This is a genomic window from Enterococcus florum (genome assembly GCF_004309355.1).
Lineage (GTDB): Bacteria > Bacillota > Bacilli > Lactobacillales > Enterococcaceae > Enterococcus_A > Enterococcus_A florum.
Window position 1 is genome coordinate 1 of the sequence record NZ_BJCC01000012.1, and the last position, 115,343, is coordinate 115,343.

The following is a 115,343-nucleotide window of genomic DNA, read 5'->3' on the forward strand; positions in this document are numbered from 1 at the left end:
CAGCTTCAATTCTTTCGAATACTTTTTATTCTTATTCGTGGCAATCAGACCAGTGGGCCCTTCATTTTCATATAAAGCACACCACCTTCTGACTGTGTTCACGTTAACTTGGGCTTCTTTAGCTGCACTAGTTAAACTGATTTCCTGTCTAAGATAACTCTCAACAATCTTTATGCGCTCTTCTGCACTGAGCTTCATCCTTCTTTTTCCCATAACAAATACCCCTATCTAGGATTTAATTATTTCCTTGTCCTAGATAGGGGTAGCATAGCAAATTTGTAAAATGGCTGTTCTTAAATAAAGATCCGAAAAATAGTATTGAATGGAATACGGAAGTGAAATTTTCTTATTCTCCTAGAAAATCGGTGATCAAGGAAGCTGAAGCAATTTATCAAAAAGGTCTGCGTGCCGAGTTTACAAATGAGATCTACGGAACAGAACGTCCAGAACTTTCAATGGATCCTAAAGTTGCGGATATTATTGGAGATATGATCCAACAAGCACTCTATAATACAACACCAGAAGAAGCAGCTAAAGAGGCTGACAGTAAACTAAAGGACTATTTCGAAAACGAGTAAATGATATAAGTTGGGGCTGATTTTTCAGCCCCAATAGTAAGGAGGATCGTATGTTAAAGATGGGCACAAAAGAAGAACAAAAAAGTTCGGCAACGATCAAAAAGAAGACGCTAAACAAGAATTTTGGTGAGGCAATAACTGCCTACTTAATGTTATTACCCGATATTATCGGCTTGGCTGTCTTCGTTTTTATTCCAATGCTATATGCAATCTATGTGAGTTTTCATCAATGGAATGGTTTAACACCGATGGAGTTTATTGGGCTAGATAATTATAAACGCTTGTTAGGTGATAAAGATTTTCTGAATTCATTAAAAGTCACGTTCACCTATGCCATTATTTATATTCCTAGTGTTTATTGTATTTCGTTAGGATTAGCACTGGTGACTACCAGCCTTAAAGGAAAATTAGAGGTTTTTGCTCGAATGGCCTACTTTATTCCATATTCTATTTCAACAGTTGTTGCTGCTTTAGTTTGGACATTTATGTACTCGCCTAAAAGAGGGTATTTCAATGAGATATTAAAACTATTTGGAATTCCGAATCAGAGTTTTTTAGCAGATAAAAACCAAGCTTTATTGAGTGTTGTAGCCGTCAGTGTTTGGTTGATCGTCGGATACAATATGGTGATTTTTATATCTGCTTTGAAAGATGTTCCAAAAACTTATTATGAAGCAGCCGAAATGGATGGTGCAAATGCAATCCAAAAATTCTTTAATGTGACCTTACCGCAAATAAAAAATACGACTGTTTTTATTCTGATCGTAACGACAATCGGTTCTTTCCAAGTGTTTGATCAGATCAAAATTATGACAAATGGTGGCCCAGCGAAAGCAACGGAGGTTACGGTTTTCAGAATTTACGATCAAGCATTTACGATGTATGACTTTGGCTACTCCTCAACAATGGCTGTCGCACTATTTATGTTGATCATGGGTCTATCATATTTTCAATTTAGATCAATGGGAGCTACGGAACCAAAAGCGAAACGAGGGAAGAAAGCATGAAGAGAAGCAGAAAAAAACAATGGATCATCAATATCTGTGCAGTAGCGTTGGCTTTGTTATTTCTATTTCCAATCTACGTAATGGTTCTAAGTTCATTCAAACCGAATAACGAAATCTTTAATATGTCGCTGATTCCTGATTTTAGTACGCTTACCTTAGACAATTTTCGGCAGGTAATGGCGAATGGATCTTTCTTTCAAAGCATGCTGAATTCCTTCATCATTGCGGCAACGATCACTATTGCTGCACTGTTATTCCATTCGATGGCAGGCTTTGCCTTGGCTAAGCTAAAATTCCCTGGAAAACGGTTCGTCTTTGGTTGGTTCATGAGCACTATGATGATTCCTTTTGCAGTAATCATGATCCCGCTCTTTTCGATTGTTAAAGGAATGGGCTTGTTAAATACACTTTGGGCGGTAATTCTGCCATTACTTCCGAATGCGTACGGAATCTTTTTATACCGGCAATTTTTCATGGATATACCGGATTCATTACTGGAAGCAGCAAGGATCGATGGATTATCAAATTTTCAGATTTTCTGGAAAATCTATCGTCCATTATCAACACCGATCACGATCACATTAGGAATAACCTTTTTTGTCACCAACTGGAATACCTACTTGTGGCCTTTGATCGTTACTCAACGGCAAGATCTGTGGGTCGTTCAAGTGGCCATGGCAAACTTTAAGCAAGAACATACAACCGCTTGGAATCTGATATTGGCTGGAGCAGTGATTGCTGCACTACCAACGGTCATTTTATTTTTCTTATTCCAAAATTATATTAAGGACGGTATTAAAACTGCCGGCATGAAAGAGTAGAGGAGAATAGTATATGTTAGGAAGTTCGTTAAGAGACATCTGCAAAGAAAGAACAGGCAAACGAAAAAGAGCATCTAGTTATGACGTTACAGGAGGAAATCGTGATTTCTTAAAGATCTATTCAGGTGATAGGAAAACAATTGCGACGATTAATGGATCTGGCTGTGTTACGCACATTTGGATGACTATGGCACCACTAGAAGACGGTGCGATGGAAGACTATTTGTATCGCAAAGTGATCATTCGTATGTTTTGGGACAATGAAGAAAAGCCTAGTGTAGAAGTTCCTATCGGAGATTTTTTTGGGATGGGACACGGGATAACTAAAAATTATTCGTCAGCACCCTTCCAAATGGGACCGGAGAGTGGCCAAGCATTGAATTGTGTTCTGCCGATGCCTTTTGCCGAAGGCGCACGATTTGAAATAGAATCACAGGCAACAAATCCAATCAAATTTTATTACTACATCGATCATGAATTGTATGAAGAATCTCCAGATACTTCTCTGCGTTTTCATGCGACTTGGCATCGAGAATTGACTCAAGGAATCAATAGTGATGATGTATCGAATGCATTCTTTGAGTTTGGTGGGAAAAATACGGATGGAAAAAATAATTATGTTTTATTAGAAGCTGAAGGAAAAGGACATTACATCGGCTGTAATTTGAATATCCATAATTTACGTTACACCAATGAGTGGAATTGGTATGGCGAAGGTGACGATATGATCTTTATCGACGGTGCTGAATGGCCTCCAACCATACACGGTACTGGAATGGAAGATTATTTTAATACTGCTTGGTGTCCAACAGAAGAATATCAAAGTCCTTATTTTGGTTTGCTTCTTGGAGGAGATCCAAATTGGGCAGGAAAAATCTCAACTTATCGCTATCACATTGAAGATCCGATCATGTTTGATGAATCCATCAAAGTTACGATTGAACATGGACATAACAATCATCGTAGTGATGACTATAGTAGTACAGCATATTGGTACCAGACAGAACCGCATAAAGAATTTCAACCGCTAATAAGTATGAAAGAACGTTTACCGTTGCCTGATATAAAAGCTGCTACAGCAGAGGAAACCGAAGAGTTTTTCAATTATTAAGCCTGTATAAAAGATAAGGAGCTCATTGAATGAAGAAATTATTGTTAGGTTGTTTAATTTTTATCGGATTGTCTGGTCTTGGTGGTTGTGGAAAAAATAATAAAGTCGCAGAAAGTGATGAAAAAATAAAATTAGAGTTTTGGAATTTTTGGTCAAAGGATGGTGGTGAAGACAAGTTCTTCAAAGCGCGTATCAAAGATTTTGAAAAGAAAAATCCGAATGTAAAAATTACACAAAGCAATATCCCTGTAGACGATTACATGGGCACTAAATTAGCGACCGCTTTTACTTCGGGAACAGGTCCAGATATTTTTGTCGCTAGTCCTGGAACGATCGGTAATTTTATTAACGCAGGAATCCCTTATCCAATGGAAGATTATTTTTCTGATGAAGTAAGAAAGGATTACTCTAAGGCATCACTTGAAGCAGTAACAGATAAAGACGGACATATTCTTGCAGTGCCGACTGAACAAGACTTGGTAGCACTGTTCTATGATAAAGATCTATTAGCCGAAAAAAATATTACGCCACCTGAAACTTGGAATGAGATGGTCGATGCGGCTAAACAGTTAACCACCGATAAACGTGCTGGTATTACCTTTGAAGTCACTAAAGGAGCTTTTCAGAATTTCTTGCTGATGCCATTTCTTTGGCAACAAAATTCGAATTTTATTGTTGACGGCAAAGCAAATTTGGATTCTCCTGAAGTAATCAAAGTATTAAAATTATGGAAAACAATGATCGATAATGGTAGTGCGAACCTCAAACCTTCAAGAGGAGCAGGAGATGTAGGGATTCTAGGAGATGATGAAACAGCTCTGTGGATTGGTGGTACAGTAGGTATCCGAGCTTTGAATGATGAGTTTAAGGATCGGAATATTGGTGTAGTGCCACTTCCAAAACCAGATAAAAGTGCAAAAGACGTTACTGTTGCTGGTGGCTGGAGTTTTGTTGTCAATTCAAAAAGCGAGCATCCAAAAGAAGCAGCCAAATTTGTTCAATCAATGTTCTTGGATAAAGACGGCAAGAATAGCACCAAATGGAATACGGAAGCTAAGTTCTCTTACTCACCAAGAAAAAGTGTAGTTGAAGGAGCACCAAAAGCTTACCAACAAAATTTAGCAAAGGAAGTTACCGATCAGATTTACGGAACAGAAGTCCCTGAACTGACTATGTCTCCTGAAGAGAGTGATATCATTGGAGACATGATACAAAATGCTCTGTTTTCAACGACGCCTGAAAAAGCTGCAACGGATGCCCAGAAAAAAATGGAGATTCTACTGCAATCTGAAAAATAGCGAGTAATCTGAGATAATTGGTGTGAATAATATAGTAAGCACTGAAGGATATTTATTTCTATAATTTAAAATGTTAAGATTATCGAGAAAAAGAATCGTGATTACGAAAAGAAGGAAAGAATATGCCTAAAGAGGAAATGAACTTAAAAAGAGTAACTATTAAGGACGTAGCAAAACATGCTAACGTTTCTACAGCAACGGTTTCAAGAGTAGTGAATGGGATTGGAACAGTGACTGACGACAACAGAAAAAAAGTTCAAGAGTCTATTAAAGAATTAAATTATTTTTCAAATACGCTTGCTTCAAATTTGAAGAAAAATAGTAGCAATGTTGTTGGAATAGTTATCCCCACATTTACTAATGAATTCTTTATGCAAGTAATCAAAGGGATAGAAGATCATTTCAGACATTCTGAATACGTCTTTTATATCGCGAGTTCAGATGACAAGCCGGAAAAAGAACGAGCAATTCTTAAAAAATTACTAGAAAGTAACGCAGAAGCAGTTGTGTTATCTACGATCGGCGGAAATGATCAATTCATCGAGGAATTAAGACAGCTTAACATGTATATTATCAGCGTGGATAGGTATATCGAGAATAAGGATCCGATGGATTATATTTGTGAAAACAATCAAGAATCTGCGTATCAATTGACAAAAGAGTTTCTTAAAGAGAAGCCTTCTAATGAAATTGTTGTGCTAGGTGGTCATGAAGAGCTTTCAATCGGTCAAGAAAGGTTACTTGGAACAAAACAAGCACTCAAAGAAGAAGAAATCCTATTCCATTACATTGACGGACAGTATAGCGAAGAAACGGCGAAGCAGGTTTTCCTGACGATTAGAGAGGATTTTCCATTAGGATGTGGAATTATTTCACTGAATAATACGATGGTTGCAGGGTTAATCAGTGCTATGTACGAAGAATTATCCGAAGAAGAGATGAGTAAATATCCGATAGCCTCTTATGGAGAAATAGTTTTTCAATCAATATTCTCAAAAAATATTCCTATTCATATCCGTCAACGACCGTATGAGATTGGTAAAGCTGTCGCTGATCTTTTGGAAAAAAAGATTTCTGCGACAAATTCCACCCCGCAAACATACGAAATAAAAAGCAGTTTGGAAAAAGCGACTCTTAAATAATAGCGTAATAGCGGTTAAGTATTTAGCCGCTTCATTTGAACAACAATCGGAAAACGGTTTCTTTTTCTGATTACTAATGAAAGACGAGGGAGAGACATGGTCGAAGTAGCATTAAAAGGGATTCATAAAAAGTATGCAAATAACGAGAATTACTCTGTTACTGATTTTAATTTGGATATTGCAGATCGAGAGTTTATCGTTTTTGTAGGACCGTCTGGATGCGGAAAATCGACAACCTTAAGGATGGTTGCTGGATTAGAAGACATTTCAGAAGGGGAATTACAGATTGGTGGGCAGATCATGAATGATGTCGCGCCGAAAGATCGAGATATTGCGATGGTGTTCCAAAACTACGCATTGTATCCTCATATGACCGTTTTTGATAATATGGCATTTGGTTTAAAGTTAAGAAAATTTGAAAAAGAAGAAATAAAGCAAAGAGTTGAGAACGCTGCATCAATCTTAGGATTAACTGAATATCTTAATAGAAAACCAGCCGCGCTTTCTGGAGGACAGAGACAACGTGTTGCGTTGGGCCGAGCGATCGTTAGAGATGCCCGAGTCTTTCTGATGGATGAGCCATTGTCCAACTTAGATGCAAAATTACGTGTAGCGATGCGTGCGGAAATTGCGAAATTACATCAACGTTTAAATACTACGACAATATATGTGACACATGATCAAACGGAAGCAATGACGATGGCTGACCGAATAGTTATTATGAAAGATGGATTTATTCAACAAATCGGCACGCCTCAAGAAGTCTACAATACACCGAGAAATGTATTCGTGGCAGGGTTTATCGGTTCTCCAGCGATGAATTTCTTTAATGTTGTATTAAACAATGGCCGTATCACGAATAGCTACGGATTGAACCTTGCAGTACCTGAAGGGAAAAATAAGGTTTTGGTTGAGCAAGGATATGAAGAAAAAGAACTGATTTTTGGAATTCGTCCAGAAGATATTCATACAGAACAAATAGTTTTAGAGTCGACTCCTGATGCAACAGTTAGAGCTGAAGTTGTGGTCTCTGAACTATTAGGGGCTGAAACAATGCTCTACACCCGAATAGGTGATAATGAGTTCATTTCTAGAGTAGATGCTCGAGACTTTCATGAGCCGGGTAAATTTATTGATTTAGCCTTTAATATAAGTAAAGGGCATTTTTTTGACAGCGAAAGCCACGAAGTTGTCTCGTTTTTTAAATAATTCGAAATGATAGCTAAAGAAGCGGACTTTGTGGATTACTCCATCAAGTCCGCTTCTTGTTTATTCTGAAAACTTCAAACATAAAAGACTTGATAATAAGTAATCTAACTGGTGCTCTTTGAAAACATTCATTGCCAATTAATAAAGTTTAGCAATCGTTGCTTATCCAACTTGATAAATAACGAACGTTAGGTACGTTTTTATGTCTTTGAAAATGTTTAATTGAGAAAATTTTGGGAGAAAATTTTATAATTCATTTTTATAGAAAAGCAAACACTCCACCAAATTTAAAAAATAGCCTTTTTTGAAATTTAGCGGTTACTTTTTTCCTTATTTTGATGTTTCAGTCGTTGTACAACATATCTCAGAGCATTATAAGGTAGCTGAATTAGTTGGAGTTCCACCTTAACGAGTTCAGCTTCATAGTGTTTTATCAGTCAGTCTCATGGCTTCTTTTAGATATCCATGTTTGTGTATCGTGAAAAGGCTGATGCCGTGAGAATTCATAATTATGAATTTAGCCCAAAGAATGAAAAAATCACTGTTACTATCCGGTTTTATTTACTATGAATAAAAAATGTATTAAAAACAGAAACAGTCTAAATACTAACAGCCGAACAACCCTTCCATTATATTGGGTGTCCGGCCTATTCTGCTGGATATAGCTGGAATTAGCTTTCCTGTGAAAACTCAAAATGAACAAGCTCCTGATACTTTTCGATTGTTTCTTGGTCTAATGAATGATTCGTGATGAAAGTGTCACCCTTTTGCAAAGTATAAAAATCAAACAACGCATTTTGTTTAAATTTAAATTTATCAGCAACTATATAGCGTTCCTGTGAATTATTGAGCGCTTTATTTTGCAATTCACCACCATCGATATTGAAGGTGGTCACTGAAAAATCATGCACACCATTAATACCGATGAATGCCTTAGTGAACTGCAATTTGGAGATCATATCAGAAGAAAGAGCACCACTAAAGGAATTTGAGCGTTTATCAAATTTGCCGCCGATTGAAATCACATCGTAATCATTATCGCTATCAACTAACTTTTTAAAGACAGAGTAACTTGAAGTTACTATTTGAACATTGGGAACGGTAATATAATCAACGATTAGCTCGATCGTTGTTCCGGGACCTAAAAAAACAATGTCATTTGAAAGAATTTTTTTGGCTGCCAATTTTGCGACTTGTTTTTTTTCTGAAAGGTGGATCTCTTTGTTTTCGGTATAGCTCATATGATTATTCGCAATAAAATCTACACTGGTGGCACCGCCATGAGTTCGAACCAACAAGCCTTCTTTATCCAAGTTATCCAAGTCTCTTCGAACAGTCATCACCGATACATTCAATTCTTTTACCAGTTCAGTTACAGAAATGCTTCCTTTTTTATTGACAAGAGAAAGGATGAAATGCATTCTATCACTCTTTAGCATAGTGTTCCTCCTTATTCTTTTACTATTTATTCAATTCTCAAATCCTGAAATATTTGTTTGTTAAAAAGACTTAGAAGTCTAGTTCTCCTTCTATAGTTAATTTAACATGAAAAAAATGATCTAACAAGCTAAAAGCACAAAAAAGAACATTTTGATTCAAAAAGAATCAAAATAGTGTTGACAAGCAAAATATAAAGCGGTATCATTTGCACAAAGCTAACAAAAGAGAACAAAAGGAACAGGAGGGAACAAAATGCGTTATATTTTAGCGAGCCACGGTCCGTTTGCGAAAGCAGCACTAGCGAGTGCAGAAATGATCGTTGGTGGTCAAGAAAATGCAGATGCTTTAGAAGTCAGTTTTGATACGACATTAGACGGGATGAAAGGAGAAATTATAGAAGTTATTGAAAAAAATGCAGAAGAAGAGTACATCATTTTTTGCGATATATTAGGCGGAACCCCATTTAATGCCAGCATTAAAGTTTTGCATGAATTTTCAAATCTTTCAATTGTTACAGGATTTAATCTTCCTATGTTAATTGAACTGTTCATGTCACCGTTAGAAACGAAAGAGCAATTATTGGAAAAAGTTCGAGAAATATATCCGGAAAGTTTGAGTATTTTTGATAAGTCGATGCTGGAAAAAGAAGAAGAGGAAGCCTACGAATTATAAAGAGCCTTTTATTATTGAAACTACTACGATTGTGAGGAGAAAAAAAGATGGCTATTGAATTAGTAAGAATTGATGACCGCTTGATTCACGGTCAAGTTGCGACAACTTGGACAAGAAACTATGATATCGAACAAATTTTGATTATCGATGATAAAACAAAAAATGATCCGGTGCAGGCTTCCGTCGCTAACTTTGCGGTTCCGGCAGGCGTCAAAGTAATTATCTTCGGCGTTTCCCAATTTGCAGAAGTCATGAAGAAAACTGAAATCAAAAAGCGCACCATGCTCTTATTTACAAATCCTATAGATATTCTTCAATTGGTTAAAGAAGGGTTGGAAATTTCTGAAGTAAACGCTGGTGGTATGCGCTTCAGAGATGGCAGAAATCGTTTGTCTAAAGCAATCTCAGTTACTGAAGAAGAGGATCAGGCATTTAGAGGGTTGATGGAGAAAAACATTCATATAAATGTCCAAATGGTACCAAAAGATCCACGTGTTGACTATAAAACATTGATCTAAAGAGGAGGGGAAGGAATGTTAGTAACATCCTTATTAGTTGCTTGTTGGGCAGGTTTTTGTGCTTTAGACCAATTTGGACCCCATTTGGGTTTTAGAAAACCGCTTTTAGCAGGTGTTGTCGTTGGTTTGATCTTAGGAGAACCAACAGAAGGGCTGATCATTGCTGGAACACTTGAATTGATGTGGTTGGGGACAAATAATGTGGGTGCTTATCAGCCACCAGATGTTATCTCAGGGGCGGTTGTAGGAACGGCGATCGGAATTTTGTCTGGCGGTGGGGAAGCCGCGGGTGTTGCGGTAGCGATCCCGGTTGCTTTGTTGGTTCAACAATTAAGTATGATCATCATGACCTTCAACGTTACATTAGTCCATCGTGCAGACAAAATTATTCAAAGCGGTGAATTCGGACAAATTGATAAACTTCAATATCTGGGAGGGTTCTTCTTTTTCCTAAGTCGGGCAGTACCTGTGTTCATCGCAGTTTATCTTGGAGCGCCTGCAATTGAAGCTGTTTTAGCGGCTGTTCCAGAATTCATTTTAACTGGATTGACCATTGCATCGAAAGTAATCCCGGCCGTTGGTTTGGCTATGCTGCTGTCTATGATGATGAAAAAGAACATGTGGATCTTTTTACTTTTAGGATTTTCCTTAGCGACATTCCTACAGCTGCCAACCATTGCGGTAGCGATGTTTGCCTTGTGTGCGGCCGCTCTATACGACATCTTAATGAATCGTGCTGGTGGGGTAAAAGGTAGTGCCGCCGATAGTTCGACGGTTACGGTAGCCGATGATGAAGGGAGCTTTGATCTGTAATGGAAAGTACAATCACTAAAAAAGATTTAAACAAAGTATTTTGGCGGTCGCAATTGATTCAGTTTTCACACAATTATGAACGGATGCAGAGTCTGGGAACGTTGTATTCGATCACACCAGTTTTAAAAAGACTGTATAAAGACCGTCCTGTGGAAGAAAGAATTGAAGCGCAACAGCGCCATCTAGAATTTTTCAACAGTCATCCCGTACTGGTTCCCTTTATCTTGGGAATCACGATTGCCTTGGAAGAGAGTACTGATGAAGATGAAAAAGAATCTGTGATCGCTGTGAAAACCAGTTTGATGGGGCCGTTGGCCGGTTTAGGCGATAGTTTACTGAACTTTACCTGGTTTCCAATCGCCGGCAGTATTGGGGCTTCCTTTGCGGTAGATGGTAACTTTTTGGGACCGATCTTGATGTTTGTCATGATTAATGTGCTCTATTTTCCGTTGAAATATTATGGTGTTCACATGGGGTATACCAAAGGAAGGGATTTGCTGACTTCTGAAAATGGCAAGAAGCTGTTAGACCGGATTAGTACTTCAGCCAATGTTCTAGGGGTAATGGTCACAGGTGCCTTGATCGCTTCAACGGTAAATATTACGTTAGGCATGCAATACGGCAAAGGCGATACAGCGATCAAAGTTCAGGAAATGTTAGACAAAGTTATGCCTAACATGCTGCCGATGTTGATGACAATCCTATGCTTGTATCTATTGAAGAAATGGAATGGCAAACATGTGGTTGCGATGATCTTTGTTATCATTTTTATCGCGATAGCCTTATCTGCATTTGGAATCTTGGTATAAGGAAGGGAAAAGATGCGTACAATTTTAGTTTTAATGGATACGTTACGAAAAGATTATTTATCTGCCTATAATCCAACAACCAATGTTCAGACGCCTAACCTGGATGCTTTTGCGAAGGATTCGCTGACTTTTGACAATCATTATATTGGATCAACGCCGTGCATGCCTGCACGGCGGGATTTAATGACCGGTCGATTAAACTTTTTGGAACGTTCTTGGGGCCCAATAGAACCTTTTGATATCACGTTACCAAAAGTATTGGCGGAGCAATCCGTATTTTCGCATCTAACAACAGATCATACCCACTACTTTAGATTGGGTGGAGAAGGTTATATCAATCAATTTGATACTTGGGATTTTCAACGCGGGCAAGAGGGCGATCCATGGCATTCGATCATGCGTGACCCTGAGTGGATGCCGGAACAGTATCATGGTCGTTTGCGTAAGCAATACCAAGCCAATCGAGAGTTATGGTGCGATGACGAAGATGCCTATCCAACACCGCGAACGTTTGCTTCGGCGTGTGATTGGTTAACAACGAACAAAGGTGAACAGGATTTCTTTTTACAAGTAGAGGTTTTTGACCCTCACGAACCCTTTGATGTTCCGAAAAAGTATATGGATCTCTATCAAAAAGATTACGCGGGTCCCTTTTTCGAAACACCGGTGTATGGAAAAGTCGATGTTCCTGAAGAGGCTGAAGAGTATGTTCGAAATCGTTATTCGGCGCTGGTTACGATGACGGATGTGCATTTTGGCCGGCTGATCGACAAATTGAAGGCGTTGGATATGTATGAGGATACTCAGATCATCGTTACCTCCGATCATGGGTATTTCTTGGGTGATCGCGAATTATTTGGGAAAAACTATATGCACAACTTTAATGAATTGGCGGCGATTCCGTTGTTTGTTAAACATCCCCAGCGAAAAAAGGCAGGAAAAAGAACGAGTGAATTAACACAAAATATCGATGTGATGCCGACGGTTTTGGATACCTTTGGAATCGCGGTGCCCGCTGAAGTTCAAGGAGTTTCGTGGCAGCCGATTTTTGAGGAAGAACCAAGAAACAAACCCTTTGCGCTTTATGGGGCTCATGGTATCACGGTCAATATCACGGATGGAAAGTACACGTATTTCCGATCACCGAATGAACAAAATCAACCGCTATTTGAATATGCAGGGATTCCTACAACGATCCGTCATTATCTTGGAGAAGCAGATCCTGCAAGTATTCAAACGGGGCGCTTTTTAACGAGAACGGATTATCCTGTTTTCAAAGTACCAATCAAACGAGCAGCGATTTTAGACGGCCTGCCGGATGTTTCTGAATACACCAAGGATAGTTTGCTGTTTGATCTCGAACAGGATCCTTATCAACAGAGTCCGATTCATAATGCTGAGCTGGAAGAAAAGTATAAGACTTTTTTGAAGGAGCAATTGGTAATATTGGAAGCGCCGAAGGAACAACTGGAAAGACTTTCACTGAATAACTAGAAAGAGTGGTGTTCAAATGAAAGAGAAGTTTGTTGAGCAAATGGACATAAAAGAGCTCTTGAAGAAAATCAACACAGCGGATAAAGAAATTGCGTTTGTTGTAGAAAAGGAAATTGAGGCGATTGAAAAAGCCGTCGAGTTAGCCTATCAAAAGTTTCTACAAGGCGGGCGAATCATCTATTGCGGCGCTGGCAGTTCTGGGCGAATCGCTGCGATGGATGCGTTGGAAATGACCCCTACCTATGGAATTGATCCTACTCGCTATTTCTGTTTGTTAGCAGGCGGGAAGGAAGCAATGTTTCAAGTAGTTGAGCAAGCAGAGGATTCAGAAGAACAGGCTTGTCTGGCGTTAAAAAATGTTCAATTGAATGATTCCGATGTTGTCGTAGCCATTGCGGCTAGTGGAAAAACGCCCTATTGTCTTGCGGCGTTAACTTATGCAAAAGAAGTTGGAGCTTCTACCATCAGTCTATCTTGTGTTGAAATGAGTAAGTTGAAGACAATCGCTGAAACCGCGATTGATCTTCCGGTTGGAAAAGAAATCGTCAGTGGTTCGACACGAATGAAGGCGGGTACAGCGCAAAAGCTAGTGTTGAATATGTTCTCAACTGCACTGATGGTTCGTTTGGGAAAAGTTTTTGAGGATTCGATGATCTATGTCCAGCCGACCAATAAAAAGTTGGTTCAGCGCACGATCGATATTTTAAAAAGTACAACCACTTTATCAGACGAAGCGTCTGAAGAGCTGCTGAAAAAAGTCCAGTACGATCTCCCGACAGCTATTTTAATGGAACGGCAGGGTCTTTCTCAGAAAAAGGCAAAGGCAATTCTTGATCAACAGAACGGAAATTTATCAAAGATTTTAAATTAGATTGGAGCGTTCAACCGTGAAGCACATTTCTATCCTAATCAAACCAGCATCAGCACAATGCAATATTCGTTGCAAATACTGCTTTTATGCTGACATTAGTTCACTAAGAGATGTTCGTTCTTATGGAAAGATGAAGAATGAAACAACCGAAAAAATGATTGCCAATATTTACTTAGATTTGGCAGACGGAGATGAGCTGACACTTGCCTTTCAAGGGGGAGAGCCGACGCTAGCCGGACTTGCCTATTTTGAGAGACTTGTGAAGCTGGTTGAGCAACAATCAAAAAGAGTCACAGTTCATTATGCAATCCAAACAAACGGCATGGTGATCAATGAACGCTGGTGCAGATTTTTGAAGCGTCATGATTTTTTGGTCGGGCTGTCCATTGACGGCAGTTCGACCTATCATGATTTGAACCGACTGGATACTAAAGGACGCGGTACCTATCACCGCGTGTTAATAACCAAAAAACTGTTTGATGAGTTTCAAATTGATTACAACGTTTTGTGTGTCTTGACGAATCAATTAGCGAAAGAAGCGAAGAAGGTTTTTCGCTTTTTGCAAGACCAGCAAATTCATTTTGTTCAACTTATCCCTTGTTTAGATGAGTTGCATGCCGATGAAAAAAGCAGTTATGTGCTGAGCCCTCAGCGTTTTGCCTCGTTCTATCAGCAGCTTTTTAAGCTATGGCTCAAGGAACTTGAAAACGGAAAATACATAAGTATCAAATTGTTTGATGATTTGGTCTATCTGTTTGCTAATAAGCAGGTGAATGCTTGTGGGCTGATCGGAAATTGCCAGATTCAATATGTGATTGAGGCAGATGGTAGTGTTTATCCTTGTGATTTCTACGTTTTGGATGAGTATCGAATGGGTTTCATTCAAGATAAAGGTTTAAAAGAACTATTCCAGCAGACAATCACCAGAGATTTTTTATGTGAAAAGCCAAAAATCTCAAGTCTTTGTTTGAATTGCCCATTTAAACATTATTGTGGCGGCGGATGCAAGCGAATGAAAGATGTAATTTACGTGGATGAACAGTATGAATTCTGTGGCTATCAAATGCTACTTAACACACTCGTTCCAAAATTACCAGCAATTATTGATAGTCTTGAGCAATTTAAACATCAGCAACGACTAATAAAAAAAGGTTAGAGGGAGAAATTTTGTGATTGGGCTTGTTTACTTTTTGGTAATCGTATCTGCAAATACGATTGGTGCGATCTCAGGTATGGGCGGTGGCGTATTAATTAAACCGATTTTTGATGTTATCGGGGCGCATTCATTGGCCGCTATTTCTTTTTATTCTTCTATGGCAGTTTTCACGATGTCGATCGTGTCGACGCTACGGCAAGTGAGAAATAAAGTTTCAATTCATTGGAACAAGGCATTGTTGATTTCTGTTGGCTCGATGTCTGGCGGTGCTTTGGGGAACCTGGCTTTTGAATGGATATTACAGTTCTCAAATGAACGAACTACACAAATGCTTCAGATTATCCTGACCATTCTAACTTTGCTATTTGCACTTTTTTATTCGAAAAAAGAAAACTTCAGCTTCTGCTGTCAATTCTCTTTAATCTATGTACTGGTGGGGTTGGTTCTCGGTTTTTTAGCTAGCCTGTTAGGCATTGGCGGCGGACCGATCAATGTGGCGATGCTGATGTTGTTTTTCGGTATGCCGATCAAAGAGGCAACGGTTTACTCAATCATCACGATCTTCTTCTCACAAGCTTCAAAGCTAATGCTCATATTTTTCACGGCTAGTTATCAGCGATTTGATTTAGCGATGCTGCTATTTGTGATCCCCGCAGCTATTTTTGGAGGCTGGTTTGGGGCAAAAATGAGTGGCATCCTTCCATCTAGAAAAGTAAGCATCGTTTATCAAGCGGTCATTTTTCTTGTCTTGTTGATTAATTGTTTTAATGGATTCAGGCTTTTCTTTTAACAATGCTGTATTTTAACGAATACGAGAGAGAAACGAGAATTAAAGATGTTAAAAGCAGACAGATTTCAGAAATTATTAACATTGCTGAAGGCTAATGTTACCATTCGCAGTACCGAAATCATGGAGAAAATCCCTGTTTCCAACATGACGGTTCGTCGTGACCTAGATAAACGAGAGCGGTAGGAATTGTTAGAACGAATCCACGGTGGGGAGAAGCTGCAAAATCTTTGTCGCCGAACGGAGCTTTCCCATTTTTCTTGGTATAGGAACGACAATAGAACTCATTGTACCGTATATGGACGTTGATTTTTAAGAATCGTAAAAAACTGTCAACTGATCTTTGAACAATTGAACAAGCATAAGAAAAATTGGAAAATCTATTTACTTGATGGAAAGTTTTGGAAAATGACTCAAAGCTTTGTTAGCGAGATTACGAATAAATCGCTGGAAAACGGGAATTTCCATAAAGCTTTTAGTTGTAATGCAATAAGCGAACAAAAAATGATGACTGCAAGCTTTAAAGAGGACCAGACGCAGCAAATTGCACTAAATTATTCTATTCAACGTTTTCTACTGATCGATCATTCGAAGATTGGCAAGCAAGGTTTTCTGCTTATTATAATCTGACTGATTTGACAGCTGTTATTACAGACGAGGTATGAGAAATTATTGCAGATCCGCTCAGGCCTGCTGGAAATGCACCTACTGCTTAGACTGTTTGAGTAGCGAATGGTGCGATTAATGTTACTACCATAAGAATAATGACAATTCGATCACACCAGTCACGACCATGCGAATCAATTTACCATGAGTGACAACGAGCAATGCAGCGTAAAACCCATAGCGATGATTCCACCGAGCGGCAACAATTTGTTTCCAGGTAAAATGATTGCTTCTGTGTCCTCTAGTTTGAAAAACGAACATAAGTTTTCTTTGTCGATTAAATTAATGAAAGCCATGATATCAGCTGGCATTCCCGCTTGCCCCTCGCCATTCTCATGCAAGATCATGAAAAGAAAACGGACGGAGCTTTGATCGCTTAAAGAAGCTGCATACCAAAGAGAAGGAATATGTAGCCAAAAATGCAGCGGCACACATTACAAAAGAAGATGGTATGATCTTTCTTGGATTTGGCACCACGATTGAACTGATGACGCGATACATTGAGCCTTCCTCGTCACGGTTCGTGACCAACAGTCTTACGGGTTTCAACCTATTAAGTGAGCCAAAACGATCTGAGTTCTATTTAATCGACGGACTCTATCGTGAAAAGACGGGCGCTTTTGTTGGTTCAATCGCGAATGAGACAGTGCAGAAAATCGGTATCAAGAAGGCTTTTGTCGGTGTCAACGGTCTAAAGGGCATCGAGGTCTTAAATTTCAGTATTGAAGAAGGCACTTTGCAGAAGAACGTCTTAGACAACGTAGCTGAAAAATATTTGGTTTCTGTTGCAAATAAATTTGACCGTAGTGACTTTTATACGTTCTACGATCTGCGCAAGATCGATGCACTATTTACGGATTCTACTCTTTCAGCCGAACTGAGGAGTTATTATCAGCAATACACCAAGATCATTCAGTAATTTATTAGGAGGAAACTAAAATGCGTGTAGTAATTGGTTCAGACAGTGATGGCATGAGATTAAAGGAATTGATCAAGGCAGACTTGATCGATAGAGGATTTACAGTAGTAGATAAAAGTGAAACGGCTTCAGAGGATTTTGTGGAATCAACTTTGGCAATCGCCAATGATTTGAATGAAAACGAAGGCAGCTTAGGGATTGCGGTTGACGGTTATGGCGCTGGTAGTTTTATCACAGCAGTTAAGGTCAAAGGAATGGTAGCAGCAGAAGTTTCCGATGAACGTAGTGCTTACATGACCCGCGAACACAACAATTCTCGTATGATCACCCTTGGTTCAAAAATCGTCGGTGATGAATTGGCGCTGAACATCGTTAGAGAATTTCTGCAAGCGAACTACAATGGCGGGCGTCATCAAGTTCGGGTCGATATGTTAAATAAAATGGCCTAAGAAAATCGAGAGAGGACGAATAGAATGAAAATCGCAATCGGCTGTGACCATATTGTCACAGATACCAAAATGGCAGTATCAGATTTCTTAAAATCAAAAGGACACGAAGTATTGGATATGGGGACTTATGATTTTACCCGCACGCATTATCCAATCTATGGAAAAAAAGTTGGTGAAGCAGTCACTAGCGGCGAAGCAGACTTAGGGGTTTGTTTGTGCGGTACTGGCGTTGGGATCAATAACGCCGTTAATAAAGTTCCTAGCATCCGCAGTGCATTGGTTCGGGACATGACCACTGCTATTTATGCCAAAGAGGAATTAAATGCCAATGTGATCGGTTTCGGAGCTCGAATTACAGGTGAATTTTTGATTTGCGACATTATCGACGCGTTCATTAAAGCGGAGTACCAAGAAACAGAAGAAAATAAAAAATTGATCGCAAAAATCGATCATGTTGAAAAAGCCAGTGCTGACCAGTCCGATCCGCATTTCTTCGATGAATTTATCGAAAAATGGGACCGTGGCGAATACCATGATTAAGAGGGACAGCCGATGATTTTAACAATTACCATGAATCCTTCGATCGACATTTCTTATCCATTGGAAACATTCAAGCTAGATACCGTGAATCGAGTAAAAGAAGTTCGCAAGACGGCTGGTGGCAAAGGATTGAATGTCACTCGCATCTTAAAGCAGCTAGATGCTGAGGTGATTGCCAGCGGTTTGATCGGTGGATTTTTAGGCGAAGAAATCAAAAAGGATTTGGATCAAACTAGGATCGCTCATGATTTTCTGCCAATCAGCGGAGAGACCCGCAATTGTATCGCTATTTTACACGAAGGGCAGCAAACAGAGATTTTGGAAAGCGGCCCGGTTATCTCCGAAGAAGAAGCCTCAGCTTTCTTAGAACACTTCGGAAAATTAGCAGCTAAGGCGGATATTATTTCTTTCTCAGGCAGTTTGCCGGAAGGATTGCCGATTGATTTTTATAGTCAAATGCTGCAAGTTTGTCAGCCCAAACCAGTTGTTTTAGATTGTTCCGGTGCAGCTTTAACAGCGGTACTTAAAGAGGATGTTAAGCCTAAGTTGATCAAACCAAACACCGAAGAGCTAGCTGGATTATTGGGTCGAAGCGTTTTGAACGATGTGGAGGAACTAAAGGCGGTTTTATCTGAACCAATGTTTACAGGCATCGAATGGATCGTGGTTTCAATGGGCGGTGATGGGGCTTTTGCCAAGCATTTCGATAAATTTTATCGGGTGACCATCCCGAAAATCGAGGTCGTCAATCCAGTGGGCTCTGGAGATGCAACCGTGGCTGGACTTACTGCCGCCATCGAAGCAGGTCTATCCGATGAGGCGGTATTGAAACAGGGAAATGTCTTAGGGATGCTAAACGCGCAAGAAGCAACAACAGGGCACGTTAATTTAGCCAATTACCAAATACTATTCGATCAAATCAACATAGAGGAAATAGGATGACAGTTCCGCTTTTGGCAGTGTTTGTAGGAGAAAGAGTATTTAACTAAATTCGTTACTACAAAAAGGAAATAAGTTTAGCGGAATGATATACGTGGTGAGAATAAAATTCATTTTTCGGTTTTAGAAAAATGATTACATTAATACGAAGTAGGATGACAGTTCCGCTTTTAGCAGTGTTTGTAGGAGAAAGAGTATTTAACTGAATTTGTTACGACAAAAAGGGAAAAAGCTTAGCGGAATGATATACGTGATGAGAATAAAACTCATTTTTCGGTTTTAGAAAAATGATTACATTAATACGAAGTAGGATGACAGTTCCGCTTTTAGCAGTGTTTGTAAGAGAAAGAGTATTTAACTGAATTCGTTACTACAAAAAGGAAATAAGTTTAGCGGAATGATATACGTGGTGAGAATAAAACTCATTTTTCGTTTTTTGAAAAATGATTACATTAACACGAAGTAGGAGGAACTGGAAATGAACGAAGAAAAACGTCAATTTATCAAACAACTGTGTAATGAAGATGGAGTAATCGGAGCATTAGCCATCGACCAACGTGGTGCGTTAAAAAAAATGATCACGAAATTCAAAGGCAGCGATGCTGAAGAATCAGAAATCATTGAATTTAAGGAAATTGTCTCTTCTCAATTAACTAACTATGCCTCATCAATTTTATTGGACCCAGAATACGGGTTGCCAGCTGCGGACGCGAGAGCTGAAAATGCTGGTTTGTTATTAGCTTATGAAAAAACGGGCTATGATGCGTCGACTCCCGGACGATTGCCTGATTTATTATCGATCTGGTCAGTCAAACGGTTGAAGGAAGCGGGAGCTGATGCCTGCAAGTTCTTACTTTATTATGATGTCGATGAAACAGAAGAAATCAATAATCAGAAACATGCCTTCATCGAACGGATTGGTTCAGAATGTCAGGCGGAAAATCTGCCCTTCTTCCTTGAATTGGTTTCTTATGATGCGGGTATTTCCGACGCGACCTCGAAAGAATATGCAATCAAAAAACCGCATAAAGTGATCGAAATGATGAAGGAATTTTCTGATCCCCGTTATGGTGTTGATGTATTGAAGGTAGAAGTACCTGTCAACATGAATTTTGTCGAAGGCTATGCAACAGGCGAAGTGGTTCATACGAAAGCCGAAGCCGCTAATTTCTTCAAGGAGCAAGCTGAAGCTACTAATTTACCATTTATTTTCTTGAGCGCTGGGGTGAAAGCTGAGCTGTTCCAAGAAACTTTGCGCTTTGCCAAAAACGCTGGCTCCACTTTCAATGGTGTACTTTGTGGCCGGGCGACCTGGGCAGACGGAGTAGAAAGTTATATCGCTGACGGCAAGGACGCCGCAATTGAATGGATGAATACGCAAGGTCGTAAAAATATTGAAAAATTAAACGCTGTGTTAAAGGAAACAGCTACTCCGGTAGAGGTATTAGAAGCGACCTTTATATTAGGAAAATGAACAAAGAACACTATGGACATGAACGCGTTAATAAAGAAGGCTTTGATGGTTGTTCATGTTACGAATTTCATTTTCATTTCCGTCACCCAACTAATCTTCACCAGCTTATTTCATCATACAGCTAAACGGGATGTGGAAGAATACTTGATTGTTAAAGGGATGAAGACACAATGGTTGTAGACGATTTTACTGCTGATGAATCATATGCATACTTTTAATCCACAGTTGGTGGCGGAAACTGGCGAGTATCAGATATTTTACGATGTGGACGGAAAAATCGGTAATATGGCGACCGAAGATGTTGGGAAAGCCATGGTAAAAGTATCCAATCAAGTATGCGATAAAAAGGCGAAAATCGCTTATATCGACGTGAAGGATTTCTTAGATTAGAGTCAAGCGAACGATCTTTTCTCTAGAAGATACTTCAAGCATTTAGTTCATTCCTACTCAACTTGAGATTTGGACGGAAATCCCAATGTGTTGACGTAGCTGTTGGGACATGAACCAACGACTTTTGAAGATTAGGCAAAAAGAAAAATTGAACAAATATTCTTAAAGGGTCGAGAGGAAAGAATTCCTATCGGCCTTTTAGGGTTAATTTGTGCTACCTGAGTACATGTGTTCTGCTGACTGATGCTCAAAAGGGGATTTTTTCATTAGTTAATAAATCAGCTGGTAATCGAATTTGATAAGAATGATAAAGTGCTCAGCGTTGCTTTGTAAGCATCCTATAGTTAGCCGTATTTAAAAGTCCCGCGGTCATCTTGTATAGTTAAGGATGATTGCTGAACTTATTAATAGTTTGCTTGGACAGTATCATTCCATAGAAAGACCCCTGTAGTTGATACCATAAGTTTAACAGCCGTTTAAGGAGGAGGGAGAGGAAACGACACGCCTTGCTATAAGACGTTTACGTTGTCTTGGATCATCGAAGTTGCTCCAAAATAATTCTTTGATTTTTTTTTGATACGATATGCAACGGTATTTTTGTACACATGCAGCGGTTCAGCGATACTGTCGAGATGGTGATCACACTTAATATAAACTTGCATGGTTTCTAAATGAGCCAATTTTATGATTCATTCTAAAAAAGAACCGAATGATTTTAATCGAAAACCGACAAAATGACTAGTCAAAAATACTTCTTTTGACCTATGAAAAAAATGAAATTCTCTTGCATAATAGAGTCATGAAGAAAGAGAGTCCAACAAGGAGGCACTAGCATGGCGATACGAAAAGAAATTTTAGAAGCAATCAAGGATGGTACGATCACACCTGAAGAAGGATTGGAATTATTAGAACAAATCGAGCAGTCGGATGAAATAGATTTAGAAATGGACCACAAGGAAGAAGTAAAACCGGAATCCAAGGAAAGTGAGACAGAATTAAAAACACAGGAAGATCAGGTACCAGACGAACCACAGGATCAGGTGGCAAATTTGATCGATGAATGGCTGACCAGCGATCATGAAAAGCGGGTGGATCATTCCGAGGACAACAAAGAAAGCTCGTCCTCTTCTGGTAAAGCGACTTCTAAAGAAAACGATACATTGAAAAAAATCCATGCAATCGATCAGCAGATTCAACCGATCAATGAGCTGCTGAAGGAAAAGCAAGAAATTCATCGAAACTTGAAGCTAGAGGCCGAATTAGAAATCATTTCTGAAGAAAATGCTGCATTGTATGAACAAACCAAAGAGGAAATAGCGGAGCTGGAAGCGAAAATCGATCAATTGAAGAAAGACAAGGAAGTTGTTGAACGAGATTTCTATTCCATTCCCGTCTGGCATACCGAACCGACAGATTATGAAGAGCTGTATGAGGATGACGAGGAGGAAGAGCAGCCGAGAGAACCGGTCAATGACCTCAGCACGCGAATCAATCAATTGGTCAATCGGACTTTGAAAACCGTTACGGATACAGTGGATGGGAAATTTACGGAATTCGGCATGCCGAGCGTTGGAAGAACAAGCTTCGAACATCAGTTTACGTTCCGCGAAAGCAGCGTGACTGATCTGGATATCAAATTGGCCAACGGAATGGTTGTTCTTAAAACTTGGCCAAGATCGGATATCAATGTGGAAGCGGAGATCGAATTTCACGGAGACGTGTACGGCACCGACCCGCTCGAAGCATTTTTAGAACGCAGCCAGATCGAGGTGGAGGAAGATCAGCTGTTGTTTCATGTCCATAATAAGCGAATCCATGCAGAATTAACGTTCTATTTGCCAGAGAAAATTTACGACCATCTGGTGATTCGGTTGTTAAACAGTGAATTGGTCGTGGAAGAAATTGCAGCTAAAGACATGTATATCAAGGCTGTGAACGGTGATCTTCAGTTAGACACGGTCAATGCTGCGTTGTTAGAAATCCAAGGAACAGATAACGAGATCGAACTTCACAATGGATCAATCAACGATTCGATCATCGAGACAGTCAACGGATCGATTACTTCTAAAGCAGACGTAGTCAACCTCGATGCATCGATCGTCAACGGCGAGATCCGCATCACAGCAGGGAATCCGGACTTGAAACGAATTCGTGCGAACTCGTTAAATGGCAATGTGAAAGTTTCCCTTCCTACGATGATTGGATTGGAAGGCGTTGCAAAAACCGATTTAGGAGAAATCAATTACCGTCTTTCTGATTTTCAAACAGTCAGGGAGCGTAGAGATGCTAGACAACGTCTGTTTCATTTTAGAAGGGAAGCTGGATCGACTGCTCAAATTGATGTATCTTCGAAGACCGGCAGCATTTTTCTGAAAGATTTTGATAGATAGAGGAGAATAGAGATGACTAGAAAATTAACCAAATCAAAAAGCAATGTTGTTCTGACTGGTGCTTTAGCAGGGATTGCTGAATATATAGGGATCGATCCAACCATCGCACGCATCTTGTTTATTTTTGCGACGATCGGATTGCAAGGAAGCCCGATTTTTATTTACTTATTATTCGCAGTATTGATGCCAAAAGCAGATGTGAACCATGGGCGCTACCGAACTCCATATGATCGTCCGCAGCCATCAAAAGCTCGGAAAAACAGCAAAAAAGCGGCTCGTGTGGAGGATGGCGAGTGGAGTGATTTTTAGAAATAAGTTCAAAAAGAGGCTGATCCGTTCAATGGGTCAGCCTTTTTGTATGGGTCAAAGCTGCAACGAAAGACTTTTTTAGTCTCAGTTTTTGCTTCTTACGACGATTCCTAGTACAATAGCTTTGTTTTGAATGTGAATCACCCTCTGTGTAGGGGAGGAGGACAAAGTCAATATGATAACAAATTTTTGGTCAGATCTGCCGAAGCCTTTTTTTATTTTGGCTCCGATGGAAGACGTGACAGATGTGGTCTTTCGCCATGTCGTGAAGGAGGCTGGAGCTCCGGATGTATTTTTCACTGAGTTTACGAATTCAGATAGCTTTTGTCATCCTGACGGAATCGAAAGTGTTCGAGGAAGGCTGGTCTTTACGGAAGATGAGCAGCCAATGGTGGCGCATATCTGGGGGGACAACCCAGCATTTTTCAAGGAAATGAGTATCGCCTTGGCAGAAATGGGTTTCCAAGGAATCGATTTAAATATGGGATGTCCGGTTCCAAACGTGGCAGAGCGGGGAAAGGGCAGCGGCTTGATCCTGCGTCCTGAAGTTGCGGCAGAGTTGATTGAAGCGACTAAGGCGAGTGGCCTGCCAGTTAGTGTCAAGACGCGGATTGGTTTCACTGAAACTGCTGAACTTGGGGATTGGATCAGTCATTTATTAAAGCAGGATATTGCCAACCTTTCTGTTCACTTGCGGACTAGAAAGGAAATGAGCAAGGTGGATGCGCATTGGGAAGTTATTCCTCAGATTGTGAGTCTGCGCGATAAGATCGCTCCACATACTCGAATCACTATCAACGGGGATATCCAGGATCGCAAAATGGGCTTGGAGCTGGCAAAGCGATACGGTGTCGACGGCATTATGATCGGTCGAGGGATTTTTAAAAATCCGTATGCTTTTGAACAGGTCCCAAAAGAGCATACAGTCAAGGAACGGATCGGCTTGCTGCGCTTGCAGCTGGATCTGCAGGATCGCTATGCAGAGCAAGTTCCTCGTACAATCGTCGGCCTGCATCGTTTCTTTAAAATCTATATCAAAGGATTCTCTGGAGCCAATGAGTTGCGGATCCAACTAATGCACACGACGTCAGCAGAGGACGTCCGAGCTGTTTTAGACCGCTTCGAGCAAGAAAATCGTGAAGTCTTAGAATAGAATCAATAGGTAAAGGATCGCTGATTAGCGGTCCTTTAATTTGTGGAATTTGAGCAGCGACTATGATTTTATCATTATTTTGTCTTTTTCTTGTGAAATTGATAGATTGTAGCCTTCTTGTTGATGGAACGTATAGATTTTCACGGTGATTGGCTATAATGAGGTGAACAACTAAATATTTCGCATGTAAGATGAGGGAATGGGGTGAGAATCCCCAACAGACCCTTTCTACTGTATGAGCTGACGAAATCTCAAGGTGTCACTTCACGGGAAGACGAGAAAGTAGGTTGAAGCGAAGTCAGGATACCTGTCCTATGTGCCAAAAATGATTGTATTGGGAAAATCGTTTTGCAGGTGAATACATTCCATCAAAGGATTACTTTGCCATATTGATCGATGCTGAACGGATTTTCGAATACGTTCGGCATCTTTTTTGATACCGTCGTTTGTCGTAAGGAAAGTGGTTTGATCAAGTGTTGGAGGGCGATTCAAGTAAAAAGGTTTTACAAGAAGGGAAGAATGAGCGATGAAGCGAAATAAGTATGGGAAACTGATTCTTTTAGCTGCTATTATGATATTCTTGATGCCGCAACAAGCCTACGCAATGCATATTATGGAGGGCTTTCTGCCTTTTGGCTGGTGTTTATTCTGGTATGCGATGTTTGCACCGTTTTTCATTTTCGGGCTGATGAAGATCAAAAAAATGACAGCGGAAAATCCGCAAAATAAAATTTTGTTGGCTTTTAGCGGGGCATTTATTTTTATTTTGTCAGCGTTAAAGATTCCATCGGTTACTGGATCAACTTCTCATCCAACAGGAGTTGGGTTAGGTACTGCATTGTTTGGACCAAGCGTGATCAGTGTTTTAGGAACGATCTGCTTGTTGTTTCAAGCATTGCTGCTGGCGCATGGCGGGATCACTACATTGGGGGCTAATGCCTTTTCGATGGCTGTTGTAGGTCCTTTTGTTGGATATGCGGTCTATCAGGTGATGAGAAAAACGGGTGTTTCCGTGACGATTAGTCTTTTCACTTGTGCCTTTTTGGCAGATCTGGCGACTTATCTAATGACATCTATTCAGTTGGGGATTGTTTTTCCGGATCCGTCTGGCGGGATGATTGGGGCAATCGCCAAATTTATGGGGGTCTTTCTTTTGACTCAATTGCCGATTGCTATTGCAGAGGGGTTGTTGACTGTCGTTGCTTATAATTTGATCGCTGCGAATTATCCAGCCAAAGAAGGAGGTCTCTTGCATGAAGGCAGAAAGTAAAACACAATCAAAAACAGGGTTGAATATCATTTTGCTGTTGGCAGTCGTGCTGTTGATGGTGGGAGCGCTGCTGATTAATCAAAACGGTGAGTATGGTGGATCAGACGGGCAGGCAGAAGAAATGATCACAGAGCTGAATCCAGACTATACCCCGTGGTTTGAATCACTGTTAGAACCAAAAAGCGGAGAGATCGAAAGCTTATTATTCACCCTGCAAGGAAGTCTAGGTGTGGGGATTATTACTTACATTTTAGGATATTACAAAGGAAAGAAGAAACATGCTGCCGATTGATCAGATTGCTTACGGGAATCGACTGCTGGATCTCTCGCCAGAACGAAAAGGTGTTGCTTATTTATGCCTATTGCTGCTTTGCTTTTTTACCAATCCAAAAGTTCAAATCGGCTTAGTGTTGATTTTGTCAGCAACCACGATCTATGTTGCAAGAGTCACTTTTCGTCGTTACCTCAAATGGTTGTTGATTCCACTCCCCTTTCTTTTGATCAGTGTACTGTCGATCATTCTATCGGTCGATTCAGATCCAGCAGTGTTTCTGGCTGCGATTCCTTTTTTCAAAAGCTTTCTAGGAATTTCGCAGACCTTGTTAGAGACAGCTATACATTTATTCTTTCGATCCTTGAGCTGTTTGACCAGCACCTATCTTTTCGTTCTAACGGTGCCCTTTCAACAAATCCTGTACCTCATGAAACGATGTTGTCTTCCGAGGGTATTGATCGAGATCACGATGTTGATGTACCGCTTCATTTTTATCTTTTTGGACGAAGTGTCGGTACTGAAAAAATCGCAGGAAATGCGTTTTGGCTATCGAGGATTAAAGAACAGTTATCATTCGTTAGGGTTGCTGCTGCGGGTATTGTTCCAACAGACCTTTACGCGAGTTCACCGAATGAATGTCTCATTGGAAATGAAATTTTTTAGCGGTGATTTTCCCCTTTGACCCGCGGAGGAAGGTTGACTTATGTTCAAAATAGAGAATTTGTGTGTCAGCTATGACCAGCAAAATGAAGTACTGCATGATTTGATGATGACCTTTGAACATCAATCGTCAATCGGGATCATCGGGGCCAACGGGTCGGGGAAGTCGACACTCTTTTCAGCGTTAGTGGGACTTTTGAAACCTTCTAAAGGAAAGATCGTGTACCAGGGAAAGCCCCTTAGCTACAAAAAGGCTGATCTATTTACTTACCGACAAGAAGTCGGAATTGTATTTCAAGAACCGGATCAGCAATTGTTTTACTCGATCGTTGAAGAAGATGTCGCTTTTGCCTTAAAAAATTTGGGACTTTCGCAAGCGGTGATCGACGAACGAATGGAAGAGGCTTTTGAACTGCTCGGTATTCAGCACTTGCGCAAGCGTCCGCTTCAATATTTAAGCTATGGACAGAAGAAACGTGTCGCTATTGCGAGTGTGTTAGTCCTGAAAACCAAATGGCTGCTGTTGGATGAACCGACTGCAGGTCTGGACCCTCGAGGAAAACGACAAATGGTGGCGATTATCCATCAGCTGCTGCAACAGGGCACAAAAATCATTTTGTCTAGTCATGACATGGATTTAATGTATGAAGCGTGCGATTATTTTTATGTTTTAAAAGAAGGCAGTATCGTGTTAGATGGAAAAAAAGAGTTTGTCTTTTTGAAACAAAAAATCTTAGAGGATGCTGGATTGGAACAGCCCTGGTTAGTCAGAATCCATCAAGCACTGGACTTGCCATTGTACGCTTCTGAAGCAGAATTCATGCGTAACCAACTTAAATAGACGTCGAGTTAGGAGAAGCTTGTTCTCCTAATTTTTTTTGGAAAGATTTATACTTGTTCCTTTGTCAGATCAAGTATATGATGGAAAAAAGCACAAAGGAGAAATCGCAGTTTGAAAGGAAAAGAAGAACAACAGCGGCCACTGATATTCTCTCATGCCGCAGCACAGGGCAAGCCGCAGCATATGACGGCCGAAAAGTTGGGGTGTCCATTTTGCGACTATGCAGAAGAAGAGAATGTCTTAAAACGATCAGGGGAATTTTCCTGGGTGTTGAATAAATATCAAACGTTGGAACAAACTTTGCAGACTATCATTATTGAAACCAATGACCATGATGCAGACATGTCTACTTATAGCCGCGAATACAACCGCAGTCTGCTAAAATTCGCATTTGAATGCTGGCAGGAGATCAAACAGGATCCGCGTTTTCGCTCAGTGCTGCTTTATAAGAATCATGGTCCTCTGTCAGGGGGCAGTCTCAAGCATGCGCATATGCAGGTAGTTGGACTTGAGGATTTAGATGGGGAAGAAAGTCTTACGGATGAAAATTTTGAGGGAGTCGAAGTTCTTTCAGATAACGGTCTGACGGTTAATTTTTCTACGCAGCCGATCATGGGTTTTTTAGAGATCAATTTGATCACTCCTGCTCACGGTGTTCATGAACAAGATGCTTTTGCAGATATGATCCAGAAGGCCGTGCAATTTATTTTGAATCACTACTATAAAGGACGAAGCGAGAGTTTTAATCTGTTTTTCTTTGAACGAGGAGAAAAACTGATCGCCAAGCTCACACCAAGATTTATGGTATCGCCTTATTACGTCGGTTACAAAATTTCCCAAACCTTTACAAACGACCACCTTCACGGTATTCGAGACGAGTTCCGAGCTTTTTTGAAATCGTAGAGAATTTTTTTCAACTCGGTGCCGCTATAGAACTGAAAAATGCCAAAGAAAAGGAGCAGAGCATGAACGAACTTTTTACCTATTTGAGAAACCTGCAGCAAAACAACCAACGAGAGTGGTTTCACGCTCATAAACCAGAACGCATGGCAGCCACTCAACAGTTTGAAAAGCTGGTCAATGAGCTGAACATCGCTTTAGCTGACATGGATGAGACCATTGCTGTCCACGATCCGAAAACATTGACTTATCGTTTCAATCGCGATCTTCGTTTTGCGAAGGATAAGACTCCTTATATGCCGGCTTTTAGAGCCAATATTGCCCCACACGGGAAAGCCTTCATTCCCGTCGGCTATTATCTGTTTATCATGCCAGGAAATCGGTCGTTTCTTGGAGGTGGGCTTTATGCGGACAGTATTCCAGAGGTGACAGAAGCGATCCGTAAACAGATCAGTCGACGACCGCAGGAATTTATGACCATTCTTGAAGAACCGGATTTCAAACAAGATTTTGAGGTATTGGGCACCAAGCTAAAACGCATGCCCCGAGGATTTGAAGAGTTCAAGGACAGCACTATCGCTGAGTATCTGAAGCATAAAAGCTGGCATTTGTCCTACGAGTTATCAGACAGCGACTTGTTGGAATCACCAAATGTTATTGAAGAAGCGATTGACGTTTTTCAAAGGATAAAACCATTCAATCATTTTATCAATCGTGCGTTATAAAGAGTATTCGTTAGTCTTAAGGACTGGAAGGAAGAAGTTAGAGTGGAATTATGTCCTATCGGAACAAATGAGGTAGGAAGCAAACGACTTCTTTTTAGGCGATTCATCTTGAAGGACAATTTGTCGATTCGAACCAACTGGGCTGGCGATGAAGAAATCCAAAAGTTGTATTCGGAACCTGCCTATAAAACAGAAGAAGCGAACGATTTTTTGAAAAAAGTAATTGAGCACTATCAAAGCGAGCAATAGTATCGATGGGCAATCTGTTTAAAAAGTGAGCCGGAGAACTGCATTGGACAAATTGCCTACTTCATGATCAACGAGAAGAATCATTGGGGTGAAATCGAATAATGCATTGGCCAAGCCTTCCAAAATCGAGGGTACATGACCGAAGCGATTCAACGTATTTTGGAGGTCGGTTTTTCTGATAATGGATTGCATAAGGTTCAAGTCTGCCACAAAGAAAATAATCTTCCTTCGCAACGTGTCATTGAAAAAATCATTTTGTATACGAAGGAACTCTTAGAGATTATTTTTGTATGGATGGAGTGTATGTTGACCGTCTTTATTATTCCATGTTGAGAAGTGATGGCAGCATCAATAGATCAGGAGCTTTTATCACGGAAGCCCTAGTTCTTATTTGATTACAGTGCGTGATAAAACAGTTAGAATGCCCAAAAATAGAGAAAGGATGTGTACTGATCAATGAGTATACATCCTTTTTCTGTGAAATTCGCGCTATTTATAACATCTTTTTCTGTCCACTTATATTAAAAATAGGGTAAAATAGGCTCTTATGAGGGTTACCAGTAAAACACTAAATGTGTAAAACTGTACCAGACAAGACAATTCTTGTCTGGTTTTTATGCTTGTAGTTCTGTAACATCTAATGCGCCTACAAAGTTATAGTAAATATCTACTACTTGGGTGTTTCGTCGGTGTCTATCCGATTTATGAATTTCAATCCGTTCAATCAAAGTATTTACAATAGTAGGCGTAAGTTTTTCTAAAGTACTAAACTGCTTAATCACTTTAATAAACTTCTGTACATTTTGCCTTTGCTCTTGTTGTTGCTTAATTAGTTGGCTGGCATTAGCTACAAAACTTTCTAATTCTTGTTGTTCTGATTCATAATCTTTTGAGAACTTCATAAACCGCTCATCGGAAAGCTTACCAGTGAGGTTATCTTCATATAGTCGTTTGATAATATTATCAAGTTCAATAATCCGCTTCTCAGCTTTGATTAATTTTCGTTCTTGCTGTTTGGCTTCTTTGGTGCTTTCTTCTTCGTTTCGCTTTTCCAGAAAGTTTTTAAACCGTGTTTCCATATTAGACACTAGTTCAATCTTTTGATTAATATCAGCTAATACAATTTGTTCTAAAGTTACTTGTCGGATATAGTGAGCATTATTACAGTCAATCTTTCGGCTCTGGTAGCCAGAACACAAATATCTTTCCTGTCTGGGTGAAACGCTATTGCCAGTGCAAAAATAGTGGCGATTCCCACAATCTGCACAAAAGACTAATCCAGCGAATAAGCCTTTTTTACCAGTTCTAGTCCGTCTTTGCCGTTGTTTCCTTAGATTTTGGACAATATCAAAAGTCTCTTGGTCAATAATTGGCTCATGAGTATTCTCAAAAATCACATATTTATCGGGACTATTATTGAACTTCCGCTTGTCTTTATATGTTTTTTTAAAGGTCTTAAAATTCACCGTGTGCCCTAAGTATTCCATTTTTTTTAGGATTTCAGCGACTGTGGCGCCTTCCCATTGATAGGGGTTAGGTGGTAGTTTTGCAGTAGACTTCACTCCATTAGAAAGATAATGTTCCGTTGGAGTGTTAACTTTCTCGGCGTGTAGTCTGTTAGCAATTTGAGTGACTCCCATACCAGATTTACAATAGTCAAAAATCTTCTTCACAATTTCTGCCGCGTCATCATCAATTAACCAATGGTTTTTGTCGTTTGGGTCTTTTTTGTAGCCAAATGGTGCGTTATGACAAAGTTTTTCGCCAGACAATCCCTTATCTTTAAAAACAGATTTAATTTTACGACTGGTGTCCTTGGCTTGCATTTCGTTCAGGATATTAAGGAACGGTAAAATATCCATTTCGGTAGTATCCATATTATCTGAGTCAACGTTATTGCCAATCGCAATAAAACGAATATCTAATTTAGGAAATAGAATATCCGTATATAAGCCGACCTCAATATGAGAACGTCCAAAACGTGACATATCTTTTACGACAAAGTTTTTTACCTTGCCAGCTTGCGCCAGAGCTAAAGCTTCTTTGAAAGCGGGACGATTAAAGTTAGTTCCACTGTAGCCGTCATCTACGAAAAACTGAGTATTAAACAGATGATTCTCTCGTGCAAACTTTTCTAGCATTGCTTTTTGATTGATGATTGAATTACTTTCGCCCTCCATATCATCATCACGAGACAAACGACAGTAAAGAACAGTTATATCTTGAGTGGCATTTTTCGCCTTTTGTGGGTTCAAAAGATTATGATATTCAGTTGTCAAAGTGCTTTGCAAAGTTTCTTGTTTCATTGTTATTTACCCCTTTCTGGAGGTAAACTAGAAACCTTGCGGTCATCTACTATTATACCATTAATCACTGTATAAATGTTGATTTGGCAAGGTTTCTTTACCTATTTACTCGTTATTTTGTTCTTGCTTTTTAGCTTCTTGTATCACTAAAGCTAGTAAGGAATTGGCTAGTTTTTGATAGCCTTCTTTCTTGACGTAGCTATTGACTTGGTATGATTTATTGCCAATTTTTAACTCAAATGAGCCGTATTCTTTGTGGGCTTGGTTGGGTTTTTTAGTGATGTTTTCGTTTTTAATCATCCTCGCTTTCTTGTTCATTTCCAGCAATTAACGTTTCAAATTCTTCCATTGTAATCACTCGAAACAGCATTTCGGCTTTGGGTAGCTCATAGCGGATATATCGGGTTAATTGTTCACGGCGCTTTTCATGTGGCACGATCCACACCACGAACGGGAAAACGTGGGCTTCATTTTGCCGTTGTTCTACGCCACTATTAGCGTAAGCAATATACTGTTTGGCTTTTACAATGCACTTTGACGGTGGTTCGGTGGCTCTATCTAATTCCAGAAAATAGTGGTCAACATATTCATCTAGTGCCAGACTCACATATAAATCGGGTTTTAGATAAGTAGCTACGCCTTTTTCTGAATACGTCCGCCAGCAACGGGGTTCGTGCTGGACTTCTAACAATTCAATTTTCTTTTGTTGGTCAAGTTCAATTAGTTTTGTATAAGCTTCTGAAATTGACAGCGTGTGTTCTAGGAATAAAATGCTTGGTTCCATTAAGCGCCGACGGCTGGCTTTTAGTTCTAAATCATCTAACTTTAGTAACTGGTAGCCAGCACTGGAAATAGTCCAGATTGTCGCACGGCTTCCAGCTCTCGCCCCTCCAATACGTCTTTCTAAACAATCAATAATCCCGTAGCTTTGTAGCTTTTTTAAACGGCGGTTACACGTCCGTAAGTTATGAGAATCGTTGCTATTTTTAGTGAAGAAAATTCGTTGTAATTGGCTGGCGGTCATGAATTTTAATTTGTAAATCGTCCGTAAAATCTCAAAATTTCGCGAGTCCAGTCGTGCCGATAGGTCAATCAGGTATTGCCGACTTATGCGTTCGTTTTGTTCTTTTGTCATGATTGGTTCACTCCTCCGTGGGAGGTCGCCCCGCGCATTTAAAAATTAGTAGAAGTGCGGGGTGAGTCACGTCCCTTAAATTAATTTTGGTTAATTGTTACACCTTAAAGAAAACCGTGTTCGTATGCACGATGAGACAACCGAAAAGACAAAAATTATTGGTCTTTTTTGCCTGGTTTTCTTTTGGCTCTGCCGATAGTTAAATCGGGTTCAATGTTATCTTTGAAATCTAACTCAGTATCATTTTTTTCAATTAGGTCAATATATGACTTTTCAATTTCAGAAAGTTCAACGCCGTATTTTTCGGTACTTTGAATAAAGACATCGGCTGGCTGGCGTTTGCTCGGGAGTGGGGCGAAAGTTTTTCCGCTAATCCAAACATTAGCAATTTCTTTTCTGCTCAAGGTGGTATACACTTGATACTGAGGCAATGACATCACATGTTTTGCTTCACATATTGACGCTGTCAGGTCGCTATACTCGGCAGCGTCTTTTTTGTTTGGGGTTCCGAAAATTACTTTTGACCGACAATTTGAAAAGATGGTTTCTTTGAGTGACGGCGAAAGCTGTTTTAGGTTCTGAAATGCCAGCACTGTACCAAGCCCGAGCCCTCTGGTTAAGCTGAGCATACTTTCTAAATCGGAACCAATACGGTTTAGGAAATTGTGCACCTCGTCTATATACATCACGACAGGCTTTCTCTTGTGTTCTGGGATTTCGGCTCGCTTCATAGCAATATCGAATATCTGGTTAATCAGTAAACTACCCGCTAGCTCTGCCACTGTCTGCCCGACAACCCCAGAGTTTAGAGGAATTATTAATATACGGTTCTTAGTGAAGACATCTTCTAGCGAAAACTTAGGGTTTGGCTGTCCTAACAGTCCTTTTAATGCGGGTCGCATGAGTAAGACTCTTAGTTTGTTCATAACGGGGGCTAATTGTTTGTTACGTTCGCCGTCTGAAAGACTATTGAAGTAACTCCAGTAAGTCTCCAGCCCTAACTTATCGTCTAAATTAGCGGTCATTTTCTTTCTAAAACTGGCATTGTTTAGCAGAATTGGTAAATGTAATAGCGTGGTGTTTTTGTTTTTGGCAAGTGTGAGGATTGCAGACTGTAAAATATCTTCTGTATAGACTCCCCATGTATCAGCGAATAAAGATTTAAATGACGCTAGAATGCTTTCAGCCACCAGTTCAGGATTACGGTTACCTTGTAAGCTTTGAAGTGGGTTAATACCAATATACTTTTGATTGGGATTACCTAAATCCATTACCACTACATCATTTAAACGGTGTTCTGGTAGTTTTTCAACCAGTGAAGACGCCAGACTATATTTAGGGTCAATCAGGATTAATCCTTGACCGTTTTTAGCGTCCTCGACGCACAACCGTTCAATTAGTGCCGATTTACCTGAGCCGACAACTCCAGCGATCATCATGCCCTTGAGGGCGTCTTGAGCGCTTAAATGTAATAGTTTGCGCTGGGTGGGATCATCGTTTAAGGTTTCGCCAAAGGCTCGCACGTTCTTAGTGGGGTTAGTCATGTTTCGGGGTGGCAATAATACTTTTTGGGTCACATCACGTACGCCTAAAAATGAGCCGTCACCAGTCGGCAACATAAACAAATTTGCCATTTCTTTGACGCTTAACTTTTGAGAATACCGCCACGGGGCTTTTGCATGGTTCAGGCGGTCAGTTTCTTCATTTTGCAAGTAAAGTTTCACGCCGATAGCTTCCAGTGTTTTGAGGGCTGAAAACAGGCTTAAAATGTAGCTCTGTTGCTTGGTTTGGTCTTTAGCGTTCACACCTAAACGAATAACCGTATTGAGCTGAAAGCTTTCAGTTTTAGCTTTGACTGAGTTTCTGATTTCATTAGTCGCTACTGGTACATTGCCCGATAATATCGACCACCATGAGGCGTTAGGTTCAGGAATTTGTCGGCTAACAGAACGAGGCGCCAGCGTGCTACCCAAAACAATTTGTAACACCAGCTCATCTTCTTTATCTACTTGTGCCAGCGTGGACAGAACAGCTCGACATAAGGCGGTATTGTCGGATATTTTAAGCGACAACATCGGTTGGTTGACAGTTAGCTTTTTACATAGCTTAACGGGTGTTCGCTTGTCGGTATTGGCTTTTAAAGGTACTGAAAAATCCACGCTCCCATAGCCCCGAAACAACTTTTCTAATCGGTAAAACTCACTCTTCTCAGCGCCAAGAAAATAGCGGACATGGTTGCTGTCTTTAGGGCTTCTAATTTCCCAGATAATTGGCTTGCGTGGTTCTTGGGTAGCAATAGCCCCGATTAGTTCCGTAACCTTTAGAAAGTCAATCTCACGTTGCCAGTAAACTTGTTTAAAGGTCAGTTCATGAAAACTACGTTTTGTCATGTTCTCACCACCAATCTTTCTTGGCTTTTTTGATTCGCCAGCCAATCGTCAAACACACGACGAATATAGCTAGGAACAAAAGCGGTAGCCAGATTTCGGCTAGCATAGCAATGCCGATTCTGAGCAACCAGCACGCCAGTACAAACAGAATTACATTGTTGACTAACTTTTTCATGGGCGGGGTCACGTCCTTGTCTTTGTCGTCTTTTTTTGTCATTTTGCATTTAAGCTCCTTTCTTTTTTCTTAATGACCGTTGCTAATTTAAGCTTAAATTAAACAAAAGCACAATCTTTTCAACAATTTAAAAACCAAACGAGAAGACAGTTTTTTGCTTGATTTTTTAGTGTAGCAACAAAAGCAATATTGCATATTTTCTCGATAGTGTAGTAATTACAACGCTTTTTCTTATGGCGGTTCGTCTGCTTCTTTTTCTGTTCTATTCTTAGGCAAAGACTTAGCCCATTGAGAATAAAATTGCTTAGTGAGTTCAGAAAGTGGACTGGCTTTTATTTTGTCTTCAATGGCAAGCTTGTATCTTAATAATTCAGCGTCTTTATATAACTTGTCTGGAATGGTTCTTGGTGGGGTCATGGTTAATCACTCCTTCTATGAGGTGGCGCTAACTCATGGATTGAGCTAGCGCCATATTGTTGTGATGGTTTTAGGGGTTAATTAGTGCGGTGTGTTTGAGGATTATGAGTTACGGTCATAGAATTTAGTGGCGTCTCGCATAAGTTGTCTAAACAGTAAGTGACGCTTTTGCATATGGGCTTGTTGTTCGATATAGCGTGCCATATGAACTTCTTGTTCAGTGTATTGGGGTTGTCTCTTTTGGGCGTCTTGAACCTTTTCTTTCTTGAATAAGCCAGCAATAAAGTTGACTAACGACGTAACAAGAATACCTACTAACGTAAGAATTGAGGCAACAGCAACAATGCTTAAGACACTATCTAACATGATTTTATCCTCCTTTTATTTTAGTTACTCAAAGTCTCTAGCAGTTAAGTAAACGAAGACGTCTGTTAAATACTTGAGGTGAATTTCAGCTTCTGGGTGGCTAGCTTGGAGAGTTGCACGGTAGGCGTCAATATCTGCCGTGCGGTTCATAGCGTCCATAACGAGTAGCTCACGTGCAACGGCTTTGTTCATCTTGACTGATAACTCTCTACTTAATTCTAGTGAGTCGGTTCTGGTAACAAGTGGCATAGCTTCTTGAGCAATAATTGGCGCAAGGGCATTAGATAATCTTTCGGCTGGTGTCATGATGGTTTCCTCCTAATAATAGATAATTATTTAATCTTCCTAAAATACAAACCGCCGGCATTTATATATAGTTTGCATTTAAGAGTGATTACATGGTTTACAATTTCTTGCTTGATTTGTAGAAGTAAATCATGAAGCTTATTACTAATATGAAGTACGGTAGAAAGACAACGAGTTTTAGCATTGTGAAAGCTCCTTCCTGATATATCAAGACAATGCGCTTTTGAATTGATATAATATAAGGTGTGTGATTTTATGAACTTTGTAAGTTTGCTAGCTATCTGTTGTTCATATTTATACTTTATAAGAGGATTTCATTTCAAACCATGATAAAATCATTTCGTTAAGTTTCAAGTTTTTCAATGCTATTCTTGTTTAAAATTTGAAATACATTGAAAGGAGCTGAAAGAATGGACGCTTTCAGATTTGGCATTTTAATGCGTTGGCTTCATTATTCAGTTGATGAAAGTCAAAGATGGACTCCACAAGAAGATTTTTTTAATTGTTTTTGCAGATTATTATTAAGTTCCTTAAAAAACAGAAAAATAACTGATTTTGAAGAAGTAAGTATTTCTGGATGGTCGCGGATTATTCAAGGTAAGATAAAACGTAACAGAGGGATTCCACAGACATATTATAGAGAGATAGAAATAGAGAAAATCGAAGAACAATATAAAAAAATCTCGAAAAAACTTAAAGATATTGAAAATATTAATGTTGAATATAACGGACTAGAGGAACATCTGGCTTTTGATTGCAAAACAGTAGCTGAGAAGTTTTTTGAGAAAGTAAAGAATAAAGAGATTTTTTTTAACAATTTAGATGAAAAATATGAGCAACTACTATTTAGTAATAAAGGAAACCCTTATGATATAGTTGCAATTTTATTTATTGTAACTCTTAAGCTAGTTAGTAATTATATAAGCCCTCCCAAAAAGGAAGTTGAGCGAAAACATATATCATTAAAATCACGTATAACAGAAGATCAAAAGTTTATTTATGATTTGCTAGAATATGAGTTGATCATAACTGATATGGAACATGTTCATCCTTTTTGTGGAAACCGAAGTATAGATACTTACCCATATGGCTCTATAGAAATAAATTTTTATACTATTGAGGGAATGAGAAATCTTATCGAATGGAATAGTAGGATTAGTGCGAGAACTGTTCTCGTCAATCACACGCATATTCGTGGAGGACATATAGGAAAGATTGAAGTTCTACTACAAACAGACATTTGGAATACTAAAATTATTTTACGCGGATTTACTAACCCTTCATCTTCTTTATTTGATAGAGACATGGATGATTTATTAAAAGAAAAGCTAGGAAGTAATGAAAATAATGGAAGATATAAGTTATCTATTGGTAGATTTGAGACATTGGTAGATTGCAGTAGTTGGTTAGATCAATACATTTCACAATATACAGGTCAATTTTTTATTATAGTCCTCGAAGGGGCAAGAATTGATATAAATAACGTTGAAGAAAAAGAAGTAATTGCTGTTGGTAATGAAGAGGATATAGAAATCTATAACATCCTAAAAAGCTTAAAAGAAAGAGAAAATATTTATTTAAAAATCTATACAGGAATTTTCAAGCCTTATACGGGGCTAAGGTGTTGGGTACTTTGTTAATGAATTTGACTTTTTTGTCAAAAAATGTTATTTTATAAAAGCGATTGAATTTTAACAATACATTTGTTTTTATGAGTTAACCCGCTACTGGGTAAGGTTTTTTACAAGAGACCTACTTAGTAGCAAGTAGGTTAATTTTATAGAAAGAATGTGATTTTAATGACAATGATGCAAATTGCAAGAAAAGCATGTTGTAAAATTATCTATCAAAGAATTGCACCTACTTCAAAAGAGAATGTAGCTCGCCGAATGATGGCTTCGGATATTCCAGATTTTATTATCTTAGAATATGCTAATTTAACTGATGAACAATATAGCGCACTTGAACTAAAAAATCATGAGTTAATTTTAGAAGTAAAAGAAGAGATAAAATCGGTAATGTTCGATAACCGGATTTGGAATAATGATGATGATTTTTTTAATTATGATAAAGCAATCGCCGACTCTTTCGGATTCTCAGAAGAAGAAATTTTTGCTATATGTAGTGAAATTAAACTCTTGGAATAGTACCTAGACTGGCTCTCCCTGATTAATTCCAGCGAGGGCTTTTTCTTTGCCTCAAAATAGATAAGTAAAAGCCTTGTCGCTGTTAGTAGTGACAAGGCTTGTTTGTTAGATATTTGTATTTCTTCTTTGTAGCTTGTTAGTGCTAGTTGGTATTATGCTTTTCTTTTTCTCTTAAGCAAGGCAATAGCAGATAATCCAACCATAGATAAGCCAGCTAGTAAGCCGTTGGTGGTGGTATCACCAGTTAATGGTAGATTGTCTTTATTGTTAGTATTGTTTTTGTTAGACTGGTTGTTACTGTTATTAGCTTTGTTCTGGTTAGTATTGGTATTTTGGTTATTGTTACCAGTACCATTATTAGAGTTTGAGCCGTTGTTATTGCCGTTTTGGTTATTGTCATTGCCATTATTTCCGCCATTGCCGTTACCGCCGTTGTCTGCTTTTTCTAAAGCATTGATAGCTTCTGTAATATTCTTAACGGCTTCATTTACTTGGGCTTGGGTAGCTTTGTCATCGTTAAGGATTTTCTTGCCGTCTTCAATAGCTGTAACTAGCTTGCTGTCATCTTTCAAGTTTCCGTCTTTTATTGCTTGGTCGCCTTTTTTAATGGCTTCCTCAAGTCCAGATTTATCAACGTCTTTAGGTGGCGTCACATCTTTCTTAATAGCCATATCCATAATGGATTGAGCTTTAGCAGCATAAGCATTTAAATCAGTTTGAAACTGATTTTCATAACCTGGAGGAACAGTACCTTCAGCATTAGGTAATTTTCTTAAATAATCAATAAGATGTAATTTTTCATCATTATTAATCATTTCAGCTTCCATTGCCTTCCATGACTCGGGTGTGTACTCGTCTTTTACCATTGCATCATATCGAGCAATAGCTGCAAGTACTGCTGTGTAATCAAAATCTTTCATTGGCTTACCATCATCTGCTTTCACTACTCCATTAGTTGAAGCGGTAAAACCACCGTCAACAGTAGTTACTGTAATAGTGAATGTTCCTTCTGAAATAGCAGTAACAATACCGTTCGCGTCTACTGTAGCCACGCTAGGGTTACTACTAGTAAAGGTAACGTCCTTGTTTGTAGCATTTTCTGGCATTACGGTTGCTGTTAGTTGGTAAGTTCCACCTTCTCCCATTTCTGGGATTGGTGCTAGTGTTACGCCAGTTACTGATACAGTCGGTTCACTAGAGATATCTGCTTTTAGTTGTTGTAAGTCTTCTAAAATACTGGCTAGTTCTGGCAACCAAATATCATAAAAAGCTTGGTCTCTAACGTTTTCAGGGAACATATTGCCAGTAATTGATGCCGTATCCCAGCGGTTCCATAAAGCTGTATATCTTGTTTGGTAGCTTGTGCCAGTTACTTTACTTTCAAGTTCATCTAACAATGCTTGTATAGCTGTCATATATTCTTGCCATTTTGCATGTAAGGCGCTTAAATCTGGTTGGCTTAACTGGTCACTCACGGTTTGAATTTCCGTTTCAAGTGTTGGGATAATACCGCTATCTATGTCCGCTAACCAGATTGTTGGTACGTCACCAATGTCATTTTCATAATTATTTATATTACTTTCAAAAGCAGAAAGTAAGGCGTTAATAGTTGCCATTTGAGCAGGTGTAGCGCCGTCTGCTACTAGCTGATTAGCTTGAGCTTGGTAGTTAGCTAGTTTAGCTCGGTACTCGGCAACTACAGTTGGGTTGCTTAGTGGTGTAATAGCTTGAGTTTGTTCCAAAGTATTCACTGGCGTTTCAGCCGTAACAGGCGCTTGAACTGGCGTGCTGTCAGTTGGCACCTCTGTTACTTGTTCAATAGGTGCTGTTTGCTCTGGTTCAGGGGTTACAGGCTCTTGGCTTGGGGTTTCGTTTATCGGTTGCTCTGGTGTGACAGGTTCGGTTACTGGTTCAGTGGTTTGTTCGGTTGTCTGTTCGACTGGTGGCGCTGTTTCATCTGCTAAGGCTTGAATAGTGCCGAGTGTTGCAGGACAGATAAGTCCAACTAACGTTGTAAAAGTGATGATTTTCTTGTTTCGTTTAATTGTTGCCCTAATCTTTTCCTCATGTCTTTCCATACGGGTATGTTTCAAGACTTTTTCACGCTCCTTATATCGTCTTTTTTCGATTTTTAAAAACCATTAAAAAGCTTGGTTTCACCTCCGTTAGCTAACTGTTTCAAACGGTCGTTAGAAAAATGTTGAAAAAGACACAAAAAAACCGATTTAACAAAGTCTCCAGAACCTTGTTAAATCAGCGATTATTAGTATTTAAGATATAAGTATAATTGCAAAACATTGAACCTTTTTCAGACGACCGTCTGAGAAAGAAATGGTTTCAATCAGATTTTACCATATACGATTAGACTTTAATAGCTATTTTTGAGTTATTTCGCCTAGAAACGCCGTATTTACGGGCTACTTTGTAAACCGAACTTTCACTCACTTTTAACCTTTTGGCAATTAGTGAAATTGGTATAGTGTTCATTTGGTATAGGTACAATATTTCAGTTTCTTGTTTATCCGTCAAAGAAGGGTTGCCAAGTACCACGCCATTTTCCCGAGCTTTCCTTAAGCCGTCCTTAGTCCGTATGCGGATATTCTCGAGTTCAATTTCTGCTACGTAACCAAGTACAATACAAAGTAGACGTCCAGTTAGTGAGTCGGTTTCGATGTTTTCTAGGATTGAAATGAGCTTTATACCATTTTGGTTAAAATCATCTATTAAGTTGGCTAGAGTAAACATTTTTCTAGATAGTCGGTCAAGCTTGTAAATCTTGAAAGTGACTGTTTTACCTTGACTGGTTAATTCTTTAGCTAGTTTAATGGCTCGAGTTAGTTCGGGGCGGTTGTCGTTGTCTCCAGATTGTTTCTCTGAAAAGATAATGTCACAATCTTTTAAAGCGTCCGTTTGAACTTTTAGTCCGAGCTTTTGACGGTCGTCAGTACTACTCACGCGTGCATAACCGATAAGAATTTGCTCCATTTCTCGTAACTGTTCTAGATTTCGTTTTTCTCTTTGTCTTACCATGTGTAAAACCTCCATTTTACTTATTTGTTGGTACACTCTAATGGTAAAACGAAAGTGTGATAAAACCTAAGAAATGGCATAAGAAAAAGCCTATAACGGTGAGGGTTATAGGCTTTATTTCGCTTTTGTCATTTATTATTTAGTTAGGTAGTCTTATCTGCAAAAATATCATGAATCAAAGTATAATCGCTTGAGTTATACTTATCATCATCTAAAGTAATAAGTTTAGCGTTATTAGCTTCAATAGCAGAATTAATTAGCATTGTAAAATGGTGCATATCTCTACTTAATCGAGAAATGTTTGTCACAATTACTCTATCTATTTTGCCGTCTTCTAAATCTTTAATTAGTTGGTCAAGTTCTGGACGGTTCTTCGATGTTCCACTTTGATTATTATCTACATAATGCTTGAAATCTAGAATATTATTGGCTTCACAATAATTGGTTAGTTTAGTTGTTTGTTTATCTATAGCTTTCTTGTCGTCAGTTGCTGAACGGCTATAGAGGGCGGTTAGTTTTTTCATTTTCATTTCGTCCTTTCGTTTATGCTTATTATATCATTTATTTGTATAAGAAAAGCTTGTAACATAAGAACTACAAGCTTTTTGTGACCGCAAGGTTTAATTTACCTTTTTACATTAAATTTTGATTGAATAGTGTTTTATGGGTAACTACCTTATTAAGCTTTTTTTATCTCTAATGAAAAACGTTCCGCAGTGCTAAGGAAAGAATCTGTATTCCAAAAGAAAGCGCTATCCATTATTCTTAACCCATAGAAAGAAAAGGGATGGTGAAGCAATGACAAGATTACCAAAGGATTTTTTATGGGGCGGTGCAGTGGCAGCCCACCAATTGGAAGGCGGCTGGCAGGAAGGTGGCAAAGGAGTCAGTGTTGCTGACGTAATGACACTCGGTGGGCCAGGAAAACCTAGAGAAATCACGGATGGGGTGGTTGAGGGGAAAAATTACCCTAACCACGAAGCTATCGATTTTTATCATCGCTACAAAGAAGATATTGCTCTTTTTGCTGAAATGGGCTTCCGCTGTTTTCGCACCTCAATCGCCTGGAGCCGGATTTTTCCTGAAGGGGATGAACAAGAGCCAAATGAAGCAGGGCTGCAATTTTATGATGACCTTTTTGATGAGTGTTTGAAGTATGGCATCGAGCCTGTGGTGACCTTATCACATTTCGAGCTGCCCTTTGCATTGGTTAAGAAATACAGGGGTTTTACGAACCGGAAAACGATTGACTTTTTTGTTCGTTTTGCGGAGGTTTGCTTTAAACGCTACAAGAAGAAAGTCAAGTATTGGATGACTTTCAACGAAATCAACAATCAAGCAAATTACAACGAGGACTTTGCACCATTCACAAACTCTGGGATCGTCTACCAGGAGGGGGATGACCGCGAGCAGATTATGTATCAGGCAGCCCATTATGAGTTAGTAGCTAGTGCACGTGCCGTTCAAATCGGCAAAACAGTTAATCCAGATTTTGAGATCGGCTGTATGATCGCCATGGTGCCGATTTATCCTAAAACCTGCAAACCGAAAGATATTTTGATGGCTCAAAAGGCCATGGAAAAACGGTATTACTTCACTGATGTACATGTATTCGGAGAATATCCTAGGTATATGAAGACGTACTTTGAACGCAAGGAGTTTGAGCTGGACATAACCGAGCAGGATCAAGTCGATCTACAGAAGGGAACAGTCGATTATATCGGCTTTAGCTATTACATGTCCTTTGCCGTTGAATACCAAAAAGGAAATGAACACTTCGAATATGACGAGTCTCGTGATTTGGTTCGAAATGAATTTGTCCCGGTGTCAGATTGGGGTTGGCAGATTGATCCAGAGGGCCTTCGCTACTCGATGAACTGGTTTACCGATCATTATCGTTTGCCTTTGTTCATTGTTGAAAATGGATTTGGTGCCATCGATGTCAAAGAAGAGGATGGGACTGTGGATGATCTTTATCGAATCGATTATCTGCGGGCACATATTGAACAAATGATCAGAGCGGTTGAAGAGGATGGCGTCCAGCTGATGGGCTACACGCCTTGGGGCTGCATTGATCTCGTTTCTGCTAGTACTGGGGAAATGAAGAAACGGTATGGGTTTATCTATGTTGATAAAGACAACGAAGGCCAGGGAACACTAGACCGCAGCAAAAAGCGTTCTTTTGAATGGTATAAACAGGTGATCGCTACCAACGGGGCAGAGTTAGATCATTAGCATTACGTTCCAAAAAAAGCGAACGAAACGATAAAGCAGGAGGAATTCACTATGAAAAAAGCATTGATTATTTGTGCAGGGGGTATGTCATCCTCTGTCATTGCGAAGAAGACAACGGAGCATTTACAAAGCAATGGAAAAGAAATTACCTTAGACGCAACTTCAGCTTCCCAAGGAGCTACGACGATCGCCAAAGATGAGTATGATCTGTACCTTGTAAGTCCACAGACCAAAATGTATTTTGCGAACTTGGAAAAAGCAGCCAACAAAACTAATAAACCGATTGTAAACATCCCCCCGCAAGCCTATGTGCCTATTCCGATGGGAATCGAAAAGATGGCGAAGCTGGTAGAAGAAAATATTTAAATAAAGGTTGATCGCTATGTTGAGTAAAAAGGAAACACATATTCTGAAATTATTATATGAACACCAGCCAGCTTTTTTGACCAGCCAGGAGTTAGCAGCAGCACTTGGTGTATCTGATCGAACAGCGAGGAAATACCTGCATTTATTAGAGGATACGTTGAAAGAACAAGGCTTAGGTACGATCGAAGGAAAGCAAGGCTGTGGGTATCGCCTTATCATTGACCAGACGGATGATTTTGAACTCTTTTATGTACGCCAAGTAAAGACACAACCTTGTTCCAAAGACAAGGGAGCGATCCATGAAGCACAAGATCGGCAATATTATATCCTAAATCAATTGTTTTTCGAGCAAAAGGCGGTGTATGTCGATAATTTAGCAGATGAGTTGTTTGTTTCTCGCTCAACGATCTCCAATGATTTGGTCGAGGTAAAAAAGATGTTAAAACCTTTTGAGATCGAATTATGCAGCAAAAGCAATCGCGGAATCTTTGTCGTAGGCAACGAAAAAAATATACGTCATTTTATTATGAATTATTTCTTTTTGGAGCGCCTGCAGGACAATCTATATACTTTTTCCACTTATACCAATTTATTGGAAGGCATCAGCATTGAGGAGATCGTCATAATCGTATTGGATGAGTGCCGCGAAGCGCGATTGAAGCTTTCAGATTTTATCATCTTTAATATCGTTCTCCATATTGGCCTTGCCATCAAGCGATTGCAGGCCGGTTTTGACATCGAATACACGAACATGATCGAACTTCCTTCGCAATCAGTCGAATATGAAACAGCTTTGAAGATCGTTCACCGCATCACAGAAAGCATGTTGATTGAATTTCCGCAAGAAGAGGCCAATTATATTGCTCTGCATTTGCGCAATAAAATCACTGCAAAAAGAGTCTATCAAAAAACAACCTATAGCGAAGCAGAAATCAAAGCACAGTTGATCGAAGCGTTGAAAGCTTTTGATTTGGAAACAGGGTACCAGCTGCACAATGACGCGATTTTGATTGACGGATTGATGATGCATTTTACCCCCTTTTTATTGCGTCTGCAAAATCAAATGAGCATCGAAAATCCTTTGTTGGAAGAAATCCGACTGCATTATCAGGACCTTCTAAATCTGACGATGCAGTATCTTTCACAGATGCCGGTCTTTCAACCTCATGAAATCACGGATGGCGAGTGGGCCTATCTGACGATTCATATCACTGCTGCTGTAGAACGATACCACAACGAGCAAAAGGCTCGGGTATTAGTGATTTGCGCCACTGGGCTGGGAAGTTCTCAGATGATCAAAAATCGTTTAGAACGGGAAATGGGTTCAAAGATCGTGATTGAAAAAGTAATCAGCTACTATGAGATCGCAGATCAAAATCTTGATCAGATCGATTTGATTATTTCCTCGATCAATCTGCCTAATGTGATCCACCATACACCAATCGTGTATGTGAGTGTATTCGTCGGCGAGGAAGATATTAAAAAAATCAATTCCGAACTATCTGGATTCAAACAGCTCAATTGTCTATCCAACCAACCGAAAAATAAGGATCAAGACAAACTGGCCGATCAGATCGCATTGATTCATCAATGTTTTCGCCCGGATCTATTTTTACATTTGGAAACCGCTTCGACTAAAGAAGAAGTACTCGATCAGCTGATAGAAATGTTGGAGAAGGTTGAGGAAAAGCCCATAAAAGAAGCAGTAGCAAAACAACTTCGGTTGCGAGAGAGTTATAGTTCGGTGGCCTTTTCGCCTTACTTGGCTGTGCCGCATCCGATTGAAGCGGTCACGGAACAAGCCTATGTAGCAGCAGCTGTTGTTCCTAAAGGGGTGTATTGGGAAGCGGATTACCCAGAGATTCAATTAGTATTTTTGTTGTCGCCGGACAAACTTGGGCGAGTCGAATTAGAGAAAATTAGTCAAATGCTGGTACCGATCATTGAAGACGACGAGTTTCGTCAACGTCTTTCCAGCAGTCGAACCTATGATGATTTTATCGACCAGTTGATTCAGCGACTTTCATAAACCGAGGAATGGTAGGAGTGAAAAAAGAGATGGATTCAAATAAATTGCAAGAGGTCGCATTTGAAATTATTTTGAGCAGCGGAGATGGACGAACGCTGATCCATGAATCGTTTCAATTGATGCGGGAAGAGAAATTCTCCGAAGCACAGCAAAAACTGGAAGATGCCAACGAATCATTGGTAAACGCGCATCGTGCTCAAACAGGTTTACTGCAAGAATATGCCAATGGAGAAAAAATCGAGATGGAAATCATTATGGTCCATGCACAAGACCATTTAATGACCACCATGACGTTGAAGGAAGTAGCTGAAGAGATGCTGGTTTTGTATCAGCGCCAATCAGTAAACCATTAGAGAAAAGGAGCGGAACGGTTTGAGAAAAAGAGAAGCAGCAGAATTAAAAAAGGAAACCGCACTGAAGAATTTTCGTTTCAACCGCTTTTTAATCTTACGTTACTTTTTGGCAGCCTTCTTTTTCAGCAATCTATATTGGTTACTAATGCTGTTTATGGGTCGCAGTTGGTCTGCATTGTTGCCATTGAGTTTAATCATCTTAGCCGTACCAGCAATCATGGATCATGCCAGATTGTATGGAGAGATGTCTGACCAGGTTCAGCAAAAGCTGAGACATCACAGCTTTTATCAATATGTGCAATTGATACTCAATGGTTTTCTGCTGGTGGTGAGTTTGACGGATAGTGGAATACGGCGATTGTTTCCTTTCCTAACTGCAACTTCTGAGGCTAAAGCAGCAATCTTTTCTGTTTTAATGATAGGAATTTTCATGTCTGCCTTTTGTCTTCATCGCATTCAAAGAATTTATAGGCAAAAGGACAAGCATTATGGGTACATCAAGGAGTTTGTCAAAATGAATTAAGAAAGTGAGTGAACGGAATAATGGACGGATCAAACAGCAAATTATTTTCATTCTTAGAAAAAACAATTATGGGACCATTAGGGAAACTGGCTCAGTTCAAAATCGTACGAGCGATTATGGGTGCCGGGATGGGCGCAATTCCTTTTACGATCGTAGGGTCGATGTTTTTAGTCTTTAATATTCTCCCAATGACGTTTCCTTTCTTGCAAGGAATCTTTGATTCAACCTTCTTTAAGATCAGTGAACTATATATGTTGGCAAATAGCACAACAATGGGAATCTTAGCACTTTATTTTTGTATTGGATTAGGGTACGAGTATACGAAGATTATTGCAGAAGAGGAAGAGCTGAACATGGCTCCGATTACCGGAGCACTGCTTTCGATGTTCGCTTTCTTCATGTCGATTCCACAATTAGTGATCGATAACGGCAGTGTCGTCCGTCTAACAGAGATGGAAGAAAACATCATCAACGGTTGGGCAATTGGAGGCGACGGGGTCGCCCGTTTGGGAACAGTTGGCATCTTTACCGGCATCATTATGGCTGTGATTACCGTGCAACTGTATCGCCTTTGTGTGGCTAGACATTGGGTCATTCGGATGCCTGAACAAGTACCAGAAGGAGTCTCTCGGGCGTTTACTGCATTGATCCCAGCCTTCTTAGTTGCCTTTGTGGTTTTGATCATCGTTGGTGTGCTGGTGGCTTTCAACACAGATATCTTCCAACTGATCGCCATTCCATTTGGCTTCGTTACTCAGTTGACCAGCAGCTGGATCGGGGTCATGGTGATCTACTTCTTAGTGCATGCTTTATGGCTGGTGGGAATCCATGGAGCCAATATCATTTTCTCATTAATTACACCAATCACGTTAGGCAATATGGCTCTAAATGCAGAAGGTGCACACATTCCTTTGGCAGGCGAATTCAATAATGCTTTTGTGACCGTCGGCGGATCGGGGGCTACTTTAGGCTTTTGCTTTTTCTTAGTCTACATGGCAAAATCAGAACAATTGAAGGTTCTAGGAAAAGCAGCCTTGGTACCAGCTATTTTCAATATTAATGAGCCCTTGATCTTCGGAGTCCCTTTAATTTATAATCCATATTTAGCATTGCCTTTCTTCTTGGCTCCAATGGCTTCTGCAAGTATTGCTTACTTTGCGATCCAGTTAGAAATTATCCGCCCGGTTATTGCTTTGATGCCTTGGCCTTCTCCAGTCGGTGTCGGGGCGTTCATTGGCAGCGGGGGAGACTGGAAAGCAGCCGTTTGTGCAGTTATCTGTGTAGTCGTTTCTTTCTTCATCTATCTGCCATTCGTTCGTTCTTACGATAAGCGGCTCTTAAAAGAAGAGATGGCGAATATCGAACCGGCTCCACAATCATAAAATACAGATCTCTTTGTCTAAATCAGACAAGGAGATTTTTTACATTTTTTCAACAAAAAAAGTTAAATAAACTAGATACTAAAACATTTTTATTCAGGAAAAAGTCTATGAGTAAATAGGCGCTGTATCAGGATAATCGAAGAGGATGAAGCCAATTTCTGACTTACTGTGTCATAAATTAAGTTCGTCTATTTTCAATAGGCCAGTAAGTTCCTCAACACGGCTATCGATTAATTGCTTCTTTGCAAAAGAAAAGAAGACAGATGCAACGATCATTAAAGAAAAGCGCGAAAACAAGCAACGCAATCGTTACAATGAACGCTTAAAAAGGCAAATTTATTGTCGATGACTTTTCAACTGCTCGAGGAGCTGACGAATACCAAACCGATGGAAAACGTAAGAGTAGGGGCTGACTGTTGAATAGGATCGCAATTTGACTCTGAGAATGGTAAGCTCCAGCTAATGAATTCCTTCAATAAGTCATTTGTTGAATTGTTCAAATGTGCTGTGAAAGTGAAAAACCCTCTCTTTGCCTATAATTCAAGAACAGGCAAAGAAAGGATTTCTTTTTTATTCGCGGATCTGGCCGTCCCCGTAAATAATAAATTTCGTGGAGGTCAGCTCTTCAAGCCCCATCGGTCCTCGTGCATGAAGTTTCTGAGTAGAAATACCGATTTCGGCACCAAAACCGAACATAAAGCCGTCAGTGAAACGGGTAGAGGCGTTGATATAAACAGCCGCTGCATCGACCTCGTTTAAAAAGCGTTGGCCGATCGAATAACTGTCGGTAATAATCGCGTCTGAATGGCCTGAGTGATAGCGGTTGATATGGTCAATGGCTTGGTCTGCGTCTTGCACGATTTTGACAGCAAGTTCATAATCCAAATATTCTGTTTCCCAATCTGTTTCGGTTGCCAGCACCGCTTTGTTTAAAAACAACAAAGCTTGTTCATCCGCATGAATCACCACATGATGGGGGGCTAATCGTTTTTCCAATTTAGGCAGCAACTCTGCCGCAACAGCTTTGTGGATCAGAATGGTTTCTACCGCGTTGCACACAGACGGCCGCTGGACTTTGGCGTTCAGAATGATTTCCTCGGCCATTTTCAGTTGAGCGTGTTCGTCTACGTAAATATGATTATTTCCAGTTCCTGTCTCGATCACCGGAACCGTAGCATTTTCAGTGATACGTTTGATCAGATTTTCTCCGCCGCGAGGAATCAGGACGTCCAAGTAAGCATTGGCACGCATCATTTGGTTGGCTACCTCGTGAGAAGTGTCTTCCACAAATTGGATACAAGAAGAGGGAAGTTGCAACTCGGTTAAAGCGCCTTGCAGGATCGTTACCAATACCTGATTGGAGTGGAATGCTTCCTTGCCTCCGCGCAAAATGACAGCATTGCCCGTTTTGAAACAAAGAGTGGCAGCATCAGTAGTTACATTGGGCCGGGATTCAAAAATGATTCCGATGACTCCTAATGGGACTCGCTGGCGCCCGATTTGCAGCCCTTCCTTGGTGCGCCACATCTTTTCGATTTCTCCGATCGGATCGGGCAGGTCGATCAGCTGCTCGATTCCCTGAGCCATTGCTTCAATGCGTTCCTCCGTCAAAAGCAGCCGATCGATCATCACTGACTTGATCTGATTCTCTTTTGCTTTATCGAGATCCTTCTGATTGGCTCTTAGTATCCGGTCGCTGTGCTTTCTTAGCTTTTCTGCCATCAGCTGCAAACAAGTATTTTTTGCTTTGGTGTCTAACTGACTAAGGGTTTTACTCGCCTGCTTTGCGTTTTTACCTAAACGATCCATTACGTTATCCATTATTGGGCCCTCCTAAACAAGGTTCCGACTTCTTTTCCTTCTAAAATATCGAAAATGATACGTGGTGGCTTGCCATTGGCTAACACCATCGATCCTTTTGCTTCAAAGATCCGCTCTGCAGCTTTCAGTTTGCTGATCATGCCGCCGGTCCCGAATTTGCTTCCAGCATCGCTGGCCTGGTCAATGAGTTCATCCGTGATCTCGGAGATTGTCGAATAAAGAATTGCTTGTTTGTTTTTGTTAGGATTATCCGAATAAAACCCATCAATATCAGACAACATAATCAACAAATCAGCATCGATCAATTGACACACGATGGCCGACAGTTCGTCGTTGTCTCCGAACTTGGTCGAATGGTCCAGTTCATCGACTGCCACGGTGTCATTCTCATTGATGATTGGAATAATATCCATTTTGATCAGTTGGTTCAACGTATTGATCACGTTTTTTCGACTTGCAGGAAACTCGACGATGTCTCGTGTCATCAGGACTTGTGCCGTTTGCTGATTATAGGCTAGAAAACGTTGGTTGTAAAAATGCATTAACTCGGATTGGCCTACCGCTGCTACCGCTTGCTGTTCAGGAATACTGGCAGGGCGAGCCGACAATTGTAATTTGTTCATTCCGACCCCAATGGCGCCTGAAGAAACTAAAATGATTTCTTTTCCTAGATTGTTCAAATCGGTCAATACAAAGGCCAGTTGATCAATCCCGGAGAAATTGATCTTGCCGTTTGGATGGATCAGGGAACTTGTCCCAATCTTGACGACGATTCGATTAACATCATGTAAAAATGCTCTCACAGTCTTTCACCTCTATTGTCGCCGCAAGCTCAAATAGAAAAAAGCTATTTTGAGAATTGTAACAGATTCTCATTTACATTTCATCCATTTTTCATTAAATTTCAAAAAAAAGAAACTCGAATCCTTCGAGTCCTTATATCATGGCATAATTATTTTTCTAAATAAAACTACGAATCCATGTTAAATAAATAGGAGCAGGGCCGAATAAACATAATAGACCATAATCCCAGTGACGATCACCCAGGAAAGAAAGATAAAAAATCCACCGCGTTTTCTGCGGTATTGTCTTGTGGTCCGTCGGGTGGTCTCATCAATCTGCGGCGCAGAGATTGGCACTCGCTTTTGACGCAGTGTCATTACTGCAAACAAATCAATAGAAAACATAAATTGGATGACTGCACTGATCAAGATCAATACCTGGTCAGTAGACCCTATACGGAAAATAAATAACCCAGCTGTTAAAATGTCGATGATCATGGTGATTAAAATTGCCATAGCAATACTCCTTACTACTTCTCTTTAAAATGAACATCTCACATTATAGCATGGAATACTCAAAAGAGTAACCAGAACTTAAACAATCTGGGAATCTTATCTTTTTTTAAAAAGTGTCAAAATCAGCCAGTACAGCATGGAAGAGGCAATTGAAACGAAGACGAGGATGCCTAGAACTTTTGCTCCCCCGCTAGGTTGATAGTAATGATAATTCATCAATAGAAATACACAAATAAATGTAGGCACTAAAGAAAGATACACGTGGATCAACATCTTGTCTTTACGAAACATATACAAGTAGATTATCGACATTACAACAAAAATGGCGTATAAAATGATTGCAGCCACAAGTCCATGATCCATCGCTCGTACCCCTTTCTTTTTTAGTAATTGTAGCAAATGAAAAGAGAAGAGATTATGAAAGAATGGTGATTTTTTGGTAATACAACATTCATGTTCATTTAAAAAATATTCGTTTTTTTGAAATTAGAACCGGAATCAGAAATAAAGAGGGGAAAATTGAAGAATGGTCGAAAAAAATAAATGGATTGAGAAGGAACGTAGAAAAAATTCAGAAAATGTTTTTACCGAAATGCAACATTTTCTGAATTTTTACAGTGACTGATCACAAGATCAAACGAAGCAGGGCGATCCCAATGACTCCCGTGATCACGATTTTCATTAGATCATTGGTGCGAATCCCCACGATCAATGCAGGGATGCAGGCTAAGACCTCTGGAAATTTAATAGCTGGAAAGTGTCCAGCTTTAAAAATCAGCAAGCTCTGAAACAGCAGAGCAGTCAAAATCGTCAAGGGGATATAACTCAAAAATTTCTCAACGGTCGGAGGCAATGCCACCGCTCTGGCCAACACAAAAGGAACAACCCGTGGAATCCAGGTAACCAGCATGCAGCCTAAAAGAACAAAAAGATAATAGTGATTACTCATCTTTGATCAGCACTCCCATCGTGCAACCTAACAAGGTTGACAGAATCACAGACAATTCGGCAGAAAAGAAACGCATCAATACATAGAGCGAAGCTGCTGTACTTAGCAAGAGAAGAATCGTCTTTTTCTGCTGCGCCTTTAGCGGCAGCTGGACTTGAAATAAAAACAAGCCTAAAAACATAGCAGTCAATGCAAAATCAAGACCAAACGTATTGGGATCTGGAATAAAATTCCCCAGCAACGCACCTAAGACCGTGGAAAAGATCCATGTAAGGTAGGCGGTGAGGTTCAGTCCATGTGTCCAAGCCGACGACACTGATTCCTTTTTCGCTAAAGTGGCCATTAGAACCCCATACGACTCATCTGTCAGCAAGGTGCCGATGCCGATACCGTTCAACAAAGAATCCTGCTTAAAGTAGCTGGCCACTGACAAACTCATCAAAAAATGGCGCAGGTTGACTAAAAAAACAGTGAAGACAATGGAAGCCAACGGTGCCTGAAGAGCTAAAAGGCTACAAATGATGAATTGGGCGCTGCCAGCATACACAAGCACCGACATCAAAAAGACTTGGAAAATCGTCAAGCCGACAGCTTTCCCAACAATTCCCATAGCCATCCCGATCCCTAAATAACCCATAATCGTCGGAATGCAGGCTTTCACTCCTTGGATAAAGCGCTGATTCGACACCACTTGCTTCTCCATTTACTCACCCTTTCTCTCATGCTTTTCTAACAATCTTAATCAAAAATGGCTTAAAAGACAAGAATTATTTCATTCAAATAATCTGAGCATTGATTTCTTGTTTTTTCAGATGTGAGGTATAATTAAATAAACGAGTTTAGCAGAAGTTTGTTTAGCAGATAGACGTGAGAGAGGAGCATTTATATGCAGGAAGAATACAAAAATATACTTGTAGCTGTGGATGGATCACCGCAAGCGGAGAAAGCTTTTACAGAGGCGATCGAGGTTGCAAAACGAAACCAAGGGAAATTGACGATCCTGTCTGTTGTTGACTTTAAGTATTCGGTTGGCGATCCTGCTTTTATCAATGATGCCATTAAATTTCATATGAACAATGCAGAAATCGAAATGGATACGTTGATCAGCAAAGCAGATATTGGTCAAGTCGAGTATCAAACAGAGATTTTTTCAGGAAGTCCGAAACGCAAGATCGTTGATTACGCAGAAGAAAAGAAGATCGATCTGATCATGATCGGTGCAACAGGCATGGGGGCGATCGAACAAATGATCGTCGGTTCAACCACCTCGTATGTCGTTAATCATGCGCCGTGCAATGTCATGGTTGTTAAATAGCGAACGCCTCTGCTGGTTTGAATAGAAAAAGGAGTCTGAGTCAACTGTTTTTTCGGCTTTGCTCTAATGCAGCAACGACGAGGTCGCCATCGGCAAAACCAAGATCGATCTTGAAGATCTCTTTTGGAAAAGCCAGAGTCAATTTGATGCCGTTTATCCTTTTTTGCCCGGTGATTTTCTGGCAATGGTACAAATTATAGGTATAGTGGTTTCTCTGGCTGACGGCATACAAGGTGTTGCCGGAGATGGCATATGCCGTCAATCCTTCGTGATTTTTGAAGCTCTCATATTTATGAAAGCCAATAAAGGAAAACGTATAATTAATAGTTGGGGAGGCCGTTAGAAATTTTTCAAACAAAGACACTCCCTTTTTTTCTTTTGCATTGAAATGGATTTGATGGGTTTGAGCGAATTGATACAAGTCTTGGGCTGATTTCATGTCGGAGACTCCTTTATCGATTTTGACGAAAGTGGTTGAATTCAGTGATGCTCATGGTCACTAGCAAAAAGCCGAAGAAACGAAAGAGCAGCATCAAGCTGTTGAAGGGATTGAACAGCAATGATAGACCAGCTATGATCATCAAGATGCTGTAGATCAACTGGCCAGTACTGGCAAAACCGCGGATCCTGGCATTCCAGCTTTGCACGGCTTGTGTACAGGCAAATAGTAAGATGATCAGACCAAATAGGATAGGCAGGATGCTGACGATCCCGCGGGCAAAGATTAAAATGAAAAACGCAGCAACCAATAAAAAGATACCGCCCGTCCTTTGGAAATCCACTCCTTCGATGATTTTTTGTTCACGAGAACTGCGATACAATTGCACCCCTCCCATGGCGACCATGTAGAAAAACAAGATGTAACTGAAAAAATCAAAGATCGATTGCGGCCAGAGCAAAATAGCTGTTCCTAAAACAAGATGGACAACCGCTTTTATCCGACTGGATCGTCTGAGTGAAAACCAAGTTTGATTCATGATCGAAACCTCCTTTATCAAAATTATAGTACCAAAATAATTCAATATAAGGGAAGAAATCACTCATTTTTTGAAAGAATTATTAGTAAAAGGAATCGATTTATTAATATTATAGAAATGTTTTGATTTTTTTGAGTATTTTTTCTCCTAGCGATTGTAAACTATACTATTGTTGGGTATAATGGCCTTTAATATTGAACCAAAAGCTAGACGAATAACTGAATTTGCTGGTACTGGAGGGCTCATGTAATGAAAGAAGAAGAGATTGAACTAGGAAAGATCTACCGTTGTCACCCGATTGGTTTTGAAGCGGCGATTGAGGGGGAAGTCGTTTCGAAAATGGCGAACTGTGCAGTACTTCGTGTAAATTCCTGTCAGGAAGTGGACGAAGAACAAAAGGATGATAAATCCAACATGGTGGTTGCAAAGTATTCAAGTTTTATATCATAATGTAATAGAAGGCGAACGATTTGAGTCTATTTACGATTTTATTGGGGATATTTACAGTCATTCTTTTTCTCTATCTTTGGCTGGTAAGCAGGTCAATCGTTATTCCTACCAAGATCAATCAGAACCGGTATTGGTTTTACCCGGTATTGGCAGCTTGTGTAGGCCTTATAGGGTGGACCGGTGTGTCGACCTTGGATGAAAAAATTCAAACAGGACTTGCTGTCCTTGTGATGCTGAGCTTTTTAATGGATAAGAGGGGATTGACGGAAACACATATCGTGTTGCACAGCTTCGATAACCGAGGGATAAGCTTTTCGGAAATCGAGCGAGTCGTCTTGTTCAAAGATGATGCCACTCAGTCCGTTCGAATGAACTTTTTTCGTAATGAACGAAGAGGGCCCATGCTGATATTTGATGAGTCCTTGGAAGAGTTGGCAATCTTTTTTTCAACGCATTTAAATGAAGGCAGCAAACTTGAAATACTGACAAAAGAGGATTAGCGTCCTTTTAATGATGATTAGAAAAAAGGATCGATCGAGAATGAGAGCTTGATCGATCCTTTTTTTGATGCTTTGGTTAAAGAAGGAAAATAATTTTAGAATTCCCATGGAATTTCCATAAAAATGGTTTATAATATCTAAAATTGATCAAAAAAGGAGAATTGTTTGAATTATGGCTTACTATTACAGCACCCCTTCTCGAACCTTTAGCGAATACCTCTTAGTTCCCGGCTACTCTTCCAAAGACTGTATCCCAGACAATGTTTTATTGGAGACCCCTTTAGTAAAATATGCACAGGGAGAACAACCAGCCTTAACAATGAATATTCCGTTGGTCAGTGCAGTCATGCAGTCTGTTTCCGGCAGTGATTTAGCGGTTGCCTTGGCGAAGGAGGGCGGTGTTTCGTTCATCTATTGTTCTCAGACGATCGAGGAGCAAGCAGCCATGGTACGCAAAGTCAAACAAACCAAGGCTGGGTTCGTTCCAAGCGACACGAATCTTCCAGTGAACGGCACCCTGCAGGACGTACTAGATCTAAAAAGCAGGACTGGGCATGGAACGATCGCTGTCACCGAAGATGGTACATTAGAAGGCAAGATCGTTGGGCTGGTAACGAGCCGTGACTATCGAGTGTCAAGAATGTCAGTTACGACACCGATCAAAGAATTTATGAGACCTTTTGAACAGCTGATCTATGGGAAAGATGGAATCACATTGTCTGAGGCCAATGACTTGCTGTGGGAACATAAATTAAATGCTTTGCCGATTATCGATGAAAATCAACGCCTGAAGTATTTTGTTTTCCGCAAGGATTACGATTCTCATAAGGACAACCCACTAGAGCTATTGGACTCCAAAAAGCGCTATTTTGTCGGCGCAGGAATCAATACTCGGGATTACAAGGAACGAATTCCTGCGTTGATCGAGGCAGGAGCCGATATTTTGTGTATTGATTCAAGCGAAGGCTTCAGTGAGTGGCAAAAAATGACGATCGAGTGGGTCCGTGAGGTCTACGGAGATACAGTCAAAATTGGTGCAGGAAACGTGGTCGATCGGGAAGGGTTCCGCTTTTTAGCCGAAGCAGGAGCCGATTTTATCAAGGTCGGTATTGGCGGCGGCAGCATTTGTATCACAAGAGAACAAAAAGGGATTGGCCGAGGCCAAGCCACCTCCGTTCAAGATGTCGCAGCTGCAAGAGAAGAGTATTTTGAAGAAACCGGCATCTATATTCCTATCTGCAGTGATGGTGGAATCGTCCATGATTATCACATGACTTTGGCACTGGCAATGGGATCTGATTTTATTATGCTGGGACGCTATTTTTCTCGATTTGAAGAATCTCCAACAGAAAAGGTCAGCATCAATGGTTCTTACATGAAGGAATATTGGGGAGAAGGCAGTGCCCGTGCCCGAAACTGGCAGCGTTATGACACTGGCGGCAAGGAAGGTCTCTCTTTTGTAGAGGGAGTAGATTCTTATGTTCCCTACGCAGGTTCCTTGAAGGACAACTTAGCTGTGTCGTTGAGCAAAGTCCGCCATACGATGTGCAATTGCGGCGCGCTATCGATCCGCGAGCTGCAAAAAAATGCAAAAATCACTTTGGTTTCTTCAACCAGTATCGTGGAAGGCGGCGCTCATGATGTTCTCGTGAAGGACAATAATATGAGCACTGAAAACTAAAAAACAAAAAACATCTTATTGCCGAAAGAAGTGAAAAGACTTCCGGCAATAAGATGTTTTTTTAGTAACAGTAGTTAGTTTTCATAAATAGCAATACAACGCGCAGTATACCCTGGAGCACCAGTCACGTTCGGGAAGCTGCAGCTGATGACTGCCCCGGTTTCCGGCAGCTGGTCCAAATTGCGTAGCATTTCGATCTGGTATTTGTCCTGCTCCAGCAAATATCGTTCGCCTGCCCAAGGCACTATTAAGTTGGCGATTGCCGGATCTGTATCAGGAGTTTCATGGCCGACCGCAGTGACCGATCGTTCTTCACATAAAAATTTCAAAGCCTCGATCGACCAACCCGGATAATGCGGCTGACCATCCTTATCAGGGTTGAAGAACGCTTCACCTTGCCGCTGCGACCAATTGGTGCGAATCGCCACAAAACAGCCGTCTGGGAGTTCGCCATGCTGGGACTCCCAGTTTTTAAGATCTTCTACCGTAAAGGCATAATCATGATCAGTTGTCGTTTTTTCAGACAGATCCACGATGCACAAAGGCAAAACCATTTCCTTTAGTTCAATCTGATCCAAGGTTCTTCCGTTTTCAACAAAATGTGAAGGAGGATCAATGTGGGTACCATATTGACTGACGATCTTATACTCACTTGCACAAACGGTATGTTCCTCATGGGTAAATACTTCATACATTTCCAACGTGTTGTACCCAGAGTAATGTGGTGTTTCTTTATTCACTGGGTGACTGAGATCCACCCATGTATACTTTGCTGACTTTAAATCGTTCAACATATCCCATAATCTGCTCATTGTTTTTCCACCTCTCCGTCTATAGTGACGCCATAATGCTTTTGACCCCTTCAATGAAGCGATCCACTTCTTCTACAGTGTTGTAAGGTGCAATTCCTGCTCGAATAAATCCACCGGTCTGATCAATACCTAAACGTTCAGCCAGCGTCCGTGCGTAAAAATCTCCTTCAGCAATAAAAACACTATGGTTTTCACACATTTGAATACAAAACTCTTTTGGTGTAATTCCTTCTGCTCGAAAAGCAATCGTTGGTGTTTTGGGCTGCGTACTTTGGAACAGGGTAATGCCTTCTATGGAGGCCATCGCTTCACGTATCCGTTCGGCTAAAAAGTTCTCATACACTTCGATCGTGCGATAGCCGCTCATCAGGCGGTCTCTCAGGGATTCTCCAGTGCCCAAGCTCGCGATAAACTCGATCGCTGCAGATACAGCAGGAATCCCTTCATGATTTTGTGTGCCCATTTCCAAACGATCCGGAACATTGCCAGGTGCCGGCACAACTTTATAAATGTCTAAACTTTCAAATAAGTCTTTGCGGATAACAGCCATACCAACGTGTGCGGCAAAAAATTTATAGGCAGATGAGAACAACATATCGATTCCCAATTCCTGCATGTCCGCATACATGTGAGGTATACTATGAACCGCATCAACTGCTACCAACGCTCCAACTTTTTTGGCTTTCTCAGAAATATATTTAATGTCAGTGATCGTTCCAACACAATTGGATGCATGGCCAACGGCAACTAATTTGGTTCTATCCGTGATCAACTCATCCAACTGATCCAGTTCGAGTTCTAAGGTTTCTGTATTCAGCGGGACATATTTTACGGTGACATTTCGATCCTCAGCAGCCCTGCGCCAGGAATCGATGTTGGAATGATGCTCTAGCTCTGTCAAAAGAATCTCATCGCCAGATTCCCACTGATTAGCCAATGCGCGGCTCACATGAAACATCATGGTAGTTGCATTCGGTCCAAAAGCGATTTCTGTTGGATCGGCATTAAACAAGGCTGCAATGTCTTCTTTTGCTTGTTGGATCAAGGCTTCGGTTTCATGGCTAGTAGGAAAATTTCCATGTAGATTGGCCGCTCCGCTGCGCATGTACACATTGATCTTCTCAATCGCACTTTCTAAAAATTGAGAACCTCCGGGTCCATCGAAATAGGCGACGGGTTTGCCATGGTGTGTTCGTTTTAATGCCGGAAATTTGTTTCTGACTTCTTCGATCGGAAATACTGACGCATCCATTCTTATCACCCTCCAATTATAGTTGGTCTAACACCTTAAGTGTAATGAATCACCTGAAAAGGTGTCTAAAAAAAACCGCTACGGTGTAAACTCAGTATTACCGGTTTAATCAAGAGACAAAAACATGGATTAAAAAACCTTATGGCCTGTTGAGAAAACGCTTTCTTAGGTGGTAAAATGGATTTGAAGTCGAGGTGAGTGAAATGATTCAGATCGAAAGGTTTAGAAAAATTGAAAAAGACCATCCTTTTTATACGATCACAGAACGGGTATATCTTTTCTTAAGAGAAGAGATCATCCATTTGCATCTGATGCCCAATCAAAAATTAAACGAAAGCCGAATCGCACAGGAATTGGGCATTAGTCGAACACCAGTCCGAAAAGCACTCGACAAATTGTTTCAAGAGTTGCTAGTGGGGAAGACTGGGAAATCGTATACGGTTTCGAGCATGCAAAAGGAGGAGAGCATGGTACTTTGTGAAGCCCGTATCGCCATTGAGGGCTATGCGGTTTTTTTAGCAAGTAGTCATATCAATGAAAAACAATTGGAGCGTTTGAGTGAATTGACAGTCGAATACGAGCAGATTGATCTGAATGATGGCAGCTGGCGGTATGCTGAATGTGACCATGAATTCCATCGTATCCTGATCGAAGCTGCTGGAAATGCACATATTTCTAGAATGTACGAGACGATTGAACTACGGCTTCGCCATTACCGTCATTGTTTATTAAATCAAATCGGCAAAGAACAGCTGCAGCCTATTTTGAAAAAGTCTGCCAGAAATCATCGAGCAGTGCTGAATGCCTTGAAGCTGGGGTTTTCCGATCAGGCAAAACAGCTGGTTGAAAAGGATATTAGGGGAATGTACGAGGTATTTTTCGAGTGGCGTTAGCATAAAAAGAAACAAACAAAACTGCAGACATCGATCGATGTCTGCAGTTTTGTTTTGTAAATTAACGAATGACACGGAAGCGTTGATCATCTTCCATGTATTCTTTTTCACCTGCTTCAGCTTCTTTTGAGCCGAAAACCAATTGAGAACGCAATTCCCAATTTGAAGGAATGTCCCAAGTTTGGGCAACGACATCATCGATTACTGGATTGTAATGTTGCAGATTTGCACCTAATCCAGCTTCTTCCAATGCTGTCCAGGTGTTTGCAGTTGCAATACCATTTGATTGTTCTGCCCAAACCGGGAAGTTTTCAGCGTACAATTCAAACTGTTCCTGCAGTGTTTTCACTGTATCAGTTTCTTTAAAGAATAAAACAGTTCCGAAGCCGTTTTTAAAGCCTTCCAATTTCTTTTGTGTATTCGGGAAAACTTCTGCTGGCGTCAACGGACGCAAAGCTTCTTCCACGATTCCCCATAATTTTTCATGAGCTTCTCCAAACAAGATCACTGCTCTAGGAGATTGAGCATTAAAAGCAGTAGGACTTTCTTTGACTGCTTGTTTAATGATTTCTGTAATTTCATCTTCTGATAAATGCACGTTGCGTCCTAATGCATAAATGGAACGACGATTTTTCAAAGTTGTTAGAAATTGAGACATGATAAAATGACCACCTTTATTTAATTTGTTTACATGTTGAACTATAACACCTTACTAAAAGTAAGGAAAGAAATATGCTCAGAAACTTAAAAAGAAATTTTTTTTTAAAACAAGCGCTTTGAATCGCTTTTTAAAGAGTCTGTGGTACACTGATTTTATGAATTAATGGGAGGAACCCAGATGAATGTGAAAGAATTATTTAAGACTTTGATCTACTTTGTGGTCTTGGGCGTTATTCTGATTGCTTTGAGACAATTTGTCTTTACCCCCGTCGTAGTCAAAGGCGACTCGATGGATCCAACTTTGCTTGACGGCGACCGAGTGATCGCACTGAAAAATACGGATATCAAACGATTTGACATTGTGACCTTCCCAGCTCCAGATGATCCCGGAAAGAATTACATCAAACGGGTGATTGGACTTCCAGGGGATACGATCGAATACAAAAACGACCAATTATATGTAAACGGCGAAGCCACTGATGAACCGTATCTAAATGAGTTTAAAAGTCAGTTGACGGATGGACAGCCATTGACCAATGATTTCAATCTGCGGCAGTTGTTTGGAGCAGAAAAGGTTCCCGAAGGACAAGTTTTTGTACTAGGCGACAATCGCCGCATTTCGAAGGATAGCCGGATCATTGGAATGATCCAAGAAGACAAGATTATGGCGGATGTCAAATTTGTTTTCTGGCCAATTTGGCCAAATAATCGAATTGGGACCGTAGACTAGCTGAAAAGCTGGTCTTTTTTGTTATAATAAATAATGGAACCATTCATTGAAGAAATGAGGGAGAAATTATGTCTTTACAATTTTTGATTGGTACAGGACACAACGATCGTCAAACCAAGATGATCGATACAGCAAACGAATGGCTAAAAGCAGATGAAGCGCACAAAGTGTTCTTTATCGTGCCTAACTATAATAAATTCGAGCAGGAAATCACGCTTTTGAAACAAATGAAGCAGGAGGAAGGTGTCTTCAGCTCATTGTCAGCACAGGTGTTCAGTTTCAATCGACTCGCGTGGTATTTTTTGCAAAAAGAAGGAAAGATTCCTGGCAACGTTCTGTCAGAAGCTGGGAATGCCATGATCCTTCGCCAAGTCTTGCAGGAGCAGCGAGAGAAACTGCTGATCTTTCGAGGGGAGACGACGAAGACTGGTTTCATTCAGCAGCTCATCCATTTCTATCAGGAAATGCAGATCGGCAATGTTGCTGTAGAAGACTTGACTAAGCTCCAAGGCAAGCAGCAGGATCAACGCTTAAAGCTTAGTGACTTGCAGCGAATCTACCGAGAATATGAAGCAGCATTGTTGCAGTATCAAGTGAAGAATGAAGATCCGTTGTTACTGCTGCAGGAAAATTTAGCACACCGGAAACTGGAAAATGTTTTCTTCATCGTCAGCGGGTTCGCCCGTTTTAATGCTCGAGAGCTGCAGGTGCTGAATCAATTAATGACCTGTGGACACCTGATGGTTTCACTGGAATTGGATCGGGGGTTTCCCAATGACGAACCGCACCCGCTGCATCTTTTTGCGGACAGCGGAAAGACGTATTTCCAGTTGAAACAGCTTGCGGATCAGCAAAAGATTCCAGTCAGACAGGATCTAAAGGCATTAGAAAGCCAAAATGCTTTTCGCCAAGTCAACCATTTTTGGCAAGGGAAAAAGGTCGAACCACTCACAGAGCAGAATACTGTCAGTATCTGGCAGCACACGACTGTAGCGGACGAAGTACGTCATGTCGGAAACGAGATTCGGTGTTTAGTAGCAGAAAAAGGGTATCGTTACAAAGATATTCAAGTCTTAGTACGTGAATTTTCCAGCTACAGCCATATTTTGCCTTTTTTGTTTGAACAATTGGAAATTCCTTTTTATTTAGATGAAACCCAAATGATGGTCAGCCATCCATTGGTCGAATTTTTACAGTCGCTGTTTTTGTTGGATCAGTATCATTATCGAATCAATGATGTGTTTCGTTTACTGAGAACGGAGCTTTATGCGCCTGAATCATCGACAGAGCAGTCAATGTCGATAGAGCAATGGCGTGAACAAGTCGACCAAACAGAAAATGTCTGTTTGGCTTATAATTTTCGAGGGAGCTATTGGACGAAAGAAGAAGATTGGATCTTCGTCGATTACGATTTTGAAGAAGAAGCCTTTAAAGATGCGAGTGATCTGCAGCTTCTCTCCAATCAGGTGCGCCGCTCAGTTCAGACGCTTGTGCCTCGGTTTTTCAAACAGATCAAACAGGCTGCAACAGGAATGGAAGCAGCAAAATGCTTCTATCAATTTTTACAACAAGCAGGTGTTGACCGTCAATTGCTGGTTTGGCGCGATCAGGCGGTAGCAGCGGGTGAACTGGAAAAGGCTCGCAATCACGAACAAACCTGGCAAGCGCTTATGGACCTGTTGGATGAATACATGTTGATATATGGCAATAGCGAGTTCATTTGGAAAGAATTTCAAGAAATCTTTTTAGCAGGTCTAGTCAATCTCTCTTATGGAAAGATTCCAACTACGATTGATCAGGTCAAGATCAATAATCTGGAGCTGGCTCGTGTCGATCAGGCGAAGGTCACCTTTGCGATCGGGTTGAATGAGCAAGTCTTTCCGTCTCGCTTCGATGACCGAGGATTGCTGTCGCCCGAAGAAAGAGAAGGAATCAACGCAGAATTAGGGGAAGGAAAGTTTTTGCCAGAATCGAACAGCTCAAATGTGATTCGAGAGCCTTTTTTGGCCTACAATGTCTTTTTATCGGCATGTGACAAGCTTTATCTTTCAGCGGCTGCAACGATCGATGGAGAGAAGGAGACTGCTATTTCTCCATTTATTCGTCGTTTAAGCCAAGGATTGTCGATTCCAGTCAACATGATCCCAGCTTTGTCCTTGCAGGAGGGACCGCAGGAGCATTTAGGATCTTTGCGAACGTTACTGTCTGATTTGATTTTACTGAATCGCTTAGCGCTTGATGAAGGCCAGCCGATGCTTTCCAGCTGGCGGCAATTACTGCATTTTTTAGAGACGACCGCTTTTGGCGAATTGACTAAACGAGTCTTCTCTAGTTTGCAAGCATTGAACATTCCAAGAGATCTGCAACCGAAGACGGCCGAAAAGCTGTATGGTAAAAACCTCTATGTTTCGGTGTCACGGATCGAAAATTTTTACAACTGCCAATATAAGTATTTTGCACAATTTGGACTTGGTTTAAAAGAACGCACGATCTATGGGTTGACATCTGCTGCAGCGGGAGATTTCTACCATGAAGCATTGGATCGTTTTTTCCGAATGTTGACCGAACAAAAAATGAACCTGACCAGTTTGACCGAAGAACAGCGAACGATGCTTGCTGACCAAGTGCTCAAGGAGATCTTTGGTGAGACTAAGTTCCAAATCCTGTCGAGCTCTGCACGAATGAATTATATCCGCTATCAATTGTCGCAAACAATCCAAAAGGTCAGCTGGGGATTGGCGCAGCAAAGCTTGCGAACCAATTTCAAACCTTATCAGACAGAAGTTTTGTTTGGGTCGATCGCCGGGGAGAAAGGTATACCTGGGATTCAATTGCCGCTGAAGAATGACGGGGAGTTGGCCGTTCGCGGGAAAATCGACCGAATGGATCAACTTCATGGCGAAAAGGCCGACTGGTTGAGTGTGATCGATTACAAGTCAAGCGCCCGCAGCTTTACTATCACTGATACTTATTATGGGATCGCTATGCAGCTGATCACGTATTTAGATGTTGCCCTACAAGACATGAATCTGATCAGCGGAAAAAACATCAAGCCTGCAGGGGCTTACTACCTGCATGTTCATAATCCGGTCTTGACTGATGGAACAAATATTGAACGAGATACCTTGAAGGCTTACAAATACGATGGGCTGTTCACAAAGGACCCTCAGCTGTTTTCTGATATGGATCATTCATTGCAAGAAAAAGAGAATTCGCTGCTGTTCCCGATCAGAAAAGATGCCAAAGGACAGCTGGCACCTGCAGGACCATCCAAAGAGAAGTTTTATGAAGAAGCTGAAATAGAGGTGCTGAGAGACTACAACAGGAAGAAAATCCAAGAGGCAGGAAACGACATCGTTTCAGGAGAAATCAAACTAAATCCGGCATTTAAAGATACAAAGCGGATCGCTTGTCAGTATTGTCCATTCCGCAGCGTCTGCAAATTTGATGTGATGCTGAAGGAAAACAATTATCATCGACTGGAGCAGTTGACGAAGGAAGAAGCACTCAAACGAATGGAGGAAGACTTACATGACAACTAACCATCCGATCCCTCCAAAGGCACCAAATGAAATGTATACAGACGCTCAGTGGCAGGCGATTTACGATCGCGGGGACAATTTGCTGGTCTCTGCTTCTGCCGGTTCTGGAAAGACGGCGGTTCTAGTGCGCAGAGTGATCGAAAAAATCAAACGCCAGCGTTTATCCGTTGACGAATTGCTAGTAGTGACGTTTACAGAAGCGGCCGCCAGTGAGATGAAGGAACGAGTACAACAGGCGCTGCAGGAAGCCATTAATGAAGAAACCGATCAGCAGCTGAAAAATCATTTTACACGTCAATTGACCTTGTTGCCGATGGCGAATATCTCTACGCTGCATTCCTTTTGCTCAAAGGTGATCCAACGGTTTTTCTATTTGATCGACTTAGATCCGAGCTATCGAATGCTGACGGATGCGACAGAAACGATTCTCTTAAAAGAGGATGTGTGGGATGAGCTGCGTGAAGAATCGTATGAAGAAAATCAAGAGATCTTCTATCGTTTAACAGAAAATTTTTCAAATGACCGCAGTGACCTTGGGCTAGAAACACTGATTCTCTCCATGTATGAATTTGCTCGGGCGAACCCAGATCCTTTTTCTTGGCTGGATTCTCTATTGAAAAATTATGCTGTAGAAGATTTGACAAAGTCTCGATTGTATCGAGACAGTTTACGCCCGCAATTGATCCAAACAGTTCAAGGAGCTGTCGATGCATACCAGGAAATCAAACGCAGCAGCGAAGCAATCGAAGAACTAAAAAAAATCTATGTAATCGCGGAAACAGAAGGGAAAAATTGTGAATCGCTGCTTCATTATCTGGAAAAGGATCAGCTGAATCAAGCCTATGAGTGGTTTGACCAATTGAATTTTCCGACCTTTCCTACTCCACGTAAAAAAGAAGTCAAAGAGCTTTACGAAGAAGAGATCGAAACGGCGAAAGAGTTCCGACAATCCGCCAAAGATGAACTTACTCAGCTGAAAAAGAGTTTTTTCAATGCGTCACCTGAAGAACAGATCGAACGCTTAAAACAGGCCTATCCAATCGTTGAGGAATTGATCCGTGTTGAAAAACTATTTATTCAACGATATTCAGAGAAGAAGCGGGAAAAGGGGTTGTTGGATTTCAATGATCTAGAACATTTTACCTTACAGATTTTACAGCAGGAAGTTGACGGCGAACACCCTGCAGAAATTCATTATCGCCAGCGTTTCAAAGAAGTGCTGGTAGATGAGTACCAAGATATCAATCAGCTGCAAGAAACCATCCTGCGTAAACTTGCCGATCCAAATCCGGAAAATGGCAACCTGTTTATGGTGGGAGATGTCAAGCAATCAATATACGGATTTCGCCTGGCCGATCCAACGTTGTTTATCAAGAAATACCACGATTTCGCCGAGCAAAAAGCAGGGCGTCGCATTGTTCTGGCTGAAAACTTCCGGTCACGCAAAGAGGTCTTGGATTTTACAAATCTGATTTTTAAGCAGCTGATGGACCAAGATTTAGGTCAAATCGAATACGATCAGGAAGCCGAATTAATCAACGGATTTTCTGGGTTCCCCGTTTCTGACCAGTTTGATGTTGAGTTGATGATCTATGAAAAGGATTTAGAAACACCTGAGTGGATCGAAGATAAAGCAACGGGAGAGATCTTCATGGTCGCTAATAAGATTCGTCAGTTGATTGCTGACGGTTTTGAAGTGTATGACAAGAAACAAAAGGCGATGCGCCCCGTGAAATACCAGGATATCGTCTTATTAACCCCAACTAAGGGAAATAATTTGACCATCTTAGAGGTTTTTAAACAGCTGGATATTCCTTTAGCGATCAATGATACGCAAAATTACTTTCAATCGACAGAGCTGCGGGTGATGATCGCCCTGTTACAGATCATCGATAATCCTTATCAGGATATTCCTTTAGCAGCTGTTTTACGATCACCGATTGTTGGCTTGGCGGAAGAGGAACTGGCACAGATTCGTTTAGCTTTGCCGAAAAAGGAGTATTATCGTGCTGTCAAACGGTATATACAAGAAAATGATAATACAATCACACAGAAACTGACAGCCTTCATGCAACAGTTTCTGCAATGGCGTGAAGATTCCCGACGCGAGGATCTAGCGGATCTTTTGACTAAAATTTATAATGAAACAGCCTATTTAGATTATGTGCTGGGAATGCCAGCGGGCAGACAGCGCCATGCAAATCTGTTAGCGTTAGTAGAGCGAGCAAAGGATTACGAACGCAGCAGCTTCCGCGGCTTATACCAGTTTATTCGCTTCATTGAAAAAATGCAGGAAAAAGACAAGGATCTGGCAGAACCGCAAAGTCAGGAAATCTCCGATGCAGTAAGGGTCATGACGATCCATGCCAGCAAAGGATTGGAGTTTCCAGTGGTTTTCTTGATGGATATGAGCAAAGCCTTCAACCTGACTGACACACGTCGAAGCTATACCTTCGATGAAAAAACGGGGATCGGCGTCAAATATTTGACGCCAGACACACGTGTAAGGGTCAATACACTGGCTTTTGATGCAGTCCAACAACAAAATCTTCGCAAATTGTTATCCGAAGAAATGCGTAAGCTTTACGTTGCACTGACCAGAGCTGAACAAAAATTGTTCCTAGTCGGGTCGTATAAACATAAAGAAGAAGCGTTGAAAAAATGGAGTTTAGCAGGAACGAGTCATGGTCTGGTTCTTTCAGCCAATCTCAGAAAAAGCGGAACATTCCTAGATTGGGTTGGACAAGCATTATTTCGTCATCCATTGATGGAGAAGTACCAGACGGAATATCCAATAGATAAACAACCCGAGTTGATTCATCATCCAGCAATTTTCTCGATCCATTTTTATGCACCGAATCAAATTGCCGAAGCGATGCAAGAATTTGTTACAGGAAAAAAGACTGAAGTGATGATCACAGATCCGCAAGAGGATGTAACTGAGTTGAAAAAACGTCTGACCTTCACCTATCCTTATGAAGAAGCGACGATGACGACCAGTTATCAATCCGTTTCGGAGCTGAAACGAATGTATGATGATCCTGACAATCAAACGACGATCCCTCTTCGTCCTTCTGAGGCAGCGGAGTTGCAGACGAATCAATACAGGTTTACAGAGGATCGTTTTAATGGTCCGAGATTTTTAGAAACGGCTGCAGAACTTTCTAGCACAGAGATAGGAACAGCAACCCATTTAGTTATGCAATTGATTCCGCTTGATCGCAAGCCGACAGAGGAAAGCCTTCGTCAACTGATCGAAGCGTTGACTGCCAGCCAAACGATCACTAAGGAGTTGGCTGAGGCTATTGAGGTCGATCGGTTGCTGGAGTTCTTTGACAGCTCGCTAGGAAAACTGATTTTGGATAATCCCGAACTGGTTCATCGAGAGGAACCCTTCGCCATGCTGCTGCCCGCTAAACAGGTATTCTCTGATTATCCTGCAGGAGATGAATTGCTGGTGCATGGGATCATTGATGGATTCATCGAATTCTCAGATTATTTAGTGCTTTATGACCTGAAGACAGATCATTTTTACGAAGCAAGGGAAGCACAATTGATTGAGCGTTATCGCGGTCAGTTGAATCTTTATAAAGAAGCACTGGAAAAAGCCAAGGACAAACCAGTTGGTTCGCTGAACCTGGTTTTTCTCAGAGGCAATAAAATCATTGACCTTTTAGAGGATTAAGGAATCTGCAAACCAGTAAAGTGGGTTAATCTAAAGAAATCTTAACCACAAGCAGATTATACTAATCATTTGTAAGTAATGTGCTATACTTCGTGTAACGAGGTGAGAAAGATGAAACAGATACAACAAACGGAGTTTTCATTGTGTCCGAAGTTCGAAAAAGGATTTTCGATTCTAGGCAAAAAATGGAATGGATTGATCATTGATGTGTTGTTAGAAGAAGGTCCTCAGCGTTTTGTTGATTTGGCGACTAAGATCCCTCACGTCAGCGACCGTGTGTTGGCGGAACGTCTGAGAGAATTAGAGTTTGAGGGCTTGCTGCAGCGAGAAGAAGACAGCGAAAGCCAAAAACGATTAGTTTATTGTTTGACGGATAAAGGCAGAGATTTGGATGCAGTCATGAAAAATCTTCACCAATGGGGAGAAAAATGGATCACCGAAGAAGAATGTAGTTGATAAACGCTCCATTTTCTTGTACTATTAAGGAGTTCATTAATAAGAAAAAGCAATGATGGAAACGAGTAATTTTTCGAGCACCTTTTCAGGGAATATCTGCCATAGACTGAAAGCAGATTAAGGGAATGAAAGATGAAGTTCACTTCCGGAGCTTGTCGCAAGACCGGCGAAAGTCGTTAAACAAGTGAGTGCGCCAATAGGCGAATTAGGATGGTAACGCGAGACCTCGTTCCTTTGATAGGAATCGAGGTCTTTTTTGTGTGGAAAGGAAGAAGAGAATGAGTTTACAAAATCAATTAGAAGAATTGAAGACGCAGACCCTTGCGAAAATAGCTGCCGCTGAGGAAACGAAAGTGGTCGAGCAGATTCGGGTCGAAACATTAGGAAAAAAGGGACCCATCACTGAGGTACTGCGGGGGATGCGTGATCTATCGGCTGAAGAACGCCCAAAGGTTGGGGCTTTTGCCAACGAAATTCGCGATCAGCTGACTGCAGCAATCGACCAAAGAAAAGAAGAGCTGACAGAGGCCGCATTAGAAAAAGCTTTGGTTGAGGAAACGATTGATGTGACATTACCGGGGAAACAGCTTACTAAAGGAACCCGCCATGTTCTCACGCAAGTCATGGAGGAAATCGAGGATATTTTCGTCGGCATGGGCTATCAAGTGATTGAAGGCTATGAAGTTGAAAGTGATCATTATAATTTTGAGCGGATGAACTTGCCGAAGGATCATCCAGCTCGCGACATGCAAGACACGTTTTATATATCGGATGAGGTCTTGATCCGGACTCACACGTCTCCTGTTCAAGCTCGGACCATGGAGAAGCATGACTTTTCTAAAGGAGCATTGCGAATGATCTCGCCAGGAAAAGTTTTCCGTCGGGATACAGATGATGCCACCCACAGCCATCAATTCCACCAAATCGAGGGGTTAGTCGTAGACAAAGGCATTACTATGGCGGATCTAAAGGGAACCTTGGAAGTTCTGATCAAAGCGATTTTTGGAGAGGAACGCAGCATTCGTTTGCGCCCAAGCTATTTTCCGTTCACTGAGCCTTCTGTAGAAGTAGATGTCAGCTGCTTCAAATGCGGCGGGAAAGGTTGTAATGTTTGCAAATACACCGGCTGGATCGAGATTCTAGGTGCTGGCATGGTTCATCCAGATGTCTTGTCCATGTCAGGGATTGATCCAAAAGAGTATTCTGGATTTGCCTTCGGGATGGGGCCAGATCGTATCTCGATGCTGAGATATGGTGTCAATGATATTCGAAACTTCTATTTGAACGATATTCGTTTCTTAGAGCAATTCAAGGGGGAGTAAACACATATGTTAGTGTCATATAAATGGTTAAATGAATACGTAGATGTAACATCGATCACACCCAAGGAATTAGGCGATCGCCTTTCATTGACTGGGATCGAAGTTGAAGGACTAGAAAGTCCTGCGGAAGGATTAAAAAAAATCGTGGTCGGGGAAGTCAAAGAATGCATCCCCCACCCAGATTCTGATCATCTTTCCATCTGTCAGGTGGACATTGGAGAAGAAGAACTGTCGCAGATCGTTTGCGGAGCACCCAATGTCAAGGCAGGCATCAAAGTGATCGTCGCACTGCCGGGCTCAAGAATCGCAGGCAACGTCAAAATCAAAAAGGGGAAGATGCGTGGGCAAGTCTCAAACGGCATGATCTGTTCATTGCAGGAACTTGGGTACAGTGATTCAGTAATTCCTAAAGAATACGCAGACGGCATTTTCTATATGCCAGAAAACGCAGTAGTCGGAGAACCTGTCTTTTCCTATTTAGAGATGGATGATACGATTTTGGATCTTTCCATTACACCGAATCGTGCAGATGCTTTGAGCATCCGTGGCGTTGCCCATGAAGTCGCTGCGATCTATGATAAAAAGGTCGACTTTCCTGCTGTAGCGTTGAAAGAATCTTCTAAGCCTGCTAGCGATAAGATCAAGGTCAGCGTCAAAGATAAAAAGGATGCACCACATTATGAAATCAGAGTCATCGAAAATGTAAAAATCGGACCTAGTCCGCAATGGCTGCAAAACCGTTTGATGAATGAAGGAATCCGTCCAATCAGCAATGTCGTGGACGTAACAAACTATATTCTGCTTTTATTTGGGCAACCGCTGCATGCATTTGACTATGACAAGTTAGGCAGTCAAGAAATCTTAGTGCGTCGTGCAGACGAACAAGAAAAAATGACTACATTAGATGGGATCGAGCGTACCTTGACTCCAGAAACGATCGTGATTACAAATGGTCAAGAACCGGTAGCGCTGGCTGGTGTCATGGGAGGCTTGGATTCAGAGATTACAGATACAACGACAACTGTCGCATTAGAGTCTGCAATGTTTGATCGGACGACAACACGTCGTACGTCTCAGCGCTTCAATCTGCGCAGTGAATCCTCCATGCGTTTTGAAAAGGGCATCAATCAAGGGACGATCAGCTTAGCTGGCGATGTTGCTGCCGCTATGATCGCAGACTTAGCAGGCGGGGAGGTTCTTCAAGGAGCCGTACGCGGCAGTCAAATTGAAATCGAGAAGGTTGAAGTGTCCACTGACATAGATCATGTTAATCATTTCTTGGGGACCAACCTGACGATCAAGGATGTTGATGCAGTGTTTCAAGCATTGGACTTTGAGTTTACAGAAAAAGAAGGGCAATACACCGTTACTGTTCCGCCACGTCGCTGGGATATTACGATTGAAGCGGATCTAATGGAGGAAATTGCTCGAATTTATGGGTACAATAATATTCCTTCAACCTTGCCAGAAGGTCAAACGGTGGCTGGACACTTCACTTCTGAACAAAAAATGACCCGTAAGGTCCGTTCATTATTGGAAGGTGATGGATTAACTGAAGCCATCAGCTATGCATTAACGACCGAAGAAAAGGCACAGCAGTTTTTGACACGTGAAAGCAGGCTGACACGTTTGGACTGGCCAATGAGCGAGGAACGATCCGTGTTGCGCTTGAATCTAATCAGCGGTTTATTAGATGATCTTTCTTACAATGTCGCACGTAAAAATGCCGATGTGGCTTTGTATGAGGTCGGACGAGTATTCTATCAAGACAAAGATCCAAAAAAAGATCTTCCTTTAGAAGAAAAGCACATTGGGATCGCTCTAGTTGGCAACAAAGAATCGAAAGACTGGCAGCAAAAAGCTGTTCCTGTTGATTTTTACACAGTCAAGGGAATCGTTGAAAACTTGATTGAAGGCTTAGGACTGACTGAACGGATCAGTTATCGTGCTTCTAATCAAATCAATGAACTGCATCCAGGCCAAACGGCAGTCATCTATCTAGATGAAACCCCCATCGGCTTTGTTGGCCAGGTCCATCCTAAAATAGCAGCAAGCTACGAGTTGAAAAAGTCTTTTGTTGCTGAGCTGAATTTGGAAGCACTCTTAAAGGCAGAAAGAGAACCACTAGTCTATACAGCCATTTCTAAATACCCAGCTGTCACACGAGACATCGCTCTGTTAGTGGATAAAACAACTACCAATGCAGAGATCGAAAAGGTGATCCGTCAGACTGCTGGAAGATTTTTAACCAATGTCACACTTTTTGATGTGTATCAAGGCGAAAACATTGCCACCGGTAAAAAATCAATGGCATACAGCTTAACCTTTGTAAATGCAGAAGCAACGCTGACCGATGAAGAGATCAATCGGTTTATCCATAAGGTTACTACTGCACTAGAGAAGAATCTAACTGCTGAAATACGCTAATCATAAATCAAAAGAAGCCATACACTATTTCGAAAAAGTGTATGGCTTCTTACTATATATCTTATGAAAAATAAGCGATTCCCATGGCTTTTTTCACTTCTAATAAGGTTTGTGCAGCGACTTTCTGCGCTTTTTCACTGCCTGTCTTCAGCATGTCCATTACTGCATCTGGGTCTTTTGAAAATTCCTCGCGTCGAGCACGAATAGGTCCTAACTCAGCTTCCAGAACTTCGATCAGGTAACGCTTGATCTTCACATCTCCGAGACCACCGCGTCGGTAGTGAGCCTTTAGTTCCTCGATTTTTTCCTTATCCTGTCCGAAGACATCTAAATAGGTAAAAACCATGTTGCCTTCGACCTGTCCAGGATCTTCTACGTGGATATGGTTCGGATCGGTGTACATGCTCATAACCTTTTTTGCTACGACATCAGCGGAATCAGCAAGATAAATGCCATTGCCAAGAGATTTGCTCATTTTTCCATTGCCATCAATCCCTGGTAGTCGCCCCATGCCTTTTTCCGGAAATACACCCTTTGGTTCAACCAGCACTTCACCGTAAGTGTGATTAAAGCTTTGCACGACTTCCTGAGTCTGCTCAAGCATTGGTTTTTGGTCTTCTCCTACTGGAACGAGAGTCGCTTTGAAGGCCGTAATATCAGAAGCTTGAGACACCGGATAAATAAAGAAGCCTGTCGGAACACTTTCGCCGAAATTTTTTTGCTCGATCTCTGCCTTAACAGTTGGATTGCGGCGCACACGCCCGACACTTACTAAATTTAGATAATACATCGTTAATTCCGCCAATTCGGGAATTTGCGATTGGATAAACATGGTGGTTTTTGATGGATCCAAGCCAATGGCCAAGTAATCCAGGGCTACCTGCAAAACATTTTTGTACACTTTTTCAGGTGTTTTAGCATTGTCAGTCAACGCTTGCATGTCTGCGATCATAATATACAATTCATTGGATGGATCGCTTTGCATCGCTATACGATTGCGCAAAGAGCCTACGTAATGGCCCAAATGCAGTTGGCCAGTAGGGCGATCGCCGGTTAAAATAATATTCGTCATTTCTGTCTCCCTTTTCTTTATGTTTGGTCAAAGACCTACATTGAAATAGTACCTTGTTTTGACAAAATAAACAACTGCCATCAATAAATCAGTAATCAAACTGTCGTGTTACATAACATTACATCTACTTGTAACCAACTAAGAAATGTTTTTTCATTTCCGGATTTTTTTCTTTACAAACCAAAAAAACTTAGCATATAATTAGACTCGCGGTCCAAAAATTAGAGAATATTAAGAGAATAGGGGTGTTCATACATGTCGATGGTTGAATTTAAACATGTAGAAAAATACTATGGAAAGTTTCATGCCTTGAAAGATATTAATTTAACCTTTGAAAAAGGCGAAGTAGTTGTGGTGATCGGCCCTTCCGGCTCTGGAAAAAGTACGATGCTGCGCTGCATCAACGGGTTAGAGCTGATCTCTTCTGGTGAACTGTTAGTTGATGGAAAAAACTTACATAGCAAAGAAGTGAAATTGAAGGACATCAGAAAACGAATCGGTATGGTGTTCCAGCATTTTAACTTGTATCCTAACAAAACGGCCTTAGAGAACATCACTTTGGCGCCGATCAAAGTTTTAAAGCAGCCAGAAGCAGAGGCGGTAAAAAGAGCAGAGAAGCTCTTGGATCGTGTTGATATGTTAGATAAGAAGGATTCTCATCCTTCCATGCTTTCTGGGGGGCAGCAGCAACGTATCGCGATTGCCAGAGGCCTAGCAATGAACCCGGACCTACTGCTCTTTGATGAGCCGACGTCAGCCCTTGATCCAGAGATGATCGGTGATGTCCTTAATGTCATGAAAAAAATCGCAAAAGATGGCATGTCTATGATTGTTGTTACCCATGAAATGGGCTTTGCAAAAGAAGTGGCGGATCGAATTATTTTCATGGCTGAAGGAGAAGTGTTGGAAGATACACGGGATGTCAAAGCGTTCTTTGAAAAACCACAAGAGGTGCGGGCACAACAATTTGTCAGCAAAGTAATCAATCATTAGGAGGGTGACTATGTCCAATTTCAAAAAGAAAGTCTCCTTCTTAATCCTGGTTCTACTCGCCATGGTCGGGTTGTCAGGATGTAGAGGAGGCAGTGTCGCCAATGTGAACATCGCTGAGCGCATCGAAGAAGAGCCAGTGATCACATGGGGCGTTAAATACGATACTCGACTTTTTGGCATGATGAACATTGAAACCAGAGAAGTCGAAGGTTTTGATATCGATATCGCTCGTGCAATCACTAAACAAATCCTCGGTGAAGAAGGCCAAGCTGATTTTGTTGAAGTGACTTCGAAGACGAGAATCCCATTATTAAAGAATGGGAACATCGATGCGATCATCGCAACAATGACGATCACCGAAGAACGTCTGCAGCAGGTCAATTTCTCCGATATTTATTTTGATGCAGGTCAATCGTTGTTGGTGAAAAAGGGCAGTCATATTCAGCATATTACGGATTTGACGGCAGATGATACGGTATTGGCAGTAAAAGGCTCTACTTCAGCAATCAATATCCGGGAACATGCGCCAGACGCAAATATCCTGGAATTGGAAAATTACGCAGAAGCCTTCACCGCTTTACAATCAGGTCAGGGAGATGCAATGACCACGGATAATGCCATTCTATTGGGGATGGCTTCAGAAAATAACAATTATGGGTTGGTAGGCGGAACGTTTACGAAAGAACCTTATGGGGTTGCGATCAATAAGGGACAGGATGACTTTTTGCAAGAAGTCAATCAAGCATTAGAAGAAATGCATGATAACGGCACTTACGACAAAATCTATCAAAAATGGTTCCCTGGCGTTTCAGACGGCAAAGCAGAGAAGGGAGCGAGCTTTGAATGATTGAACTATTTAATACCTTTTCAACGGAATTTTTCGAAGGATTCAAATTCACGATCTACGCTAGTCTATTGGCTTTGATCTTTAGTCTGATCATCGGTACTTTGATGGCGATCTTGCAACTTTCAAACAATGTGATTATTCGTAATTTGGCAAAGGCCTATGTTGCTTTTTTTAGAAATATTCCGCTTTTGATCATTGTGATGTTTTTTTATGTTGTCGTCCCATTGTACTGGTATGGATTTGACGGGTTTCAGGCTGGAACGATCGGCTTGACGATCTACACCTCCGCTTTTATTGCTGAGACTGTTCGTTCAGGGATTCAAACAGTACCAAAGGGACAAATGGAGGCAGGACTCTCCTCCGGGTTCTCATATAGCGAAACTCTACGTTACATTGTGTTGCCTCAAGCGTTTAAGATCGTGATTCCTCCATTGGGAAATCAGTTCATCAATCTGATTAAGAATTCATCGATTTTGGCAATGGTCGCAGGACTTGATTTGATGTATCAAGGGGATCTGATTGCCAGCACAACATTTAATACATTTGATACGTATATCATCGTTGGCGTATTTTATTTGATTTTAACCTTGCCGCTTTCTTATCTAATGAACTATTTGGATAAAAACTGGGCAAGCGTCTAGAAAGGAAGGGATGAAATGGATTTTAGCGGAGCATTTTCTTGGATGAACATACGATTCCTTTTAGACGGACTTTGGGTGACTGTCCAAGTGTCCATTCTTTCGATCATTTTTAGTATGATTTTGGGCGGGGTTGCTGGTACGATTCGATATAGCGGCATTCCTTTTGTATCAAAGGCCTTGGGAATTGTCATTGACATCATTCGCAACCTGCCTTTATTGTTGATCATTTTTTTCACCTATTTTGCGTTGCCGCAGATAGGGATCAAACTCAATATTTTCTGGGCAGCTGTTGCAGCCTTAACCATTTTCGAATCCGCGATGCTTTCGGAAATTTTCCGGGCAGGACTAAACGCGGTTCCAAAAGGTCAGACAGAAGCGGGGCTTTCCTCAGGGTTGACGTATGTCCAAACGTTAGCGATCATCATTTTGCCGCAGGCACTTAAATCTATGCTGCCTGCGATTTTAAGCCAACTGATCTCATTGATCAAGGATACTTCATTAGCTGTGATTATTTCGCTGCCAGAGTTGATGCATAATGCGAGAATCGTATATGGTCAAAATACTAATTATGTGATTCCAATGTTTGTTGCAATGACAGCGATGTATTTTGTTGTTTGTTACTTATTGTCGCTTGCCTCCAGATATTTGGAAACGAGAAATTACAATTATTAAACAATCTGTTCGAATTTGTCAAAAGGCACAGAAGAGTCAGCGCGCAGCAAGCGCTGATTCTTCTGTGCCTTCGTCTATTCTTCATGATGGAATCATCAACGGATTTTCAAGCAGGAGTTCTGCTGAAATCGTGTCGATTTGCTTCGTAAATCAATGTGTGGATGCCGTTTGGTCTTATTTCGCTTTTTTCTCGAGTGTCGTTAGCTAGGACCTTGTCCAATTTTTAACCGATTATGCCGGTCTAACTAAGGCAAACAATCTTAGGCTTGAAAAATTCGTTCAAAAAGTAGAAAATAAGAAGATACATGGAAAAGATAGGATGAAAAAATTTGTCAAATGAATGCCCGATTGGGTTTATCGATTCTGGTGTTGGCGGATTGACCGTCGTCAAGGAGGCCATGCGCCAACTGCCAAATGAGAATATTTTATATGTTGGAGATACAGCTCGTTGTCCATATGGGCCCCGTCCTGCAGAACAAGTCATTGAATTTACCCGGCAAATGACTCAGTTTTTGATCAAAAAAGGAATCAAAATGCTAGTGATTGCCTGCAATACCGCTACGGCTGTGGCATTGGAGGAGATCAGAAAGACGGTCTCTATCCCAGTGATCGGAGTGATCCAACCTGGGGCTCGATCTGCGTTAAAGGCCAGCACGGCAGGAGAGATTGCTGTTATTGGAACGACTGGAACGATCAAAAGCGGCTCTTACGAAAGGGAACTGCATCGCAAGGCTCCAGAGGTTACCGTCTATAGCTTAGCCTGTCCAAAGTTTGCAACCGTCGTAGAAAGCAATCAATACAAAAGTGCTGTCGCTAAAAAGGTTGTGGCAGAGACATTAAAGCCTTTATTACTAGATAAGCCAGACACTCTAATTTTGGGCTGCACGCATTATCCGCTCCTGCGTCCCATTATTCAAAACGTGATGGGCAAGGACACAGTACTGATCGATTCTGGGGCTGAAACGGTCAATGATGTCAGTACAATGCTGGATTATTTTGATTTAAACAATTTTGAACGCAATGAAAAGAAGACCTGCCGTTTTTATACAACCGGCTCACCAAAAATGTTCCAAGAGATTGCTAGTGAGTGGCTGAGCTTCACGACTTTACAGGTCGAACATATCCATTTAGGAGGAGAATAAATGAGACATGATGGAAGAAGCAGTCAGCAGCTGCGTCCAATTCAAATCAAAACTAATGTGTATAAACATCCCGAAGGATCGGTCGTGATCGCTTTTGGAGATACAGAAGTGATTTGTTCTGCAACGGTTGAAGAATCAGTCCCTCCTTTTTTAAAAGGACAGGGAACTGGTTGGGTAACCGCAGAATACAGTATGCTGCCGAGGGCAACAAATACAAGAAATCGCCGAGAAAGCGCCAAAGGAAAACTCTCAGGACGGACGATGGAGATCCAACGCTTAATTGGACGCTCCTTGCGAGCAGTGATCGATCTCGAAAAGCTTGGGGAACGCAGTATCGTCGTCGATTGCGATGTTGTTCAAGCAGATGGAGGCACACGAACAGCCAGCATTACAGGTGGATTTGTTGCATTGCGATTAGCTGTGAACAAGCTTTTAGCCAGCGGAGAACTGCTGCAAGACCCGATCAACGAGCATCTTGCCGCCATCAGTGTAGGAATTTTATCTAATGAGACTGTCGTGACTGATTTGGATTATTTGGAAGATTCTGCGGCGGCTGTAGACATGAACCTTGTTATGACAGAGTCTGGCCGATTCGTTGAAATCCAAGGTACTGGAGAAGAAGCAACTTTTAATGACGATCAATTAAATGCATTGATCTTGCATGGCAAAACAGCTATTGCCGAATTGATCGCTTATCAAAAAGAAGCCTTGCTCCAACCTAAGATTCAACCAGATGAAAAAACCATCGTTATTGCCACGAATAACGCTGGCAAGGCAAAAGAATTTGCGGCTCTATTTGCTAAAGAGGGCTATCGAATCAAAACATTAAGGGATTATCCAGAACTGGAAGAAGTCGAAGAGACTGGCAAGACCTTTGAAGAAAATGCCCGTCTCAAGGCTGAAACGATTGCTCAGCTTTTGCAGCAGCCGGTGTTGGCCGACGATTCAGGTCTGGTGGTTGATGCGCTGAACGGTCTTCCTGGAATCTATTCTGCACGGTTTGCTGGTGAACGCAAAAGCGATGCTGCGAACAATGCCAAATTATTGCATGAGCTGACAGATGTTCCTGATGAACAACGAACTGCTCACTTTCACTGCACGTTGGTTTTTGCCGCACCACAGAAAAATAGCTTAGTGGTAGAGGCCGATTGGTCGGGAAGAATCGGTCGGATTCCTTACGGAGAGAATGGGTTCGGATATGATCCGCTCTTTTTTGTGCCAGAGTTGAATAAAACGGCTGCGGAAATGACCAGCGAAGAAAAGAATAAAATCAGTCATCGTGCACAGGCAGTAAGAAAATTAGAAAAAGAATGGAAAGCTTGGCTAGAGGGAGAAAAGGTATGAAATATTTAGTCGTCAGTGACAATCATGGGGATCGTCAAATATTAGTGGAGTTAGTTGAACGATTTCAAGGGAAGGTAGATCGCATGTTTCACTGCGGAGATTCGGAGCTTCCGGCAGAAGACAGCTTATGGGATTCCTTTGTCGTTGTAAAAGGCAATTGCGATTATGTAGCTGGGTATAAAGAGGAGCAGATAACTTCGGTTGGAACAGATCGCATTTATATGACTCACGGTCATCGTTCAAACGTCCGTTTTGGATTGACGATGCTTTCTCTGCAAGCTCAGGAAGCTGGAGCAACGATCGCTCTATTCGGTCATATCCATCAGGCTGTGGCGGAAATGGACCAAGGAATTTTGTTTGTAAATCCTGGAAGTATCTCTCAACCAAGAGGTCCCATTCAAATACCCAGCTATGCGATCATCGAAAGCACAGAAGATTGCTATCAAGTTCAATATTACAATCGAGCACATCAGCCAGTGGAGGAATTAGCAGCTACATTTGCCAAATAGATTCTAATTTTTGCTTAATATTGAGCGATTTACGTAATGCTTTCTGTAAAATTCGGTAAAATATAGAGTGGAAAGTAGAAATGGAGGCCGTTGAATGATCAGCCGAGCTGTTGAAGAATTAATGCTTGAGAACAAATCTTCTATGATAATCCCTGCAGAGAATGTTGCAAATGTAATGTCGGGAAATCCTCTCGAACATGCATTTTTAGTATTGTCAAAAGCAGGATACTCCAAAATTCCTGTGCTTGATAAAGGAGATCATTTTGTGGGACTGCTGAGTTTAAATGATGTTGTCAACAAAATGTTGGAGATTGATGGGATCGATACAACCAATCTAAGTGAATTTTCTGTTGCCGATGTGATGGATACAGATGTTGCAATTGTTCGAGAGGGCTGTGAACTGGAGGATTTGCTTCACTTGTTAGTGGATGCACCTTTCTTGCCCGTACTGGATGAACATAATATTTTCAAAGGAATCGTCACACGCAGAGAAATTTTAAAGGCCGTGAACCGTACGTTTCATGAGTTGGATAAAAAGAGAGTTCCTACTGAGAAATTGGTTTTTCCAGCAGGACTAGCAAAATAAAGGGTATAAACGCTTTTTAAACCCGTTCGGTAGGTAGTAAGCATTCAGCTCTATCTGTCGAATGGGTTTATTTATGTTCCAAGAGACTGCAGGTACTAGAAAGTGTTTATTGTTGATATGTCCTTTTAAATACACCCTCATAGCTGGACACAATATGAACAGAAGGAGATACATGGAACTATCAGGAATTACGGTTTAATCACCAAAGGCATTTCTGGGTGAGGCTCAGCTCATGGCATAGTTAAAAGGGAATAGCCTCATAATTGAGATCAATCCTACAAGGATTATGCGTCCTTCGGGTTTCTTTGATGATACGACAGAAATGACCTCGCAGAGTCAAAAGTTGAAAAACGTTGAGTACGATGGGTGCTGCATCCTTGAAAATCAGCTGTCTTTTAGATAAACAACCAGGAGCTCAGAGGGGCTTTCACTACAAAAAAAAGCGAACAATCTACCCGAATTGTTCGCTTTTTGCTTTTGTTTTTCTAGTTCAAAGTGATGGGATCATTAGGAATCGTAAAACCGCTGCTGCTCAGCTTGCTTACATAAGCTGCCAAGAATTCCTCCTTCACCTTGAATTGCTTCCCGTTAGAAACATACATGATCGTTCGTACGCCATAATTACTGTTGCCTAAATCCACCATCCCAAAAAGAGTTGGACCCTCAAAAATATCATCCTCGAATTTCTGTGCCAATGAATCATTGACCAACTGAATCAGATCAATAATTTTTTCGTAGCCTTCCTCTGGAACGATTCGTACATCGATGATCACTTGCATGTGGGCACGAGACTGGTTGCTGATGGTAGTGATATTGCGGTTGGGAACAAAATGAACGGTGCCGTCTGCTGCCTTCATTTGAATCATGCGAATGCCAACAGAGGTCACAGTGCCTTCAATTTGTAAATTGACCAGTTTAATATAATCACCGACATCGATCTGCTGTTCTAAAATAATAAAGAAACCAGTAATGATATCATTCATAAAGCCTTGTGCGCCTAATCCGATGGCAATACCAGCGATTCCCGCTCCAGCCAGCAGTGAGCCCACAGGAATTCCTAGCGTATCTAGAACTGAGTACATAAAAAAGAAGAAGAGGGTATATGAAAAAATATTGGTGGACAATGTATGGATCGTTTCGATGCGGGTTGTCGGTCCGGCGATCTTTCTTTTTTGCCGTTCAAACGATTGATTGATCAAAAAACTACCAACCTTTTTGATCACCGCAAAAATGATTAAAACTACAAGCAGGGTGATCCCTTTTTGGATCAATAGCGAGATGATTTCATCCCAGTTGATGGAGTCCCAGTATCTTTGCCAGGCTGACAGTTGCTGTGTGGCCTGGTCGACAACGTTTAGTCCGCTTGAATCTGTTGTTTGTGCAGTTAGTAATAACATAAAACGCTCCTTTTTCCTCAGTGTATCCATTCTAACAAGTTATGAAAAATCTGTCGACTATCTAAAAAAACGAAAAAGACAGAAAATTCCAAAAAAGGTGAAATTTTTCATGACATTTACTTCACAAGGTGGTAGACTAACATTTATATAAGAAGGAGATGATAATGTGGTGAACATAAAATGGGAAGAGTTGGGATTCTCCTATATCAAGACCCCGTACCGCTACGTGTCACATTGGAAAGACGGTCAATGGGATGAGGGAAAACTTACCGAAGAGAATACAGTCACGATCAGTGAAGGATCGACCTGTTTGCATTATGGGCAAGAATGTTTTGAAGGTCTAAAAGCTTACCGACGGAAAGATGGCAAAATCAATCTATTCCGACCTGACGAAAACAGCAAGCGATTAAATAAAAGTGCACAGCGGATGTGTATGCCAGAAGTACCAGAAGAAAAGTTTCTGGATGCGGTAAAGCAAGTGGTATTAGCAAATGAAGAATACGTTCCCCCTTACGGAACAGGCGCGACTCTTTATATTCGTCCTTACTTGATCGGAGTAGGTGATACGATCGGAGTCGTGGCTGCTCCGGAATACTTATTTAGTGTGTTTTGTATGCCGGTCGGTCCTTATTTCAAAGGTGGATTGGTTCCAACGAATTTTATCGTGTCCGATTACGATCGTGCCGCACCCTATGGAACTGGGGCTGCGAAAGTCGGCGGTAACTATGCGGCTAGTCTATTGCCAGGTCATCAAGCGCATGAACAGAATTTCTCAGATTGCATCTATCTTGACCCAGCGACCCATACAAAAATCGAAGAGGTTGGTTCAGCAAACTTTTTCGGAATTACCAAAGAAAACCAATTTATCACTCCGATATCGCCCTCTATTTTGCCTAGTATCACGAAATATTCCTTATTGGAATTGGCTCGAGATCGGTTTGGGATGGAAGCGATCGAAGGAGATGTTTATTTGACCGAACTGGATCAATTTTCTGAAGCAGGTGCCTGTGGAACAGCCGCAGTGATTTCCCCAATCGGCGGCATCCAGTACAAAGACAGCTTCCACGTGTTTTACAGCGAAACAGAAGTTGGGCCTGTAACAAGAAAATTGTATGACGAACTTGTAGGAATTCAGTTTGGTGATGTACCCGCACCAGAAGGTTGGATTTTTGAAGTAAATTAGTGTATTGCTGCTCCAGATACTTTGGAGCAGTTTTTTTAGGCTCTTCAATAGTCGGATCAGTTGAGAAAAAACAGTCAAGTGTGAGATGATAGCTTTATCAAACTCAAAGGAGCAATCGCAATGAAAACTGCTTTAGTGACGGGTGCAAATTCTGGTATGGGCTTTGAAACAGCACGTGCTCTATACAATCAGGGATTCCATGTAATTATGCTGTGCCGCTCGGCAGCAAAAGGGAATTTCGCTAAAGAACAAATTGAAGCCGAAAAAGCCTCGGGCAAGGTTAGCTTGGTAGTGATTGATCTAGGATCTCTTACGGATATTCGAAGAGGTGCTGGTGAAATAAGCAGAAGGTATCCGAGCATTGATGTGCTAGTAAATAATGCTGGTGTTGTAACTACGAAGAAAGAATGGACTATTGATGGTTTCGAAAAAATGTTTGGTGTCAATTATCTAGGTCATTTTTTACTAACTCAACTGTTACTGCCGAATCTAAAAAGAGCGGAACAAGGTAGAATCGTTGTGGTCTCGTCAGGTGCTTATAAGTTCGGAAAATTAGTGTTAACTGATCTTCGATCAGAACAGCATTTTACGATTTGGGGGAATTACGGAGGTTCGAAGCTTGCCAACCTTTTATTTGCCAAGGAAATGTCTCGTCGATTAAAGGATACCCAGATCACAGTCAATGCTGTGCATCCTGGTGCGGTAGCAACCAATCTTGGAGTAAGCCGGGAGACTGGTTTTGGAAAAGCGGTTTATCAAGTGTTGAAGCCTTTTTTTCAAACCTCAGCACAAGGAGCTCAAACGGCGATCTATCTGGCGACAAGTCCCCAGGTCAGTCAGATCACCGGCTGCTATTTTTATCAAAAAAGGATCAAAGAAACGACAGGGAAAGCGAACGACCCTTGGCTTGCAACACAACTTTATGAGCAAAGTATGCAGCTCATTCAATAAAAAAATCTTTCCGTTTAGACAAGCGGAAAGATTTTTTATTAGCTTAAATGAACCCCTTTATCAACATAAATAATATCTCCAACTATGCCGCTAGCCAATGGGCTTAATAAAAAGGCGCACGAGTTTCCAACTTCATCAATGGTCACACTGACCTTATCAGGTGTTCGTTCTTCAGAAAGATGAAGCAGGGTTTGGTAATCCTTTACCCCAGTTACGGCCAATGTCTTAATAGCTCCGGCCGAGATGGCATTGACTCTTACACCTTTAGGGGCAAGCTCAGTTGCTAGATAGCGAACTTCAGCTTCTAAGGCAGCTTTAGCGATGCCCATCATATTGTAATTAGGGATTGAGCGTACTGATCCCATATAAGTCAACGTTACGATACTGCTGCCCTGATTTAAAATCGGCAAGGCATATTTTGTGATAGCCAATAAAGAATAGGCACTGATGTCTTGTGCCATTGAAAAGCCTTCTCGAGAAATAGCGGAAACACCGCCAGATAATTCTTCTTTATTCGCATAAGCGATCGAGTGGACCAACCCGTCGATCTTTCCATAATTCTCTTGGATCAATTGGAAGGCTTGTTCGATGTTTTGATCAGTGGACACATCCAACTCCACCATTTTAGCTTCCTCTCCGACTAATTTCACCAGGTTTTTCTTCATGCGGTCGTTCTGATACGTATAGATAACGTCTCCGCCTTGCTCAGTGATTGCCTTGGCACAGCCCCAGGCAATGCTTTTCTTATTAGCAACACCTGTGACGATGATTTGCTTATCCGTTAAAAATGACATGTAAAGACACACTCCTAAATTATTATATGTTCATATTATGTTTTAAAAAACTTTGAATGTCAAACTAATTTTTTGTTAAGGAATTAGACCTTGCCAAACTTTTGATTCTGTGATAGTTTGATTATCAAATAAACTAAGCACGAGGTGTACTATGGAAGTCATTATGAATGTTGAAGAGATTATGGCAGCGATCCCTAATCGTTTTCCGATTTATTATTTAGATGCGGTAACTGAATTTGAAGATGAAAAACACATTACGGCAGTCAAAAACTTAACGATGAACGAAGATTTTTTTCAAGGGTATTTCCCCAATGATCCAATGATGCCGGGTACGTTGATCGTCGAAGCGTTGGCACAGGCGGGCTCACTGCTGATCCTCAAATCAGAAGCTTTCAAAGGAAAAACAGCCTACATTGGCGGAATCAACCAGGCAGTGTTCCATCAATTTGTTCGGCCAGGCGATCAATTGTTTTTGAATTTTGATATTCAAAAAATCAAAGGATCAGTGGGGACAGCTAAAGCCTGGGCAACGGTGGAAGGTCAGAACGTAACAGAATGTGAATTCACTTTTATCGTAGGAGATAAAACACAACAGTAAACGTTAAAAAACGAGCAGACCTGTATGGTTTGCTCGTTTTTTTTACTCTGCGGAAGCGTCAGTTGATTCAGATGAGTCAGCTGATTTATCCGTATTTTTTGCATCTTTTGGTTCCTGTAGGATTTTGATACCGTTGATCTTGATCTCTTTAGTTGGTTTATCGTTTTCGTCAGTCTCGGTTGCAGCAATTTTATCAACGATATCCATTCCTTTAGTGACTTGACCAAATACAGTATGCTTGCCATCTAAATGAGGAGTACCGCCTTTTTTGTACGCCTCGATAATTTTCTCTGGCGTATATTGGATCGCTAAGCCATCACTCATATCTTGATTGTTTTGTACGATGAAGAATTGACTGCCATTTGTATCTTCGCCGCTGTTAGCCATAGATAAGGCACCACGGATATTGTACAAGCTTGGAGAGATCTCATCTTCGAAAGGTTCGCCCCAAATACTTTCACCGCCCATACCGGTACCCTCAGGATCGCCGCCTTGCAGCATGAAATCTTTGATCACTCGGTGGAAGATCGTCCCGTTATAGTAGCCGTCTTTAGCAAGAGTGACAAAATTTTCGACCGTTTTTGGTGCTTCTTCAGGGAACAATCTAATTTGGATGTCTCCTTCAGTGGTGTCCATTTCCACCAAGTACTCATTATCTGCGACTTGATCGCTCAATTGCGGAAGATCGACCTTGCTAAGATCCACCGATGAGGAAGTGGTGGTCTCCTCTGTAGAACTTGCCGCTGTTTGATCATCATCACTTCCGCATGCTGCGAAAACCCCGACAGATAAAAGCAATGCGGCACTAAACAATACTTTTTTTGTGCTCATAAAAAACTCCTTTCAATTACATACCCTATTATCATATCAAAAAAGCAGCGAGGTGCCTATGAACTTTCTCAGACTTTTTGAAAGAATCAAAAAAAGAGAAGACCGAAGTCCTCTCGTTAAAAATCATTGTTTCATTTTATAGGCTGGCAAATTTTTCTAGCAAACGCACCATTTGGCTGGTAAACCCGTATTCATTGTCGTACCATGCGACTGTTTTGACCAATTGATAGTCTCCAGCTGAAGTCACTTCTGTTTGAGTAGGGTCAAAGATCGAGCCTTGAGTCGTTCCAATGATATCACCAGAAACGATTTCGCGGTCATCGTAACCGAATGAAGGGTTGTCTACTGTATGTTTTTTGATGGCTTCATTAACTTGGTCAGCCGTCACTTTTGTTTTCAAAACAGAAACCAATTCTGTTAATGAACCGTCCACCACAGGAACACGTTGTGCATGTCCTTGCAACTTCCCGTTTAATTCTGGAATAACTAAGCCGATTGCTTTTGCAGCACCCGTTGAATGTGGGATCGTGTTGTCAGCAGCTGAACGAGCAGCACGCAAGTTTCCGCCTTTAACAGGTCCGTCTAACAGCATTTGAGTGGAAGTGTACGCATGGACAGTTGTCATCGTCCCAACTTCGATACCGAATTCTTCATTCAAGAAGTAAGCCATTGGAGCTAGACAGTTGGTTGTACATGATCCAGCAGAAATGATTTTGTCATCTGCAGTTAAAATGTCATCATTGACATTATATACGATTGTTTTCATTGCACCAGCTGGGGCAGAGATAACGACACGTTTCACGCCAGCATTGATGTGCGCTTGTGCTTTTTCTTCAGAGGTATAGAAGCCTGTACATTCTAAAACGATATCTACACCGTTTTCTTTTACCCAAGGGATTTTACTTGCATCTGGTTCTGCATAAACTCGTGTTTCTTTACCGTCGACTACGATTGAATCTTCTGTAGCAGTAACTGTGCCTGGGTAAGTGCCATGAGTTGAGTCAAATTGCAATAATTGAGCCAACATTGTCGGACTAGTCAAATCGTTGATTGCTACTACCTCGATATCACTTGATACTTCTTTGATACGACGATATGCAAGACGTCCGATCCGTCCAAATCCGTTAATACCTACTTTTACTGTCATAACAAAAGTTCCTCCTTTATTATAGCGGAATCAGCCAAACAAGCGGATGATTCCTTACAAAACTCATTTTGCCCCGTTCAGATTTTTTTGTCAAAAGATAACTCTTGAAGGAGGCATTTGTTCTGTTAGACTGGCGGGATAAGGAAATCAAAGAAATGATTTAGTTTCTACTATAAGAATGGACAAGCTGATCAAATACAGCTAAAATAAGGAGACTTTTGTTTAATGTGGAGATACAGTAGTCAATAAAAATAATCAAAATCTATTTCAAAATAGATACCGATGGATACATTGAAAAAGAGGAGGACAAAAAATGTCTATGTTTTTAGATCAGGTAGCGATCGACGTCAAAGCTGGAAAAGGCGGCGACGGAATGGTGGCTTTTCGACGCGAAAAGTATGTACCTGATGGCGGACCAGCCGGTGGTGATGGCGGCCGTGGCGGAGATGTCGTCTTAGTAGTCGATGAAGGACTACGGACCTTGATGGATTTTCGCTACAACCGTCATTTTAGAGCGATCCCGGGAGAAAATGGCATGAGTAAAGGCATGCATGGCAGAGGCGCAGAAGACACATTCGTCAAAGTGCCTCCTGGAACAACGATTCGCGATGCCGATACCGGTGCTTTGATCGGTGATTTGATCGAGAATGGACAGCAATTGATCGTTGCGCGTGGCGGCCGTGGGGGAAGAGGCAATATCCGTTTTGCTTCACCACGCAATCCAGCTCCGGAAATCGCTGAAAATGGAGAACCCGGTCAGGAACGTAAAATCGAATTGGAGTTAAAGGTACTGGCTGATGTTGGACTGGTTGGCTTTCCTTCAGTAGGAAAATCTACGATATTGTCGGTGATCTCTTCAGCAAGACCTAAAATTGGTGCCTATCATTTTACGACCTTGGTGCCCAATTTAGGTATGGTGACTACGAAGGATGGCAGAAGTTTTGTCGCTGCCGATCTGCCTGGATTGATCGAAGGAGCTTCACAAGGTGTCGGATTAGGGACTCAATTCTTAAGACATATTGAACGTACGAGAGTCATTCTGCATGTCATTGACATGAGCGGAATGGAGGGCAGGGATCCCTATGAGGATTATGTTGCAATCAACAATGAGCTTGCTTCTCACAATCTCCGTTTACTGGAACGTCCGCAAATCATCGTAGCCAATAAAATGGACATGCCAGAATCCAAAGAAAATTTGGAATTATTTAAAGCACAGCTGCAGAAAGACAAAGCAGACGAATTTGCTGAGGAGATTCCGATTTTTGCTATTTCGGCTTTCACAAAGCAAGGATTGGATAATTTGCTGAGTGCAACGGCAGATTTATTAGAAATTACACCTGAATTCCCATTATATGAAGAAGAGATCGAAGAGGAAACGGTCAATTATGGGTTCCAATCAGAAGATCCTGGCTTTACGATCTCACGTGAACCTGATGCAACATGGGTACTGTCAGGGGATAAATTGGAAAAACTCTTCAAAATGACCAATTTTGACCATGATGAAACGGTGATGCGTTTTGCCCGTCAATTGAGGGCCATGGGTGTCGATGAGGCATTGAGAAAGCGCGGTGCCAAAGACGGTGATCTTGTGCGTATCGACAAGTATGAGTTTGAGTTTGTAGATTAACTCATAACTAAAAATAGGATGTGGCAAAAGCGTGTAGCTCTGAGAATAAGCCGAATCATTCGAAAATGACTTCTCGTATTTTTTGCAATTATTCGGCTTAATTCCGAAAGAGCTGCTTCAGTCACACCGATTATGCTGTTTTTGAAGAGGCTGTGACATCATTGTTGTCAAAACCTCTTTTTTGTTTTTTAAAGGTTCTTGCACTAAAAAGAACTTTCTGCAAATAGAATTACAGTCTTTACATCTATTTTGTTTACATAATATTATTATTGACGTAAAAAGGGTTTCCATTGTTCAAAAAAAATAATTATTGATACACTAACATAAAAGAACGGAGGAATAAGTAATGGAAAAACGAGTGATAATTATGAATTTCGAGACAGGTTCGCAAGCGTATGAGGCATTTTCGAAGGTTAAAAAACTGCATCTTACTCAGATGATCAAGGGAGAACAAATGGCTGTCGTACAACATAGCAGCGATGGAACACATAAGTTTCAAATTGAAGATTTCATTGATTTTACAGGCAATAACAAAAGTGCAACTGGCGGATTGATCGGAATGTTGGTAGGGATCCTAGGTGGTCCTGTTGGCGTCTTGTTAGGCTGGTTTACTGGTGGCGTGATTGGTGCATCACGCGACGTGAAAGAAGTTAGAGAAGCGCAAGGTGTTTTTGAGTTCCTGATCGACAAGATTCAAGAGGGAGATACCGGGTTATTATTAATCGCTGATGAAGAGGACAATCGGCCTTTGAATCAATTGATCATGAACGAACTGGGCGGCGAGATCACTCGAATGTCTTATTCAGATGTCGAAGCTGATGTCGCTAAAGCCAAAGAAATGGAAAAACAAAACGATTCTTCTGATCCATCATAAATGAGAGCCATTTGCACAAAGATTGACTTTCACCTAAAATAAGAGTAGCTAAAAAGAAAGTCAGGATGATTATGGAATTAGAATTTTTAGGAACCGGTGCTGGAGTACCAGCCAAACATCGGAATGTCAGCAGTATCGCCTTAAAATTATTAGGAGAGAGGAACGCCGTTTGGCTGTTTGACTGTGGAGAAGGAACCCAAATGCAAATCTTGCATACCTCAATTCGCCCTCGCAAGATTGAAAAGATTTTTATTACACATCTGCACGGAGATCATATTTTTGGTCTTCCGGGTTTATTGAGCAGCCGATCCTTTCAAGGCGGTACAGAAGCCTTAGAGCTTTATGGTCCACCAGGACTCGAGCTTTTTGTTAAAACCGCTTTGAAGGTCACACAGACGAAACTGGCCTATCCAATTCACTATATTGAAGTTCAAGAGGGTGTCATCTTTAAGGATCGACAATTCTCTGTTGAGTGCCGACTTTTGGATCATGGAATCGACAGCTACGGCTATCGCGTCGTGGAAGCAGACCATGAAGGAACTCTTCAAGTCGAAAGATTAGCTGAACTAGGGGTTCCAGCAGGTCCAATCTATGGAAAAATCAAGCAAGGGCAAACGGTAGTCTTGGAAGATGGGCGAATGATCGATGGCAGAGAATTCGTTGGTGAAGAGAAAAAAGGGCGGATCGTTACGATTTTAGGAGATACACGATACACGAAGACCTCGATTGAGTTAGCGTTGAATAGTGATGTACTGGTGCATGAAAGCACCTTTAAGAAAGGCGAAGAAAAGATGGCCAAAGCGTATTTCCACTCAACGACTCAACAGGCAGCTACGATTGCCAAGCAATCCCAAACCAAACAGCTTTTGTTGACCCATATTTCGGCTCGTTATTTAGCAAAAGACGCCAAGGAACTAGAAAAAGAAGCACAAGAAATATTCCCAGAGACCAAACTGGTCAAAGATTTTGACATCATCGATATTTCGTTTCAATAAAGGAGGAACGCCTATGAATTTAGAAGATAAAGTCGTCGTAGTAACTGGTGGGTCTGCAGGACTAGGAGAGCAGATCTGTTATGAAGCAGCAAAACAAGGTGCGATCGTTGTTACTTGTGCCAGACGTATTCAACTCATTGGTCAAGTAAAAGAAACCTGCAAAGAGCTGAGCGGAAAAGAAGCGTATGCTTTTCAATTGGATATTTCCGATCCCGACAGTGTAGAAAGCGTCCTTGATAAAATCTCTGAGGAGGTCGGCGCTGTTGATGTACTCGTCAACAATGCTGGTTTTGGACTGTTTGAGGATTTCATCTCATTTGATCTAGAAACAGCACGCAGAATGTTTGAAGTCAACGTGCTGGGAATGATGTACTTCACACAGCGAGTGGCAATTGACATGGTAGCTCGAAAAACCGGGCATATTTTCAATGTGTCATCTATGGCTGGAAAAATGGCGACTGCCAAATCAACCGTTTATTCTGCCACTAAATTTGCAGTACTTGGATTTTCAAATGCGTTGCGCTTGGAGCTGAGACCAGCAAACGTCTATGTAACAACGATCAATCCGGGACCAATCGAAACCGAATTCTTCGACAAGGCGGACCCAAGCGGAAGCTATCTCGAAAACTTGGGATCGATCGTTTTAGATCCTCAAAAATTGGCAAAAACGATTGTCAAAACAATGGGATCACCGAAAAGAGAAATCAATCGACCACGTGTGATGGAGGTTGCCAATCGGTTTTATGCGCTCTTCCCGAACATCGGTGATTTTTTGGCAGGAAATCTATTTGATATGAAATAGGAAGTGTTCGAATGAATAAACAGTGGAAAGTCATCTTAGGCTTCATTCTGGTTTTACTGATCGTTTTATTTGCGGTTTTCAACAACCAAGAGGTTCCTGTCAGTTTTGGATTTACCCGTTTTTATAGTCCGTTGATCCTGATAATTATCGGATCAGCGTTGATCGGTGCATTGATCGTTTTCTTGACCTCAAGCACGGCTCTTTTCAGGCTGAAAAAACAAAACAAACAGCTGCATAACCAAATCGATCAATATGAAACGAATAACCAAACAGCATTACATGAGGAAAAAGAAGCCTTTTTTCGCCAACAGGAAAATGAGCTGGCGACAGTCAGAGCGGACTATGAAAGTCTGTTAAAAGAAAAGGAGGCAGAAATTGCTGAATTATCCGGCAACAAACAGCCTTCATCAGACCGATCAATCGATTATTTTGATTGATTCGAATAGAATGGACAGAGAACCTGTGCAATCAGCTGCACGTTCTCTGTCTCTTTTTTTGTGGCAAAAATTTTGCTATAATAGCACGGTTGGGATGTGATTTTTTGAGTAAATCATTGTACGAGTGGCAGCTTCGGCAAAGCGAGCCTGCCAACATTGATTTTTTAACTGAGATTGTAGACGCTGGATACAGCAAGGCGTTTGCTGAAATATTGTGGAAACGTGGAATAAAAACAAAAATTGAATTTGATCAGATGCTGCAAGCTTCTGCTGACGATTTGTATGATCCTTTTTTGATGCATGACATGGATAAAGCCGTCGAACGGATTCAAGAAGCGATCTTAAGCGGCGAACGAATCTTGATCTACGGTGATTATGATGCAGATGGGATCACCAGCACGTCGATCATGCTGGAAGCATTAGAAATGCTCGGAGCGGATGTTCAATCGGTTTTGCCCAATCGATTCATTCATGGATATGGACCGAATAAAAACCTGTTTGCCGAAAAGATCGATGAGGGAATCCAACTGATTATCACTGTAGACAATGGCGTTGCTGGACACGAGGCGATTGATTACGCAAACTCCCGTCAAGTAGATGTGATCATCACGGATCACCACGAATTGCCTCCAACACTTCCTAAGGCTTATTGTGTTGTTCATCCACGCCATCCAGAAGGAAAGTATCCATTTGGTGAACTGGCAGGGGCAGGAGTGGCCTTTAAGCTGGCTACTGCATTATTGGAAGAACCGCCCGTAGAGCTTTTGGATCTGGCGTGTATTGGAACTGTGGCTGATTTAGTTTCCATGACTGGCGAAAATCGGAAAATTGTACAATTGGGCTTAGAAGTCATCAAACAAAATCAACGGATCGGCCTTCAGCAATTATTGAAGGTCAGCGGCTTAGATAGCCAAAAAATCGATGAAACCAGCATTGGCTTTGGTCTCGGACCACGACTAAACGCCATTGGAAGACTAGGAGACCCGAATCCAGCCATCGAGTTGATGACGACTTTTGATGAGGAAAACGCTGAACACTTGGCAAAACGTCTGGATCAAATCAATCAAGAACGAAAAACGATCGTTCAAACAATTACGGATGAAGCTATGGCAATGGTTAATCCTGAACATGAAATTCATTTGATTGCTGGAAACGGATGGAACCCTGGTGTTTTAGGAATCGTTGCCGGCAATATCTTGAAGCAAACTGGACGCCCAACGATTGTGTTGGCAATCGATGATACTGGCAGTGCCAAAGGTTCCGGACGGAGCACTGAGGCTTTGGATCTTTTTGCTATGCTCTCAACTATGAGAGACCTGTTTACTCATTTTGGCGGACATTCTGCCGCAGTAGGACTGACACTTCCTGCTGGAAAGATTGAATCTTTGCAAGCTGAAATGAATCAGTATGTTCGGGAAAACCAGATCAATTTGGATAAAGGTTCGATAATAGTGATCGATGAAAAGCTGAAAATCTCTGAAGCGACATTGACATTGATCACTGAGCTGAAAAAGCTGGCACCTTTCGGAACAGATAATCCAGTTCCTCACTTTCTATTCGAAGGCGTCTTTTTGAACAATCTAAAAATGATCGGTGCAGAACAGCAGCATGTGAAGTTTTCGTTAACTAAGGATGGGCAGCAACTGGATGCGATCGGATTCAATTTTGGTGGAAAGATTGAGGAGATGCAGCAGGATGATACTCGTTTTGTCGGCGATTTAGAGATCAATGAGTGGAATGGACAGAAAAAAGTTCAGTTGAAGCTGCTCGATTTCGCTTCGGAGGGTCTCCAAGTCATTGATCGCCGTGCGAAGCATACTTGGACACAGCCCTTAGAAACCGGAAAAACGATGTATGTGGCTTTTCAAGAAAAGAGCAAGCAGATTGTTGCCGAAAACCTCAGGGAGCAGGTCGTAGTCTTTGACGGACAAACAGCAGTGAACACAGCTGGATACCAACAACTAGTGGTACTAGATTGTCCAAGCAACGTAGAAGAATTGAGAAGAATTCTTCACGAAGGGGCATTTGATCGAGTTTATCTATTTCTGTATAGTGCGGATGAAGCCTATCTGAATGGGATGCCGAAACGTGAACAATTTAAACAATTGTATCAGTTTTTCTATAAACAGCAGCGTGTAGATATTCGATACAAGCTGAAAGTTGTTTCGAATTACTTAAAGATTCCCGAAAAGCTGCTGATTTTTATGATTCACGTGTTTTCTGAGCTAAACTTTGTTACAATAGATGACGGCGTTTTGCAAATGGTAGCTGCCCCTCAGCAACGATCCTTTGAGGAAAGTCAATTATACAAACGGCGCGTGCAACAGATTAAAAGTGAAGAATTTTTATTATTAAGTGATATTCAAACCATTCGAAATTGGTTGAAAAATGAGTCGTCAACAGTTGGATAAGAACAAAAAAAGATGGTTGAACGTACCTAGGAGGAATTAGAAATGGATTTAAAAGATTACATCGCTAGTATTCCGGATTACCCGCAAAAAGGGATTGTCTTCCGGGACATCTCTCCATTGATGGCAGACGGAGAGGCATATCGGGAAGCGACGAGACAAATTGTTCATTACGCCAAGGAAAAGTCGATTGATATGGTGGTTGGACCAGAAGCCCGCGGTTTTATTGTGGGGTGTCCTGTTGCATTTGAATTAGGTGTGGGATTCGCTCCTGTACGTAAACCTAATAAATTGCCGCGCGAAACCGTGGATGTGGAATACGAGAAGGAATATGGCACGGATACATTGTCGATCCATAAAGATGCAATCAAACCTGGTCAGCGAGTGTTGGTAACAGATGACTTGCTGGCTACCGGGGGAACAGTCAAAGCGACGATCGACTTAATCGAAAAATTAGGTGGAATCGTTGTCGGTTGTGCATTTTTAATCGAGTTAGAGGAATTACATGGCAGAGACAAGATCGCCGGATATGACATTTTAACGTTGATGGATTATTAACCAAAAAGAAGCTCCCAGTCAAAAAATGACTGGGAGCTTCTTGCTATGCAGATTTATGAAAATGAGTATCGTGATAGTCGTAAGAATCGATATAATAGAAATCATTCGCTGGTTCGTGACGGTAAGGTTCATCTTCAGTCTCGAGCTCTTCGTAATGATAGGTCTGTGCGTATTTTCTTTCATCCCAGAGCATGAACCAAACGATAAACAAACCAGAAAAAACAATCACGGTCGCCATTGCACCTAACTTACCGATCAACAAACCTATCAATAAAAAACCAATCACTAACCCAAATCTTCTGACAGCTTTCATATTCATTCACCTCTATTATTTCTAAACACGAACAAGTGTTTGCATCTCTATTATACGAATGTTTGTTCGATTTGTAAAGAAAAAAATTAATCGGATTTCTCCGATTAATAAATGTGGCTGCGATAAAGACCGACTACTTTGCCTAAAATGGAAACATTGTCCAAAAGAATAGGAGCCAGCTCATCATTTTCCGGCTGCAGTCGAATATGATTCGCTTCACGATAGAATCGCTTGCATGTCGCCTCGTTTTCATCGGTCATGGCGATCACGATCTCACCATTCGTCGCGATCGATTGCTTTCGAACAATCACATGATCCCCGTCGTATATCCCTGCATTGATCATACTTTCCCCGCGGATCGTTAACATAAACAGGCTGCCGTCCTCACTGGACAGATCTGGAGGAACAGGGAAAAAATCTGAGGCCTCTTCTACTGCTAAAATCGGTTCTCCGGCAGTAACGACTCCCAACATAGGGATCACCTGCGGTTGAGCCCCAATTTTTTCTAATCCGCTGATCGTCAATTCAATCGCACGAGGTTTCGTCGGATCGCGCTGAATCAAGCCCTTTTTCTCTAGTCTTGCTAGATGACCGTGAACTGTTGACGTAGACGAAAGATTCACTGCCTCGCCAATTTCTCTGACCGTTGGTGGATATCCTTTATTTTCAACACGTTCGTGAATAAAACGCAACACTTCCAATTGTTTCGTTTCTGTTCGTTTTGCCAAAACCCACACCTTCTTCTCGTTTTTTTTAGTTTAGCATATCTAAACCTAGAAATCAAACAAGCGTTCGCATTTTTATTTTTTCCTAATCCGTTTTTTTAATGTATAATATAGAACAGGAAAGGGGTGCTGAGATGCTCTCAGAAGAAAAGATCGCTCGAATCAATGAGCTAGCTAAAAAGAAGAAAACAGAGGGCTTAAGCGAGTCAGAAGCCAACGAACAAAAACAATTGCGTGAAGAGTACTTGTCTTCTTTTCGTTCGGGAATGCGCCATCACATCGAAGGAATGAAAATCGTTGATCCCGACGGCAAGGATGTTACTCCAGATAAATTAAAAAAAATCCAAAAGGCAAAAGGACTGCATGATCGAAAATAGAAAATAATCCTAATTTTGGATTGAAATGCATTAGTAAATCGGTTACAATGAATTTGGAATAAAAGTATTTATAACCAAAAAGGAGGACGTATTATTTTGTTTGATAAAATCGATCAACTAGGTGTCAACACGATCCGTACTTTGAGTATTGACGCGATCCAAAAGGCGAATTCAGGACATCCAGGTTTACCAATGGGGGCTGCGCCAATGGCTTACGCGTTATGGACGAAGCACCTAAACGTAAATCCAGCTACATCCTTGAATTGGCCAAATCGCGACCGCTTTATTTTATCAGCAGGACATGGATCAGCAATGCTTTACAGCATGTTGCACTTGGCCGGTTATGATGTGACGATTGATGATTTGAAAAATTTCCGTCAATGGGAAAGCAAAACTCCGGGACATCCAGAATATCTTCACACGGACGGTGTAGAAGCAACGACGGGGCCTTTAGGTCAAGGAATCACCATGGCTGTCGGCATGGCCATGGCAGAAGCACATTTGGCTGCAACTTATAATCGTGACAGCTTCAATGTGATGGATCATTACACGTACACGATCGTTGGAGATGGAGACCTGATGGAAGGGGTTGCTCAAGAGGCCAGCTCAATGGCAGGACACATGAAGTTAGGCAAATTGATCGTCCTTTACGATTCAAATGATATTTCCTTAGATGGGCCAACTTCAAAAGCCTTCACTGAAAACGTAGGTGCACGTTACGAGGCTTATGGTTGGCAGCATATTTTAGTCAAAGACGGCAATGATCTGGAAGCGATCAGCAAAGCAATCGAGGAAGCGAAAGCAGAAACAGATAAGCCTACAATCATCGAAGTGAAAACAGTTATTGGCTTTGGTGCACCGAAGGAAGGAACTTCTGCAGTCCACGGAGCTCCGATTGGGGCAGATGGGATCAAAGCAGCGAAGACAGTTTATGGCTGGGAATATCCGGATTTCACCGTTCCTGAGGAAGTTGCTGAACGTTTCAAAACTGAAATGCAGGACAAAGGAGCAAAAGTTGAGGCACAATGGAATGACCTGTTCAAAGACTACAAAAATGCTTATCCCGAACTAGCAAAACAGTTCGAAGATGCATTTGCTGGAAAACTACCAGAAAATTGGGATGCAGAGCTTCCTGTTTATGAAGAAGGCTCAAGCCAAGCAAGTCGTGTGTCAAGTAAAGACGTCATCCAAGCGATTTCTAAAGCAGTTCCAAGCTTCTGGGGAGGTTCTGCAGACTTATCCGGGTCAAACAATACAACAGTTGCTGTTGAAAAAGAGTTTCAGCCTGACTCTTATGAAGGCCGCAATATTTGGTTTGGTGTTCGAGAATTTGCGATGGCTGCTGCAATGAACGGAATTCAATTGCACGGTGGTACACAGATTTATGGGGGGACATTCTTTGTCTTCACTGACTACCTGCGTCCAGCAATTCGGATGTCCGCAATCCAAGGACTGCCTGTCACTTATGTATTGACGCATGATTCTGTTGCAGTCGGAGAAGATGGACCAACACACGAACCAATCGAACAATTGGCTAGTGTTCGCTGTATGCCAAATGTCCAAGTCATTCGCCCGGCGGATGGAAATGAAACAACAGCGGCATGGAAAGTTGCGTTAGAATCAAAAGATAAACCGACATTGTTAGTTCTTAGCCGACAAAACTTGCCTGTTCTTCCGGGCAGCAAGGAAATGGCTAAGGAGGGGGTTGCTAAGGGTGGTTATGTGATTTCCAAATCAGAGGCAACCACTCCAGATGGAATCATCATCGCAACTGGTTCAGAAGTCAATCTAGCAGTTGAAGCACAAAAAGTTCTGAAGGAACAAGGAAAAGATATCTCCGTAGTATCCTTGCCAAGCTTTGATTTGTTCGAAGCGCAAGATGAGGCTTACAAAGAATCTGTTCTGCCAAAAGCTGTAACAAAACGATTAGCAGTTGAAGCAGCTTCATCTTTCGGTTGGGAACGTTACATCGGCAGCGAAGGCAAAATGATCAGCATCGACCATTTTGGTGCCTCTGCTCCTGGCGGATTCATTTTAGAACAATTTGGTTTCACTGTTGACAATGTAGTAAATACATTCAATCAAATTTAAATGTTGTGAAGTGCAAGGATTTCAAGTCCTTGCACTTTATTTTTTTGTTACGCATGTTACGTTAAGATAACAAATGGATGAATTTGATGCGACTAAATTGTTTGTAAAAAAAGAATAACGTATACTAATTATGAACTTAAATTAGACGAAAATTAACAGAAGAAAGAATCTTGGAGGTAAATAATGAGCCGTTTTAAGACTCGCAGTGAACGACACGTACATAAAAAAGAACAACAAAGGAGAGCATTTAAGCGAACGATTCCTATATTGGGAACTGCCTTAGCAGCTACTCCTGCTGCTGTGGGAATCAATCAAGTGCAGGTAGAAGCAGCACAAACGCAAGACCAAGCGGCATTTATTGAACAGTTAGGATATTCAGCGATGCAAGTATCCGCTTCAAATGATTTGTATGCTTCAATCATGGTTGCTCAGGCTTTGGTCGAAACAGGTTTTGGTTCCTCCACGTTGTCCAATGCTCCTTACTATAACTTATTTGGAGTAAAAGAGTACAGTGGCGGACCTAGCGTGAGTATGAGTACACAGGAATATCTGGACGGGCAATGGGTCACGATGTCAGAACCCTTTGCTGTATACAACAGTTATGCTGAATCCTTTTTAGATCATGCTAGTATCCTTCGCAGTTCCTATTATGCTGGGGCTTGGAAAAGTCATACTTCTAGCTACCAGGATGCTGCGTATTATTTAACAGGACGTTATGCGACTGATCCAGGATATGCTGCAAAATTGATTTCTTTGATCCAGAGCTACAATTTGACTCGATTTGACACTCCTGGAGCTGGGACAGCGATCCAATCACAGCCTGAACAGCAGTCCGTTGCGGTACAGCAGACTAGTATTACTGGGCAGACATATACGGTTCAATCAGGTGATTCAGTATGGGGGATTGCCGAAAAATTCGGGATCAGTCTTGATCAATTTTTAGCAAACAATGGGATTTCAATCGATTCAACTATTCTCCCAGGACAACAAGTATCCGTTTAAAGAAGCGTAAAGGCTTCTTTTTTTTGAACATATTTCTCGCGATTTTCTCATTTTTCGATTACTATATAAAAATAAGAAGTGTGATAAAAGAGGAGGAAAATACAATGAATAAAATAAATGATTCGATACTATCGACGATTGGCCATACACCGATCGTTAAATTAAGGAGATTACCTGAAGAACAAATGGCTCAAATATTTGTAAAAGTTGAATCTTTCAATCCAGGCGGAAGTGTGAAGGACCGTATTGCTTTAAGCATGATCGAAAAAGCTGAAAAAGATGGTCAATTAACGGAAGGCAGCACAATCATTGAGCCAACATCAGGAAATACCGGAATTGGTTTGGCGATGGTTGGTGCAGCTAAAGGATACCATGTCGTACTGGTTATGCCAGAAACCATGAGTATTGAAAGACGTAAATTAATGCAGGCTTACGGGGCAGAACTTATCTTAACTCCGGGCCCAGAAGGAATGAAAGGCGCCATTGCAAAAGCCAATCAGTTAGCCGAAGAAAATGGCTGGTTTGTCCCATCGCAATTTGACAATCCGGCAAATCCTAGAGTTCATGAATTGACAACTGCGAAAGAAATCCTAGATGCCTTTGGACAAGAGGGATTAAACGCTTTTGTTGCAGGGGTTGGAACTGGAGGAACGATAACAGGTGTAGGAAACGAACTGAAACGAATGTACCAAACGATTAAAGTATATGCTGTTGAACCAAAAGAGTCTCCGGTACTAGAAGGAGGCGAGCACAGCCCGCATAAAATTCAAGGAATCGGTGCTGGCTTTGTCCCAGGCATCCTAAATACTGCAATTTATGACGAGGTCATTCCGGTTTCCAGTGAAGAAGCCATGGAGACCGCCCGTCAAATGGCTAGAAAAGAAGGAATCTTAGTCGGAGTATCATCTGGAGCTGCTGTAAAAGCCGCCTTGCAAATTGCACGATCAATGTCTCCAGAGGAAAAAATACTAGTGATTCTACCTGACAATGGCGAACGGTATTTGTCGACCGAACTATTTGAAACCGAAGCATAAATTAGACCAATTGTGAAGATTTTCTTTATATTGCTAGCTTTTCCAAGCATATCGTAGTATTATTTAATAAAGATTATTAAAAAGGAGGGGTGTTCAATGAGTAGTCACAAGGTAGAACATGCAATAGAGGAATTAAAGGAGTCCAATATTCGCATCACCCCGCAACGATATGCTATTTTAGAATTTCTGATCGAATACCGTAGTCATCCCACAGCTGATGAAATCTTTAAGGCGTTAGAAGATCGATTTCCTAATATGAGTGTTGCGACTGTTTACAACAACCTGAGAAAATTCGTGGAAATCGGTATCGTCCAAGAGATGAGCTATGGAGACGCAGCCAGCCGTTTTGATTTTGGTGCACAGAAGCATTACCACGCGATCTGTACGAATTGTGGAAAAATAGAGGATTTCTTTTATCCAGGACTTGAAGATGTGGAGATGGCATCCAGTAAATTGACCAGTTATCAGATTTCAGAACATCGTTTAGAGGTATATGGACTTTGTCCTGACTGTGTAGAGGCAGCCAACTAAAAAAAGAGACTTCGGTCTCTTTTTTTAGTTGCATCGTGCCTGTGATATAACCGTCATAGTATGTTTAAAAACCGCATAATTGATGTGATTGAAGCAACTCTTTTGGAAAACAGCCGAATAGCGAAACACTTTTATCACAGCTTCTTGCATCACATGGAAAAAAACAGAGTCACAAAGAAGATTGTTCATTCATTTCACAAACGTTTCGGATAGAATGGTGAAAAAGAAAGTTCTGAACACTCATAAAAATGCCTGTTCTAATGAAGTTAAGGTCTGTACATGACTAATCGAAAGCCTTTTTTTGGCAACCGATTTCTTTTCTTAGGAAAAACAAATAAATAAGGAAGTCGTGAGCAAAATAGGCGGTGAATTATTTGTCCTCTGCTATAATAATTTGTGCAACCAATTGCAAATTAATAATTGTTTTAAAGAAAGAGGGATATTATGAAAGTTGTAGTCGTAGGCTGTACTCATGCTGGAACAGCAGCGGTGAAAAATATTTTGAATAACCATCCAGATGCAGAGGTTACTGTATTTGAACGAAATGATAACGTTTCTTTCTTATCATGTGGAATCGCTTTATACGTTGGTGGAGTTGTGAAGGACCCCGCAGGTTTATTTTATTCAAATCCAGAGGAGCTCGCAGGGATGGGTGCAAAGGTGAACATGGAACACGATGTGACCAATGTAGATACCCAAAACAAACAAGTGACCGCAAAAGATTTGAAAACTGGGGAAGAAACAACAGTTGATTATGATAAATTGGTCATGACGACCGGCTCTTGGCCTATTATCCCTCCAATTCCAGGGATCGACTCAGACAATGTATTGTTGTGTAAAAATTACAATCAAGCCAACAAGATCATTGCTGAAGCAAAAGATGCGAAGAAAGTCGTTGTTGTAGGCGGTGGATATATTGGGATCGAATTAGTCGAAGCGTTTGCTGAAAGCGGCAAGGATGTTACGCTGATTGACGGCCTGACACGAATCCTAAACAAATATCTAGATAAGCCATTTACAGATATTTTGGAAAAAGAATTGGAAGATCGTGGAGTAAAACTTGCTTTAGGGGAAAACGTGAGTGCCTTTGTTCCTGATGAAAACGGAAAAATCCAAAAAGTCGTAACACCTAGCTCTGAATTTGAAGCAGATATGGTCATTCTCTGTGTCGGCTTTAGACCAAACACTGAACTTGTCAAAGGAAAAGTTGAAACATTGCCAAATGGTGCAATCAAGGTCAACGACTATATGCAAAGCAGTGATCCAGACATTTTTTCAGCTGGAGACTCAACAGTCGTTCACTATAATCCAACCAAACAAGACAATTACATTCCTTTGGCGACAAATGCAGTACGACAAGGGATGCTGATCGGCAATAACTTGACAGAACAAAAAATGAAGTATCGCGGTACACAGGGAACTTCTGGTCTTTATTTGTTCGGGTGGAATATTGGTTCGACTGGATTGACTGAAGAAGCTGCAAAATTACAAGGGCTTGACGTAAATGTCACCGTTATCGAAGACAATTATCGTCCAGAATTTATGCCGACAACTGAAAAGATCTTGATGGAGCTTGTTTCTGAAAAAGGAACAAATCGGATCGTTGGCGCGCAGTTCGTATCTAAATACGATATCACACAGTCTGCCAATACAATGTCTGTTGTGATTCAAAACGAGATGACTGTTGAAGACCTCGCACTCCAAGATTTCTTCTTCCAACCTCATTTTGATCGCCCGTGGAACTATTTAAATATTTTGGCACAGGCAGCTTTATCGAACATGCATCAATAATCATTTACACAAAAAAGAAGGCGAAGAGTCTTCTTTTTTTGTGTTTGGACTTCTTTGTCATTTGGTGTAAACTAGTTGGGAATGGAGGAAGAGCAATGATCTCATTACAAGAATATTTAGCGGCTGGAGAGACAACGATCTCCAATTTATTTTTACACAATTATGCACGTCTTGGATTGTCTGCGGAAGAGTTCGTTTTGTGGCTGCAGCTTTTTTCTGCTGGAAAAGCCGGCAATGATTTCCCGGATCTAAAGCAAATTGCAAAACATATGGGGATCACCTCTGAAAAAATCTTCGAACTGCTGAATCAGCTGATGGACAAGAAATTCATAGAATTGGATACTTATACCGATGAGGACGGACGTAAAAAGGATCGATACGATCTGCTGCCGACCTTTGAAAAATTAACGATCGTCAAAGAACAAGAAAGATTTCAGGAAGAACAGGCCACAGAGGAACAAGCGATCAAGACAATGTATCTAGCCTTTGAGCAAGAATTTGGTCGACCTTTGTCGGCAATAGAATACCAGCGGGTTGGCCAATGGATCGAAGAAGATCATTATGCGCCAGAGCTGATTACACTTGCCCTACGAGAAGCTGTTTTAAACCAAGCCTACAACTTTACTTACATTGATCGAGTCTTGTTAAGCTGGGAACGCAAGAATATTCGAACTAAACAGCAGGTGGAGGAAGAGCAAAAAAGAAGAAAACAAATTTTGCTGCAAAAAGAGGAGATTCATAGCAGTGAAGAATTGCCAAAAGTATCTCTGCATAATTGGTTAAAGGAGAAAGACTCAAATGCTGAATAAGGAAAGAACAATGGAAGCTATCACAAGAATGTATGAAATGTTTCCGGAGGCTCACGGCGAATTGCAGGCACAAAATCCTTTTCAGCTGTTGGTTGCAGTGATACTCAGTGCGCAAGCAACGGATGTTTCCGTAAACAAGGCTACGCCTGCCCTATTTGCAGCCTATCCCACGCCTGACTTGTTAGCACAAGCGCCGATCGAAGACATTATCGACAAAATCAAAACGATCGGTCTTTATCGCAATAAGGCTAAAAATATCAAGGCATGTGCGCAAATGCTATTAGAAAATTTTGGCGGAGAAGTCCCTAAAACACGCGAAGAAATCATGACTTTGCCGGGGGCTGGCAGAAAAACGGCGAACGTTGTTTTAGGTGATGCATTTGGAATTCCAGGTATCGCCGTAGATACTCATGTTGAAAGAGTCAGCAAACGCCTGCGTATTTGCAAGCAATCCGCTAGCGTGACAGAGGTAGAGGAGACCTTGATGCGCAAGATTCCTAAGGATTTATGGGTCAAGACACATCATACAATGATTTTCTTTGGACGCTATCATTGCTTAGCTAGAAATCCAAAATGTGAAATCTGTCCTTTACTGGATCTCTGCCAGGAAGGGAAAAATCGATTAAAAGGCATTCGAACTTAATGCTCGAATGCCTTTTTACATCTTCTTTTTTATTGACTGCCTTGCGGTGGTGCGGGTTCGCTGCTTCCAGGTGGTTCAGTACTCGGTTGCGGCGCCTCGCTGCTTTGCGAAGGTGGGGGCGCCGGTGTTGGATCAGACGACGAACTTGGCGGATTCTCCTGGCTAGAAGACGGTGTTGTCGTACTAGACTCAGAGGAACTGCTCGACGAAGAGGGAGGGGTTGTGCTTGGTGCTACATAACTGTAAGTCGTATTCGGTCGTTGGTAAGGATAATTGTTTGATCCGTTGATATACAGTTCATTGCCGATTCTGGACAGCCCTTCAGGAAACGGCCAATCATTGGTCGTTATATTTTGCGAAACATACCGCATCAGTTCACGATAAACTGCTGCTGCAATCATATCTGATTGGCTGGTGATCGGTTTTTTCCGATCATCGTAACCAGTCCAGACAGAAATTGCGTAATTTGTAGTATAGCCCGTAAACATCACGTCTGGTGAGATACTTCCATAATGCGGAATCTCAGCTAATTCTTCGGTGGTATAGTTGGAGGTCCCTGTTTTTCCTGCTTGGATCAAGTAAGGAATTTGAGCGTTCGTCCCAGTACCTCGAGTGATTACATCTTTCAAAATATCAGTAACCATGTAAGCAGTATAAGGCTCCATTGCTTTTTGCCCTTCTGCTTTCATGTCTTCTTCCGTTCCATCTTGATAAGTGATCTTGCTTACATACTGCGGCTCAAAATAGGTTCCACCATTCGATAAAGCAGCGTAAGCAACAGCCATTTTCTCAGTGGAGATCCCATACTTGGTTCCATCTTGGGTCTCCGTATTGCTGGAGATTGCATTGGCTAAAAACATATCTTTGTACTCAATGCCTAGTCCTTTTAGGAACTCAGCGGCTTTCTCTGTACCAATTTCGTCTAGCAGTTTGACTGCAGGGACGTTTCGTGAGTCGTACAATGCTTGTCGCAAAGTGATATTGCCGAAATATCGGTTATCCCAGTTGTTTACAGGAGTCGTTGTTCCAGGATAATTATAAGGTGCATCTTGAATATACGTTCCAGTCGATTTTTGCAAGTATTCAAAAGCAGGAGCATAGTCTGTAATCGGCTTAACTGTCGAACCGAAGTCCCGGCTGGTGTTGACTGCTCGATTGTAGCCTAGAGTCACGTCGGTTGAAATATTGCGTCCACCGATCTGTGCTTTTACCTGACCGGTATTGACATCGACCATGGTTGCTGCCACTTGAAACTCTTCATCAGGATATTGAACGTACTGATCAGTATTCACAATGTCATACAATTCTTTTTGGGCACCCATATCTAAATTCGTATAAATGTCCATTCCGTCTGTATAAACATCCTTGCCAGTTTTACGGTGCACTTCATTGATAACTTCTTTAACGTAATTATCAGAGATTCGACGATCTTCGTTATCAGTCGGTAAGGGCAGCAACCCTTCTTGAACATTGGAATTCTTGGCTTCCTCATATTCATTCTGAGTGATTTTGTCATTATCTAGCATCGTGTACAATACCGTATCGCGACGTTCTTTTGCAGCATCAGGGTTTTCATAAGGATCATACGAGTTTGGTGCTTGTGGCATTCCAGCTAAAAGCGCTGTTTCAGCAATCGTCAATTCTTTAAGTTCTTTTCCAAAATAGGTTTTTGCTGCGGTCTCCATGCCGTAAATACCGTTAGCCATATAAACCTTATTGATGTAAAAGGTCAGAATATCCTGTTTGGATTTTTCTTTTTCCAGTTTCATCGCCAGCCAAGCTTCCTGTGCTTTTCTGCGCAGGTTGCGATCAGAAGCGCTAGTGGAGAAATACGACAGCTTGATCAATTGCTGAGTCAAGGTACTTCCGCCTTGAACATCATCACTGCGGGCATTGTGCAAAGCAGAGCCGATGATTCTTACAGGGTCGATCCCATTATGTTTAAAGAAACGGCGATCTTCGATTGAAACGATCGCATCATCCAGCTCTTGAGGGATGTCGTCTGCCTTGGCCTTTTCTCGTTTTTCAGCCCCAAGGTCATCCAGCATTTCTCCATCTGCAGTAAACAGTCTGGAAGAGGAAGGAGCATCCAGCTTCTTATTGGTTAATTCTGGTGCGTCTTTGACATAATAGAAAAACAGGCCGATCCCGGATAGCATAACGATGCAAAGAAAGCCGAGTACTCCAATCGTAATCATTAACGCGATTTTGCCCTTGCCCTTAGGTAAATTGAAGCCTTTTCTGTGAGAACTTTTCTTCCTTTTCTTCCTTGAACGTGATGTCTGTGCCATAAAATCAGTTACTCCTTTTTCAAAATATATTCGTTGACGGCATCTAGATAAGGAACTCTAGGTGCGATTTTGTCAAAAATTTCGATTCCTTGCTTTTCTATTATACTGAGCGGGATTGATTTTTTCCCGGAATCTTGTTTTTCCCATAAAAAAATAAGATCTTCGCTAGGCAAAAAGAAACATCGTTCCAGTGTGGAGAACCACAGCAGAACAAAACAGATCCCTTTTTGTGCAATGCATTTCCTCATGTGTTCGATCTGATGAGGATGAAAATTTTTAAAAGGGAAGGAGGTTTTATTCTTTGTTTCTTTTGCCTCAAAATCCAAATAATACCCGTTGTAAACTCCGTTATAATCAGTCGTAGAAGGCTGTCGAAAATAAGCCTCTCTGATGACAGCCGCACTTCGTTTGGGATAGTCTACCTTGACGACCTGTAAGGGTGTTGGCTTTTTATGGATAACTGCTTTATCATGAGTAATGTAATACTCATTACTCAGATTGATCGCTTCCTCAAAGCGCATTCCACGATTAGCAAATGTTGTTTTTTTTGTTATTTTTGATTTTTCGATATCTGAGTTCTCTTGTGAGAATAGTTGACCATTGGGGTAACGAAAAGACATTATGATCACACTCCTACGTGCTATTATATCAAATTTTTTTCCGATTAAACGAAAGAGAGTAAAAAAATGCCAGAAATTATTAAAAGATTATACATTACCGGCTACAAGAGTTATGAAATAGCCGTTTTTAACCAAAAGGATCCTAAGATTTCTATTATAAAACGCGTGTTAAAACAAGAAATCCAACACTATTTGGAGAATGGGCTTGAGTGGGTCATTGTCAGCGGAGAGCTAGGAACAGAGACTTGGGCAGGGCAGGTCGTTCACATATTGAAGACTGAGTATCCAGATCTCAAGCTAGGGCTGATCTTTCCTTTTGAAGAATTTGGTGGAAATTGGAACGAGGCGAATCAACTGCAATTGAATGAGCTAAAACAGCAGGCAGATTTTATCGATTCTGTGAGTCATCGTCCGTATCAGAGTCCGCAGCAGTTTCGCAATCATGCTCAATTCTTGTTGGAACACACAGATGGAGCACTTTTAGTTTATGATGAAGAGTATCCTGGAAAGACCCGTTTCTTTCTCTCTTCTATTCACCGCTTCCAAAAGAATCATCCTTATTCTCTTCAAATGATTACAATGGATGATTTAGAAAATTCATATGATTCCGGGGATAGTGTTTGATTTCCTCTAGTTTATCATTTATGATAGAAAAGAAAGTTAATATAGTCTGTTAATGAGGTGGAAAAATGGCGAATCTAATTTATACCCCAAACGATATTTTGGAACAAGAATTTAAGACCAAAATGCGTGGATACGATCCGATCGAAGTTGACGAATTTCTGGACAATGTAATCAAGGATTATGAAACCTATCATAAAGAAATATTGAAGCTTAAAGAGGAAAACGAACGGTTGAAAGCAAAGATCGATCAGGTTTCAAAAGCACAACCAACTGCAACTCGTACGAAGGAAGCCCCAAAAAGTTCTGCAGTAACGAACTTTGATATTCTTAAACGACTGTCTAATCTGGAGCGAGAAGTATTTGGTAAAAAGCTGGATCAGCAAGCGACCTCCAATCAGGCAACAAACGATGCAATGAGACAGAGTTACTCACAATCAGAAGATGACAACGAAAAAACACGTCAATTTTAAACAAACTTAATATTTTTGCAGTTTTCGGGTGATCGCGGCTTATTGACAAGCTGAGGAAAGTCCATGCTCGCACAAGCTGAGATGCTTGTAGTGTTCGTGCTTAGCGAAACCATAAGCTAAGGTACTCTTTTTGAGTAACGGCAGAAAAAAGGGCTAAGGAGCAATCTATGCCCAAGTATTCTTGAAAGTGCCACAGTGACGAAGCATTTTGAGAAATCAAAATGGTGGAACGCGGTAAACCCCTCGAGCGAGCAACCCAAACAATGGTAGGGGCGCTTTTTCTAAGGAAATGAACGATGAAGAAGACGACAATCGTCGGAGATAGATGATTACCACGTGATTCAGCTTCCCTGAGTTGTTTTGCGTACAGAACATGGCTTACAGAAAATTGCAGCATTCAGGGGACCTTCCAACTTCGTTGTGAAGGTTTTTTTAAAGTATATGAAAAAAAGATCGAGCAACGGATGGCTTCACAAACTAGCTTTGAAAACCATTTCAAAGCACCATGAGTTTGCGAAGCCTTTCTTATTCAAAACAAATCAATCAACAATGTGGTAAGAAGGAGCAGAAAATGAACAAGGAATATCAATTGATTGCTACAGCAGCTGCTGGCATTGAAGCATTAGTGGGCAAAGAATTGCGGGACTTAGGAATAGATTGCCAAGTCGAAAATGGTCGGGCACGTTTCAAGGGAGACCAAGAGACGATCGCAACTACAAATCTTTGGTTAAGAACAGCCGACCGGGTAAAGATCATTGTTGGCGAATTTGATGCCTACACGTTTGACGAATTATTTGAAAAGGTCAAAGCTTTGCCTTGGGAAGATTTTTTGCCTTTAGATGCCCAATTTCCAGTGGCCGGACGTTCAATCAAATCGAAATTATACAGCGTTCCAGATTGTCAAGCGATTACGAAAAAAGCGATTGTTGAACGACTGCGGGAAGTGTATCATCGCCCCGCTCGCGTGCCTTTTTCAGAAACCGGTGCTTTGTTTCAGTTGGAGGTTGCTTTGCTGAAGGATCATGTCGTTTTGACCTTAGACACCACTGGTCCCAGCTTGTTCAAACGCGGTTATCGAATGGAAAAGGGAGGAGCCCCTCTTAAAGAAAACATGGCTGCGGCCTTGGTCATGTTGACCAATTGGCGAAAGGATCGTCCGTTTTATGATCCCGTTTGTGGTTCAGGAACTTTGTGTATTGAAGCTGCATTGATCGGACACAATATTGCTCCGGGGTTTAACCGCGAGTTTGCTTGTGAAAAATGGGAATGGTTTAGTCCTTCGGTGTTTGAAAAGGTCAGAACATCTGCTGACGAAGCTGCAGATTATGATATTGAATTAGATATCACCGGCTCTGATATTAATGGACGAATGATCGAGATTGCTTCTGCAAATGCCGATGAGATCGGGCTAGGGGATTCGATCACTTTCAAACAACGGGCAGTCAAGGATTTTAAGACAGATAAAGAATATGGCGTCATCGTTGCTAATCCACCTTATGGTGAACGTTTAGGGGATGAGGAAAAGGTTCGTGAACTTTATCAAGAAATGGGGGACGTCTTCATCCCTTTGTCTACATGGAGTAAGTATATATTAACCAGCGACCTTGAATTTGAGACCTATTTTGGGGCAAAGGCTACGAAAAAGCGGAAACTGTATAACGGAGCTCTCCGTACCGATTTGTTCCAATATTGGGGAAAACGTCCACCCAGAAAGGACGAATAAATGATTGGAAAAATCGAAGCGATTCGTCAATACAGCTATCAAAAATTGAATCATGAATACACGGGTCATGATTTTTTTCATTCCGAACGGGTTGCAAAATTAGCCGAAAAGTTGGCTGAAGGCAGCAATGTTTCATTACCGATCATTCTTGCAGCCTGCTACCTTCATGATGTAATTGATGACAAAGTGACTGATGATCCGAAAAGAGAACGAGAATCAATAAATCATTTTTTAAATCAGCTTGACTGGCCTGACGAAGCGATCACACAGGTTCTTGAAATAATCGATCATCTGTCCTTTTCCTATGAGGTGGAACATGGAAAGGCTGAACTTTCTTTAGAAGGCAAAATCGTCCAAGACGCTGATCGTCTCGACGCGCTAGGCGCGGTAGGTATTCTGCGAACAGCTTATTATGGCGGAAGTACCCAAACACCTTTGCATCATCCCAATGAATCTCCTAGGACATTCGGATCAAAAAAAGAATACCGTAAAAAGGGAACTGTCATCAATCATTTTTATGAGAAATTATTTCTTTTGCAAGCAAGTATGAACACGGTCAAAGGAAAAGCAGAAGCACAGAGAAGAACAAAAATCATGGAAGATTTTCTTGGAGAGTTTTACTTAGAATGGGACGGGGATCTTCCTGAGATTGACAAAAATGAAAAGAAAATTTGAAAAAAAAGAGATAAAAAGCAAATGAATGTTTCTTTTTCAGCCTTTTTCGTATAATTGAAAGTGCTTGGAAAGGAGCATGAGAATGTTGAACAGACAAATGATCGAACCAAAGAAAATGTTGAACATCCTCTCAACTCTTCGCGAAGGCTTTTTTGCGATTCGCTGCCAGCTGTCGAGAAAGACTTACCAAGTTCTTTTGTACAAATATGAAAAAGATTATTTCCTGCTGAAAAATCCTTATTTGTTCCATTTGTTAATGGACAGAAATGCTTATTATTGGAATGATCAGGAAATATTAGACAGCATAGAAGCAACCTTTGATGAAAATCAGTATTATCCTACCTCAAAAGAGTGGGTTGAACTAGATCTATCAACATTAAAATTAAAGGAAAACGTGGAGATTGAGTGGTTCCAGTTTGAAGACTAGCAAATAGAAGCTAGTCTTTTTTTCTGAACTGTTTAAATAGAAAATAAAAATTGATGATGGTTAAAACACTTCCTATCGCTAGAGGAATCAGCAAAAGGCGCTGCGTGTAGTTAAAAGATTCTTTAAAGTCTTTTAAAGAGTTCCCTAAAAGAACAGTTTGGCTGTAGCGATACACTTGGTAGCTGAAAGTCGTTAAAAAGACTGAAATTAAAGCCAAGACAAAGCGTCGATAATCTGCGTATTTCTTATTGCGTATCAGTGAAACAATAAGATAGCCTACCAATAGACCAATTGGTACACCAAAGGCAAATGTAGGGTTAAGCATTTAATCCCTCCTGGATACAATAGAATAGTTTGACTTTATGGACTGAAAGATCCTACTTACAGTATTTGATAAAAGTGACCGTTTCGTCAAGAGAAAACAACAAATTTGTCAGAAGAAGGAAAGTTCAGTAGAGTAAAAATCGAGGTGAGACCTATGAACAGCTACACGTATCCTATCCACATCGCTTTGATTGTATTCCCCTTTTTAGCATTAGTGATTACAATTCCCATTTTACTTTATTACTATCACAAATATGGTACTCTAGGAAAATTGAGAAGTTTAGTGTTGTATTCATTCGTTTTTTATTTGATTAGTGCATATTTCTTAGTCATATTACCACTGCCGAGCATTAATGAAGTAGCGGAAATGACTGGACCAACATACCAATTGCATTTAGGAGAATCTTTGCAAAATTTTCTCAGCCAAACGGTTCTGAGGATTAATCAGCCAGACACCTATTTGCCAGCCCTTCGACAATCGGTTTTTTTGGAGCCGGTCTTTAATATTTTTTTAGTGTTTCCATTTGGTATTTACGGTCGTTATTATTTCCGTTTTTCTTGGAAAAAGACCATCTTTTTAAGCTTTTGTTTGTCTCTTTTCTTTGAGCTGACTCAATTGAGCGGTCTGTACTTCATTTATCCAAGACCTTATCGCTTGTTTGATGTCAATGATTTGCTGCACAATACACTTGGCGGTGCCTTGGGATATTTCTGTGCCCCATTGTTTACCTTCTTTTTGCCTACACGCAGTGAATTGGATCACGAATCCTTCGAAAAAGGCAAACAAGTTACTTTGTTGCGCAGAGCAGCAGCAGCCATTGTTGATTGGTTTTTGCTTGATTTATTCCAGACAGTCTTTAATATCACGGCAGTATATGTACCTGAACTCAGGAATTCTGACTTGTTGACAGGAGATATCGGAGAGGTAACAAGCAATTTGTTAAAAATTGTCCTCTATTTTATGATAGGGTCTTATCTTATGCATGGGCAAACACTAGGTAAAAAGCTGGTGAAAATCAAGGTTGAGGAAATTGGGAAGCCTCGTGTTCAATTATGGGCTTTAGTCAAACGATACAGTGCGTTTTATTTATTGTTGTTCGTGACTAGTCAAATTTTTCAATTCAGCTGGTCGCAGCTGGTCAATACAACCAATCATCGCCTATTTATCGCTTATATGACATTTGGTTTGATCAGTTTGGGAATTTTACTTTTATTTACCTTCAACTTGTTGTATGCTCTCATAAGGAGAAAACACCGCTTATTCCATGAAAAAGTTAGTCACACGTATACAGTCAGTACGGTAAAAGAGAAAGAGGTAAAACATGCAGACATTTGATTCCTTTCATTTAAAGCCTTTTATTATAAAAGCTATTGAAGAAAAGAACTTTACACAGCCAACCGCTGTTCAAGAAAAATTGATTCCGTTGATCCAAAAGGGAAAAAATATCGTTGGTCAATCACAAACCGGCTCAGGGAAAACCCATACATTTTTGTTGCCTTTGTTAAATCAAGTCGATGGAACGAGAGATGAAGTTCAGGTAGTCATTACTGCGCCTAGTCGTGAATTGGCTACACAAATTTATCAGGCAACGGTTCAAATCACTAAGCATTCTTCCATTGAACTAAGAGTCACAAATTATGTCGGTGGGACAGATAAACAGCGGCAATTAGAAAAGCTCCAAACTCACCAGCCGCATATAGTGATCGGTACACCGGGACGCATCTTAGATATGATGAATGAGCAAGCGTTAAAAGTTCATACAGCGAACTATTTTGTTGTCGATGAAGCAGATATGACATTAGATATGGGCTTTCTTTCGGAGGTAGATCAGATCGCTGGTCGATTGCCTAAGCATTTGCAGATGCTGGTGTTTTCAGCAACAATTCCTGAAAAACTTCGGCCCTTCTTATTGAAATATATGGAAAATCCGGTGATTGAAGAGATCAAAGCACAAGCAGTGATTTCCGATACGATCGACAATTGGTTGATTTCGACGAAGGGAAAAGACAGCAATCAGTTGATTTTACAGTTGCTAACGATTGGTCATCCGTATCTAGCTATCGTTTTTGCAAATACCAAGCAACGAGTAGATGAGATTTCCGATTATCTAAAATCACAGGGGTTGAAAATCGCCAAGATCCACGGAGACATCACACCTCGTGAACGTAAACGAGTCATGCGTCAGGTACAGAATTTGGAGTATCAATTTGTAGTCGCCACGGATCTTGCTGCTCGAGGAATTGATATCGAAGGTGTCTCACATGTAATCAACGCTGAAGTCCCTCACGAATTGGATTTCTTTATTCATCGAGTGGGTCGTACCGGTAGAAACGGATTGAGCGGAACGGCGATCACCTTGTACGATCCTAGTGATGAACAAATGATCAGTCAAATCGAAGCACTAGGGATTTCCTTTGAACCAAAGGAAATCAAAAATGGTGAAATCGTCGACACTTATGATCGAAATCGTCGTAAAAAGCGCGAAAAAAATAAAGATGAATTAGACCCCACGTTGATCGGGTTAGTCAAAAAGAAAAAGAAAAAAATCAAGCCCGGCTATAAGAAGAAAATTGATCGCGCGATCTCAGAATCAAACAAACAAAAAAGACGCGTCGCTCGAAGACAAGATCAGCGGACTCTTCGCAAAAACAAAAAGAATT

The 115,343-nt window shown here is 41.1% G+C and carries 121 protein-coding genes, 1 other RNA gene, 2 pseudogenes and 1 riboswitch (1 of these 125 running past the window's edge); of the genes and pseudogenes, 88 read left to right on the top strand and 36 right to left on the bottom strand.

The features are described from left to right. Positions 1-213, bottom strand: a 213-nt coding sequence (locus NRIC_RS07140) for a helix-turn-helix domain-containing protein (RefSeq protein ID WP_146622013.1), incomplete at its 3' end; no start/stop codon positions are given. A gap of 122 nt (positions 214-335) precedes the next feature. Here NRIC_RS07140 and NRIC_RS07145 point away from each other — a divergent pair. The 7 genes from NRIC_RS07145 (at position 336) to NRIC_RS07175 (ending at position 7,166) form a co-directional block, all read left to right on the top strand. After that, positions 336-578: a hypothetical protein gene (locus NRIC_RS07145; protein WP_146622014.1), complete on the top strand. Its 243-nt coding sequence runs from the start codon at positions 336-338 to the stop codon at positions 576-578. Between the two features lie 50 nt (positions 579-628). Beyond that, positions 629-1,585 (top strand): carbohydrate ABC transporter permease, encoded by a 957-nt coding sequence (locus NRIC_RS07150; RefSeq protein ID WP_146622015.1) that lies wholly within the window; start codon positions 629-631, stop codon positions 1,583-1,585. Next, positions 1,582-2,406 carry a carbohydrate ABC transporter permease gene (locus NRIC_RS07155; RefSeq protein ID WP_146622016.1) on the top strand — a complete coding sequence of 275 codons (825 nt, stop codon included), beginning with the start codon at positions 1,582-1,584 and terminating at the stop codon, positions 2,404-2,406. Before NRIC_RS07150 ends, NRIC_RS07155 begins: the two co-directional genes overlap by 4 nt. 13 nt (positions 2,407-2,419) lie before the next feature. Further along, complete coding sequence (locus NRIC_RS07160) at positions 2,420-3,517, top strand: glycoside hydrolase family 172 protein (protein WP_146622017.1); 1,098 nt, start codon at positions 2,420-2,422, stop codon at positions 3,515-3,517. 29 nt (positions 3,518-3,546) lie between these two features. Next, entirely contained in the window at positions 3,547-4,815 is a 1,269-nt protein-coding gene (locus NRIC_RS07165) for an ABC transporter substrate-binding protein (protein ID WP_146622018.1), read from the top strand. Between the two features lie 122 nt (positions 4,816-4,937). Further along, a complete protein-coding gene (locus NRIC_RS07170) occupies positions 4,938-5,957 on the top strand; it encodes a LacI family DNA-binding transcriptional regulator (RefSeq protein WP_146622019.1) in 1,020 nt (339 codons plus the stop codon). A gap of 96 nt (positions 5,958-6,053) precedes the next feature. Further along, the gene (locus tag NRIC_RS07175; protein ID WP_146622020.1) at positions 6,054-7,166 is read left to right on the top strand and encodes an ABC transporter ATP-binding protein; all 1,113 of its coding nucleotides are present in this window, start codon (positions 6,054-6,056) and stop codon (positions 7,164-7,166) included. A 671-nt stretch (positions 7,167-7,837) separates the two neighbouring features. Here the strand turns inward: NRIC_RS07175 and NRIC_RS07180 are convergent. After that, on the bottom strand, positions 7,838-8,605 hold the full coding sequence (locus NRIC_RS07180) for a DeoR/GlpR family DNA-binding transcription regulator (protein WP_146622021.1): 768 nt from the start codon (positions 8,603-8,605) through the stop codon (positions 7,838-7,840). Positions 8,606-8,858: 253 nt separating this feature from the next. On the opposite strand from NRIC_RS07180, the gene NRIC_RS07185 reads away from it, so the two are divergent. The 10 genes from NRIC_RS07185 to NRIC_RS19515 all read left to right on the top strand — a co-directional run bounded on the left by NRIC_RS07185 (position 8,859) and on the right by NRIC_RS19515 (position 16,356). Then, positions 8,859-9,278 (top strand): PTS sugar transporter subunit IIA, encoded by a 420-nt coding sequence (locus tag NRIC_RS07185; protein ID WP_146622022.1) that lies wholly within the window; start codon positions 8,859-8,861, stop codon positions 9,276-9,278. A 47-nt stretch (positions 9,279-9,325) separates the two neighbouring features. Then, complete coding sequence (locus NRIC_RS07190; protein ID WP_146622023.1) at positions 9,326-9,796, top strand: PTS sugar transporter subunit IIB; 471 nt, start codon at positions 9,326-9,328, stop codon at positions 9,794-9,796. Positions 9,797-9,811: 15 nt separating this feature from the next. After that, positions 9,812-10,609, top strand: a complete 798-nt coding sequence (locus NRIC_RS07195; RefSeq protein ID WP_146622024.1) for a PTS mannose/fructose/sorbose/N-acetylgalactosamine transporter subunit IIC — start codon at positions 9,812-9,814, stop codon at positions 10,607-10,609. After that, entirely contained in the window at positions 10,609-11,418 is an 810-nt protein-coding gene (locus NRIC_RS07200) for a PTS system mannose/fructose/sorbose family transporter subunit IID (RefSeq protein WP_146622025.1), read from the top strand. Before NRIC_RS07195 ends, NRIC_RS07200 begins: the two co-directional genes overlap by 1 nt. Before the next feature lie 12 nt (positions 11,419-11,430). Further along, entirely contained in the window at positions 11,431-12,912 is a 1,482-nt protein-coding gene (locus tag NRIC_RS07205) for a sulfatase (protein WP_146622026.1), read from the top strand. A gap of 16 nt (positions 12,913-12,928) precedes the next feature. Next, entirely contained in the window at positions 12,929-13,783 is an 855-nt protein-coding gene (murQ, locus tag NRIC_RS07210) for an N-acetylmuramic acid 6-phosphate etherase (RefSeq protein ID WP_146622027.1), read from the top strand. Positions 13,784-13,799: 16 nt separating this feature from the next. Continuing rightward, a complete protein-coding gene (locus NRIC_RS07215; RefSeq protein ID WP_146622028.1) occupies positions 13,800-14,939 on the top strand; it encodes a radical SAM/SPASM domain-containing protein in 1,140 nt (379 codons plus the stop codon). Between the two features lie 13 nt (positions 14,940-14,952). Then, positions 14,953-15,729, top strand: a complete 777-nt coding sequence (locus tag NRIC_RS07220; protein WP_146622029.1) for a sulfite exporter TauE/SafE family protein — start codon at positions 14,953-14,955, stop codon at positions 15,727-15,729. 45 nt (positions 15,730-15,774) lie between these two features. Beyond that, the gene (locus NRIC_RS19510) at positions 15,775-15,912 is read left to right on the top strand and encodes a DeoR family transcriptional regulator (RefSeq protein WP_227873757.1); all 138 of its coding nucleotides are present in this window, start codon (positions 15,775-15,777) and stop codon (positions 15,910-15,912) included. 165 nt (positions 15,913-16,077) lie between these two features. Then, complete coding sequence (locus tag NRIC_RS19515) at positions 16,078-16,356, top strand: sugar phosphate isomerase family (RefSeq protein ID WP_265416101.1); 279 nt, start codon at positions 16,078-16,080, stop codon at positions 16,354-16,356. An 85-nt stretch (positions 16,357-16,441) separates the two neighbouring features. On the opposite strand, the pseudogene NRIC_RS07230 reads toward NRIC_RS19515, so the two are convergent. Continuing rightward, positions 16,442-16,625: pseudogene (locus NRIC_RS07230) on the bottom strand (PTS transporter subunit IIC); the annotation flags it as partial. Between the two features lie 140 nt (positions 16,626-16,765). Here NRIC_RS07230 and NRIC_RS07235 point away from each other — a divergent pair. The 7 genes and pseudogenes from NRIC_RS07235 to NRIC_RS07260 all read left to right on the top strand — a co-directional run. Next, positions 16,766-17,311, top strand: a pseudogene (locus NRIC_RS07235) (sugar phosphate isomerase family); the annotation flags it as partial. A 20-nt stretch (positions 17,312-17,331) separates the two neighbouring features. Further along, positions 17,332-17,760 carry a galactose-6-phosphate isomerase subunit LacA gene (gene lacA / locus NRIC_RS07240; RefSeq protein ID WP_146622030.1) on the top strand — a complete coding sequence of 143 codons (429 nt, stop codon included), beginning with the start codon at positions 17,332-17,334 and terminating at the stop codon, positions 17,758-17,760. 24 nt (positions 17,761-17,784) lie between these two features. Beyond that, positions 17,785-18,300, top strand: a complete 516-nt coding sequence (gene lacB / locus NRIC_RS07245; RefSeq protein WP_146622031.1) for a galactose-6-phosphate isomerase subunit LacB — start codon at positions 17,785-17,787, stop codon at positions 18,298-18,300. A gap of 12 nt (positions 18,301-18,312) precedes the next feature. Then, a complete protein-coding gene (gene lacC / locus NRIC_RS07250) occupies positions 18,313-19,242 on the top strand; it encodes a tagatose-6-phosphate kinase (protein ID WP_146622032.1) in 930 nt (309 codons plus the stop codon). A 475-nt stretch (positions 19,243-19,717) separates the two neighbouring features. Continuing rightward, positions 19,718-20,713 carry a tagatose-bisphosphate aldolase gene (gene lacD, locus NRIC_RS07255; RefSeq protein ID WP_146622033.1) on the top strand — a complete coding sequence of 332 codons (996 nt, stop codon included), beginning with the start codon at positions 19,718-19,720 and terminating at the stop codon, positions 20,711-20,713. 45 nt (positions 20,714-20,758) lie between these two features. Continuing rightward, entirely contained in the window at positions 20,759-20,893 is a 135-nt protein-coding gene (locus NRIC_RS19685) for a hypothetical protein (RefSeq protein ID WP_265416102.1), read from the top strand. 15 nt (positions 20,894-20,908) lie between these two features. Continuing rightward, positions 20,909-21,103, top strand: coding sequence for a hypothetical protein (locus NRIC_RS07260; RefSeq protein WP_146622034.1), 195 nt, complete (start codon positions 20,909-20,911; stop codon positions 21,101-21,103). A 509-nt stretch (positions 21,104-21,612) separates the two neighbouring features. Here the strand turns inward: NRIC_RS07260 and NRIC_RS19835 are convergent. Continuing rightward, a complete protein-coding gene (locus NRIC_RS19835; RefSeq protein WP_227873764.1) occupies positions 21,613-21,765 on the bottom strand; it encodes a helix-turn-helix domain-containing protein in 153 nt (50 codons plus the stop codon). A 171-nt stretch (positions 21,766-21,936) separates the two neighbouring features. On the opposite strand from NRIC_RS19835, the gene liaX reads away from it, so the two are divergent. The 11 genes from liaX (at position 21,937) to NRIC_RS19525 (ending at position 30,207) form a co-directional block, all read left to right on the top strand. Next, entirely contained in the window at positions 21,937-23,493 is a 1,557-nt protein-coding gene (gene liaX, locus NRIC_RS07270; RefSeq protein ID WP_146622036.1) for a daptomycin-sensing surface protein LiaX, read from the top strand. A 12-nt stretch (positions 23,494-23,505) separates the two neighbouring features. Continuing rightward, positions 23,506-23,802: a PspC domain-containing protein gene (locus NRIC_RS07275; RefSeq protein ID WP_146622037.1), complete on the top strand. Its 297-nt coding sequence runs from the start codon at positions 23,506-23,508 to the stop codon at positions 23,800-23,802. 175 nt (positions 23,803-23,977) lie between these two features. Beyond that, positions 23,978-24,955, top strand: coding sequence for a tRNA dihydrouridine synthase (locus tag NRIC_RS07280; protein ID WP_146622038.1), 978 nt, complete (start codon positions 23,978-23,980; stop codon positions 24,953-24,955). Positions 24,956-25,106: 151 nt separating this feature from the next. Continuing rightward, positions 25,107-25,284, top strand: a riboswitch (cobalamin riboswitch). A gap of 197 nt (positions 25,285-25,481) precedes the next feature. Further along, a complete protein-coding gene (locus NRIC_RS07285) occupies positions 25,482-26,225 on the top strand; it encodes an energy-coupling factor ABC transporter permease (RefSeq protein WP_146622039.1) in 744 nt (247 codons plus the stop codon). Next, a complete protein-coding gene (locus tag NRIC_RS07290) occupies positions 26,209-26,517 on the top strand; it encodes an energy-coupling factor ABC transporter substrate-binding protein (RefSeq protein ID WP_146622040.1) in 309 nt (102 codons plus the stop codon). The genes NRIC_RS07285 and NRIC_RS07290 overlap by 17 nt, the downstream gene beginning before the upstream one ends. Further along, positions 26,504-27,181: a cobalt ECF transporter T component CbiQ gene (gene cbiQ / locus NRIC_RS07295; RefSeq protein WP_146622041.1), complete on the top strand. Its 678-nt coding sequence runs from the start codon at positions 26,504-26,506 to the stop codon at positions 27,179-27,181. Before NRIC_RS07290 ends, cbiQ begins: the two co-directional genes overlap by 14 nt. A gap of 21 nt (positions 27,182-27,202) precedes the next feature. After that, entirely contained in the window at positions 27,203-28,000 is a 798-nt protein-coding gene (locus NRIC_RS07300) for an energy-coupling factor ABC transporter ATP-binding protein (protein WP_146622042.1), read from the top strand. Positions 28,001-28,111: 111 nt separating this feature from the next. Then, positions 28,112-28,903 carry a DUF4931 domain-containing protein gene (locus tag NRIC_RS07305; protein WP_146622043.1) on the top strand — a complete coding sequence of 264 codons (792 nt, stop codon included), beginning with the start codon at positions 28,112-28,114 and terminating at the stop codon, positions 28,901-28,903. A gap of 62 nt (positions 28,904-28,965) precedes the next feature. After that, the gene (locus NRIC_RS07310) at positions 28,966-29,625 is read left to right on the top strand and encodes a DUF2461 domain-containing protein (RefSeq protein WP_146622044.1); all 660 of its coding nucleotides are present in this window, start codon (positions 28,966-28,968) and stop codon (positions 29,623-29,625) included. A gap of 42 nt (positions 29,626-29,667) precedes the next feature. Then, positions 29,668-29,874 (top strand): hypothetical protein, encoded by a 207-nt coding sequence (locus tag NRIC_RS19520; RefSeq protein WP_227873758.1) that lies wholly within the window; start codon positions 29,668-29,670, stop codon positions 29,872-29,874. A gap of 105 nt (positions 29,875-29,979) precedes the next feature. Then, entirely contained in the window at positions 29,980-30,207 is a 228-nt protein-coding gene (locus NRIC_RS19525) for a GNAT family N-acetyltransferase (protein WP_227873765.1), read from the top strand. Between the two features lie 281 nt (positions 30,208-30,488). Here NRIC_RS19525 and NRIC_RS07320 read toward each other — a convergent pair whose 3' ends face one another. From NRIC_RS07320 to NRIC_RS07355, 8 genes are all read right to left on the bottom strand, one after another. Then, positions 30,489-32,180, bottom strand: coding sequence for a recombinase family protein (locus tag NRIC_RS07320; RefSeq protein ID WP_146622045.1), 1,692 nt, complete (start codon positions 32,178-32,180; stop codon positions 30,489-30,491). A 105-nt stretch (positions 32,181-32,285) separates the two neighbouring features. After that, positions 32,286-32,480 carry a hypothetical protein gene (locus tag NRIC_RS07325; RefSeq protein WP_146622046.1) on the bottom strand — a complete coding sequence of 65 codons (195 nt, stop codon included), beginning with the start codon at positions 32,478-32,480 and terminating at the stop codon, positions 32,286-32,288. Further along, entirely contained in the window at positions 32,473-33,315 is an 843-nt protein-coding gene (locus tag NRIC_RS07330; protein ID WP_146622047.1) for a replication-relaxation family protein, read from the bottom strand. The genes NRIC_RS07325 and NRIC_RS07330 overlap by 8 nt, the downstream gene beginning before the upstream one ends. Before the next feature lie 155 nt (positions 33,316-33,470). Next, positions 33,471-35,705 carry a type IV secretory system conjugative DNA transfer family protein gene (locus NRIC_RS07335; protein WP_146622048.1) on the bottom strand — a complete coding sequence of 745 codons (2,235 nt, stop codon included), beginning with the start codon at positions 35,703-35,705 and terminating at the stop codon, positions 33,471-33,473. A gap of 4 nt (positions 35,706-35,709) precedes the next feature. Further along, complete coding sequence (locus NRIC_RS07340) at positions 35,710-35,922, bottom strand: hypothetical protein (protein WP_175580021.1); 213 nt, start codon at positions 35,920-35,922, stop codon at positions 35,710-35,712. 189 nt (positions 35,923-36,111) lie between these two features. Beyond that, positions 36,112-36,297 (bottom strand): hypothetical protein, encoded by a 186-nt coding sequence (locus NRIC_RS07345; RefSeq protein WP_146622050.1) that lies wholly within the window; start codon positions 36,295-36,297, stop codon positions 36,112-36,114. Positions 36,298-36,399: 102 nt separating this feature from the next. Beyond that, on the bottom strand, positions 36,400-36,663 hold the full coding sequence (locus NRIC_RS07350; RefSeq protein ID WP_146622051.1) for a hypothetical protein: 264 nt from the start codon (positions 36,661-36,663) through the stop codon (positions 36,400-36,402). 24 nt (positions 36,664-36,687) lie between these two features. Next, positions 36,688-36,969 (bottom strand): hypothetical protein, encoded by a 282-nt coding sequence (locus tag NRIC_RS07355; protein ID WP_146622052.1) that lies wholly within the window; start codon positions 36,967-36,969, stop codon positions 36,688-36,690. Between the two features lie 410 nt (positions 36,970-37,379). Here NRIC_RS07355 and NRIC_RS07360 point away from each other — a divergent pair, with 410 nt between their 5' ends. Together NRIC_RS07360 and NRIC_RS07365 are read left to right on the top strand one after the other, a co-directional pair. Next, positions 37,380-38,609, top strand: a complete 1,230-nt coding sequence (locus NRIC_RS07360) for a hypothetical protein (protein ID WP_146622053.1) — start codon at positions 37,380-37,382, stop codon at positions 38,607-38,609. Positions 38,610-38,768: 159 nt separating this feature from the next. After that, positions 38,769-39,116, top strand: coding sequence for a hypothetical protein (locus tag NRIC_RS07365; protein ID WP_146622054.1), 348 nt, complete (start codon positions 38,769-38,771; stop codon positions 39,114-39,116). A gap of 152 nt (positions 39,117-39,268) precedes the next feature. On the opposite strand, the gene NRIC_RS07370 is transcribed toward NRIC_RS07365, so the two are convergent. The 3 genes from NRIC_RS07370 to NRIC_RS07380 all read right to left on the bottom strand — a co-directional run bounded on the left by NRIC_RS07370 (position 39,269) and on the right by NRIC_RS07380 (position 42,670). Next, complete coding sequence (locus NRIC_RS07370) at positions 39,269-41,209, bottom strand: Ig-like domain-containing protein (RefSeq protein ID WP_146622055.1); 1,941 nt, start codon at positions 41,207-41,209, stop codon at positions 39,269-39,271. A 268-nt stretch (positions 41,210-41,477) separates the two neighbouring features. Continuing rightward, positions 41,478-42,146, bottom strand: coding sequence for a recombinase family protein (locus NRIC_RS07375; protein ID WP_146622056.1), 669 nt, complete (start codon positions 42,144-42,146; stop codon positions 41,478-41,480). A gap of 143 nt (positions 42,147-42,289) precedes the next feature. Next, the gene (locus NRIC_RS07380) at positions 42,290-42,670 is read right to left on the bottom strand and encodes a recombinase family protein (RefSeq protein WP_175580022.1); all 381 of its coding nucleotides are present in this window, start codon (positions 42,668-42,670) and stop codon (positions 42,290-42,292) included. A 274-nt stretch (positions 42,671-42,944) separates the two neighbouring features. On the opposite strand from NRIC_RS07380, the gene NRIC_RS07385 reads away from it, so the two are divergent. From NRIC_RS07385 to celB, 6 genes are read left to right on the top strand one after another with little or no spacing between them, the layout of a single operon-like run. Continuing rightward, a complete protein-coding gene (locus NRIC_RS07385; protein ID WP_146622058.1) occupies positions 42,945-44,381 on the top strand; it encodes a 6-phospho-beta-glucosidase in 1,437 nt (478 codons plus the stop codon). 51 nt (positions 44,382-44,432) lie between these two features. Continuing rightward, positions 44,433-44,747, top strand: a complete 315-nt coding sequence (locus NRIC_RS07390; RefSeq protein WP_146622059.1) for a PTS cellobiose transporter subunit IIB — start codon at positions 44,433-44,435, stop codon at positions 44,745-44,747. A 16-nt stretch (positions 44,748-44,763) separates the two neighbouring features. Then, the gene (locus tag NRIC_RS07395) at positions 44,764-46,776 is read left to right on the top strand and encodes a BglG family transcription antiterminator (protein WP_146622060.1); all 2,013 of its coding nucleotides are present in this window, start codon (positions 44,764-44,766) and stop codon (positions 46,774-46,776) included. A 29-nt stretch (positions 46,777-46,805) separates the two neighbouring features. Further along, entirely contained in the window at positions 46,806-47,129 is a 324-nt protein-coding gene (locus tag NRIC_RS07400; protein ID WP_146622061.1) for a PTS cellobiose transporter subunit IIA, read from the top strand. A 19-nt stretch (positions 47,130-47,148) separates the two neighbouring features. Continuing rightward, the gene (locus tag NRIC_RS07405) at positions 47,149-47,652 is read left to right on the top strand and encodes a hypothetical protein (RefSeq protein WP_146622062.1); all 504 of its coding nucleotides are present in this window, start codon (positions 47,149-47,151) and stop codon (positions 47,650-47,652) included. A 20-nt stretch (positions 47,653-47,672) separates the two neighbouring features. Beyond that, positions 47,673-49,034: a PTS cellobiose transporter subunit IIC gene (gene celB, locus NRIC_RS07410; protein WP_146622063.1), complete on the top strand. Its 1,362-nt coding sequence runs from the start codon at positions 47,673-47,675 to the stop codon at positions 49,032-49,034. A 570-nt stretch (positions 49,035-49,604) separates the two neighbouring features. Here celB and NRIC_RS07415 read toward each other — a convergent pair. The 6 genes from NRIC_RS07415 to NRIC_RS07440 form a co-directional block, all read right to left on the bottom strand. After that, entirely contained in the window at positions 49,605-50,855 is a 1,251-nt protein-coding gene (locus NRIC_RS07415) for a glutamate-5-semialdehyde dehydrogenase (RefSeq protein ID WP_146622064.1), read from the bottom strand. After that, positions 50,855-51,658 carry a glutamate 5-kinase gene (gene proB / locus NRIC_RS07420; protein WP_146622065.1) on the bottom strand — a complete coding sequence of 268 codons (804 nt, stop codon included), beginning with the start codon at positions 51,656-51,658 and terminating at the stop codon, positions 50,855-50,857. The genes NRIC_RS07415 and proB overlap by 1 nt, the downstream gene beginning before the upstream one ends. 180 nt (positions 51,659-51,838) lie before the next feature. Continuing rightward, the gene (locus NRIC_RS07425; RefSeq protein ID WP_146622066.1) at positions 51,839-52,153 is read right to left on the bottom strand and encodes a hypothetical protein; all 315 of its coding nucleotides are present in this window, start codon (positions 52,151-52,153) and stop codon (positions 51,839-51,841) included. Between the two features lie 96 nt (positions 52,154-52,249). Beyond that, entirely contained in the window at positions 52,250-52,516 is a 267-nt protein-coding gene (locus tag NRIC_RS07430; RefSeq protein WP_146622067.1) for a hypothetical protein, read from the bottom strand. Between the two features lie 262 nt (positions 52,517-52,778). Next, positions 52,779-53,102, bottom strand: a complete 324-nt coding sequence (locus NRIC_RS07435; RefSeq protein ID WP_146622068.1) for an AzlD domain-containing protein — start codon at positions 53,100-53,102, stop codon at positions 52,779-52,781. Further along, a complete protein-coding gene (locus NRIC_RS07440) occupies positions 53,095-53,805 on the bottom strand; it encodes an AzlC family ABC transporter permease (RefSeq protein ID WP_146622069.1) in 711 nt (236 codons plus the stop codon). Before NRIC_RS07440 ends, NRIC_RS07435 begins: the two co-directional genes overlap by 8 nt. A gap of 183 nt (positions 53,806-53,988) precedes the next feature. Here NRIC_RS07440 and NRIC_RS07445 point away from each other — a divergent pair, with 183 nt between their 5' ends. Beyond that, positions 53,989-54,417: a universal stress protein gene (locus NRIC_RS07445; protein WP_146622070.1), complete on the top strand. Its 429-nt coding sequence runs from the start codon at positions 53,989-53,991 to the stop codon at positions 54,415-54,417. Positions 54,418-54,457: 40 nt separating this feature from the next. On the opposite strand, the gene NRIC_RS07450 is transcribed toward NRIC_RS07445, so the two are convergent. Together NRIC_RS07450 and NRIC_RS07455 are read right to left on the bottom strand one after the other, a co-directional pair. After that, a complete protein-coding gene (locus NRIC_RS07450) occupies positions 54,458-54,856 on the bottom strand; it encodes a hypothetical protein (protein WP_146622071.1) in 399 nt (132 codons plus the stop codon). A gap of 13 nt (positions 54,857-54,869) precedes the next feature. After that, positions 54,870-55,394 carry a DUF308 domain-containing protein gene (locus NRIC_RS07455; RefSeq protein ID WP_146622072.1) on the bottom strand — a complete coding sequence of 175 codons (525 nt, stop codon included), beginning with the start codon at positions 55,392-55,394 and terminating at the stop codon, positions 54,870-54,872. A 249-nt stretch (positions 55,395-55,643) separates the two neighbouring features. Here NRIC_RS07455 and NRIC_RS07460 point away from each other — a divergent pair, with 249 nt between their 5' ends. From NRIC_RS07460 to NRIC_RS07470, 3 genes are all read left to right on the top strand, one after another. Beyond that, positions 55,644-55,844, top strand: coding sequence for a hypothetical protein (locus tag NRIC_RS07460; RefSeq protein ID WP_146622073.1), 201 nt, complete (start codon positions 55,644-55,646; stop codon positions 55,842-55,844). A 20-nt stretch (positions 55,845-55,864) separates the two neighbouring features. Then, on the top strand, positions 55,865-56,344 hold the full coding sequence (locus NRIC_RS07465) for a hypothetical protein (RefSeq protein WP_146622074.1): 480 nt from the start codon (positions 55,865-55,867) through the stop codon (positions 56,342-56,344). Between the two features lie 172 nt (positions 56,345-56,516). Then, positions 56,517-58,025, top strand: a complete 1,509-nt coding sequence (locus NRIC_RS07470; RefSeq protein ID WP_146622075.1) for an IMP dehydrogenase — start codon at positions 56,517-56,519, stop codon at positions 58,023-58,025. A gap of 74 nt (positions 58,026-58,099) precedes the next feature. Here the strand turns inward: NRIC_RS07470 and NRIC_RS07475 are convergent, their stop codons facing one another. Beyond that, positions 58,100-58,837: a cyclase family protein gene (locus NRIC_RS07475; protein ID WP_146622076.1), complete on the bottom strand. Its 738-nt coding sequence runs from the start codon at positions 58,835-58,837 to the stop codon at positions 58,100-58,102. A 19-nt stretch (positions 58,838-58,856) separates the two neighbouring features. After that, entirely contained in the window at positions 58,857-60,089 is a 1,233-nt protein-coding gene (locus NRIC_RS07480; RefSeq protein ID WP_146622077.1) for a cysteine desulfurase-like protein, read from the bottom strand. Positions 60,090-60,292: 203 nt separating this feature from the next. Here NRIC_RS07480 and NRIC_RS07485 point away from each other — a divergent pair, with 203 nt between their 5' ends. After that, entirely contained in the window at positions 60,293-60,982 is a 690-nt protein-coding gene (locus tag NRIC_RS07485; protein WP_146622078.1) for a GntR family transcriptional regulator, read from the top strand. 61 nt (positions 60,983-61,043) lie between these two features. Here NRIC_RS07485 and NRIC_RS07490 read toward each other — a convergent pair whose 3' ends face one another. Then, entirely contained in the window at positions 61,044-61,640 is a 597-nt protein-coding gene (locus tag NRIC_RS07490) for a nitroreductase family protein (protein WP_146622079.1), read from the bottom strand. Between the two features lie 180 nt (positions 61,641-61,820). On the opposite strand from NRIC_RS07490, the gene lepB reads away from it, so the two are divergent. The 6 genes from lepB to pheT all read left to right on the top strand — a co-directional run bounded on the left by lepB (position 61,821) and on the right by pheT (position 73,804). Further along, the gene (gene lepB / locus NRIC_RS07495; RefSeq protein WP_146622080.1) at positions 61,821-62,372 is read left to right on the top strand and encodes a signal peptidase I; all 552 of its coding nucleotides are present in this window, start codon (positions 61,821-61,823) and stop codon (positions 62,370-62,372) included. A 68-nt stretch (positions 62,373-62,440) separates the two neighbouring features. Further along, positions 62,441-65,914: a PD-(D/E)XK nuclease family protein gene (locus NRIC_RS07500; protein WP_146622081.1), complete on the top strand. Its 3,474-nt coding sequence runs from the start codon at positions 62,441-62,443 to the stop codon at positions 65,912-65,914. Beyond that, the gene (addA, locus tag NRIC_RS07505) at positions 65,904-69,599 is read left to right on the top strand and encodes a helicase-exonuclease AddAB subunit AddA (protein WP_146622082.1); all 3,696 of its coding nucleotides are present in this window, start codon (positions 65,904-65,906) and stop codon (positions 69,597-69,599) included. Before NRIC_RS07500 ends, addA begins: the two co-directional genes overlap by 11 nt. Before the next feature lie 111 nt (positions 69,600-69,710). Beyond that, entirely contained in the window at positions 69,711-70,055 is a 345-nt protein-coding gene (locus NRIC_RS07510) for a winged helix-turn-helix transcriptional regulator (protein ID WP_146622083.1), read from the top strand. Between the two features lie 278 nt (positions 70,056-70,333). Beyond that, complete coding sequence (gene pheS / locus NRIC_RS07515) at positions 70,334-71,377, top strand: phenylalanine--tRNA ligase subunit alpha (protein ID WP_146622084.1); 1,044 nt, start codon at positions 70,334-70,336, stop codon at positions 71,375-71,377. 6 nt (positions 71,378-71,383) lie between these two features. Continuing rightward, positions 71,384-73,804, top strand: coding sequence for a phenylalanine--tRNA ligase subunit beta (gene pheT / locus NRIC_RS07520; protein ID WP_146622085.1), 2,421 nt, complete (start codon positions 71,384-71,386; stop codon positions 73,802-73,804). Positions 73,805-73,865: 61 nt separating this feature from the next. On the opposite strand, the gene trpS is transcribed toward pheT, so the two are convergent. Then, on the bottom strand, positions 73,866-74,876 hold the full coding sequence (gene trpS / locus NRIC_RS07525) for a tryptophan--tRNA ligase (protein WP_146622086.1): 1,011 nt from the start codon (positions 74,874-74,876) through the stop codon (positions 73,866-73,868). Positions 74,877-75,131: 255 nt separating this feature from the next. Here trpS and NRIC_RS07530 point away from each other — a divergent pair, with 255 nt between their 5' ends. The 8 genes from NRIC_RS07530 (at position 75,132) to cbpB (ending at position 81,610) form a co-directional block, all read left to right on the top strand. Then, entirely contained in the window at positions 75,132-75,869 is a 738-nt protein-coding gene (locus tag NRIC_RS07530; RefSeq protein ID WP_146622087.1) for an amino acid ABC transporter ATP-binding protein, read from the top strand. A 10-nt stretch (positions 75,870-75,879) separates the two neighbouring features. After that, a complete protein-coding gene (locus NRIC_RS07535) occupies positions 75,880-76,716 on the top strand; it encodes a glutamate ABC transporter substrate-binding protein (protein WP_146622088.1) in 837 nt (278 codons plus the stop codon). Next, the gene (locus NRIC_RS07540) at positions 76,713-77,357 is read left to right on the top strand and encodes an amino acid ABC transporter permease (RefSeq protein ID WP_146622089.1); all 645 of its coding nucleotides are present in this window, start codon (positions 76,713-76,715) and stop codon (positions 77,355-77,357) included. The genes NRIC_RS07535 and NRIC_RS07540 overlap by 4 nt, the downstream gene beginning before the upstream one ends. 15 nt (positions 77,358-77,372) lie before the next feature. Further along, a complete protein-coding gene (locus tag NRIC_RS07545; protein WP_146622090.1) occupies positions 77,373-78,029 on the top strand; it encodes an amino acid ABC transporter permease in 657 nt (218 codons plus the stop codon). Between the two features lie 329 nt (positions 78,030-78,358). After that, positions 78,359-79,171 carry a glutamate racemase gene (gene racE / locus NRIC_RS07550; protein WP_146622091.1) on the top strand — a complete coding sequence of 271 codons (813 nt, stop codon included), beginning with the start codon at positions 78,359-78,361 and terminating at the stop codon, positions 79,169-79,171. Beyond that, positions 79,172-80,515, top strand: a complete 1,344-nt coding sequence (gene rph / locus NRIC_RS07555) for a ribonuclease PH (protein ID WP_146622092.1) — start codon at positions 79,172-79,174, stop codon at positions 80,513-80,515. Then, the gene (locus NRIC_RS07560) at positions 80,512-81,024 is read left to right on the top strand and encodes a metallophosphoesterase (RefSeq protein WP_146622093.1); all 513 of its coding nucleotides are present in this window, start codon (positions 80,512-80,514) and stop codon (positions 81,022-81,024) included. Before rph ends, NRIC_RS07560 begins: the two co-directional genes overlap by 4 nt. A gap of 94 nt (positions 81,025-81,118) precedes the next feature. Beyond that, positions 81,119-81,610 (top strand): cyclic-di-AMP-binding protein CbpB, encoded by a 492-nt coding sequence (cbpB, locus tag NRIC_RS07565; protein WP_146622094.1) that lies wholly within the window; start codon positions 81,119-81,121, stop codon positions 81,608-81,610. A 485-nt stretch (positions 81,611-82,095) separates the two neighbouring features. On the opposite strand, the gene NRIC_RS07570 is transcribed toward cbpB, so the two are convergent. After that, on the bottom strand, positions 82,096-83,007 hold the full coding sequence (locus NRIC_RS07570) for a mechanosensitive ion channel family protein (RefSeq protein WP_146622095.1): 912 nt from the start codon (positions 83,005-83,007) through the stop codon (positions 82,096-82,098). A gap of 166 nt (positions 83,008-83,173) precedes the next feature. On the opposite strand from NRIC_RS07570, the gene NRIC_RS07575 reads away from it, so the two are divergent. Then, positions 83,174-84,190, top strand: coding sequence for a branched-chain amino acid aminotransferase (locus NRIC_RS07575; protein ID WP_175580023.1), 1,017 nt, complete (start codon positions 83,174-83,176; stop codon positions 84,188-84,190). 120 nt (positions 84,191-84,310) lie between these two features. Beyond that, complete coding sequence (locus tag NRIC_RS07580) at positions 84,311-85,141, top strand: SDR family oxidoreductase (RefSeq protein WP_146622097.1); 831 nt, start codon at positions 84,311-84,313, stop codon at positions 85,139-85,141. Positions 85,142-85,179: 38 nt separating this feature from the next. Here the strand turns inward: NRIC_RS07580 and fabI are convergent, their stop codons facing one another. Further along, positions 85,180-85,935 (bottom strand): enoyl-ACP reductase FabI, encoded by a 756-nt coding sequence (gene fabI / locus NRIC_RS07585; protein ID WP_146622098.1) that lies wholly within the window; start codon positions 85,933-85,935, stop codon positions 85,180-85,182. A 151-nt stretch (positions 85,936-86,086) separates the two neighbouring features. On the opposite strand from fabI, the gene fabZ reads away from it, so the two are divergent. Continuing rightward, positions 86,087-86,533, top strand: coding sequence for a 3-hydroxyacyl-ACP dehydratase FabZ (gene fabZ / locus NRIC_RS07590; RefSeq protein ID WP_146622099.1), 447 nt, complete (start codon positions 86,087-86,089; stop codon positions 86,531-86,533). Positions 86,534-86,575: 42 nt separating this feature from the next. On the opposite strand, the gene NRIC_RS07595 is transcribed toward fabZ, so the two are convergent. Continuing rightward, a complete protein-coding gene (locus NRIC_RS07595) occupies positions 86,576-87,364 on the bottom strand; it encodes a peptidylprolyl isomerase (RefSeq protein WP_146622100.1) in 789 nt (262 codons plus the stop codon). Between the two features lie 136 nt (positions 87,365-87,500). Continuing rightward, positions 87,501-88,511 (bottom strand): type I glyceraldehyde-3-phosphate dehydrogenase, encoded by a 1,011-nt coding sequence (gene gap / locus NRIC_RS07600; protein ID WP_146622101.1) that lies wholly within the window; start codon positions 88,509-88,511, stop codon positions 87,501-87,503. A gap of 313 nt (positions 88,512-88,824) precedes the next feature. Between gap and obgE the strand changes: the two genes are divergently transcribed. The 7 genes from obgE to NRIC_RS07635 all read left to right on the top strand — a co-directional run bounded on the left by obgE (position 88,825) and on the right by NRIC_RS07635 (position 96,212). Next, positions 88,825-90,138: a GTPase ObgE gene (obgE, locus tag NRIC_RS07605; RefSeq protein ID WP_146622102.1), complete on the top strand. Its 1,314-nt coding sequence runs from the start codon at positions 88,825-88,827 to the stop codon at positions 90,136-90,138. A 346-nt stretch (positions 90,139-90,484) separates the two neighbouring features. Continuing rightward, positions 90,485-91,012, top strand: a complete 528-nt coding sequence (locus tag NRIC_RS07610) for a DUF1269 domain-containing protein (protein WP_146622103.1) — start codon at positions 90,485-90,487, stop codon at positions 91,010-91,012. 71 nt (positions 91,013-91,083) lie between these two features. Continuing rightward, positions 91,084-92,007, top strand: a complete 924-nt coding sequence (gene rnz, locus NRIC_RS07615) for a ribonuclease Z (RefSeq protein WP_146622104.1) — start codon at positions 91,084-91,086, stop codon at positions 92,005-92,007. A 13-nt stretch (positions 92,008-92,020) separates the two neighbouring features. Further along, entirely contained in the window at positions 92,021-92,809 is a 789-nt protein-coding gene (locus NRIC_RS07620) for an SDR family NAD(P)-dependent oxidoreductase (RefSeq protein ID WP_146622105.1), read from the top strand. Positions 92,810-92,820: 11 nt separating this feature from the next. After that, entirely contained in the window at positions 92,821-93,246 is a 426-nt protein-coding gene (locus NRIC_RS07625) for a LapA family protein (protein ID WP_146622106.1), read from the top strand. Positions 93,247-93,350: 104 nt separating this feature from the next. Then, entirely contained in the window at positions 93,351-95,657 is a 2,307-nt protein-coding gene (gene recJ / locus NRIC_RS07630; RefSeq protein ID WP_146622107.1) for a single-stranded-DNA-specific exonuclease RecJ, read from the top strand. 42 nt (positions 95,658-95,699) lie between these two features. Continuing rightward, complete coding sequence (locus tag NRIC_RS07635; protein ID WP_146622108.1) at positions 95,700-96,212, top strand: adenine phosphoribosyltransferase; 513 nt, start codon at positions 95,700-95,702, stop codon at positions 96,210-96,212. 43 nt (positions 96,213-96,255) lie between these two features. Here the strand turns inward: NRIC_RS07635 and NRIC_RS07640 are convergent, their stop codons facing one another. Beyond that, the gene (locus tag NRIC_RS07640; protein ID WP_146622109.1) at positions 96,256-96,525 is read right to left on the bottom strand and encodes a hypothetical protein; all 270 of its coding nucleotides are present in this window, start codon (positions 96,523-96,525) and stop codon (positions 96,256-96,258) included. Between the two features lie 104 nt (positions 96,526-96,629). Then, positions 96,630-97,253, bottom strand: a complete 624-nt coding sequence (gene lexA, locus NRIC_RS07645; protein WP_175580024.1) for a transcriptional repressor LexA — start codon at positions 97,251-97,253, stop codon at positions 96,630-96,632. Positions 97,254-97,384: 131 nt separating this feature from the next. On the opposite strand from lexA, the gene NRIC_RS07650 reads away from it, so the two are divergent. The 8 genes from NRIC_RS07650 (at position 97,385) to nth (ending at position 105,528) form a co-directional block, all read left to right on the top strand. Then, positions 97,385-97,627 (top strand): DUF896 family protein, encoded by a 243-nt coding sequence (locus NRIC_RS07650; protein ID WP_146622111.1) that lies wholly within the window; start codon positions 97,385-97,387, stop codon positions 97,625-97,627. Positions 97,628-97,723: 96 nt separating this feature from the next. Next, positions 97,724-99,718, top strand: a complete 1,995-nt coding sequence (gene tkt, locus NRIC_RS07655; RefSeq protein ID WP_146622112.1) for a transketolase — start codon at positions 97,724-97,726, stop codon at positions 99,716-99,718. 183 nt (positions 99,719-99,901) lie between these two features. Continuing rightward, the gene (locus NRIC_RS07660) at positions 99,902-100,720 is read left to right on the top strand and encodes a glucosaminidase domain-containing protein (RefSeq protein WP_146622113.1); all 819 of its coding nucleotides are present in this window, start codon (positions 99,902-99,904) and stop codon (positions 100,718-100,720) included. A gap of 104 nt (positions 100,721-100,824) precedes the next feature. Continuing rightward, positions 100,825-101,754 carry a cysteine synthase A gene (gene cysK / locus NRIC_RS07665; protein ID WP_146622114.1) on the top strand — a complete coding sequence of 310 codons (930 nt, stop codon included), beginning with the start codon at positions 100,825-100,827 and terminating at the stop codon, positions 101,752-101,754. A 96-nt stretch (positions 101,755-101,850) separates the two neighbouring features. Further along, positions 101,851-102,285, top strand: coding sequence for a Fur family transcriptional regulator (locus NRIC_RS07670; RefSeq protein WP_146622115.1), 435 nt, complete (start codon positions 101,851-101,853; stop codon positions 102,283-102,285). Between the two features lie 444 nt (positions 102,286-102,729). Beyond that, entirely contained in the window at positions 102,730-104,076 is a 1,347-nt protein-coding gene (locus NRIC_RS07675) for an FAD-dependent oxidoreductase (RefSeq protein ID WP_146622116.1), read from the top strand. A gap of 95 nt (positions 104,077-104,171) precedes the next feature. Then, a complete protein-coding gene (locus NRIC_RS07680) occupies positions 104,172-104,885 on the top strand; it encodes a DnaD domain protein (protein ID WP_146622117.1) in 714 nt (237 codons plus the stop codon). Then, positions 104,875-105,528, top strand: coding sequence for an endonuclease III (gene nth, locus NRIC_RS07685; protein WP_146622118.1), 654 nt, complete (start codon positions 104,875-104,877; stop codon positions 105,526-105,528). The genes NRIC_RS07680 and nth overlap by 11 nt, the downstream gene beginning before the upstream one ends. Before the next feature lie 29 nt (positions 105,529-105,557). On the opposite strand, the gene NRIC_RS07690 is transcribed toward nth, so the two are convergent. Further along, the gene (locus tag NRIC_RS07690) at positions 105,558-107,819 is read right to left on the bottom strand and encodes a PBP1A family penicillin-binding protein (RefSeq protein ID WP_146622119.1); all 2,262 of its coding nucleotides are present in this window, start codon (positions 107,817-107,819) and stop codon (positions 105,558-105,560) included. 8 nt (positions 107,820-107,827) lie between these two features. Continuing rightward, a complete protein-coding gene (gene recU, locus NRIC_RS07695) occupies positions 107,828-108,439 on the bottom strand; it encodes a Holliday junction resolvase RecU (protein ID WP_146622120.1) in 612 nt (203 codons plus the stop codon). A gap of 66 nt (positions 108,440-108,505) precedes the next feature. On the opposite strand from recU, the gene NRIC_RS07700 reads away from it, so the two are divergent. The 6 genes from NRIC_RS07700 (at position 108,506) to NRIC_RS07725 (ending at position 112,358) form a co-directional block, all read left to right on the top strand. Next, entirely contained in the window at positions 108,506-109,063 is a 558-nt protein-coding gene (locus NRIC_RS07700; RefSeq protein ID WP_146622121.1) for an SLOG family protein, read from the top strand. A 65-nt stretch (positions 109,064-109,128) separates the two neighbouring features. Beyond that, positions 109,129-109,533 carry a cell division regulator GpsB gene (gene gpsB, locus NRIC_RS07705; RefSeq protein ID WP_146622122.1) on the top strand — a complete coding sequence of 135 codons (405 nt, stop codon included), beginning with the start codon at positions 109,129-109,131 and terminating at the stop codon, positions 109,531-109,533. A gap of 20 nt (positions 109,534-109,553) precedes the next feature. Further along, an RNA gene (rnpB, locus tag NRIC_RS07710) (RNase P RNA component class B) lies at positions 109,554-109,919 on the top strand. A 185-nt stretch (positions 109,920-110,104) separates the two neighbouring features. Then, positions 110,105-111,256: a THUMP domain-containing class I SAM-dependent RNA methyltransferase gene (locus tag NRIC_RS07715; protein ID WP_146622123.1), complete on the top strand. Its 1,152-nt coding sequence runs from the start codon at positions 110,105-110,107 to the stop codon at positions 111,254-111,256. Continuing rightward, entirely contained in the window at positions 111,257-111,931 is a 675-nt protein-coding gene (locus NRIC_RS07720; protein ID WP_146622124.1) for an HD domain-containing protein, read from the top strand. An 82-nt stretch (positions 111,932-112,013) separates the two neighbouring features. Next, positions 112,014-112,358: a hypothetical protein gene (locus NRIC_RS07725; RefSeq protein ID WP_146622125.1), complete on the top strand. Its 345-nt coding sequence runs from the start codon at positions 112,014-112,016 to the stop codon at positions 112,356-112,358. Between the two features lie 10 nt (positions 112,359-112,368). On the opposite strand, the gene NRIC_RS07730 is transcribed toward NRIC_RS07725, so the two are convergent. Continuing rightward, entirely contained in the window at positions 112,369-112,683 is a 315-nt protein-coding gene (locus tag NRIC_RS07730; RefSeq protein WP_146622126.1) for a hypothetical protein, read from the bottom strand. 153 nt (positions 112,684-112,836) lie between these two features. Between NRIC_RS07730 and NRIC_RS07735 the strand changes: the two genes are divergently transcribed. Next, positions 112,837-114,018 (top strand): VanZ family protein, encoded by a 1,182-nt coding sequence (locus NRIC_RS07735; RefSeq protein ID WP_146622127.1) that lies wholly within the window; start codon positions 112,837-112,839, stop codon positions 114,016-114,018. Further along, positions 114,005-115,343: the 5' portion of a DEAD/DEAH box helicase gene (locus NRIC_RS07740; RefSeq protein WP_146622128.1), read on the top strand. The gene runs 11 nt beyond the window's last position; only the first 1,339 of its 1,350 coding nucleotides appear in the window; its start codon is at positions 114,005-114,007; its stop codon lies beyond the right edge, outside the window. The genes NRIC_RS07735 and NRIC_RS07740 overlap by 14 nt, the downstream gene beginning before the upstream one ends.

Excerpts from the sequence above, each read along its gene's own strand:
- NRIC_RS07385 (WP_146622058.1), top strand. The coding sequence starts at position 42,945 with ATGACAAGATTACCAAAGGATTTTTTATGGGGCGGTGCAGTGGCAGCC.
- gpsB (WP_146622122.1), top strand. The coding sequence starts at position 109,129 with ATGGCGAATCTAATTTATACCCCAAACGATATTTTGGAACAAGAATTT.
- NRIC_RS07735 (WP_146622127.1), top strand. The coding sequence starts at position 112,837 with ATGAACAGCTACACGTATCCTATCCACATCGCTTTGATTGTATTCCCC.
- pheT (WP_146622085.1), top strand. The coding sequence starts at position 71,384 with ATGTTAGTGTCATATAAATGGTTAAATGAATACGTAGATGTAACATCG.
- NRIC_RS07360 (WP_146622053.1), top strand. The coding sequence starts at position 37,380 with ATGGACGCTTTCAGATTTGGCATTTTAATGCGTTGGCTTCATTATTCA.
- NRIC_RS07480 (WP_146622077.1), bottom strand. The coding sequence starts at position 60,089 with ATGGATGCGTCAGTATTTCCGATCGAAGAAGTCAGAAACAAATTTCCG.
- nth (WP_146622118.1), top strand. The coding sequence starts at position 104,875 with ATGCTGAATAAGGAAAGAACAATGGAAGCTATCACAAGAATGTATGAA.
- NRIC_RS07200 (WP_146622025.1), top strand. The coding sequence starts at position 10,609 with ATGGAAAGTACAATCACTAAAAAAGATTTAAACAAAGTATTTTGGCGG.
- NRIC_RS07335 (WP_146622048.1), bottom strand. The coding sequence starts at position 35,705 with ATGACAAAACGTAGTTTTCATGAACTGACCTTTAAACAAGTTTACTGG.
- NRIC_RS07330 (WP_146622047.1), bottom strand. The coding sequence starts at position 33,315 with ATGACAAAAGAACAAAACGAACGCATAAGTCGGCAATACCTGATTGAC.
- addA (WP_146622082.1), top strand. The coding sequence starts at position 65,904 with ATGACAACTAACCATCCGATCCCTCCAAAGGCACCAAATGAAATGTAT.
- cbpB (WP_146622094.1), top strand. The coding sequence starts at position 81,119 with ATGATCAGCCGAGCTGTTGAAGAATTAATGCTTGAGAACAAATCTTCT.
- NRIC_RS07390 (WP_146622059.1), top strand. The coding sequence starts at position 44,433 with ATGAAAAAAGCATTGATTATTTGTGCAGGGGGTATGTCATCCTCTGTC.
- NRIC_RS07325 (WP_146622046.1), bottom strand. The coding sequence starts at position 32,480 with ATGATTAAAAACGAAAACATCACTAAAAAACCCAACCAAGCCCACAAA.
- lacA (WP_146622030.1), top strand. The coding sequence starts at position 17,332 with ATGCGTGTAGTAATTGGTTCAGACAGTGATGGCATGAGATTAAAGGAA.
- NRIC_RS07690 (WP_146622119.1), bottom strand. The coding sequence starts at position 107,819 with ATGGCACAGACATCACGTTCAAGGAAGAAAAGGAAGAAAAGTTCTCAC.
- NRIC_RS07150 (WP_146622015.1), top strand. The coding sequence starts at position 629 with ATGTTAAAGATGGGCACAAAAGAAGAACAAAAAAGTTCGGCAACGATC.
- NRIC_RS07640 (WP_146622109.1), bottom strand. The coding sequence starts at position 96,525 with ATGAAAGCTGTCAGAAGATTTGGGTTAGTGATTGGTTTTTTATTGATA.
- celB (WP_146622063.1), top strand. The coding sequence starts at position 47,673 with ATGGACGGATCAAACAGCAAATTATTTTCATTCTTAGAAAAAACAATT.
- NRIC_RS07470 (WP_146622075.1), top strand. The coding sequence starts at position 56,517 with ATGGCTTACTATTACAGCACCCCTTCTCGAACCTTTAGCGAATACCTC.
- NRIC_RS07455 (WP_146622072.1), bottom strand. The coding sequence starts at position 55,394 with ATGAATCAAACTTGGTTTTCACTCAGACGATCCAGTCGGATAAAAGCG.
- NRIC_RS07355 (WP_146622052.1), bottom strand. The coding sequence starts at position 36,969 with ATGACACCAGCCGAAAGATTATCTAATGCCCTTGCGCCAATTATTGCT.
- NRIC_RS07700 (WP_146622121.1), top strand. The coding sequence starts at position 108,506 with ATGCCAGAAATTATTAAAAGATTATACATTACCGGCTACAAGAGTTAT.
- rph (WP_146622092.1), top strand. The coding sequence starts at position 79,172 with ATGAGACATGATGGAAGAAGCAGTCAGCAGCTGCGTCCAATTCAAATC.
- obgE (WP_146622102.1), top strand. The coding sequence starts at position 88,825 with ATGTCTATGTTTTTAGATCAGGTAGCGATCGACGTCAAAGCTGGAAAA.
- NRIC_RS07560 (WP_146622093.1), top strand. The coding sequence starts at position 80,512 with ATGAAATATTTAGTCGTCAGTGACAATCATGGGGATCGTCAAATATTA.
- NRIC_RS07660 (WP_146622113.1), top strand. The coding sequence starts at position 99,902 with ATGAGCCGTTTTAAGACTCGCAGTGAACGACACGTACATAAAAAAGAA.
- NRIC_RS07440 (WP_146622069.1), bottom strand. The coding sequence starts at position 53,805 with ATGGAGAAGCAAGTGGTGTCGAATCAGCGCTTTATCCAAGGAGTGAAA.
- NRIC_RS07715 (WP_146622123.1), top strand. The coding sequence starts at position 110,105 with ATGAACAAGGAATATCAATTGATTGCTACAGCAGCTGCTGGCATTGAA.
- NRIC_RS07160 (WP_146622017.1), top strand. The coding sequence starts at position 2,420 with ATGTTAGGAAGTTCGTTAAGAGACATCTGCAAAGAAAGAACAGGCAAA.
- NRIC_RS07395 (WP_146622060.1), top strand. The coding sequence starts at position 44,764 with ATGTTGAGTAAAAAGGAAACACATATTCTGAAATTATTATATGAACAC.
- NRIC_RS07185 (WP_146622022.1), top strand. The coding sequence starts at position 8,859 with ATGCGTTATATTTTAGCGAGCCACGGTCCGTTTGCGAAAGCAGCACTA.
- NRIC_RS07165 (WP_146622018.1), top strand. The coding sequence starts at position 3,547 with ATGAAGAAATTATTGTTAGGTTGTTTAATTTTTATCGGATTGTCTGGT.
- NRIC_RS07570 (WP_146622095.1), bottom strand. The coding sequence starts at position 83,007 with ATGTTATTACTAACTGCACAAACAACAGATTCAAGCGGACTAAACGTT.
- NRIC_RS07540 (WP_146622089.1), top strand. The coding sequence starts at position 76,713 with ATGATTGAACTATTTAATACCTTTTCAACGGAATTTTTCGAAGGATTC.
- NRIC_RS07180 (WP_146622021.1), bottom strand. The coding sequence starts at position 8,605 with ATGCTAAAGAGTGATAGAATGCATTTCATCCTTTCTCTTGTCAATAAA.
- gap (WP_146622101.1), bottom strand. The coding sequence starts at position 88,511 with ATGACAGTAAAAGTAGGTATTAACGGATTTGGACGGATCGGACGTCTT.
- NRIC_RS07610 (WP_146622103.1), top strand. The coding sequence starts at position 90,485 with ATGGAAAAACGAGTGATAATTATGAATTTCGAGACAGGTTCGCAAGCG.
- NRIC_RS07190 (WP_146622023.1), top strand. The coding sequence starts at position 9,326 with ATGGCTATTGAATTAGTAAGAATTGATGACCGCTTGATTCACGGTCAA.
- NRIC_RS07580 (WP_146622097.1), top strand. The coding sequence starts at position 84,311 with ATGAAAACTGCTTTAGTGACGGGTGCAAATTCTGGTATGGGCTTTGAA.
- NRIC_RS07425 (WP_146622066.1), bottom strand. The coding sequence starts at position 52,153 with ATGGCAATTTTAATCACCATGATCATCGACATTTTAACAGCTGGGTTA.
- NRIC_RS07490 (WP_146622079.1), bottom strand. The coding sequence starts at position 61,640 with ATGTCTCAATTTCTAACAACTTTGAAAAATCGTCGTTCCATTTATGCA.
- NRIC_RS07720 (WP_146622124.1), top strand. The coding sequence starts at position 111,257 with ATGATTGGAAAAATCGAAGCGATTCGTCAATACAGCTATCAAAAATTG.
- NRIC_RS07375 (WP_146622056.1), bottom strand. The coding sequence starts at position 42,146 with ATGGTAAGACAAAGAGAAAAACGAAATCTAGAACAGTTACGAGAAATG.
- NRIC_RS07280 (WP_146622038.1), top strand. The coding sequence starts at position 23,978 with ATGATAACAAATTTTTGGTCAGATCTGCCGAAGCCTTTTTTTATTTTG.
- NRIC_RS19835 (WP_227873764.1), bottom strand. The coding sequence starts at position 21,765 with ATGCAAGTTTATATTAAGTGTGATCACCATCTCGACAGTATCGCTGAA.
- NRIC_RS07340 (WP_175580021.1), bottom strand. The coding sequence starts at position 35,922 with ATGACAAAAAAAGACGACAAAGACAAGGACGTGACCCCGCCCATGAAA.
- pheS (WP_146622084.1), top strand. The coding sequence starts at position 70,334 with ATGAGTTTACAAAATCAATTAGAAGAATTGAAGACGCAGACCCTTGCG.
- NRIC_RS07345 (WP_146622050.1), bottom strand. The coding sequence starts at position 36,297 with ATGACCCCACCAAGAACCATTCCAGACAAGTTATATAAAGACGCTGAA.
- fabZ (WP_146622099.1), top strand. The coding sequence starts at position 86,087 with ATGGAAGTCATTATGAATGTTGAAGAGATTATGGCAGCGATCCCTAAT.
- fabI (WP_146622098.1), bottom strand. The coding sequence starts at position 85,935 with ATGTCATTTTTAACGGATAAGCAAATCATCGTCACAGGTGTTGCTAAT.
- NRIC_RS07195 (WP_146622024.1), top strand. The coding sequence starts at position 9,812 with ATGTTAGTAACATCCTTATTAGTTGCTTGTTGGGCAGGTTTTTGTGCT.
- NRIC_RS07400 (WP_146622061.1), top strand. The coding sequence starts at position 46,806 with ATGGATTCAAATAAATTGCAAGAGGTCGCATTTGAAATTATTTTGAGC.
- NRIC_RS07510 (WP_146622083.1), top strand. The coding sequence starts at position 69,711 with ATGAAACAGATACAACAAACGGAGTTTTCATTGTGTCCGAAGTTCGAA.
- NRIC_RS07680 (WP_146622117.1), top strand. The coding sequence starts at position 104,172 with ATGATCTCATTACAAGAATATTTAGCGGCTGGAGAGACAACGATCTCC.
- rnz (WP_146622104.1), top strand. The coding sequence starts at position 91,084 with ATGGAATTAGAATTTTTAGGAACCGGTGCTGGAGTACCAGCCAAACAT.
- NRIC_RS07300 (WP_146622042.1), top strand. The coding sequence starts at position 27,203 with ATGTTCAAAATAGAGAATTTGTGTGTCAGCTATGACCAGCAAAATGAA.
- NRIC_RS07620 (WP_146622105.1), top strand. The coding sequence starts at position 92,021 with ATGAATTTAGAAGATAAAGTCGTCGTAGTAACTGGTGGGTCTGCAGGA.
- NRIC_RS07435 (WP_146622068.1), bottom strand. The coding sequence starts at position 53,102 with ATGAGTAATCACTATTATCTTTTTGTTCTTTTAGGCTGCATGCTGGTT.
- NRIC_RS07170 (WP_146622019.1), top strand. The coding sequence starts at position 4,938 with ATGCCTAAAGAGGAAATGAACTTAAAAAGAGTAACTATTAAGGACGTA.
- NRIC_RS07380 (WP_175580022.1), bottom strand. The coding sequence starts at position 42,670 with ATGAAAAAACTAACCGCCCTCTATAGCCGTTCAGCAACTGACGACAAG.
- NRIC_RS07155 (WP_146622016.1), top strand. The coding sequence starts at position 1,582 with ATGAAGAGAAGCAGAAAAAAACAATGGATCATCAATATCTGTGCAGTA.
- NRIC_RS07310 (WP_146622044.1), top strand. The coding sequence starts at position 28,966 with ATGAACGAACTTTTTACCTATTTGAGAAACCTGCAGCAAAACAACCAA.
- trpS (WP_146622086.1), bottom strand. The coding sequence starts at position 74,876 with ATGACGAATATTATTTTAACCGGCGATCGCCCTACTGGCCAACTGCAT.
- NRIC_RS07430 (WP_146622067.1), bottom strand. The coding sequence starts at position 52,516 with ATGGATCATGGACTTGTGGCTGCAATCATTTTATACGCCATTTTTGTT.
- liaX (WP_146622036.1), top strand. The coding sequence starts at position 21,937 with ATGGCGATACGAAAAGAAATTTTAGAAGCAATCAAGGATGGTACGATC.
- NRIC_RS07350 (WP_146622051.1), bottom strand. The coding sequence starts at position 36,663 with ATGTTAGATAGTGTCTTAAGCATTGTTGCTGTTGCCTCAATTCTTACG.
- NRIC_RS07535 (WP_146622088.1), top strand. The coding sequence starts at position 75,880 with ATGTCCAATTTCAAAAAGAAAGTCTCCTTCTTAATCCTGGTTCTACTC.
- NRIC_RS07260 (WP_146622034.1), top strand. The coding sequence starts at position 20,909 with ATGAATCATATGCATACTTTTAATCCACAGTTGGTGGCGGAAACTGGC.
- NRIC_RS07725 (WP_146622125.1), top strand. The coding sequence starts at position 112,014 with ATGTTGAACAGACAAATGATCGAACCAAAGAAAATGTTGAACATCCTC.
- NRIC_RS07290 (WP_146622040.1), top strand. The coding sequence starts at position 26,209 with ATGAAGGCAGAAAGTAAAACACAATCAAAAACAGGGTTGAATATCATT.
- NRIC_RS07545 (WP_146622090.1), top strand. The coding sequence starts at position 77,373 with ATGGATTTTAGCGGAGCATTTTCTTGGATGAACATACGATTCCTTTTA.
- NRIC_RS07635 (WP_146622108.1), top strand. The coding sequence starts at position 95,700 with ATGGATTTAAAAGATTACATCGCTAGTATTCCGGATTACCCGCAAAAA.
- NRIC_RS07530 (WP_146622087.1), top strand. The coding sequence starts at position 75,132 with ATGTCGATGGTTGAATTTAAACATGTAGAAAAATACTATGGAAAGTTT.
- NRIC_RS19685 (WP_265416102.1), top strand. The coding sequence starts at position 20,759 with ATGGTTGTTCATGTTACGAATTTCATTTTCATTTCCGTCACCCAACTA.
- NRIC_RS07675 (WP_146622116.1), top strand. The coding sequence starts at position 102,730 with ATGAAAGTTGTAGTCGTAGGCTGTACTCATGCTGGAACAGCAGCGGTG.
- NRIC_RS07175 (WP_146622020.1), top strand. The coding sequence starts at position 6,054 with ATGGTCGAAGTAGCATTAAAAGGGATTCATAAAAAGTATGCAAATAAC.
- NRIC_RS07460 (WP_146622073.1), top strand. The coding sequence starts at position 55,644 with ATGAAAGAAGAAGAGATTGAACTAGGAAAGATCTACCGTTGTCACCCG.
- cysK (WP_146622114.1), top strand. The coding sequence starts at position 100,825 with ATGAATAAAATAAATGATTCGATACTATCGACGATTGGCCATACACCG.
- NRIC_RS07285 (WP_146622039.1), top strand. The coding sequence starts at position 25,482 with ATGAAGCGAAATAAGTATGGGAAACTGATTCTTTTAGCTGCTATTATG.
- lacC (WP_146622032.1), top strand. The coding sequence starts at position 18,313 with ATGATTTTAACAATTACCATGAATCCTTCGATCGACATTTCTTATCCA.
- NRIC_RS07445 (WP_146622070.1), top strand. The coding sequence starts at position 53,989 with ATGCAGGAAGAATACAAAAATATACTTGTAGCTGTGGATGGATCACCG.
- cbiQ (WP_146622041.1), top strand. The coding sequence starts at position 26,504 with ATGCTGCCGATTGATCAGATTGCTTACGGGAATCGACTGCTGGATCTC.
- NRIC_RS07450 (WP_146622071.1), bottom strand. The coding sequence starts at position 54,856 with ATGAAATCAGCCCAAGACTTGTATCAATTCGCTCAAACCCATCAAATC.
- NRIC_RS07365 (WP_146622054.1), top strand. The coding sequence starts at position 38,769 with ATGACAATGATGCAAATTGCAAGAAAAGCATGTTGTAAAATTATCTAT.
- NRIC_RS07500 (WP_146622081.1), top strand. The coding sequence starts at position 62,441 with ATGTCTTTACAATTTTTGATTGGTACAGGACACAACGATCGTCAAACC.
- NRIC_RS07730 (WP_146622126.1), bottom strand. The coding sequence starts at position 112,683 with ATGCTTAACCCTACATTTGCCTTTGGTGTACCAATTGGTCTATTGGTA.
- lacB (WP_146622031.1), top strand. The coding sequence starts at position 17,785 with ATGAAAATCGCAATCGGCTGTGACCATATTGTCACAGATACCAAAATG.
- NRIC_RS07320 (WP_146622045.1), bottom strand. The coding sequence starts at position 32,180 with ATGAAACAAGAAACTTTGCAAAGCACTTTGACAACTGAATATCATAAT.
- recU (WP_146622120.1), bottom strand. The coding sequence starts at position 108,439 with ATGTCTTTTCGTTACCCCAATGGTCAACTATTCTCACAAGAGAACTCA.
- NRIC_RS07650 (WP_146622111.1), top strand. The coding sequence starts at position 97,385 with ATGCTCTCAGAAGAAAAGATCGCTCGAATCAATGAGCTAGCTAAAAAG.
- NRIC_RS07415 (WP_146622064.1), bottom strand. The coding sequence starts at position 50,855 with ATGGATAACGTAATGGATCGTTTAGGTAAAAACGCAAAGCAGGCGAGT.
- NRIC_RS07670 (WP_146622115.1), top strand. The coding sequence starts at position 101,851 with ATGAGTAGTCACAAGGTAGAACATGCAATAGAGGAATTAAAGGAGTCC.
- NRIC_RS07205 (WP_146622026.1), top strand. The coding sequence starts at position 11,431 with ATGCGTACAATTTTAGTTTTAATGGATACGTTACGAAAAGATTATTTA.
- lepB (WP_146622080.1), top strand. The coding sequence starts at position 61,821 with ATGAATGTGAAAGAATTATTTAAGACTTTGATCTACTTTGTGGTCTTG.
- murQ (WP_146622027.1), top strand. The coding sequence starts at position 12,929 with ATGAAAGAGAAGTTTGTTGAGCAAATGGACATAAAAGAGCTCTTGAAG.
- NRIC_RS07625 (WP_146622106.1), top strand. The coding sequence starts at position 92,821 with ATGAATAAACAGTGGAAAGTCATCTTAGGCTTCATTCTGGTTTTACTG.
- NRIC_RS07275 (WP_146622037.1), top strand. The coding sequence starts at position 23,506 with ATGACTAGAAAATTAACCAAATCAAAAAGCAATGTTGTTCTGACTGGT.
- lacD (WP_146622033.1), top strand. The coding sequence starts at position 19,718 with ATGAACGAAGAAAAACGTCAATTTATCAAACAACTGTGTAATGAAGAT.
- NRIC_RS07485 (WP_146622078.1), top strand. The coding sequence starts at position 60,293 with ATGATTCAGATCGAAAGGTTTAGAAAAATTGAAAAAGACCATCCTTTT.
- NRIC_RS07595 (WP_146622100.1), bottom strand. The coding sequence starts at position 87,364 with ATGAGCACAAAAAAAGTATTGTTTAGTGCCGCATTGCTTTTATCTGTC.
- NRIC_RS07475 (WP_146622076.1), bottom strand. The coding sequence starts at position 58,837 with ATGAGCAGATTATGGGATATGTTGAACGATTTAAAGTCAGCAAAGTAT.
- NRIC_RS19510 (WP_227873757.1), top strand. The coding sequence starts at position 15,775 with ATGTTAAAAGCAGACAGATTTCAGAAATTATTAACATTGCTGAAGGCT.